Annotated in this window: 112 protein-coding genes and 2 pseudogenes (1 of these 114 cut by a window edge); 60 read left to right on the top strand and 54 right to left on the bottom strand. The window is 72.1% G+C overall.

What is annotated here, in order from left to right:
- The first annotated feature begins 71 nt into the window (after positions 1-71).
- The 3 genes from QSK37_RS06605 (at position 72) to QSK37_RS06595 (ending at position 2630) form a co-directional block, all read left to right on the top strand.
- Complete coding sequence (locus QSK37_RS06605; RefSeq protein ID WP_285618291.1) at positions 72-755, top strand: DedA family protein; 684 nt, start codon at positions 72-74, stop codon at positions 753-755.
- A 175-nt stretch (positions 756-930) separates the two neighbouring features.
- A complete protein-coding gene (locus QSK37_RS06600) occupies positions 931-1830 on the top strand; it encodes an SDR family oxidoreductase (protein ID WP_285618289.1) in 900 nt (299 codons plus the stop codon).
- Positions 1827-2630 (top strand): enoyl-CoA hydratase/isomerase family protein, encoded by an 804-nt coding sequence (locus QSK37_RS06595; protein ID WP_285618287.1) that lies wholly within the window; start codon positions 1827-1829, stop codon positions 2628-2630. The genes QSK37_RS06600 and QSK37_RS06595 overlap by 4 nt, the downstream gene beginning before the upstream one ends.
- 113 nt (positions 2631-2743) lie before the next feature.
- Here the strand turns inward: QSK37_RS06595 and QSK37_RS06590 are convergent, their stop codons facing one another.
- Positions 2744-3406, bottom strand: coding sequence for a cupin domain-containing protein (locus QSK37_RS06590; protein WP_285618286.1), 663 nt, complete (start codon positions 3404-3406; stop codon positions 2744-2746).
- Positions 3407-3562: 156 nt separating this feature from the next.
- Between QSK37_RS06590 and QSK37_RS06585 the strand changes: the two genes are divergently transcribed.
- From QSK37_RS06585 to QSK37_RS06570, 4 genes are all read left to right on the top strand, one after another.
- A complete protein-coding gene (locus QSK37_RS06585) occupies positions 3563-4159 on the top strand; it encodes a DUF1707 SHOCT-like domain-containing protein (protein ID WP_285618285.1) in 597 nt (198 codons plus the stop codon).
- A 99-nt stretch (positions 4160-4258) separates the two neighbouring features.
- Positions 4259-5050, top strand: a complete 792-nt coding sequence (locus tag QSK37_RS06580; protein ID WP_285618284.1) for a L,D-transpeptidase family protein — start codon at positions 4259-4261, stop codon at positions 5048-5050.
- Between the two features lie 7 nt (positions 5051-5057).
- Entirely contained in the window at positions 5058-6041 is a 984-nt protein-coding gene (locus QSK37_RS06575; protein WP_285618283.1) for an LLM class flavin-dependent oxidoreductase, read from the top strand.
- Between the two features lie 94 nt (positions 6042-6135).
- Positions 6136-8916, top strand: a complete 2781-nt coding sequence (locus QSK37_RS06570; protein WP_285618282.1) for a hypothetical protein — start codon at positions 6136-6138, stop codon at positions 8914-8916.
- Between the two features lie 70 nt (positions 8917-8986).
- On the opposite strand, the gene QSK37_RS06565 is transcribed toward QSK37_RS06570, so the two are convergent.
- Positions 8987-9163: a hypothetical protein gene (locus QSK37_RS06565; protein ID WP_285570203.1), complete on the bottom strand. Its 177-nt coding sequence runs from the start codon at positions 9161-9163 to the stop codon at positions 8987-8989.
- An 84-nt stretch (positions 9164-9247) separates the two neighbouring features.
- Positions 9248-9658 carry a MerR family transcriptional regulator gene (locus QSK37_RS06560; protein ID WP_285618281.1) on the bottom strand — a complete coding sequence of 137 codons (411 nt, stop codon included), beginning with the start codon at positions 9656-9658 and terminating at the stop codon, positions 9248-9250.
- Between the two features lie 62 nt (positions 9659-9720).
- Between QSK37_RS06560 and QSK37_RS06555 the strand changes: the two genes are divergently transcribed.
- Entirely contained in the window at positions 9721-10428 is a 708-nt protein-coding gene (locus QSK37_RS06555) for an SDR family oxidoreductase (protein ID WP_285618279.1), read from the top strand.
- 230 nt (positions 10429-10658) lie between these two features.
- Here the strand turns inward: QSK37_RS06555 and QSK37_RS06550 are convergent, their stop codons facing one another.
- The 6 genes from QSK37_RS06550 to QSK37_RS06525 form a co-directional block, all read right to left on the bottom strand.
- Complete coding sequence (locus tag QSK37_RS06550; RefSeq protein ID WP_285618278.1) at positions 10659-11744, bottom strand: Zn-dependent alcohol dehydrogenase; 1086 nt, start codon at positions 11742-11744, stop codon at positions 10659-10661.
- Between the two features lie 67 nt (positions 11745-11811).
- Positions 11812-12006, bottom strand: a complete 195-nt coding sequence (locus QSK37_RS06545) for a ferredoxin (RefSeq protein ID WP_285618277.1) — start codon at positions 12004-12006, stop codon at positions 11812-11814.
- 15 nt (positions 12007-12021) lie between these two features.
- Entirely contained in the window at positions 12022-12450 is a 429-nt protein-coding gene (locus tag QSK37_RS06540) for a pyridoxamine 5'-phosphate oxidase family protein (protein WP_285618276.1), read from the bottom strand.
- Positions 12451-12507: 57 nt separating this feature from the next.
- A complete protein-coding gene (locus QSK37_RS06535; protein WP_285618274.1) occupies positions 12508-13413 on the bottom strand; it encodes a ribokinase in 906 nt (301 codons plus the stop codon).
- Positions 13410-14417: a LacI family DNA-binding transcriptional regulator gene (locus QSK37_RS06530; protein WP_285618271.1), complete on the bottom strand. Its 1008-nt coding sequence runs from the start codon at positions 14415-14417 to the stop codon at positions 13410-13412. The genes QSK37_RS06535 and QSK37_RS06530 overlap by 4 nt, the downstream gene beginning before the upstream one ends.
- A gap of 92 nt (positions 14418-14509) precedes the next feature.
- Complete coding sequence (locus QSK37_RS06525) at positions 14510-15379, bottom strand: CE1 family esterase (protein WP_285618269.1); 870 nt, start codon at positions 15377-15379, stop codon at positions 14510-14512.
- A gap of 91 nt (positions 15380-15470) precedes the next feature.
- Between QSK37_RS06525 and QSK37_RS06520 the strand changes: the two genes are divergently transcribed.
- The 5 genes from QSK37_RS06520 (at position 15471) to QSK37_RS06500 (ending at position 20310) form a co-directional block, all read left to right on the top strand.
- Positions 15471-16088: a class I SAM-dependent methyltransferase gene (locus QSK37_RS06520; RefSeq protein ID WP_285618893.1), complete on the top strand. Its 618-nt coding sequence runs from the start codon at positions 15471-15473 to the stop codon at positions 16086-16088.
- A gap of 103 nt (positions 16089-16191) precedes the next feature.
- Positions 16192-16911, top strand: coding sequence for a GntR family transcriptional regulator (locus QSK37_RS06515; RefSeq protein ID WP_285618267.1), 720 nt, complete (start codon positions 16192-16194; stop codon positions 16909-16911).
- A complete protein-coding gene (locus QSK37_RS06510) occupies positions 16908-17900 on the top strand; it encodes an ADP-ribosylglycohydrolase family protein (RefSeq protein ID WP_285618266.1) in 993 nt (330 codons plus the stop codon). Before QSK37_RS06515 ends, QSK37_RS06510 begins: the two co-directional genes overlap by 4 nt.
- A 32-nt stretch (positions 17901-17932) precedes the next feature.
- Entirely contained in the window at positions 17933-19384 is a 1452-nt protein-coding gene (locus tag QSK37_RS06505; RefSeq protein ID WP_285618265.1) for a purine-cytosine permease family protein, read from the top strand.
- Positions 19381-20310 (top strand): PfkB family carbohydrate kinase, encoded by a 930-nt coding sequence (locus tag QSK37_RS06500; protein ID WP_285618263.1) that lies wholly within the window; start codon positions 19381-19383, stop codon positions 20308-20310. Before QSK37_RS06505 ends, QSK37_RS06500 begins: the two co-directional genes overlap by 4 nt.
- 4 nt (positions 20311-20314) lie before the next feature.
- On the opposite strand, the gene ybiA is transcribed toward QSK37_RS06500, so the two are convergent.
- Both ybiA and QSK37_RS06490 read right to left on the bottom strand, forming a co-directional pair.
- Positions 20315-20866: a riboflavin biosynthesis intermediates N-glycosidase gene (gene ybiA / locus QSK37_RS06495; RefSeq protein ID WP_285618261.1), complete on the bottom strand. Its 552-nt coding sequence runs from the start codon at positions 20864-20866 to the stop codon at positions 20315-20317.
- Positions 20867-20921: 55 nt separating this feature from the next.
- A complete protein-coding gene (locus tag QSK37_RS06490; RefSeq protein ID WP_285618259.1) occupies positions 20922-21803 on the bottom strand; it encodes a DUF8017 domain-containing protein in 882 nt (293 codons plus the stop codon).
- A 176-nt stretch (positions 21804-21979) separates the two neighbouring features.
- Here QSK37_RS06490 and QSK37_RS06485 point away from each other — a divergent pair, with 176 nt between their 5' ends.
- Positions 21980-22567: a Uma2 family endonuclease gene (locus QSK37_RS06485; RefSeq protein WP_349497813.1), complete on the top strand. Its 588-nt coding sequence runs from the start codon at positions 21980-21982 to the stop codon at positions 22565-22567.
- Positions 22568-22570: 3 nt separating this feature from the next.
- Here QSK37_RS06485 and QSK37_RS06480 read toward each other — a convergent pair whose 3' ends face one another.
- From QSK37_RS06480 to QSK37_RS06430, 11 genes are all read right to left on the bottom strand, one after another.
- The gene (locus QSK37_RS06480) at positions 22571-23833 is read right to left on the bottom strand and encodes an MFS transporter (RefSeq protein ID WP_285618257.1); all 1263 of its coding nucleotides are present in this window, start codon (positions 23831-23833) and stop codon (positions 22571-22573) included.
- A 212-nt stretch (positions 23834-24045) separates the two neighbouring features.
- Positions 24046-24207, bottom strand: coding sequence for a hypothetical protein (locus tag QSK37_RS06475; protein ID WP_285618256.1), 162 nt, complete (start codon positions 24205-24207; stop codon positions 24046-24048).
- Positions 24208-24356: 149 nt separating this feature from the next.
- Positions 24357-25475 carry a prenyltransferase gene (locus tag QSK37_RS06470; RefSeq protein ID WP_285618255.1) on the bottom strand — a complete coding sequence of 373 codons (1119 nt, stop codon included), beginning with the start codon at positions 25473-25475 and terminating at the stop codon, positions 24357-24359.
- Positions 25462-26211 carry a class I SAM-dependent methyltransferase gene (locus tag QSK37_RS06465; protein WP_285618892.1) on the bottom strand — a complete coding sequence of 250 codons (750 nt, stop codon included), beginning with the start codon at positions 26209-26211 and terminating at the stop codon, positions 25462-25464. The genes QSK37_RS06470 and QSK37_RS06465 overlap by 14 nt, the downstream gene beginning before the upstream one ends.
- Positions 26212-26224: 13 nt before the next feature.
- A complete protein-coding gene (locus tag QSK37_RS06460; RefSeq protein ID WP_285618254.1) occupies positions 26225-27481 on the bottom strand; it encodes a glycosyltransferase family 4 protein in 1257 nt (418 codons plus the stop codon).
- A gap of 107 nt (positions 27482-27588) precedes the next feature.
- Entirely contained in the window at positions 27589-28803 is a 1215-nt protein-coding gene (locus tag QSK37_RS06455) for a cytochrome P450 (protein WP_285618253.1), read from the bottom strand.
- 51 nt (positions 28804-28854) lie between these two features.
- Entirely contained in the window at positions 28855-30090 is a 1236-nt protein-coding gene (locus QSK37_RS06450; RefSeq protein ID WP_285618252.1) for a cytochrome P450, read from the bottom strand.
- Positions 30091-30219: 129 nt separating this feature from the next.
- The gene (locus tag QSK37_RS06445; protein WP_285618251.1) at positions 30220-30813 is read right to left on the bottom strand and encodes a helix-turn-helix domain-containing protein; all 594 of its coding nucleotides are present in this window, start codon (positions 30811-30813) and stop codon (positions 30220-30222) included.
- 51 nt (positions 30814-30864) lie between these two features.
- Positions 30865-32022: a steroid 3-ketoacyl-CoA thiolase gene (locus QSK37_RS06440; RefSeq protein WP_285618250.1), complete on the bottom strand. Its 1158-nt coding sequence runs from the start codon at positions 32020-32022 to the stop codon at positions 30865-30867.
- Between the two features lie 109 nt (positions 32023-32131).
- Positions 32132-32371, bottom strand: a complete 240-nt coding sequence (locus QSK37_RS06435; RefSeq protein WP_285570145.1) for a DUF397 domain-containing protein — start codon at positions 32369-32371, stop codon at positions 32132-32134.
- Positions 32372-33250 (bottom strand): Sco1979 family transcriptional regulator, encoded by an 879-nt coding sequence (locus tag QSK37_RS06430; protein WP_432705545.1) that lies wholly within the window; start codon positions 33248-33250, stop codon positions 32372-32374.
- 177 nt (positions 33251-33427) lie between these two features.
- Here QSK37_RS06430 and QSK37_RS06425 point away from each other — a divergent pair, with 177 nt between their 5' ends.
- Positions 33428-33946 carry an ATP-binding protein gene (locus tag QSK37_RS06425; protein ID WP_285618246.1) on the top strand — a complete coding sequence of 173 codons (519 nt, stop codon included), beginning with the start codon at positions 33428-33430 and terminating at the stop codon, positions 33944-33946.
- Between the two features lie 28 nt (positions 33947-33974).
- Here the strand turns inward: QSK37_RS06425 and QSK37_RS06420 are convergent, their stop codons facing one another.
- The 3 genes from QSK37_RS06420 to QSK37_RS06410 form a co-directional block, all read right to left on the bottom strand.
- Positions 33975-34244 carry a hypothetical protein gene (locus QSK37_RS06420; RefSeq protein ID WP_285618244.1) on the bottom strand — a complete coding sequence of 90 codons (270 nt, stop codon included), beginning with the start codon at positions 34242-34244 and terminating at the stop codon, positions 33975-33977.
- Positions 34241-34585: a YidH family protein gene (locus QSK37_RS06415; protein ID WP_285570136.1), complete on the bottom strand. Its 345-nt coding sequence runs from the start codon at positions 34583-34585 to the stop codon at positions 34241-34243. The genes QSK37_RS06420 and QSK37_RS06415 overlap by 4 nt, the downstream gene beginning before the upstream one ends.
- Positions 34586-34802: 217 nt before the next feature.
- Positions 34803-35249 carry a hypothetical protein gene (locus QSK37_RS06410; RefSeq protein ID WP_285618243.1) on the bottom strand — a complete coding sequence of 149 codons (447 nt, stop codon included), beginning with the start codon at positions 35247-35249 and terminating at the stop codon, positions 34803-34805.
- 7 nt (positions 35250-35256) lie between these two features.
- Between QSK37_RS06410 and QSK37_RS06405 the strand changes: the two genes are divergently transcribed.
- From QSK37_RS06405 to QSK37_RS06395, 3 genes are all read left to right on the top strand, one after another.
- Positions 35257-35505: a hypothetical protein gene (locus QSK37_RS06405; protein WP_285570130.1), complete on the top strand. Its 249-nt coding sequence runs from the start codon at positions 35257-35259 to the stop codon at positions 35503-35505.
- A 103-nt stretch (positions 35506-35608) separates the two neighbouring features.
- Complete coding sequence (locus tag QSK37_RS06400) at positions 35609-40102, top strand: cation-translocating P-type ATPase (RefSeq protein WP_285618242.1); 4494 nt, start codon at positions 35609-35611, stop codon at positions 40100-40102.
- A gap of 159 nt (positions 40103-40261) precedes the next feature.
- Complete coding sequence (locus QSK37_RS06395; protein ID WP_285570124.1) at positions 40262-40396, top strand: hypothetical protein; 135 nt, start codon at positions 40262-40264, stop codon at positions 40394-40396.
- Between the two features lie 10 nt (positions 40397-40406).
- Here the strand turns inward: QSK37_RS06395 and QSK37_RS06390 are convergent, their stop codons facing one another.
- Complete coding sequence (locus QSK37_RS06390; RefSeq protein WP_285618241.1) at positions 40407-40997, bottom strand: TetR family transcriptional regulator; 591 nt, start codon at positions 40995-40997, stop codon at positions 40407-40409.
- A 228-nt stretch (positions 40998-41225) separates the two neighbouring features.
- Here QSK37_RS06390 and QSK37_RS06385 point away from each other — a divergent pair, with 228 nt between their 5' ends.
- From QSK37_RS06385 to QSK37_RS06360, 6 genes are all read left to right on the top strand, one after another.
- On the top strand, positions 41226-42314 hold the full coding sequence (locus QSK37_RS06385) for an acyl-CoA dehydrogenase family protein (RefSeq protein WP_285618240.1): 1089 nt from the start codon (positions 41226-41228) through the stop codon (positions 42312-42314).
- Positions 42314-43486, top strand: coding sequence for an acyl-CoA dehydrogenase family protein (locus QSK37_RS06380; protein WP_285618238.1), 1173 nt, complete (start codon positions 42314-42316; stop codon positions 43484-43486). Before QSK37_RS06385 ends, QSK37_RS06380 begins: the two co-directional genes overlap by 1 nt.
- A 19-nt stretch (positions 43487-43505) precedes the next feature.
- Positions 43506-44822 (top strand): OB-fold domain-containing protein, encoded by a 1317-nt coding sequence (locus tag QSK37_RS06375; protein ID WP_285618237.1) that lies wholly within the window; start codon positions 43506-43508, stop codon positions 44820-44822.
- Positions 44819-45985, top strand: a complete 1167-nt coding sequence (locus tag QSK37_RS06370) for a lipid-transfer protein (protein WP_285618235.1) — start codon at positions 44819-44821, stop codon at positions 45983-45985. Before QSK37_RS06375 ends, QSK37_RS06370 begins: the two co-directional genes overlap by 4 nt.
- A gap of 80 nt (positions 45986-46065) precedes the next feature.
- Positions 46066-46419 carry a hypothetical protein gene (locus tag QSK37_RS06365; protein WP_285618234.1) on the top strand — a complete coding sequence of 118 codons (354 nt, stop codon included), beginning with the start codon at positions 46066-46068 and terminating at the stop codon, positions 46417-46419.
- A 70-nt stretch (positions 46420-46489) separates the two neighbouring features.
- The gene (locus QSK37_RS06360; RefSeq protein ID WP_285618233.1) at positions 46490-46687 is read left to right on the top strand and encodes a DUF5999 family protein; all 198 of its coding nucleotides are present in this window, start codon (positions 46490-46492) and stop codon (positions 46685-46687) included.
- A gap of 174 nt (positions 46688-46861) precedes the next feature.
- Here QSK37_RS06360 and QSK37_RS06355 read toward each other — a convergent pair whose 3' ends face one another.
- A complete protein-coding gene (locus QSK37_RS06355) occupies positions 46862-47533 on the bottom strand; it encodes a TetR family transcriptional regulator (RefSeq protein WP_285618232.1) in 672 nt (223 codons plus the stop codon).
- Between the two features lie 143 nt (positions 47534-47676).
- Between QSK37_RS06355 and QSK37_RS06350 the strand changes: the two genes are divergently transcribed.
- The 3 genes and pseudogenes from QSK37_RS06350 to QSK37_RS51410 form a co-directional block, all read left to right on the top strand.
- Positions 47677-49263, top strand: coding sequence for an MFS transporter (locus tag QSK37_RS06350; RefSeq protein ID WP_285618231.1), 1587 nt, complete (start codon positions 47677-47679; stop codon positions 49261-49263).
- Between the two features lie 61 nt (positions 49264-49324).
- Complete coding sequence (locus QSK37_RS06345; protein WP_285618230.1) at positions 49325-49711, top strand: hypothetical protein; 387 nt, start codon at positions 49325-49327, stop codon at positions 49709-49711.
- A gap of 84 nt (positions 49712-49795) precedes the next feature.
- A pseudogene (locus QSK37_RS51410) lies at positions 49796-50215 on the top strand (rhomboid-like protein); the annotation flags it as partial.
- Positions 50216-50455: 240 nt separating this feature from the next.
- On the opposite strand, the gene QSK37_RS06340 reads toward QSK37_RS51410, so the two are convergent.
- Complete coding sequence (locus QSK37_RS06340) at positions 50456-51910, bottom strand: MFS transporter (RefSeq protein WP_285618229.1); 1455 nt, start codon at positions 51908-51910, stop codon at positions 50456-50458.
- A 130-nt stretch (positions 51911-52040) separates the two neighbouring features.
- Between QSK37_RS06340 and QSK37_RS06335 the strand changes: the two genes are divergently transcribed.
- A complete protein-coding gene (locus tag QSK37_RS06335; RefSeq protein ID WP_285618227.1) occupies positions 52041-52385 on the top strand; it encodes an ArsR/SmtB family transcription factor in 345 nt (114 codons plus the stop codon).
- Positions 52386-52426: 41 nt separating this feature from the next.
- On the top strand, positions 52427-53122 hold the full coding sequence (locus QSK37_RS06330) for a rhomboid-like protein (RefSeq protein ID WP_285618226.1): 696 nt from the start codon (positions 52427-52429) through the stop codon (positions 53120-53122).
- On the opposite strand, the gene QSK37_RS06325 is transcribed toward QSK37_RS06330, so the two are convergent.
- Positions 53076-53588, bottom strand: a complete 513-nt coding sequence (locus QSK37_RS06325) for a MarR family winged helix-turn-helix transcriptional regulator (protein WP_285618225.1) — start codon at positions 53586-53588, stop codon at positions 53076-53078. The genes QSK37_RS06330 and QSK37_RS06325 overlap by 47 nt on opposite strands.
- A 143-nt stretch (positions 53589-53731) precedes the next feature.
- Here QSK37_RS06325 and QSK37_RS06320 point away from each other — a divergent pair, with 143 nt between their 5' ends.
- The 3 genes from QSK37_RS06320 to QSK37_RS06310 all read left to right on the top strand — a co-directional run bounded on the left by QSK37_RS06320 (position 53732) and on the right by QSK37_RS06310 (position 56632).
- On the top strand, positions 53732-54928 hold the full coding sequence (locus QSK37_RS06320) for an FAD-dependent monooxygenase (protein WP_285618223.1): 1197 nt from the start codon (positions 53732-53734) through the stop codon (positions 54926-54928).
- Between the two features lie 66 nt (positions 54929-54994).
- Entirely contained in the window at positions 54995-55918 is a 924-nt protein-coding gene (locus QSK37_RS06315) for an aminoglycoside phosphotransferase family protein (RefSeq protein WP_285618222.1), read from the top strand.
- Between the two features lie 9 nt (positions 55919-55927).
- Positions 55928-56632 carry an MBL fold metallo-hydrolase gene (locus QSK37_RS06310; RefSeq protein WP_285618221.1) on the top strand — a complete coding sequence of 235 codons (705 nt, stop codon included), beginning with the start codon at positions 55928-55930 and terminating at the stop codon, positions 56630-56632.
- Here the strand turns inward: QSK37_RS06310 and QSK37_RS06305 are convergent.
- The 4 genes from QSK37_RS06305 to QSK37_RS06290 all read right to left on the bottom strand — a co-directional run bounded on the left by QSK37_RS06305 (position 56527) and on the right by QSK37_RS06290 (position 59384).
- Positions 56527-57063, bottom strand: coding sequence for a TetR/AcrR family transcriptional regulator (locus QSK37_RS06305; RefSeq protein WP_285618219.1), 537 nt, complete (start codon positions 57061-57063; stop codon positions 56527-56529). The two genes, QSK37_RS06310 and QSK37_RS06305, sit on opposite strands and share 106 nt — an antisense overlap.
- A gap of 79 nt (positions 57064-57142) precedes the next feature.
- Complete coding sequence (locus QSK37_RS06300) at positions 57143-57547, bottom strand: YchJ family protein (RefSeq protein ID WP_432705526.1); 405 nt, start codon at positions 57545-57547, stop codon at positions 57143-57145.
- Positions 57544-58731 carry a sensor histidine kinase gene (locus tag QSK37_RS06295; protein WP_285618217.1) on the bottom strand — a complete coding sequence of 396 codons (1188 nt, stop codon included), beginning with the start codon at positions 58729-58731 and terminating at the stop codon, positions 57544-57546. The genes QSK37_RS06300 and QSK37_RS06295 overlap by 4 nt, the downstream gene beginning before the upstream one ends.
- 5 nt (positions 58732-58736) lie before the next feature.
- Positions 58737-59384, bottom strand: coding sequence for a response regulator transcription factor (locus tag QSK37_RS06290; protein WP_285570070.1), 648 nt, complete (start codon positions 59382-59384; stop codon positions 58737-58739).
- A gap of 153 nt (positions 59385-59537) precedes the next feature.
- Between QSK37_RS06290 and QSK37_RS06285 the strand changes: the two genes are divergently transcribed.
- Genes QSK37_RS06285 through QSK37_RS06270 form a run of 4 tightly spaced genes read left to right on the top strand, consistent with a single transcriptional unit; the run spans position 59538 to position 63221 of the window.
- Complete coding sequence (locus QSK37_RS06285; RefSeq protein ID WP_285618216.1) at positions 59538-60074, top strand: hypothetical protein; 537 nt, start codon at positions 59538-59540, stop codon at positions 60072-60074.
- Between the two features lie 2 nt (positions 60075-60076).
- Complete coding sequence (locus QSK37_RS06280; RefSeq protein WP_285618214.1) at positions 60077-61249, top strand: peptidoglycan-binding protein; 1173 nt, start codon at positions 60077-60079, stop codon at positions 61247-61249.
- Positions 61246-61989, top strand: coding sequence for an ABC transporter ATP-binding protein (locus QSK37_RS06275; protein WP_285618211.1), 744 nt, complete (start codon positions 61246-61248; stop codon positions 61987-61989). Before QSK37_RS06280 ends, QSK37_RS06275 begins: the two co-directional genes overlap by 4 nt.
- The gene (locus QSK37_RS06270) at positions 61986-63221 is read left to right on the top strand and encodes an ABC transporter permease (RefSeq protein WP_285618210.1); all 1236 of its coding nucleotides are present in this window, start codon (positions 61986-61988) and stop codon (positions 63219-63221) included. The genes QSK37_RS06275 and QSK37_RS06270 overlap by 4 nt, the downstream gene beginning before the upstream one ends.
- Positions 63222-63300: 79 nt before the next feature.
- On the opposite strand, the gene QSK37_RS06265 is transcribed toward QSK37_RS06270, so the two are convergent.
- From QSK37_RS06265 to QSK37_RS06250, 4 genes are all read right to left on the bottom strand, one after another.
- The gene (locus QSK37_RS06265) at positions 63301-64605 is read right to left on the bottom strand and encodes an MFS transporter (protein ID WP_285618208.1); all 1305 of its coding nucleotides are present in this window, start codon (positions 64603-64605) and stop codon (positions 63301-63303) included.
- Positions 64606-64681: 76 nt separating this feature from the next.
- Positions 64682-65932: an RNA polymerase sigma factor gene (locus QSK37_RS06260; protein ID WP_285618207.1), complete on the bottom strand. Its 1251-nt coding sequence runs from the start codon at positions 65930-65932 to the stop codon at positions 64682-64684.
- An 87-nt stretch (positions 65933-66019) separates the two neighbouring features.
- On the bottom strand, positions 66020-66517 hold the full coding sequence (locus QSK37_RS06255) for a cysteine dioxygenase (RefSeq protein ID WP_285618205.1): 498 nt from the start codon (positions 66515-66517) through the stop codon (positions 66020-66022).
- A gap of 4 nt (positions 66518-66521) precedes the next feature.
- A complete protein-coding gene (locus QSK37_RS06250) occupies positions 66522-67412 on the bottom strand; it encodes an amidohydrolase family protein (RefSeq protein ID WP_285618204.1) in 891 nt (296 codons plus the stop codon).
- 183 nt (positions 67413-67595) lie between these two features.
- On the opposite strand from QSK37_RS06250, the gene egtA reads away from it, so the two are divergent.
- The 9 genes from egtA to QSK37_RS06205 all read left to right on the top strand — a co-directional run bounded on the left by egtA (position 67596) and on the right by QSK37_RS06205 (position 76801).
- The gene (gene egtA, locus QSK37_RS06245; protein WP_285618202.1) at positions 67596-68798 is read left to right on the top strand and encodes an ergothioneine biosynthesis glutamate--cysteine ligase EgtA; all 1203 of its coding nucleotides are present in this window, start codon (positions 67596-67598) and stop codon (positions 68796-68798) included.
- Positions 68789-70078 (top strand): ergothioneine biosynthesis protein EgtB, encoded by a 1290-nt coding sequence (egtB, locus tag QSK37_RS06240; protein ID WP_285618201.1) that lies wholly within the window; start codon positions 68789-68791, stop codon positions 70076-70078. Before egtA ends, egtB begins: the two co-directional genes overlap by 10 nt.
- Complete coding sequence (gene egtC / locus QSK37_RS06235; protein ID WP_285618199.1) at positions 70078-70812, top strand: ergothioneine biosynthesis protein EgtC; 735 nt, start codon at positions 70078-70080, stop codon at positions 70810-70812. The genes egtB and egtC overlap by 1 nt, the downstream gene beginning before the upstream one ends.
- A gap of 45 nt (positions 70813-70857) precedes the next feature.
- Positions 70858-71811, top strand: a complete 954-nt coding sequence (gene egtD / locus QSK37_RS06230; RefSeq protein WP_285571352.1) for an L-histidine N(alpha)-methyltransferase — start codon at positions 70858-70860, stop codon at positions 71809-71811.
- A gap of 9 nt (positions 71812-71820) precedes the next feature.
- Complete coding sequence (locus QSK37_RS06225) at positions 71821-72834, top strand: LacI family DNA-binding transcriptional regulator (RefSeq protein WP_285618197.1); 1014 nt, start codon at positions 71821-71823, stop codon at positions 72832-72834.
- A gap of 64 nt (positions 72835-72898) precedes the next feature.
- On the top strand, positions 72899-73519 hold the full coding sequence (locus QSK37_RS06220) for a VC0807 family protein (protein WP_285618196.1): 621 nt from the start codon (positions 72899-72901) through the stop codon (positions 73517-73519).
- Positions 73516-75027: an FAD-dependent monooxygenase gene (locus QSK37_RS06215; RefSeq protein ID WP_285618194.1), complete on the top strand. Its 1512-nt coding sequence runs from the start codon at positions 73516-73518 to the stop codon at positions 75025-75027. Before QSK37_RS06220 ends, QSK37_RS06215 begins: the two co-directional genes overlap by 4 nt.
- A 53-nt stretch (positions 75028-75080) precedes the next feature.
- Entirely contained in the window at positions 75081-76199 is a 1119-nt protein-coding gene (locus QSK37_RS06210) for a sensor histidine kinase (protein WP_285618193.1), read from the top strand.
- Positions 76196-76801: a response regulator transcription factor gene (locus tag QSK37_RS06205; protein WP_285618190.1), complete on the top strand. Its 606-nt coding sequence runs from the start codon at positions 76196-76198 to the stop codon at positions 76799-76801. The genes QSK37_RS06210 and QSK37_RS06205 overlap by 4 nt, the downstream gene beginning before the upstream one ends.
- Positions 76802-76859: 58 nt before the next feature.
- Here QSK37_RS06205 and QSK37_RS06200 read toward each other — a convergent pair whose 3' ends face one another.
- Positions 76860-77039: a hypothetical protein gene (locus QSK37_RS06200; RefSeq protein WP_285618188.1), complete on the bottom strand. Its 180-nt coding sequence runs from the start codon at positions 77037-77039 to the stop codon at positions 76860-76862.
- A 419-nt stretch (positions 77040-77458) separates the two neighbouring features.
- A complete protein-coding gene (locus QSK37_RS06195) occupies positions 77459-78532 on the bottom strand; it encodes an alkene reductase (RefSeq protein ID WP_285618187.1) in 1074 nt (357 codons plus the stop codon).
- 105 nt (positions 78533-78637) lie between these two features.
- Here QSK37_RS06195 and QSK37_RS06190 point away from each other — a divergent pair, with 105 nt between their 5' ends.
- Entirely contained in the window at positions 78638-79015 is a 378-nt protein-coding gene (locus tag QSK37_RS06190; protein ID WP_285618185.1) for a MerR family transcriptional regulator, read from the top strand.
- A 13-nt stretch (positions 79016-79028) separates the two neighbouring features.
- Positions 79029-79571, top strand: a complete 543-nt coding sequence (locus QSK37_RS06185) for a hypothetical protein (protein WP_285618183.1) — start codon at positions 79029-79031, stop codon at positions 79569-79571.
- A gap of 4 nt (positions 79572-79575) precedes the next feature.
- On the opposite strand, the gene QSK37_RS06180 is transcribed toward QSK37_RS06185, so the two are convergent.
- Complete coding sequence (locus QSK37_RS06180; protein ID WP_285618180.1) at positions 79576-81021, bottom strand: aromatic amino acid ammonia-lyase; 1446 nt, start codon at positions 81019-81021, stop codon at positions 79576-79578.
- Positions 81022-81129: 108 nt separating this feature from the next.
- Here QSK37_RS06180 and QSK37_RS06175 point away from each other — a divergent pair.
- From QSK37_RS06175 to QSK37_RS06160, 4 genes and pseudogenes are all read left to right on the top strand, one after another.
- Positions 81130-81873: pseudogene (locus QSK37_RS06175) on the top strand (ABC transporter ATP-binding protein); the annotation flags it as partial.
- 71 nt (positions 81874-81944) lie between these two features.
- The gene (locus QSK37_RS06170; protein ID WP_285618174.1) at positions 81945-82637 is read left to right on the top strand and encodes an ABC transporter permease; all 693 of its coding nucleotides are present in this window, start codon (positions 81945-81947) and stop codon (positions 82635-82637) included.
- Positions 82634-83320 (top strand): ABC transporter permease, encoded by a 687-nt coding sequence (locus QSK37_RS06165; RefSeq protein WP_285618173.1) that lies wholly within the window; start codon positions 82634-82636, stop codon positions 83318-83320. Before QSK37_RS06170 ends, QSK37_RS06165 begins: the two co-directional genes overlap by 4 nt.
- Positions 83321-83349: 29 nt before the next feature.
- A complete protein-coding gene (locus tag QSK37_RS06160) occupies positions 83350-84279 on the top strand; it encodes an ABC transporter substrate-binding protein (protein WP_285618171.1) in 930 nt (309 codons plus the stop codon).
- Between the two features lie 78 nt (positions 84280-84357).
- Here QSK37_RS06160 and QSK37_RS06155 read toward each other — a convergent pair whose 3' ends face one another.
- On the bottom strand, positions 84358-84876 hold the full coding sequence (locus tag QSK37_RS06155; protein WP_285618169.1) for a hypothetical protein: 519 nt from the start codon (positions 84874-84876) through the stop codon (positions 84358-84360).
- 132 nt (positions 84877-85008) lie between these two features.
- Here QSK37_RS06155 and QSK37_RS06150 point away from each other — a divergent pair, with 132 nt between their 5' ends.
- A complete protein-coding gene (locus QSK37_RS06150; protein WP_285618167.1) occupies positions 85009-85863 on the top strand; it encodes a maleylpyruvate isomerase family mycothiol-dependent enzyme in 855 nt (284 codons plus the stop codon).
- Entirely contained in the window at positions 85860-86459 is a 600-nt protein-coding gene (locus QSK37_RS06145; RefSeq protein ID WP_285618165.1) for a GDSL-type esterase/lipase family protein, read from the top strand. The genes QSK37_RS06150 and QSK37_RS06145 overlap by 4 nt, the downstream gene beginning before the upstream one ends.
- Before the next feature lie 119 nt (positions 86460-86578).
- Here QSK37_RS06145 and QSK37_RS06140 read toward each other — a convergent pair whose 3' ends face one another.
- On the bottom strand, positions 86579-87322 hold the full coding sequence (locus tag QSK37_RS06140) for a glucose 1-dehydrogenase (RefSeq protein ID WP_285618164.1): 744 nt from the start codon (positions 87320-87322) through the stop codon (positions 86579-86581).
- 91 nt (positions 87323-87413) lie between these two features.
- Here QSK37_RS06140 and QSK37_RS06135 point away from each other — a divergent pair, with 91 nt between their 5' ends.
- Positions 87414-88373 (top strand): LysR family transcriptional regulator, encoded by a 960-nt coding sequence (locus tag QSK37_RS06135; RefSeq protein WP_285618162.1) that lies wholly within the window; start codon positions 87414-87416, stop codon positions 88371-88373.
- 98 nt (positions 88374-88471) lie between these two features.
- On the top strand, positions 88472-89935 hold the full coding sequence (locus tag QSK37_RS06130) for a WGR domain-containing protein (RefSeq protein WP_285618161.1): 1464 nt from the start codon (positions 88472-88474) through the stop codon (positions 89933-89935).
- Between the two features lie 34 nt (positions 89936-89969).
- Here QSK37_RS06130 and QSK37_RS06125 read toward each other — a convergent pair whose 3' ends face one another.
- Together QSK37_RS06125 and QSK37_RS06120 are read right to left on the bottom strand one after the other, a co-directional pair.
- Positions 89970-90845, bottom strand: coding sequence for a Vgb family protein (locus QSK37_RS06125; RefSeq protein WP_285618159.1), 876 nt, complete (start codon positions 90843-90845; stop codon positions 89970-89972).
- Positions 90846-90910: 65 nt separating this feature from the next.
- A complete protein-coding gene (locus QSK37_RS06120; protein WP_285618156.1) occupies positions 90911-91822 on the bottom strand; it encodes an NmrA family NAD(P)-binding protein in 912 nt (303 codons plus the stop codon).
- Positions 91823-91904: 82 nt separating this feature from the next.
- Here QSK37_RS06120 and QSK37_RS06115 point away from each other — a divergent pair, with 82 nt between their 5' ends.
- Together QSK37_RS06115 and QSK37_RS06110 are read left to right on the top strand one after the other, a co-directional pair.
- The gene (locus QSK37_RS06115; RefSeq protein ID WP_285618154.1) at positions 91905-92321 is read left to right on the top strand and encodes a TetR/AcrR family transcriptional regulator; all 417 of its coding nucleotides are present in this window, start codon (positions 91905-91907) and stop codon (positions 92319-92321) included.
- The gene (locus tag QSK37_RS06110; protein WP_349497950.1) at positions 92231-92662 is read left to right on the top strand and encodes an SbtR family transcriptional regulator; all 432 of its coding nucleotides are present in this window, start codon (positions 92231-92233) and stop codon (positions 92660-92662) included. The genes QSK37_RS06115 and QSK37_RS06110 overlap by 91 nt, the downstream gene beginning before the upstream one ends.
- 105 nt (positions 92663-92767) lie before the next feature.
- On the opposite strand, the gene QSK37_RS06105 is transcribed toward QSK37_RS06110, so the two are convergent.
- On the bottom strand, positions 92768-93214 hold the full coding sequence (locus tag QSK37_RS06105; protein ID WP_432705525.1) for a helix-turn-helix domain-containing protein: 447 nt from the start codon (positions 93212-93214) through the stop codon (positions 92768-92770).
- Entirely contained in the window at positions 93138-93536 is a 399-nt protein-coding gene (locus QSK37_RS06100; RefSeq protein ID WP_285618152.1) for an ATP-binding protein, read from the bottom strand. The genes QSK37_RS06105 and QSK37_RS06100 overlap by 77 nt, the downstream gene beginning before the upstream one ends.
- A 103-nt stretch (positions 93537-93639) precedes the next feature.
- Here QSK37_RS06100 and QSK37_RS06095 point away from each other — a divergent pair, with 103 nt between their 5' ends.
- The gene (locus tag QSK37_RS06095; protein ID WP_285618151.1) at positions 93640-94446 is read left to right on the top strand and encodes a helix-turn-helix domain-containing protein; all 807 of its coding nucleotides are present in this window, start codon (positions 93640-93642) and stop codon (positions 94444-94446) included.
- Between the two features lie 63 nt (positions 94447-94509).
- On the opposite strand, the gene QSK37_RS06090 is transcribed toward QSK37_RS06095, so the two are convergent.
- The 6 genes from QSK37_RS06090 to QSK37_RS06065 form a co-directional block, all read right to left on the bottom strand.
- The gene (locus tag QSK37_RS06090) at positions 94510-98250 is read right to left on the bottom strand and encodes a glycosylhydrolase-like jelly roll fold domain-containing protein (RefSeq protein ID WP_285618150.1); all 3741 of its coding nucleotides are present in this window, start codon (positions 98248-98250) and stop codon (positions 94510-94512) included.
- On the bottom strand, positions 98247-99077 hold the full coding sequence (locus QSK37_RS06085) for a carbohydrate ABC transporter permease (protein WP_285618149.1): 831 nt from the start codon (positions 99075-99077) through the stop codon (positions 98247-98249). Before QSK37_RS06085 ends, QSK37_RS06090 begins: the two co-directional genes overlap by 4 nt.
- A gap of 67 nt (positions 99078-99144) precedes the next feature.
- A complete protein-coding gene (locus QSK37_RS06080) occupies positions 99145-100083 on the bottom strand; it encodes a carbohydrate ABC transporter permease (RefSeq protein WP_285618147.1) in 939 nt (312 codons plus the stop codon).
- The gene (locus tag QSK37_RS06075; protein ID WP_285618146.1) at positions 100080-101360 is read right to left on the bottom strand and encodes an ABC transporter substrate-binding protein; all 1281 of its coding nucleotides are present in this window, start codon (positions 101358-101360) and stop codon (positions 100080-100082) included. The genes QSK37_RS06080 and QSK37_RS06075 overlap by 4 nt, the downstream gene beginning before the upstream one ends.
- A complete protein-coding gene (locus QSK37_RS06070; RefSeq protein ID WP_285618144.1) occupies positions 101357-104083 on the bottom strand; it encodes a family 78 glycoside hydrolase catalytic domain in 2727 nt (908 codons plus the stop codon). The genes QSK37_RS06075 and QSK37_RS06070 overlap by 4 nt, the downstream gene beginning before the upstream one ends.
- Before the next feature lie 65 nt (positions 104084-104148).
- Positions 104149-104943 (bottom strand): DeoR/GlpR family DNA-binding transcription regulator, encoded by a 795-nt coding sequence (locus tag QSK37_RS06065; protein WP_285618142.1) that lies wholly within the window; start codon positions 104941-104943, stop codon positions 104149-104151.
- Between the two features lie 365 nt (positions 104944-105308).
- Here QSK37_RS06065 and QSK37_RS06060 point away from each other — a divergent pair, with 365 nt between their 5' ends.
- On the top strand, positions 105309-107201 hold the full coding sequence (locus QSK37_RS06060; protein ID WP_285618139.1) for a glycine betaine ABC transporter substrate-binding protein: 1893 nt from the start codon (positions 105309-105311) through the stop codon (positions 107199-107201).
- A gap of 13 nt (positions 107202-107214) precedes the next feature.
- Here QSK37_RS06060 and QSK37_RS06055 read toward each other — a convergent pair whose 3' ends face one another.
- Both QSK37_RS06055 and QSK37_RS06050 read right to left on the bottom strand, forming a co-directional pair.
- Positions 107215-107946, bottom strand: coding sequence for a hypothetical protein (locus QSK37_RS06055; protein WP_285618138.1), 732 nt, complete (start codon positions 107944-107946; stop codon positions 107215-107217).
- Positions 107943-108656 carry an ABC transporter ATP-binding protein gene (locus tag QSK37_RS06050; protein ID WP_285618137.1) on the bottom strand — a complete coding sequence of 238 codons (714 nt, stop codon included), beginning with the start codon at positions 108654-108656 and terminating at the stop codon, positions 107943-107945. The genes QSK37_RS06055 and QSK37_RS06050 overlap by 4 nt, the downstream gene beginning before the upstream one ends.
- A gap of 162 nt (positions 108657-108818) precedes the next feature.
- Here QSK37_RS06050 and QSK37_RS06045 point away from each other — a divergent pair, with 162 nt between their 5' ends.
- Positions 108819-109418, top strand: partial view of a sensor histidine kinase gene (locus QSK37_RS06045; RefSeq protein ID WP_285618135.1) — the 5' portion only. It continues 555 nt past the right edge of the window; only the first 600 of its 1155 coding nucleotides appear in the window; its start codon is at positions 108819-108821; its stop codon lies off the right edge, out of view.

The following is a 109418-nucleotide window of genomic DNA, read 5'->3' as shown; positions in this document are numbered from 1 at the left end:
CGATCCGCCGGTGCCGACCTGCTCATACGATAATCCTCATGGAGACGCCGGAAACGGGACACTGATCGCCCGTGGGTCATATCACTGACGCTCTGCTGCACCTGCACGGCCCGGTCATCTACGGGGTGGTCGCCGCGCTCGTGTTCGCCGAGGCCGCCCTGTTCTTCGGGTTCGTCTTCCCGGGGGAGACCGCGATCGTCATCGCCGGGGTGCTTGCCAGCCAGCACCGGGTATCGCTGCCCATCCTGCTCGTCGTGATCGTGCTCGCCGCCGTCGTGGGCGACTCGGTGGGGTACGAGATCGGGCGCAAGTTCGGCGACCGGCTGCTCGACACGCGCCCGTTGCGAAAACACCGCGACCGGCTCGGCACCGCACAGGACCTCCTGCGCCGGCGCGGCGCCTTCGCCGTCTTCATCGGCCGCTTCACCGCCCTCCTGCGCGCGATCATGCCCGCGCTCGCGGGGAGCGCGCGGATGCCGTACGGCCGGTTCCTGGTCTTCAACGCCCTGGGCGGCATCACCTGGGGCATCGGCTTCACGATCGGCGGCTACCTGGCCGGAACGGCGTTCGAGCAGGTCGCCCAGTGGGCCGGCCGGGTCCTCGCGGTCGTGGTCGCGGTGATCGTCGTGATCGCGGTCGGCGTCTGGCTGTACCGCCGCCACAAGAAGGAGGCGGAGGAGACGGAGACCACCCCGGAGCCGGTGTCCGTCCCCGACCTGCGCGAGGACCTCCGCGAACACCACCACGACGACTGACCCGGAGCGGCGAGCCGACGAGCGAGCGGAGCGGCCGGTGAGGTACGAGCCGTCCGTGGAGTGAGTGAGGAGGCGAGCGCGACCGGCGAACCCGCGCGGTTGCCGCCTGGACCACCCGAGTGGGATTCGGTTTGATACACACGGAGTGGTAACGCGTCGCGAGGAGGATGTGGACATGGCGGAACTGCGGTTCGACGGACGGGTGGCGATCGTCACCGGAGCCGGGCAGGGGCTCGGTCGGCAGCACGCGCTCGAGCTGGCCGCGCGGGGCGCGAAGGTCGTCGTCAACGACCTCGGCGGCTCGCTCCACGGCAGCGGCTCCTCCGCCGGCCCGGCGGCCGCCGTGGTCGAGGAGATCAAGAAGAACGGCGGCGAGGCGGTCGCGAACACCGACAACGTCGCCACCCCCGAGGGCGCGGAGGCGATCGTGCGGACCGCGCTCGACGCGTTCGGCAAGATCGACATCGTCGTCAACAACGCCGGCATCCTGCGGGACAAGTCCTTCAAGAACATGGCGCCGGAGGAGTTCGACCAGGTCATCGCCGTGCACCTGCGCGGGTCGTTCCTCGTCACGCACGCCGCGTGGCCGCACCTGCGCGAGCAGGCGTACGGCCGCGTGGTCATGACCACCTCGCCCGCCGGGCTGTTCGGCAACTTCGGGCAGGCCAACTACTCCTCGGCCAAGATGGGCCTCGTCGGGCTGACCAAGACGCTGGCGGCCGAGGGCGCCAAGTACAACATCAAGGTCAACGCGATCGCCCCGATCGCCTGGACCCGCATGACCGAGGAGCTGTTCCCGCCGGACTACAAGGAGAAGCTGAGCGTCGAGCTCGTCACCCCGGTCGTGGCCTGGCTCGCGCACGAGACCAACGAGGCGACCGGCGAGACGTACAGCGTGGGCGGCGGCCGGGTGGCCCGCGTCTTCGTGGCCGAGGGGCCGGGCTTCACCAAGCAGGGCGGGCTCAGCGTCGAGGACGTGCGCGACAACTGGCAGCAGATCAACGAGGTGGAGCCGTACCTGCTCGCCAAGGACATCGGCGAGCAGACCATGGCCGTCTTCAACGCGATCAAATGAGCCCGATCACGTTCGAGCGGCGGGACGGGCTGGCGCTGATCACCCTGTCCCGCCCCGAGCGGCTCAACGCCGTCACGCCGGCGATGGTCGAGGAGCTCCTCGCGATCCTCGACCGGCTGGCCACCGACGCCGAGACGCGCGTGGTGGTGCTCACCGGCGCCGGACGGGCCTTCACCGCCGGCATGGACGTCCGGGGCGACGGTCTCGGCTCCGCCGAGGACGGCGGGGAGGGCCGGGTCGCGCGGGTCTACCGGGGCATGGCGCGCAGCGGTGAGCTCATCCTCCGGCTGCGCGACATCCCGCAGCCGGTGATCGCCGCGCTGCACGGCCCGGTCGCCGGCATGGGCATGTCCGTGGCCCTGGCCTGCGACCTGCGGGTCGCCGACCCGACGGCGACGTTCATCGCGCCGTTCCTCAAACTCGGCTTCTCCGCGGGCGACCTCGGGCTCACCTGGCTGCTGCCGCGGCTGATCGGAGCCTCACGGGCCGCGGAGATCTTCTATCGGGCCCGCGCGGTCACCGCCACGGAGGCTCACGACCTCGGCCTGCTGGCCACGCTGGCGGATGAGGGCGCGGACCTCGACGCCGCCCTGGAACTAGCCGCTGACCTGCTGAAGCGCTCGCCGTTCGGGCTCCGTCACACCAAGGAGCTGCTCAACCTGTCCCTCGACGCCTCGGGCCTACGCGGCCATCTCGCGGTGGAGAACCGCACCCAGACCATGGCCTTCCTCACCGAGGACCTCGCCGAGGGACTCACCGCCACGATGGAGAAGCGCGACCCCCGTTTCCGCAACCGCTGAACCACCCGCCGCAGTTCGGACGACCCGAAGTTCTCGGCGGTACGGAGGTCTCAACGAGGCGGTGTCGGCGGCGCGGCGGGGCGGTCTTCTGGTGACCGCCCCGACGGTGGTTTTCAGACGCTGAAGTCGGCCGGGTCGAAGCCGGGGGAGACGACGCAGCTCACCAGTACCTCCTGGCCGGCCGCCGGGCGGGCGGACTGCCACACGCCGGCCGGGACCAGGGCCTGTGGTACCTGGCCGTTCTCCAGGTCCGGGCCCAGCAGGACGGTGTTCTCCTCGGTCGGCGCGTCGCCGCGTGTCGTCAGTTCCAGTGGGCCGCCGCGGTGCCACAGCCACAGCTCGTCGGAGCGTACGACGTGCCACATCGACTCGTCGCCGGCGCCGAGCAGGAAGTAGATGCCGGTCGCGGTGTTGCGTTCACCGCCGTGCGCCTGGAGGCGGGTCGAGGTGCGCCACGTCTCACGGAACCAGCCGCCCTCCGGATGTGGCAGCAGGTCCAGCGCGTCGGCCACCGGGGGGCGGGCGTGGAAGCCGGTCACCCGGCCGCTCGGGTCGCGCCGGGCGTACCGTACCTCCTCGACCGTGGCCCGGTTGACCGCGCCGGGCAGCGGCACGCGAGAGAAGGGGACGGCCAGCGCGATCACCTGGCCGTCGGGGAAGGCGTCGTTGGCCAGGGCGACCGCGTCCTCCTCGGGGGAGTAGGCGGCGGACTCGTCGCGGAAGGGTTGATCCGGGTCGGCGCGCCAGGCGTCGAGCGTCGTGAGTAGCAGTAGCACACGGCCAAACCTAACCGCCCGCGTGGTCCTCGCCGGGCGCGCGCGCCCGGCGAGTCGCCCGTTCAAGAGAGTCACCCGCCCCGGCGAGGTCTCGCCTTTAGAGAGAAACGTGGTTTAAGATACATCTCGTTTTGCGGCCTGAAGGGGGATTCATCGATGGAGCCGTACCGCGAGGCCAGCTCGCCGAACATGCGCGCCTCCGACCAGGAGCGGGACGCGACCGTGCAGCGGCTGCAGGTCGCGTTCGCCGAGGGCCGGCTGGCCGACGTGGAGTTCGACGAGCGCATGCGTGCCGCGCTGGCCGCGCGCACCCACGGCGACCTCGACGTGCTGCTCACCGACCTGCCGGCCGCCACCGCGCCGTCCGTGCCGGCCGTGTCGTCTCCGGCCGCCACGGTGCCCGGCCGGATGCCCAAGCCGGGCCGCCACGCGGTCGCGTACAAGAACAGCGTGCGGTACACCGGCCGGTGGCGGGTGCCGGGCACCTTCCGGGCGCTCATCTACAAGGGCAGCGGGGTGATCGACCTGCGGGCCGCCGAGCTCACCGAGCCGGTCACCGTGATTCACGCGATCGCCTACAAGTCCGACATCGAGATCGTCGTGCCGCCGGGCATCCGCGTCGAGGTGAACGGCTTCGGCGTCACCCGCGACGAGGACTGGACCGGTGACCTGCCCGCCGACGCGCCGATCGTGCACGTGCGCGCGGTCGCCTACAAGGGGCTCGTCGAGACCCGCACGATGCCCCGCCGCTGACCCGCTCCCGTGTCAAGGGACGGGCGGGCATGAGTAAAGCGCGCATGAGCGGGGACCCCGGAAAGGACGATTCCTCTCGACTCCTGGGAGTGAAAGCCGATGCGCATCCGCTTGAGCGCGGTCGTCCTCACCGGGGCCGGCTCGGCGTTCCTGCTGGCCCCGGCGCTCACCGGTCAGGCCGCCCCCGGCTCGACCGCCCCCGAGAAAACACCGAAGGTCGCCGTCCCCGCGCAGAACACGTCCGTACAGAACACCTCCGTGCAGAACACGCCCGCGCGGAGCGCCCCGGCCGCCCCCAGGCTCCGCACGGGCGCCCACGGCGCCGAGGTGAAGGCGCTCCAGCAGCGTCTCGAGGACCTCGGGTACGACCCCGGCGCCGTCGACGGTGAGTGGGGGTCGGCGACGAGTTACGCCGTCTGGGCGTTCCAGAAGGTCAACCACATCAAGCCCACGTCGCGGACGAGCACGAGGTTCTGGAGCGCGCTCGCGGCGCCGCGGACGCCCAAGCCGCTCGTGCCGCGCGGCGCCGCCGACCGCGCCGAGGTCGACGTCAAGCACCAGCTCCTCTACGTCTACAAGGACGGCCGTCTCGTCCTGACGAGCCACATCTCGTCCGGGTCGGAGCAGTACTACTCCTCGCAGGGGCACACCGGGTACGCGCACACGCCGCGCGGGAACTTCCGGGTGTACCGCAAGGCCTCCGGCTGGGAGACCTCGCCGCTGGGCACGCTCTACAAGGCCGACTACTTCGACGGCGGGTACGCCATCCACGGTGAGCCGTCGGTGCCGCTGCGGCCGGCGTCCCACGGCTGCGTACGGGTGCCGATGAGCACGTCGACGATCGTGGCGAAGCTGCTGCCGATCGGCACGCGCGTCTACGTCCGCGGCTGACCCGCCGATGCGGATCGGGCTCTTCCTGGCGGCCGCGCAGTTCCCCGGCCAGTCACACGCCGAGGTGCTCGCCCGTACGGTCGAGGCGGCCGTCGAGGCCGAACGGGCCGGGTTCGACGGCGTCTGGTTCGCCGAGCACCACTTCATGTCCTACGGCGTCTGCCCCTCGGCGGTGACACTCGCCGCGTACGTCCTGGGCCGTACGAGCCGGATCGCGGTCGGCACCGCGGTCAGCGTGCTGTCCAACCAGCACCCGGTCGCGCTCGCCGAGCAGGCCGCGCTGCTCGACCAGGTGGGCCGGGGACGGTTCCGGCTCGGGGTCGGGCGCGGCGGTCCGTGGGTGGACCTGGAGGTGTTCGGCACCGGGCTGGCACGGTACGAGTCCGGCTTCGCCGAGAGCCTGGATCTGCTGCTCGCCGCGCTGACCGAGGAGCGGGTCACGGGCACCGCGACCTTCCCGTTCCGTGAGGTGCCCGTCGTGCCGCGTCCGCTCACCGGGCCGCCCGTCGTCGTGGCCTGCACCTCCGCCGCGACGGCGGAGGTGGCCGCGCGGCGCGGGTTGCCGATGCTGCTCGGCATGCACGCCGGCGACGAGGACAAGCGCGCCATGGTGGAGCACTACGCCCGGTACGGCCCGCCGAACCCCGGTCACGTGGCGGCCGGCGTCGCCCATGTCGCGGACACGCGGGCCGAGGCGCAGCGGGTGCTGCGGACGGCGATGCCGCGCTGGCTCGGGCCGGGCCTGGCCGGATACGTCCCGGTCGACGACCGGCCGCGCCGGCCCCGCGATCCGGAGGAGTACGCCGCGCTGCTGTGCCGGATCCATCCGGTCGGCACCGCCGACGACTGTGTCGCGACGCTGACGGCGACCGCGGAGCGTACGGGCGTCGACCACTTCGTCCTCATGGTCGACGGCACCGGTGATCCGGCCTTGACCAGGGAGAACATTCGCCGTCTGGGCGCGGAGGTGCTGCCCCGGCTCCGCGGGTGATCGCGCATCCGAACGGACCGGCCGGAAATGGGCGCCGGACATGATCCCTTACCGGCCTCATCGCGTGCCGAAGCAGGGTTTGATGGTCCTCTGCATGAGACGTTTCAACGAGAGGGTCAGCGTGAGCACGACCGGCAACGGCGCTTCCTCCCCTGGGGACTTCTTCGGCGGCGGTGCCGCCTCGGAGCGATCCGGGCCGGCCGCGGGACCGCCGCCGAGCGCCCGGAGCGAGCGCCGCCGGCTCACCGAACGGCTGGCCGAGGCCGCCGACGCCCTCGAGACCTCCCGCCTCCGCGGCATGCCGAACACCTCGCCCTGGCAGCGGTCGAACGCCGTGTGGCACCGCGCGGGCGTCGACTGGAGCCGCGTCGAGGCCAAGCCGCGGCCGTCCCGCCCGGCGGCGAGCGCCGCCGCGCCTCCCGCGCCGCCGCGCTACCCGGCGCCGGTGCCGCAACCCCAGCCGCAGCCGCAGCCCCAACCCCAGGCGCAACCGCAGCCGCGCCCGCCGGCCGAGCCGGCCGCTCCGGGTGCGGGCGACGCCGCGTCCGCCGACGCGGAGCCGTGGGCGTCCTCCAAGCGGCCCCGGCGCCTTCCGTCCGTCGAGGGCCTTCCGCTGCGGGCGATCGCCGTCGGCGTCGTGGCCGTTCTGGTCGTCGGCGGCGGGGCGTACCTGCTGTTCGGCCGGGGCGGCGACGAGAAGAAGAAGGACGCCGGCACTCCCGCGGTCGCGGCCGACCGGCTGTTCGCGCTCGACCCCGCGGCGGCCACGGGCGGCCGGGTGCACACGCTCGACGGCGTGGCGTCCGGCGGCACCACGACCGTCGCGTTCGGCTCCGAGCAGGGCGGTGTCTACTCGCGGGCGCAGTTCCTGACCTCGGGCGACGGCGGACGCACGTGGAAGCTGGCGAAGGTGCGCGCGGCGGACGGCGGCGACCCGCCCCAGGGGGAGTACCCCGGGCTGCTCGCCGGCGGCAACGGCAAGTGGGCGGCGCTGGGCGCCACCCATGATGGCGTCGTCGAGTGGACGAGCGCCGACGCGGGCACCTGGACCCGCCGGCCGCCGTCCGGCGCCTTCGGCCCCGGCGACCAGGTCAGGCGGCTGGCCCGTACGACGTCGGGGTTCGTCGCCGTGGGCACCGCCACGGTCAAGGACGGCACGCAGGGCGTCATCTGGACCTCCGCCGACGGCGTCAGGTGGACGCGGCTCGGCGGCGACCGGTTCCAGCCGCCGTCCGGCGGCACCGTCGTGAGCCTGTCGGACGTCGCGGCGCACGGCGACGTCGTCGTGGCGCGCGGCCGGGCGCGCACCACCAAGACCGTCACTCGCCGGGTCAGGGGCAAGCGGCGCAAGGTCCACAGCACCGCGCAGAGCGAGGCGTTCTGGCGGTCGCCCGACGGCGGGCGCACCTGGGCGCGGTTCGCCGTCCCGCGGGGGCAGGGCTCCTCCGGTGACGCGGTGGGCGTCGTGGCCACCCAGACCGGTTTCTTCGCCGTGCGTGAGGCCTCGCGCAAGACCGGCCGCAGAGGGAAGAGGAAGACCACCGCGTACGGCGCCTTCTTCAGCTCCGCGGACGGCACCAACTGGGCGGCGGCCGGCACTCTCGCGTTCACCGGGTACTCCCGGATCGGCCTGGTGCGCGGCACCGACAACGGCCTGACCGTCCTCACGCCGCTCAAGGGCGGGAAGACCGCCGTCATGACCAGCGGCGACGCCAAGACGTGGCGGCACGTGGGCGACCTGGCGGGCGGCCGTACGCTCACCGGCGCCGCGCTCACCCCCCAGGGGCCGGTCGTGTCCGGGCGGAGCGACGACGGCAGCGCGTACCTGACGATGGCGGGCGCGGGCGACGTCAACCTCCCCGCGATCCCCGACGCGGTGCACCCGGAGCGCACGGTCGACGGTGTCGTGGCCGACGCGGGCCGGGTCGTCGCGGTCGGCAGCACGAACGGCCGCGCCGCGCTGTGGACCTCTTCCGACGCCGCCACGTGGACGCGCGCCAAGCTCCCGGCGTCCAAGGACACCGGTCAGCAGCGGCTCGTCGACGCGGTGCACGGCGGGCCGGGCTGGCTCGCCGTCGGCGGCACCGGCTCCCATTCGCTGGTGCTGACGTCGGGCGACACCGTCACCTGGCAGCCGGTGGCGGGCGAGCGGTTCGGCGGCGACCTGGTGCCGTCCGCGGCGGCGGCGAGCGGTTCGGCGTACGTGGTCGTCGGCACCCAGGGCGGCACGAGCGCCGCCGTGTGGACCTCGTCGGACCTGAAGAGCTGGACCCACGCCGCGGGCGCGGGCAAGGCGGACCTGACCGGCGGCCGGGACGCGCCGAAGTGGATGAGCGACGTGGCCGCCGGGCCGAACGGCTTCGTGGCGGTCGGCGGCCAGACGAAGAACAAGGTGTCGCAGCCCGCGCTGTGGACCTCACCGGACGGCCGGCGGTGGACCCTGTCCTCGGCGGCGCCCGCGCTGCCCACCGGCACCACGCAGGGCTCGCTGACGAAGGTGGTGGCGCGGGGCGGAGTGCTCGTGGCCACCGGCGTGGCCGGGGCGTACGCCTTCGCGTCGGTCTCCGCCGACGGCGGGCGCACCTGGCAGCCGTCGGCGCTGCCCGGCGCCGCGCCGGGCACCCGCATCACCGCCGCCACCGCCACCTCGCGCGGTTTCGTGCTCGCCGGCACGGCCGGTTCGGACGTCGCGACGTGGTCCTCGGCGGACGGCCGGACCTGGCGCGCGACGCGGCCGCACGGCCTGGGTCTGGACGGACCGGGTGTCCAGGAGCTCGACGGCCTGACGGTCGTCGGGACGAACCTCCTGGCGGTCGGCTTCACCGGTGACCACCGCACCGACGGGCCCACCCTCTGGCGAACCCCGATGCCCTGAAATCGCCCCGGGAAATGGCTTCGCGGTCGCATTCCGTATCGGAGCGACCGCGAAGCAGGGGGACATCGGATCAGTGGACGTGGAGATTCACCCCGAGAAGGACGAGGAACCACAGGAAAACCGCGAGCAGCGCGCTGAACACCCGCTTCAGCAAGCCGAGCGTGATGTAGTCGTGGTCCCAGGCCACGAAGATGCCAATCAATATATAGATCAGGCCGACAAAGCTGATTCCGCCCCGTATCCGCATCGGGACCTCCTTGGCTTGGCTGGAACGCTCGCCAGATTCCCGATGAGTGGCATTCAAAACTTTTGCCCGATAAGACCGCTGCGGTCAGCGCCGCGGAGGTGACGTGTGCGAGGCGGCGATGTCCGCGCTCGCCGAGCACGTCGCCGGAGAGTTCTCGTACTCGGCGGCGAGACGGATCAGCTCTTCGAGTCGGTCGTGCGCCTTGGTCAGGGCGTCGATCCGGACCCGGATACGGGCACGCTCGTCCGTGAGCCGGCGTGTCATCTGCGGAGTCGCGACGAGGGTGTCCAGGAACGGCAGGATCTGCAGGATCGCCTTACTGGTCAGACCGGCCGCGTAGAGGAGCTGGATGAACTTCACCCGCTCAACGGCGGACTCGGGGTACTGCCGGTGGCCGCTGGGGCTGCGGTCGGCGATGACGAGCCCCTGCTCTTCGTAGTACCTCAGCGCGCGGACGCTGACTCCAGCGCGTTCGGCCACCTTTCCGATACGCATGGCACTCCTCGCGCAGTCCGGACTTGAACCTCACGTTGACGTGAGGTTCTAGCGTACGCCTCATGAACATTCACGGAGCGACTGCGCTCGTCACCGGAGCCAACCGCGGCATCGGCCGCCACCTCGCCGCCCAGCTCGTCGAGCGAGGCGCGAAGGTCTACGCGACCGCCCGTCGTCCCGAGTCCATCGATCTCGACGGCGTCGAGGTCCTCGGCCTGGACATCTCCGACCCGGACTCCGTCGCGGCCGCGGCTCGCCTGGCAGGCGACGTGAACCTGCTGGTCAACAATGCCGGTATCGGAGGCGGCGCCCTGCTCGGCGACCTGCAGGCGGTCCGCGCCGCGCTGGACGTGAACTTCTGGGGCACGCTGTCGATGGCCCGTGCCTTCGCGCCGGTTCTCGCAGCGAATGGCGGGGGCGCGATCGTGAACATCGCCTCTTCGGCGTCCTGGTTCGTCTTCCCCGGCAGCAGCGCCTACGCGGTATCGAAGGCGGCCGTCTGGAGCATGAGTAAAGCGCTGCGCCAGGAACTGGCCGGTCAGGGGACGCTCGTCACCTCGGTGCATCTCGGGGCGGCCGACACCGACATGATGAAGGGCTACGACGTACCCAAGATGGACCCGGCCGATGTCGCCCGTATCACCCTTGACGGTGTCGAGGCCGACGCGTTCGAGGTGGTCGTCGACGAGTTCACCGAAATGGTCAAGGCGTCGCTGAGCAAGGACCCGCGGGAGTTCGACAAGCAGTTCCACCAGTTCCTGAACGCCTGACCGCGGTCCACGGCCGGCTCTTTGTAGCGCCGGTCCCGTTCGGAACGATGTAACAGGCAGGTCATCGCATGCGGATGGCCGGGCGTTCCCGGTGCGGAGCGCCCGTCAGGACGAGACACCCGGTCGCGTGTTCGCGGGCGGACCGGGTGTCGCGAGAGGGCGGCCGACGGCTCGGCAGCGCACGCCGGCCGCCCTTCTCGTGTCCGTCGCCGGCCGCCCCCGCTCGGTCGTCAGTCGAACAGCACGACCTGGCGGATCGCGTCGCCGCGTTCGAGCGTCGCGATCGCGTCGTTGAGGTCCTCGAAACGGATCCGCCGCGTGATGAGGCTCTCCAGGTCGAGCCGCCCCGCCCGCCACAGGTCCACGAACCGCGGCACGTCGCGGCGCAGGTCGGAGCCGCCGTACAGCGACGACCGGAGGTTCTTGCCGTCGAAGAGCAGCTCGAACGCGTTGAACCGCACGTTGTCGTCGGCCGCGCCGGCGCCGACCACGATGACGTCGCCGCCGCGCCGGGCCAGCTGCCAGGCGGCGCGGATCGTGGTGCTCCGGCCCACCACCTCGAAGGCGTAGTCGAAGCCCTGCCCGCCGGTGAGGAGGTTCCGCACTTCGTCCGCCCCGTCCGGCGTGGCGGTGTGCGTCGCGCCGAACCTCTTGGCGATCTCGTGTTTGGACTCCAGCGGGTCGATCGCGAGGATGGACGCCGCACCCGCCGCTCTGGCGCCCTGGATGACCGAGAGGCCGACGCCGCCGCAGCCGACGACCGCGACCGCCGTGCCGGGCCGTACCCGGGCGGTGTTGATCACGGCGCCCACCCCGGTGGAGATGCCGCAGCCGAGCAGCGCGGCGTACTCGTACGGCACGTCGTCGGCGACCTTGATGCAGGCCTCCCACGGCACCACCATCTCCTCGGCCCAGGTGCCGCAGCCGGCCATGCCGTACGCCGGTGTGTCGTCGCCCAGGCGGAACCGCGGCTTGGTGTAGCCCTCGATGATGTACTTCACGCACAGGAAGGGCCGCCCGGCGACGCAGTCGGGGCACAGGCCGCAGGCCGGGGTCCAGCTGATGACGACGTGGTCGCCGGGCGCGACGTTCGTGACGTGCTCGCCGACCTCGACGACCTCGCCGGCCGCCTCGTGGCCGACCACCGCCGGATAGTTGTTCGGCAGGGTGCCGCTCAGGATCGACAGGTCGGAGTGGCAGACCCCGGTCGCCCTGATCCTGACCTTCACCTCGGCGGGGTCCGGGCCGACCGTCGTCGCGTCGTCGCGAAGCTCGACCTCTTTGACACCGGGGCCTTGGATCACCGCGGCTCGCACCTGACACACCTCCAGGACGGGGGCCGGCCCCGGAGGCCGGCCGGATATGGGGGTTGGGGAATGTCCGTCAGTCCTCGTCGAGGGTCAGCGCGGCCTTGGGGCAGGAGCGTACGGCGTGCCGGACACGGTCGGCGAGCTCGGCCGGGGGCGACGGCTGCGCGATGTGCAGCTCGTCGTCGTCATCGAGGTCGAAGACCTCGGGGACGAGCCCGACGCACACGCCGTTGGCCTCGCAGACCAGCGGGTCCACCCGTACTTGCATGAAGCTGTTCCCCCTTCATGTGAGCTTGCGATGGTCCCAGGAGGCGGCACCGGTCGGCTCGACGATGTAGGCGTGGCGTTTGGCCGCGGTCTGATCCACGACCGAGGCGATCGCGTCGTCGTCCGTGAGGCCCATCATTCTGCGAACCACTTGGGAGCCAACATACCGAACGTCGTTCGGCTCTGTCAGGGTCCGCACGGTGCCGGACAGCATCAGCCCGCGCAGCTCGAAGTAGTCCGTGCCCGCCTCGATCAGGCACGTGACGCGGGGATCCCGCGCGAGGTTGTGCGCCTTGCGCGACTTGCGGTACGTCCAGAACGCGATCTTGCCCTCCACCAGCCCGGAGAACATCGTCACCAGGTGCGGAGTGCCGTCACGGTTGATCGTGGCGAGCTGGAACTTGGGGTTCTCCTCGATGAACGCCGTGACCTCGTCGTCCGTCATGGCGATACGAGAGCGCTGACTCACGCCGAGAAGTAGAACACGTTTCAGTCAGCCGCATCAAGGCCGCGCCTCCAGCTCTTCCAGGGTCGGGAACGAACTCTGCGCGCCCTCCCCGCGCACGGCCGCGGCGCCGACGCGGGCCGCGAACCGGGCCGCGGTGGCCAGGTCGTCGCCCTGGGCGAGGCGCAGGCACAGCGCGCCCGTGAAGGCGTCGCCCGCGCCGGTGGTGTCCACCACGTCCACCTTCGGGCTGGGCACCTCGGTGACGCCGCGCGCGTCGGCGACGACGGCGCCGTCCGCGCCGCGCGTGATGACGACGGACCGCGCGCCCCGGGCGAGCAGGCCGGCCGGCCGCGCGTCGCCCAGGAACTCCGCCTCGTGCTCGTTGACGACGAGCGGGTCGCAGAGCGCGATCAGCTCGTCCGGCACGTCGGCGGCCGGCGACAGGTTGAACACCACCCGCGCGCCCTCCTCGGCCGCCGTACGGGCGGCGGCCACGACCGCGTCGAGGGGGATCTCCAGTTGCAGCGACACCACGGCGGCCTCCGCGAACAGCGATCGCGCTGCGGCGACGTCCTGCTCGGTCACCTTCGCGTTCGCGCCCGGCGAGACGATGATGCTGTTGTCGCCCGACGGGTCGACGGTGATCAGGGCCACGCCGTTCGCGCCCGGAGTGGTGATCAGGTGCCCGGTGTCCACGCCGTCGCCCCGGAGCGTCTCCCGTACGAAGTCACCGTGGCCGTCGGTGCCCGCGCGGCCGAGGAACGCGACCCGGCCGCCCAGCCGCGCGGCGGCGACCGCCTGGTTGGCGCCCTTGCCACCGGGATGGGTCACCAGGTCCGAGCCGAGCACGGTCTCGCCGGCGCCCGGGCGCCGCTCGACGCGGACCACGAGATCCGCGTTGACCGACCCGGCGACCACGACGTCGTACGCCCGCCCCCGTCCGCTGAGGCCCTCGGTCATCGCTGTGTCCTTCCCGTCTCTCCGCAGGAGCGGCGTTTCACGAGGCGCGCCGGGAGCACGACCGGTTCCACCGGCCGGCCCTCGGCGCGCTCCAGCAGTGCGCGTACCGCCCGCCGCCCGAGTTCTTCGGCGGGCTGGGCGATCGCGGTGATCGGCGGGTCCACGTGGACGAACCAGCCGACGTCGTCGAAGGAGGCGAGCGCCACGTCGTCCGGGATCCGCAGCCCGCGCGCCCGGATCTCGTCGAGGGCGCCCAGCGTCATGAGGTTGTCGCCCGCGAAGATCACCTCGGGCGGTTCGGGCAGGTCGAGGAACCGGCCCGCGATGGCCCGCCCGCTCTCCGCCTGGAAGTCGCCCGCCTCCAGGTACTCCTCGCGGATCCGCAGGCCGGTCGCGCGCATCGCGTCCGCGTACGCCCGGGTGCGCTCGCGGCCCGTGGACAGCGGTTCCGGGCCGGAGATGAAGGCGATCCGGCGGTGCCCGAGCCCGTGGAGGTGTCGGATGAGCTCGCCGATGGCGGCCGTCCCGTCGACCCGTACGGAGGGCACGTCCAGGCCGGGGAGCGTGCGGTCGAGGAAGACGAGCGGGCCGCCCGCCGCGGCACAGTCACGGATCAGCGGGGTGACCTCGGCCGTCGGGCAGATGAGCAGTCCGTCGACGCGCTGTTCGAGGAGCGTGCGGACGTAGTGGTCCTGCCGCTCGGGGCGCTCGTCGGCGTTGCCGATGACGACGGTGTAGCCGGCCCGGCGCGCCTCGTCCTCCACGGCTCTGGCGAGCACGGCGAAGAACGGGTTGACGATGTCGCCGACGATCAGCCCGAGCGTGTGGGTGGCCTCGGTGCGCAGCGAGCGCGCCACCGCGTTCGGCCGGTAGCGCAGCGCCTCGACGGCGGCGCTCACCTTGGCCCGCGCCTGCTCGCTGACCTGGGGACTGTCGTTCAGCACCCGGGAGACGGTGGCGACCGAGACTCCCGCGCGAGCGGCGACCTCCTTGATGCCCGCCATGCCACCTCCCTCGTGGAAACGATTACACGGCAGAATATGGAAACGATTACACGGGGGACAGAGGAGAAGCGGTGACGTCGGTCACAGGAAGGTCAGAGCCGCCGGGCGTCCGCGGAGGCGAGCAGGGGCTCGGCGAAGCGGCAGATCTCCTCGGCCGCGTCGAACTCCCGGCTGATCGGCTCTGTCCGGCCGGGCGCGCCGGGCATGCCCGGCCATGAGTGGCCGCCTCCGAACACCGTCCAGGCGACGACCTGGGTACCACCGATGCCCCCGCCGGCCATCGTGCGGCTCGAGAGCTCGGTGGTGTGTGTCTCGCCCGGTCCGGGCGGGCACCGGTCGACGGCGCGCCAGTGCTCGGCCGTCTCGCGCAGGGACAGCGTGCGGCCGCGCAGTTCCCCGCCCGGCCCGCGGCGCCGGGAGTATCCGCCGTCGATCGGTGTGATCTGGTCCGCTGTGCCGTGGATCAGCATCGCCGACACGGCGTGCGTCGGCCGGAGGTCGCTCAGGGCCGCGGGCAGCCCGCCGGCGACGGCCGCCACCACTGCCACCCGGTCGCAGGCCTCCAGCGCCAGCCGATGGGCCATGAACGCGCCATTGGAGATCCCGGCCACCACGGTCCGGTCCGGCGACGTGCCGTGGCGTTCGGCCACCCAGCTGACGACCGCGCGAAGAAAGGCGACGTCGTCCACGCCCGCCTCGTCCGCCGTCGTGACACCACGGCCGTCCGCCCAGCATCCCTGGTGACCGTCCGGGTAGGCGATCGCCCAGCCCCAGCGGTCCGCCTGCTCGTCGAAGGTGGTCCACTCGCGCATGAGTGATCCGCCCGCGTCCGGACTGTTGCCGTGCAGCACCAGCACGAGCGGCACCGGCCGGCCTGCCACCGGTGTCCGTGGCAGCCGGACCGTGAAGGTGCGCCTTCTCCCGCCGATCGTCAGCTCGCCGGCAACACCGTCATCCACCATGCGCCTACTCCCCGGACTCGGACATATGCGTCACCGACGGTATTAGAGTGCGCGCGTGGATGACGTGACAACGCGGGCGAGTCTCCCGCCGATGCCCGACGACCTGCGGCGCGCCGCCGAGGAGGCCAAGGGGTTCATGCCGCCGGCCGAGGGAATCGCGCTCTATGAGACGGCGGTGGAGTACGGCGCGCGCGGCCCGATCCTGGAGGTCGGCACCTACTGCGGCAAGTCCGCGATCTACCTCGGCGCCGCCGCCCGCGCGGCCGGCTCGGTCGTGGTCACCGTCGACCACCACCACGGCTCGGAGGAGAACCAGGCCGGCTGGGAGTACCACGACGAGACCCTGGTCGACCCGGCCACGGGCCGCATGGACACGCTGCCGGTCTTCCGCCGGACGATCGTCGCGGCGGGACTGGAGGATCGCGTCGTCGCGGTCGTCGGCACGTCGGCGACCGCCTCGGCGCTGTGGGCCAAGCCGCTCGGCATGCTGTTCGTCGACGGCGGGCACGCGGAGGACCTGGCGCAGGCCGACTACGACGGCTGGGCGCACCACGTGATGCCCGGCGGCGCGCTGGCGTTCCACGACATCTTCCCCGACCCGGCCGACGGCGGCCAGGCCCCGTACCGCGTCTACCGGCGTGCCCTGGCGACCGGCCGGTGGACCGAGCGCCGGATCGAGGGCTCCCTGCGGGTCCTCGAGCGCCGCTGACGCTCTCAGGGCGGAACCGGCGAGAAACGCACTCTTGAACGAACCGCCATGTCAGGCGTACCTTTCTGAACATGTTTGAACAGGTCTCGGTGCAGGGGTGGACATGACGGACAACGTGCATGCGCTCAAACACGAGAACATCGCCCAAGCCCTCGCCCGCGAGATCCGGACGGGCAAGCTCAAGCGCGGCAGCCGCCTCCCCGGCGAACACGCGCTCGCCGCGCGGTTCTCGGTCAGCCGTAACACGATCCGGTCCGCGCTGACCGAGCTGAGCCGGGAGGGTCTCATCTCCACCCGGTCGGGGAAGGGCTCGTTCGTCACCTTCGACGGGCGACCGCTCGACGACCGGCTGGGCTGGGCCCGCGCCCTGGCGGCTCAGGGCGTGGCCACCGAGACCCGGACGCTGCGCCTGGAGAAGGTAGAGGATCCCGAGCTCGCCGGCCGGCTGGGCCTGGCCTCGTCCTCGTTCTTCGCCGTCGACCGCGTCCGCACCGTGACGGACGGGCCGGCGGTCTCCCTGGAGCGCAGCCGCATCCCCGCCGCAGGCGACCTGCTCGACCTGCCCGCACGCGGACTGCTCGACGGGTCGCTGACGGCGACGCTCGCGTCCGCCGGGCTGCACGCGGACCACGGCGACGAATGGGTCACCGCCGCGCCCCTGGACGAGACCGACGCCGCCGAGCTGGGACGGAGCCCCGGTGAGTGGTTCCTGCGCGCGCGGCGCGTCAGCTGGACCGCGTCCGGTGAACTGGTCGAACACGTCGAGAGCCGGCTCGACCCGCTCCGGTTCGAGCTGCACCTGCGCTTCGGGAGCACCTCGTGACCGGCGCCGAGGCCCGCGCCGCCGGAGCGCTGTACGGACTCGCGATCGGCGACGCGCTGGGCATGCCGACCCAGTCGCTGCCCCGGGAGCGGATCCGGCGGGACTTCGGCTCGCTCACCGGGTTCGAGCCCGCCGCCGCGGACCACCCGATCGCCGCGGGGATGCGCGCGGGATCGGTCACCGACGACACCGAGCAGGCCGTCCTGCTCGCCCGGCTGCTCCTCGACGGCGCCGGGCACATCGATCCGGTCGCGCTGGCGCAGGCCCTCCTGGACTGGGAGGACGACATGCGCCGGCGCGGTTCGCTGGATCTGCTCGGCCCCTCGACCAAACGCGCCGTCGCGGCGGTCGCCGCCGGCACGCCCGTCGAGGAGGCGGGCCGCCGCGGGGACACCAACGGCGCCGCCATGCGGATCGCCCCGGTCGGCATCGCCTCCGGCGGTGAACCCGCCGCGCTCCTCGACAGCGTCGTCGAGGCCAGCCTGGTGACGCACAACACGAGCGTCGCCCTCGCCGGAGCCGCGGCGGTCGCGGCCGCCGTCAGCGCCGGGGTCGACGGAGCCGATGTGAAGGAGGCCGTCCAGCGCGCGGAGGAGGCCGCGTCCGCCGGCGTCCGCCGCGGTCACTGGATCGCCGCCGCCGACGTCGCCTCGCGCATCCGCTGGGCCGGCGAGCTGGTGGCGGGCCGCCCCGCCGAGGCCGCCGCCGCCGACATCTACCACCTGGTCGGCACCAGCGTCGCCACCCAGGAGTCCGTGCCGGCCGCGTTCGCCGTGCTGTCGGTGCACCCGGACGACCCGTGGCAGGCGTGCCTGCTCGCCGCGTCGCTCGGAGGCGACTGCGACACCATCGCGGCCATCGCGGGGGCGATCGCCGGCGCCTGCCACGGCGTCGGCTCCTTCCCCGAGGACGCCGTCACCACGATCCGTACGGTCAACCGGCTCCCCCTCGACGAGCTGGCGCGCGGCCTGCTGGCCCTGCGGGCCTGACCCCCCGACACCCCTCTGCGAAGAAGGCCCTTATGACCAGCGACAACAAGGTCGGCGCCGTCGAGACCCGCGGCATCGAGCCGGTGCCCGACGCCGAACGGCACGGCAACCCGCTCCAGCTCTTCTGGGTGTGGTTCGCCGCCAACATCTCCATCCTCGGGCTGCCCCTCGGCGCGACGCTTGTCGCGTTGCGCGGCATGAACATCTGGCAGGCCGTACTCGTCGGCGCCATCGGCTCGTTCGGGTCGTTCGCCGTCGTCGGGCTCATCAGCGTCGCGGGCAAGTGGGGCGGCGCGCCGAGCATGACCCTGTCCCGCGCGGTGTTCGGCCCGCGGGGCAACCACGGGCCGACGCTCGTGTCGTGGCTGTCGCGGGTCGGCTGGGAGGTGGTGAACACCACCACCGCCGCGTACGCCCTGCTGGCCATCCTGCACATCGCCTTCGGGGTGGGCGCGAGCTCGGTGCTCACCGTCGTCTGCCTGCTCGCCTTCGTGGCCCTCACCCTGCTCGTGTCCGGGCTGGGCCACGCCACCCTGGTGTGGATCCAGCAGCGGGCGACGTACGTCTTCGGCGTCCTCAACCTGGTCGTCGGCGGCTTCCTCGTCACGAAGGTGCACTGGCACACGGTCCTGCACGCCCCGGCCGCGCCGGCGAGCGTGATGATCGCGGGGATCGGGGTGATCGCCGGCGGGACGGGCATCGGCTGGGCGAACGCCGGCGCCGACATGGCGCGTTACCAGCCACGGAGGGTCCCCGGACACCGCATCGTGGCCGCCGCCGCAGCGGGTGCCGGCGTGCCGCTGTTGCTGCTCATCACCCTGGGCGGCCTGCTGTCGACCGGCGACCACACGCTCGCCGCCGCGTCCGACCCGGTGGCGGCGATCCAGGCCATGCTGCCGTCGTGGATGGCCATCCCGTACCTGCTCACCGCCTTCGGCGGCCTGCTGCTGTCCAACCACCTGTCGGTGTACTCCGCCGGGCTCACCATGATCACCCTGGGCATCCGGGTCCGCCGGGTGCTCGCCGTCGGCGCCGACGTGGTGCTCACGCTGGCCGGCGGGGTCTACCTGATGCTCATCGCGAAGAACTTCTACGGCCCGTTCATCACCTTCATCTCGCTGCTCGCCGTCGCGATCACCTCCTGGGTCGCGGTCTTCCTCGTGGACATGCTGACCCGCCGCGAGTACGACCCCGCCGGCCTGATGGACACCACGCGCGGCGGCGTCTACTGGCACCACGGCGGCGTGGCGTGGTCCGCCTTCGTCGCCTGGGCCGCCGGCATCGTCGCCGGGCTGCTGCTGACCGTGGCCCAGACGTCCGAGACGGACGTGTGGTTCGCCGGGCCGCTGTCGAAGACCTGGCCCGCGCGCAACGGTCTCGGCTGGCTCGTCGCCTTCGCCGTCGCCGCCGTCATCTACCTCGTCCTCCGGACCGTCACGGGGTCCCGTGAGACCCGTGCACGGGTGAGCGAGGTGGTGTCGTGAGCGGCATCGACCGGCTGGTCCACGCCGGCAACGTGGTCATCGACCTGGTCATGGAGATCCCGGCGCTGCCGCGGCCCGGCGGCGACGTGCTCGCCACCTCCAGCCAGGTGACGCCAGGCGGGGGATACAACGTCATGCTGGCGAGCGTCCGTCAGGGCCTGAAGGTCGCCTACGCGGGCGCGCACGGCAGCGGCCCGTTCGGCGACCTCGCCCGCGCCCGGCTGACCGAGGCCGGCATCGCCGTCCTCCAGGAGGCGACCCCGGACGCCGACACCGGCTTCGACGTGGCGTTCGTCGACGGCGGCGGCGAACGGACGTTCGCGACGAGCGTCGGCGCCGAGGCCGGCCTGACGTACGAGCAGCTCAGCGGCGTCCGCCTGCGCGGCGGCGACGCGATCTACCTCTCCGGGTACGGCCTGGCCTACCCGGCGAACCGGGTGGCGCTCACGCGCTGGCTCCCGACGCTGCCCGGCGACGCGACCGTGATCGTCGATCCCGGGCCGCTGGTCGCCGACATCCCCGCCGACGTGCTCCGGCCGGTGCTCGACCGCGCCGACTGGTGGAGCTGCAACCACGACGAGGCGACCGCGATGACCGGCCACGCCGACCCGGACCGCGCCGCCGCCGAGCTGGCCCGCCGGACCGGGCGCTCCGGCGTCGTGCTCCGCATGGGGCCGCGCGGCTGTGTCCTGGCCGTGCGCGACGCGCCGGCCGTGCACGTCCCCGCCTTCGACGTGACGGCGGTCGACAGCAACGGCGCCGGCGACGCGCACGTGGGCGTGTTCGTGGCGGCGCTCGGGGACGGGCTGCCGCCGGAGCGGGCGGCGCGGCGGGCCAACGCCGCGGCCGCCATCGCCGTCACCCGGCGCGGCCCTGCGACGGCCCCGGACCGCGAGGAGGTCGACCGGTTCCTCGCCGGCCGCTGACCGGTCAGGCGGCCGGCTCGCGGAGGGCGTCGCGGACGTCCATCAGGGCGAAGCCGAGCAGGTTGAGGCCGCGCCACCCGGACGGGCGCCGCGCCTCCGGCTGGTCCGCCGACAGGCCGATGCCCCACACCGTGTCGTACGGGCTGGCCTCGACCAGGACCCGGTCGCCGGTGGCGAGCAGGAAGTCCCGCAGCGCCGCGTGCCGGCCGAACTTCGCGGTGTTGGCCCGTACGACCAGGTCGTAGCGGTGCTCGGCCCAGATGTCCTCGTCGAAGCCGCGCACCCGCCGCCCGGCGCCCTTCGCCTTGCCCGGGTCGTCGGAGGCCAGCACGAGGCGCTCGGCCTCCGCGTCGTCGAACAGCCGCGCCTTGCCCGCCATCATGAAGTGCTCGGCGGTGGCGTAACGGACACCGTCGACCGTGAACGGCGCCGGGTACCACTGGCTGAGGCAGCCCTTGCCGACCCCACCGCCCGCGGGCGGCCGATGGCCCCAGAACAGCAGCGGCTCGGGCAGGGCCCCCGCCTCTTCCAGCCGCAGAAGGTCTTCGACGCGCATCTCCCGATCCTCCCGGTCCGTACGCCCGGGGCCAACCCGGTTTTCCGCGGCGGCGTCAGGAGGTCGGGCGGGCGCTGCGGGCGATCTTCTCCAGGTCGGTGTCGGACGTCGCGTCGGGCACGCCCTGGTCGGCGATCACGATCAGCACGGACACCTCGCCGCCCTTCAGCGGCACCGCGACCGCGTGCACGACTCCTCGCGGAGGGGAGCACGGCTCGTCGTCGTGCACGGTGACCGTCGCGGTGACCTCCATCGCCTGCGATCCGCCCGTGGTGAGCGGCTTCGGGGCGCGCAGCGTCACGGTCGGCGCGGAGCCGCCGGTGCCCGGGGCGTAGCCGTAGGTGGCCCATGTGCGGGCCGCGTCCTTCGCGGCGGCGGCCGGGTCGCTCTCGCCGTAGTCCGCGACGGCGGTCTGGGCCCGCCAGCTCCCGCTGTGTCCCGGGCAGTAGCCCTCCTTGTAGATCGCGACGCCGCTGCCGGCCACCTCGGGCCGTCCGTTCGGGTCCTCGAAGCCGACGATCGTGTCCGCCGACTTCACCGACCAGGTGGACGGCGGCACGTCGTAGGTCAGGCCGTGCTTGACCGCGACGACGGCGTGCCATCCCGGCACCTTCGCCCGCGCGGACGGCGGCGCGGACGGCACGTACGAGGGGAGGCGCGACGCGTCGGGGGAGGGCGACGACCCGGCGACGGCACGCCTTCCGTGGCCGTCGGCCCCGGCGACGGCGAGGGCCACCCCGCCACCGACCAGCAGGATCACCAGGACGACGACCACCGCCCGCACACCGGCCGGCGACCGTTCCGGCGGCAGCGGAGGCAGGAACGTCATCCCACCGGACCCGTCGAACTCCTCGTTCTCCCCGTACGGGGAGCCCCGGTCGGTCCGGCCGCGGTGACGCGACCGTCCGGAGCGCTGACCGCCGTCCCGCCAGACCATGCCGCGCACGCTACTGCAGCCGCCCCCGATTCGCGGGTTCGGCCCCGGAAGCGGTTGAACACCCGGCCTCTCAGCGCATCCAGATAATAACCGAGGGAAATTATTCGATTACATTTCGTAATCAACTTCCGTTAGGGTTGCCGCGGATCGAGACGGCAGCACGACGGGGGTTAATCATGGTGGTTATGACCTCGTTGCCCGAGTGGCTATATCCCGGCCCGGAGAACGGGTGGACGGCTGACGATCTCGACGCTCTGCCACCGGACGCGCCCAGGCGCGTCGAGTTGATCGACGGAGCCCTCGTCTTGATGTCGCCGCAGACCAAATTTCACATGCTGGTCGTCAATCTGCTCACCGACTCGCAGGCGGGCATCCGGCCGCCGGCCGGGCTGGCCGTCGTCCGGGAGATGGCGGTGAAGCTCGGCCTGCGGCAGCGTCCCGAGCCCGACGTCATGGTGGTGAAGGACGACGCGCTCGACGACCTCGACCGCACCTACTACCTGCCCGAGGACGTACGGCTGGTCGTCGAGGTGGTGTCACCGGACTCCGAGGACCGAGACCGGTTCACCAAGCCGATCAAGTACGCCGAAGCGGGCATCCGGTTCCTGTGGCGGGTGGAGCGCGACGGGCGCCGGCCGGTCGTCTACACGTACGAGTTGGACCCCTCGATCCGCGCGTACGTGCCCACCGGGGTGCACCATGGGCGGCTGCGCACCGACATCGGGTTCGACGTCGACCTGAGCCTGGACCTCGGCCGGCTCTGACCGTCACATGCGGGATCGATCCATCTCCCGGCTCTCCGGGCGAAGCCCGGCGACGTTCGTGGTCAGGAAGTACGCCGCGCCGCCGGTCACGAGCACGGGCACGAGGCCCACGGAGGCCACCGCCGCCCCGCCGATCAGGCCACCGAGCGGAATGCCGGCCCAGGCGAGCGAGTCGGTCAGCCCGCGTACCCGGCCGAGCAGTCGTCGTGGCACCCGCTCGAACGAGATCGCGCCCAGGATCGGGCTGAGGAAGCCGGCGCCGAGGCCGGCCACGGCGAAGACCGCGGCCACCGCCCCGGTCGGCACGCCGGCGGCGAGGATCAGGAAGCGCGGCGCCCCGGCGACCAGGAAGCCGATGAAGAACACCGGCCGGCGCGGGATGCGGTGAGCCACCGCGGCGGCGACCAGGCTGCCGCCCACCGCCCCGATGCCGAGCGCGCTGCCGACCAGTCCGATCCCGGCCGGCCCGGCACCGGACTGCCTCGCCCAGACCGGCAGGAGCACCGACGAGAACGCCGCGTCCAGCAGGTTGGTGACGGCCACCACGATGCACAGGTTCAGCAGCAGCCGCTCTTCACGGAGGAAGACGAGACCTTCGCCGAGCCGCCGCCAGTAGCCCGTCCCGGCCGCCGCGTTCCGCTCCGGCGTGTGCCCCATGCCGCGGGGCAGCCCCAGGGCGATGGCCACCGACCCGAGCGCGAAGCACCCGCTGACCACGACGAGCCCGGTCAGGGCGCCGGCCAGCCCGATCAGCGCGCCCCCGGCCGCCGGTCCGAAGGTGGAGGCCAGCCGATCGGTGGTACCGGCCAGGCCGGTCGCCCGTTCCAGCGGCACCCGGCCGCGCTCGGCTGCCTCCGGGACGATGACCTCCTTGGCCAGGTCCCCCGGGCCGCGCGCGGCGCCGATCACCGCCACCATGGCGGACAGCGTCCAGAAGGACAGCAGGTGCAGCGCGTGGAGCAGCGGGATCAGGGTGAGGACGGCGCCGCTGACCGCGTCGGCGACCCACGAGACGGTCCGCGGCCCGGCCGTCTCGACCAGAGGCCCGGCGAGCGCCTTGACCGTCACGTACGGGGCCATCTCGCAGAAGGCCGTCAGGCCGGTCCTGGTGGCGCTTCCGGTCGTGACGAGGACGAACCAGGGCAGCGCGATCGCCGAGATCCGGGTGCCGGTCTGCGACACCATGAGGGCGGCGAGGATCCCGGCTAAGGGACGGAGACTCCGGCGGCCGGCGTCATCCTCGGCCGGGCCGGCGCGGCGGCTCACGGCGTCTCTCTCGCCGGGCACGCGCCGCCGTCGTCTCCGGGGGCCTCCTGAGCGGAGCCGTCCGCCGCCGGTCCGGCGGGCAGGCCCGGCTCGGGCAGAAGGTGCAGGATGAGGTTGACGCGTTCGGCGCCCTCGGGCGTGGCGGCGCTCTCGTCCGCTCGCCGGTACCGGGCGAGGACCGCGCTCAGGTCGTCCAGGAGGTCCTGTGCCTCTCAGGGGGTGAGGCGCAGGGCCAAGTCGCTCAGGTCGAACACGTCCCGCCAGGCACGAGGGAGCGTCTGGAACTCGTTCAGCGACTGCTGGGTCTGCAACACGTGTACGGCCGCGACGGACTGCAGGTAGGCGAGACCCGCCTCGGGATCCTGGCTGAGCACCTCCAGGTCGGTGACCCAGGTCGACCGGTGCGCGGCACGCCACCAGCGCTCCCGCGCGTTCCTCTGCTCGGTGTCCTCCTCGACGAAGCCGGCGGTGCCGAGCTGGCGCAGGTGGTAGCTGGTCGCCCCGGAGGCGATCCCTGCTCGGATCAGCGCCGCGTACGGACCGAGTCGGCCAGGGACGGGGCCTCGCAGCCGCAGGCGACCGGGTCGGACGGGCCGGACGGGCCCAGGTCGCGGCCGGCGATCTCCTTGAACAGGCGGGCGGACGGGGAGCCGCCCACGAGGGCGTCGGCGGCCAGGATCACCGCGGCCGCCGTGTACGTCGACCGGTCGCTCGGGAAGTGCCGCTCGTTGGCGTACTGCCAGCCCGTCCAGTACGACCCGTCCTCGTGCCGCAGGTGCTGGATCGTGGCGAACAGCTCCAGGGCCCGCGTCGTGTCGCCCATCGCGTCGAGGGCGAGCACGAGCTCGCAGCTCTCCGCGCCGGTCACCCACGGCTGGTCCGAGACGCACCGGCAGCCGAGGCCCTCGACGACGAAGGTGTCCCACCGCTCGTCGATCCGGCGGTACGCCGGGGAGCCGCGCAGGGGCCCGCCGAGCACCGGGTAGTACCAGTCCATCGAGAACCGGTTCTTGTCCGCGAACGCCTCGGGGTGGCAGGCGACGACGTGGCCGAGCTGGTCGGCGGCCAGTTCCCAGTCCGGCTGCGGCTCGTCGAGGCGTTCGGCCAGCGCGACCGCGCAGCGCAGGGACTGGTAGATCGAGGAGCACCCGGTGAGCAGCGCGTGGTCGGCGACGGAGCCGTCCGGGTTCCGCATCCACATGATCTCGCCGCGGGCGCTCTGCAGGCCGAGGGCGAACTCCACCGCCCGCCGTACGGACGGCCACATCTCCGCCGCGAACGCGAGGTCATCGGTCAGCGTGAGCTCGTGCCAGACGCCGACCGCGAGGTACGCGGCGTGGTTGGACTCGCCGCCCGGCTCGGTCACCTCGCCCATGACCCACTTGGCGGGCCACGAGCCGTCCTCGCGCTGGGCGTCGCGCAGCCACGCGTACGCGCGGCGCGACGGCTCGGTGAAGCCCGCGACGGACAGTGCCATCGCGGCCTCGACGTGGTTCCAGGCGTCGACGTGGCCCGGCACGCCGTCCACCGGGGCGAACCACGGAATGGCGCCCGACGGCTCCTGCTGGGCGACGATCGACTCAGCGGTGGCGACGAGGTCTGTTGAGGTCAGGATCCCGGGTACGGCCTCAGGCCGCCGCATGGGCCTGCTCCCGCGACGCCGGGACGGCGGGCTTGGTGAAGTAGACGACGACGCTCTTGCCGATGACGGGGTTGAGCACCTGCTCGGCCAGGCGGGTGGCGAGCGGACGCTTCATGATGTCCCAGACGAGCAGCTTGTGGTACGCGCTGGCGAGCGGGTGCCCCTCGTTGTTCACGCCGACGGCGCACTTGATCCACCAGTACGGCGCGTGCAGGCCGTGCGCGTAGTGGTGGTCGCCGACCTCGAACCCGGTCGCCTTGAGCTTGGCCTCCAGCTCGGCGCGCGTGTAGATGCGCACGTGCCCGCCCGGCGCCGTGTGGTAGTCCTCCGACAGCGCCCAGCAGATCCGCTCGGGCAGCCATGAGGGCACGGTGACGGCGAGCCGCCCGCCCGGCTTCAGCACGCGCAGCAGCTCGCCCATGGCCGCCATGTCGTCGGGGATGTGCTCCAGCACCTCCGCGGCGACGATCTTGTCGAAGGAGTCGTCGGGGAACGGCAGGCTGAGCGCGTCCCCCGTCACGGTACGGGCCGAGGCGCCCGGCGGCACCTCGCCTTCGAGCTCCATCGCGCCGAACATCGTCGCGACTCCGGCGAGCTCCTTCTCGTCGCGGTCGAACGCCACCACGTTGGCGCCGCGCCGGTACAGCTCGAAGGCGTGCCGGCCGGCGCCGCAGCCCATGTCGAGCACCTGCTCGCCGGGTGCGACGCGGAACCGGTCAAAGTCCACGGTCAGCAGGGCCGTGCTCCTCTCAAACGGTGCCCGTACGGCGGCGGGCGATGGCGTCTCGGTAGTGGCCGACGGTGGCCCGCGCGACCGCGGACCAGGTGAACCGCTCCTGCACGCGGGCGTAGCCGGCGGCGCCGACGCGCTCGCGCTCCTCGGGCGAGTCGTGCAGGCGCCGGAACACGGCGGCCAGCTCCTCGACGTCACCCGGCTCGACGAGGATCGCGGCGTCGCCGACGACCTCGGGCAGCGCGCCGGTACGGCTGGCCACGAGCGGCGTGCCCGAGGCCATGTGTTCGACGGCCGGCAGCGAGAAGCCCTCGTACAGCGAGGGAACCGCGGCGATCTCGGCGCTGGCCAGCAGCTCGCCCAGCTCCTCGTCGGAGATGCCGGAGACGAAGCGCACCCGGTCGCCGAGCGAGAGTTCCGCGACGAGCTTGTCGGTCGGGCCGCCCGGCGTCGGCCGGCCGACCACGACGACGTGCACGTCGCGTTCGGTGGCCAGCTTGGCGACCGCGCGCAGCAGTGTCGCGACGCCCTTGAGCGGCGAGTCCGCGCTGGCGACGGCGACGATGCGGCCGGGCACGCGCTCGCCGCGCGGGTGGAAGAACCGGTCGTCGACGCCGAGCGGCAGGATGTGCACCTGCTCGGGCGCCACGCCGAAGTCGCGGACGATGTCGTGTTTGGAGGAGCCGGAGACGGTGAGGATCGGCCCGATCCGCGCGGCGACGCGCGCCTGCATCCGGACGAAGCCGTACCAGCGGCGCTTGCCGAACTGCTCCTTGAGTCCCTTGGCAGCCTTGATCTCGATGCGCCGGTCGACGCTGATCGGGTGGTGGATGCTCGTCACGAAGGGCAGGCCGAGGTGCGGGATGGCGAGGTTGCCGTAGCCGAGCACCTGGTTGTCGTGCACGACGTCGTACGAGTGCCGGCGTGCGCGCAGCTCACGCAGCACGCGGAGGCTGAACGTCAGCGGCTCGGGGAACCCGCCCGTACGCATGTGGGCGAACTCCAGCACGTCGATCCAGTCGCGGAACTCCGCCAGGCGCGGGGTGCGAAAGGGGTTCTCGTCGGCGTACAGGTCCAGGCTCGGCACGCGGCGCAGCGTGATCTCTTCCCGGTCGAGCTCGGGGTACGGCTGGCCGGAGAAGACGTCGACGTGATGTCCCAGGTCGACGAGCTCGCGAGACAGGTGACGGAGATAGACGCCCTGACCACCACAGTGGGGTTTGCTCCGGTAGGAGAGGAGCGCGACGCGCAACGGTTCGTCTGCCTCGTTCACGTCCGGCCCTCCCGTAAACGCACATTCAGTGAAGTATGACCATAGCCTGACCTGTCCGACCTGCGCGTTCGATATTAGGCACAGAGTCTAAAAGGTGGTGAACGCCACTAGCCGATGCGTACCGGCATCTCCTTGATGCCGTTGATGAAGTTGGAGCGCAGCCGGCGGACCTCGCCCGCCGGGGAGATGTCCGGCATCCGCTCCAGCAGCGTCTCGAACAGCACGCGCAGCTCCAGCCGCGCCAGGTGCGCGCCCAGGCAGAAGTGCGGGCCCCCGCCACCGAACCCGATGTGCGGGTTGGGGTCGCGGCCGATGTCGAAGGCGTACGGGTCCGCGAAGGCGCCGTCGTCGCGGTTGGCCGAGGCGTAGAACACGACGACCTTGTCGCCCTCGGCGATGCGCCGCCCGCCCAGCTCGGTGTCGCGGGTCGCGGTGCGGCGGAACAGGTTGACCGGGCTGACCCAGCGCACGATCTCGTCCGGGAAGGTCTCCGACAGCCGCTCGTCGCCGGCGGCGTGTCCCTCGCGCAGCCGCCGCCACTGCTCCGGATGCTCGAAGAAGGCGAGCATGCCGCCCGACGCGGCGTTGCGCGTGGTCTCGTTGCCGGCCACGGACAGCAGCATCACGAACAGGTCGAACTCCTCGACCGACAGCTCCTCGCCGTCGTGCGGCTGCAGGAGCCGGGTCACGATGTCGTCGCGCGGCTCCTCGCGGCGGCGTACGGCCAGCTCGTTGGCGTAGGCGTACAGCTCGCCGGCGGCCGCCATGCCGTCGTCGCCCGGCGTACGGAACTCCGGGTCGTCCTGGGCGATCAGGCGGTTCGACCAGTCGAAGATCTTCTCCCGGTCCTCGGGCGGCGCGCCGAGCAGCTCGCAGATCACGTACAGCGGCAGCGGCGCGGAGATGTCCCGGACGAAGTCGACCTCCTCGCGGCCGGCCAGGCCGTCGAGCAGATCGTCGCAGATGCCGCGGATGTGCTCTTCGAGGCCGCCGACGGTGCGGGGCGTGAAGCCGCGGTTGACGATCGCCCGCTTGCGCGTGTGCTCGGGCGGGTCCTGGTTGAGCATCATCATCCGCTGGAGCACGAGATGCTCCTCCGTCGGCTCGTTGAACAGCGCGAGCCGACGGTGCGAGGAGAAGATCTCCGGGTGCCGGGAGACGTGCACCACGTCGTCGTAGCGGGTGACGGCCCAGAAGTCCGGGTCGCCGGGGTGCCGGTGGACCGGCGCGTTCTCGCGCAGCCATCGGAACTGCTCGTGCGGGATGCCGCCGGTCGCGTACAGGTCGGGGTCGACGAGGTTGATCTCCTGGTCGATGTTCATCGCAACCGCCCTTGGAGGTCGGGGGTATCCCGAGCGTAAACGAGGAAGCGGCTAAATGAAACTTGTTCTATTAACGCGTTCCGACGGGGTGAACCGCACCGGCATCTCCTTGATGCCGTTGATGAAGTTGGACCGGAGCCGGCGCGCCTCGCCGGCCTGGCGGATGTCGGGCATGCGGTCCAGCAGCAGCTCGAACAGCACGGCCAGCTCCAGCCGCGCCAGGTGCGTGCCCAGGCAGAAGTGCGGGCCGCCTCCGCCGAAGCCCAGGTGGGGGTTGGGGTCGCGGCCGATGTCGAAGGTGTACGGGTCCTCGAAGACGTCCTCGTCGCGGTTGGCCGAGGCGTAGAACATCACCACCTTGTCGCCCTCCCGGATGCGCCGGCCGCGCAGTTCGGTCTCGCGCATCGCGGTGCGGCGGAAGAGGTTGACCGGGCTGACCCAGCGCACGACCTCGTCGGCGGTGGTCTTGATCAGGCCGCGGTTGCGGACCAGGCGCCGCCACTGCTCCGGGTGCTGGAAGAAGGCGAGCATGCCGCCCGACGCGCCGTTCCGCGTCGTCTCGTTGCCCGCGATGATCAGCAGCAGGATGAACATGGCGAACTCGTCGGCGCTGAGGCGGTTGCCGTCCGCGTCCGGCTCCAGCAGGCTCGTCGCGATGTCGTCGCGCGGTTGCCGCCTGCGGCGGGCGGCCAGCTCGTGGGCGTACTGCAGGACCTGGGCGGAGACCTCCCTCGCGTCCTCGGGCGAGGTGGCGAAGTCGGGATCGTTGGAGCCGACCAGCACGTTGGACCAGGCGAAGATCTGCTCGCGGTCCTCGACCGGAGCGCCGATCAGCTCGCAGATGACGTACAGCGGGAAGGGCGCCGCGATGTCGCGGACGAAACAGGCCTCGCCGCGCGTGACGACGTTGTCGATGAGCCGGTGCCCGACGTCGCGGATGTGCTCCTCGAGCTGCTTGATCATGCGCGGCGTGAAGCCGCGGTTGACGAACGCCCGCTGGCGGGTGTGCTGCGGGGGATCCATGAACAGCATCATGAGCCGGTAGAGCGCGACGTCCTCGTCGGCGAACTCCTCGAACATCGACGTGCGCGCGTGGGAGGAGAAGAGCTCCGGGTGCCGCGAGACGTGGACGATGTCGTCGTACCTGGTCACCGCCCAGAAACCGGGCACGTCACTGGACGGATCCTCGTGCCAGTGCACGGGCGACTCACGGCGGAGCCGGCGGAGGTCCTCGTCGGGAAAGCCCTGAGTCTCATACAGCGTGGGCGTGATGAGGTCGACGGCCATCGGGTCTCCTCCGGGATCGACGTTCTGAAACACGTTCTAAACCAAGCGATTGCTAGGGTCAACGTGTCGCGCGTCTCATCACGCTCGGTGGCCAGAGGAGACTGGCGGCGGGGCCAGCGGGGCGCGCCTCTAGTCCGTGCCTTTCGTACGGGGACGGGCGCGCAGGTGGGCCCGCTCGCCCTGCCGGCCGAAGAGGCTGAGCAGCTCGACCGGCTCGGAGTCGGCGGCGCCGAACCAGTGCGGGACGCGGGTGTCGAACTCCGCCGCCTCGCCGGGCGACAGCACCAGGTCGTGTTCGCCGAGGACGACCCGCAACCGCCCGTTGAGCACGTAGAGCCACTCGTAGCCCTCGTGCGTCTGGGGATCGGGCTCCCTCCGGCGCGCGGTGTCCTTGATGATCAGCTTGTAGGCCTGGATGCCGCCGGCCCGCCTGGTCAGGGGCAGCATGGTCATGCCGTTACGGGTCACCGGACGCAGGTGGACACGCGGGTCGCCGGTGGGCGGCGCGTCGACGAGTTCGTCGAGCGTGACGCCGTGGGCCCTGGCCAGGGGCAGCAGCTGTTCGAGAGTGGGCTTGCGGGCGCCGGACTCCAGGCGGGACAGGGTGCTCACCGAGATGCCGGTCGCCCGGGACAGCTCGGCGAGCGTGGTCTCCCGCTCCCGCCGCAGCGCGCGCAGCCGCGGCCCGACCGCGCCGAGCGCCTGGTCGACGTCGTCTGCCATACGAGCAGTTTGCCAGCCCGGCAACACCCTTGCCGCGGCCGCCGGCCGGGATCAGAGGCGTTCGAGAATGGTGGCGGTGGACAGGGCGCCGCCCGCGCACATCGTCACCAGTGCGGTGTTCGCGTCGCGGCGTTCGAGCTCGTGCAGGGCGGTCGTGAGGAGGCGGGCTCCGGTGGCGCCGACGGGGTGGCCGAGCGCGATGGCGCCGCCGTTGACGTTGACGCGGTCCATGTCCGGCTCGTGTACCGACGCCCATGACAGGACGATCGAGGCGAACGCCTCGTTCACCTCGAACAGGTCCACGTCCGCCATCGTCATCCCGGCCGTGTCCAGTACCCGCGCGGTGGACTCCACCGGGCCGTCCAGGTGGTAGTACGGGTCCGCGCCGATGAGGGCCTGTGCGCGGATGCGGGCGCGCGGCCGCAGTCCCCGCTCGTAGGCGGCCCGTTCCGACATCACCAGTACGGCGGCGGCGCCATCCGAGATCTGCGACGAGGTGCCGGCCGTGTGCAGGCCCTGCTCGAACACCGGGCGGAGCGCCGCCAACCCTTCGGAGGTGGTCTCGCGCAGACCTTCGTCGGTGGTGACGGTGCGGGTCTCGCCGGTCGGGGTCCCTTCGCCGTCGAGCACCGGCGCGTCGATCGGTGCGATCTCCCGGTCGAACCGGCCGTCGGCCCAGGCCTTGGCGGCGAGTCGCTGGGAGCGTACGCCGAACGCGTCGAGGTCGGCGCGGGTGAGGCCGCGGCGTGCGGCGATGCGCTCGGCCGCGGTGAACTGGTCCGGCAGGTCGATCGACCAGTCGTCGGGGCGCGGGTCGGCGGGCAGGACGTTGCTGCCGAGCGGCGCGCGGCTCATCACTTCGACGCCGCAGCCGATCGCGGCGTCCACCACGCCCGCGTGCACGAGCGCCGCGGCGAGATGTACGGCCTGCTGGCTGGAGCCGCACTGGGCGTCGACCGTCGTGACGCCGGTGCGATGGTCGAGACCGGCGTAGAGCCAGGCGTGCCGGCCGACGTGGCCGCCCTGTTCGCCGGCCTGGGTGACGCAGCCGGCGAATACCTGGCCGACATCGGCCGCGTCGATTCCGGTGCGGGTGATCAGCTCGCGTTGCGCGTGGGCGAGTACGGCCTGGGGTTTCAGCCCGGCCAGCCGGCCGCGGCGGCGGCCGATGGGGGTGCGGACGGCGGAGACGATGACGGGGTGACTCATACGGCCTCCCACTAGAACCGGGGGGAGAAACAATAACCTGTTCTAGTGGAAGGCCGTCAGGTACCGCAGGGTGGAGGTGTTACAGGTAACGCGTTCTAACATCGCCGGATCAGACGAGCAGACTGTCGAAGTCACCGGCCTTGGCGCCCTGGATGAGCGCCTCCATCTCCGCCCTGGTGTAGACGAGGGCGGGGCCGGTCGGATGGCGGGAGTTGCGTACCGCGACGCTGCCGTCCGGCAGCTTCGCCAGCTCCACGCAGTTGCCCTGTGAGTTGCTCCGATGGCTCTTCTGCCAGCTGACGTCGGGTATATCGGTGGCGGGGACGCCGTTGTAGGCGGGGTACTGCATTCATGTCTCCTGGAGAATCCTGCTGAGGATCTCGGCGGTCTCGTCCGGATGCGCGCTGACCACACAGAGGCGCTCCATGGCCTCCATGTAGCTGTCAACGTCGTCACGCCTGTCCAGGTAGAGAGCGCTGGTCAGTTGTTCGACGTAGACCACGTCCGGTAGGTCCGACTCGGGAAAACGCAGGATGGAGAAGGCTCCGGCCTCGGCGGTGTGCCCGCCGACCCGGAACGGCAGCACCTGGAGAATGACGCCCGGCAGCTTGGTGGCCTCGATCAGCCGCTCGAGCTGGCCGCGCATCACATCCCGTCCCCCGATCGGACGGCGCAAGGCCGCCTCGTCCACGACAGCCCACAGCCGGGGGGATTCCCCCCGCGTGAGTAGTTTCTGACGTGTCATACGCAGGCTGACCCTCTGCTCGATCTCTTCCTGAGCCGCCGTGGAATTACCCAGCGAGATCACCGCGCGGGCGTATTCCTCGGTCTGGAGCAGACCCGGGATGAACTGGACTTCGTAGGTGCGGACGAGCGCCGCCGCCTCTTCGAGGCCGACATACGTCTCGAACCAGCCCGGCAGGACGTCGCCGTACCTGTGCCACCAGCCAGGACTGTTGGCGTCCTGGGCGAGGGCGAGCAGGCTTTCCCGATCGGTTTCGTCGGTGACGCCGTACAGGGTGAGCAGGTCCGCGACGTCGCGCTCCTTGAAACCGACCCGGCCCAGCTCCAGGCGGCTCATCTTGGAACCAGAGGCGCGAATGGCGTATCCGGCCTCTTCGCGCGTGATGCCTTGGCGCTCACGCAACCGGCGCAGCTGGGCACCGAGGAGCCGGCGAAGAACGGTCGGTCCTCCGGCGGGCTGCGCTGTTTCCACCCCTACCTCCATGAGCATCGGTCAGCGCACAGTCTGCCACTCCCTTCGGCTCGTTGTCAGAATGCGCACGGGCATCTGCACGTGCATCGGGCCTTGCATCTGCAAGACATGTCGAGCAGGATAGCGCGCGGGACACGCCGATCACTGATCGCCAGGGGATCGCGGATGACAGCACACGGAGCGCGCTGGATGACAGGCGAAAGAGCAGGGGAGGCGGTCGACGAGGCGCCGGAGTGGTTGTCCACGATCACTCAGGGCGAGCGGTGGCACGAACACCGTCCTGCCTCGATCCGCCCTGCTCCGCAGACCATGTCCGTCGGGCTCGCCGCCGTGGCCGAGTCGGTCAAGGAGGCCCGCGACTTCGCCCGCGCCGTGCTCCTGTCCTGGGGCCTCACCGCCATGCACGACGACGTGCGCCTCGTCGTCTCCGAGCTCGTCACCAACGCGCTGCGTTACGCCGCCGGACACGCCACCGAGTGGCACGGCGAAACCCCGATACGGCTGAGCCTGCTGCGGACCGGCGGCCGGCTGACCTGTGCCGTCACCGATCCCTGCGACGAGATCCCGGTGCGCAGGGAGCCCGACTGGGTGGCCCAGAGCGGCCGTGGCCTGCATCTGGTCGAGGCGTTCAGCCACTCATGGAACTGGGCGCCGCTGTCGAGCCACGGCAAGGTCGTCTGGGCCTGTTTCCTCTGTCCCGACTGTTGATCACGGTTCGATCACAAGAGTAGTTCGATCACAACAGCAGTGCGGCCGCGAGCGCGATCAGGACGCACGCCGCCGCCAGCGGGACCGCCTCCGCCGGAGCCAGCGCGGGTGGGAGCCCCTCTTCTCTGAGCCGCCGCCGTCGCGCGTACGCGATGAGCGTCAACGCCACCGGACCCGCGGCCGCGAACATCCCCACCGGCAGGTCCACCCGCGCCGCGATGGCCGTCACCGTCCAGGCCGACAGCGTTATCCGCAGCCAGGCCAGCTCCGTGCGCTGTGCCTGAAGCCCGGAACTCATCCCATCGCCATGCTGACCAGCGTCGTCGCCAGCAGTACCGCCACTCCGGAGGCGAGCAGAGCCGGTAGCGGGTCGCGGGGAAGATGGATGCCGAGACGCATGGCGAGCTGGACGCGCCGCCAGTTGCGGTACGCCGCCGGCACGATCAGCACGCTCAGCACGATCGCGCCCAGGCCGATCTCGTGGTGCCAGGGCGGCAGCCGTACGCCGCGGATGCCGCCGGCGAGCGGCACGCCGAGCGCGAGCAGGCCGAAGGCGGTCTGGATCCACGACAGGAGGGTGCGCTCGTTGGCCAGGGAGAAACGGTAGTCGGGCTCGTAGCCGGGCTCCTGGCGCGCCATCGTGCTCTCCCTCCCCACCTGTGACGGTCCGCCCGTATGCCTACCCCTCGCCGGGGCGGGCCGTACTCGCGGAAACGCCGGATAGCGGAGCCGGGGAGTCTCGCGATCGTCACCACCGGTGACAGGTGCCGGTTCGGCTCCAGCGCTCTCCATCATGCCGCCCTGACCAGGGAAAAGGTCGGTCTGGAAACGCGGCCGGAGGCATGGCGACACCCGCTCACGGATACAACCTGGACTTAACCGGACATCGTGTCCGGACACCTGAGGGGGGATGTGCCGGTATGGCGGAAGCCGGGCGAGCGACCAAAGAGAAGACCACGTCGCGGAGCGCCTCCGCGAGGAGCAGGACCTCGGCCTCGAGGACCTCCGGCGGCGGGACCACGACCAGCAGGACGTCCAGCGGCAGGACCACGAGCGGCAGGACCACGGGCGGCAAGAGCGCGGGTGGTAGAACGACGGGCGGCAGGTCCACGACGAGGACGTCCGCCGCCAGGGCCGCCGGCCGCGGCGGCACGACCAGCCGGGCCAGGACCTCCGCCTCGAAGACCTCCGGGGCGGGTGCGCGCAGGACGCCGGCCGCCCGGAGCGCCGGCGGCGCGACCGCCACGGCGCGGCGTCCCTCCACCAACGGCGCCGGGGTGGACGTTCCGGTTCCGGTGTTCACCCCCCACATGAGAACGGTGCACGTCCCCACGCCCGGCATGTCCTATGTCGGCGACGCCGGAAGGCTCGTCGCCGGCTATCTCCCGCCGCCCGGGCGCCTCGCGTTCTACGGCGGGCTGGGCATCGCGGCGGTCATGGGCGCCATCGACTGGCCGGTCGCCGCGGCGATCGGCATCGGCACCATGGTCGCGCGCCGGACCGGCCGTGGCATGGAGGCCCTGCGCGGGCGCGCGCGGCGCTCCACCTCGCGTACCTGACACCCGCGGCCCCGCCGAACCCCCGACCGTCGCGAGCGGCGTCGGCGTGGGCCGCTGACGCACGCCTCCAGAACGCCACCAGTACGCCACCAGAAAGACGACCATGCGACTGCGACGACTTCTCGGCGACGCCACCGGCCTGCCCGGCGCCACACTGCGAGCGGTGTCGGGCGCGGTGACCGGAATCGCGGAACGACGCCAGGTGCACACCACGCCGGGCCGGACGCGCATCCGGGTGCGCGGCGTGCACAAGCCGGGCACCGAGCCGGTGGCCCGGTCCCTCGTCCAGCGGCTGATGAGCGTCGCCGGGGTGACGCGCGCCGAGGTGAACGCGCCGCTCGGCTTCGTCTTCGTCATGCACGACGAGGAGACGCCGCTCGACGCGCTCCTGGACGTCGTCGAGGCCGTCGAGGCGGCACACGGCGTCTCCGGCGAGTCGTTCTCCGCCCTCGCCCACCCGAGCCGGCAGACCGTCGTGCGGGAGGCCGCTCTCGCCGGCGCGTACCTCGCCGGGGGCGGCTTCGCCGTGCTCGGCCGCCTGATGCGGGCGACGCCCCTGCCGCCGGGATTCGCGACGCTGCTGGCGATGGCGGACGCGTCGCCGCAGGTGCGGAGCGGACTGGAGCGGCGGATCGGCCACCCCGCCTCCGACATGGTGCTCGGCACCGGTGTGATCATCAGTCACGTGCTGGCGTACCAGCCCTCGGGCCCCGTCATCAACTCGGTGCACCGGCTCATGCGCATCGCCGAGATGCGCGCGCACGCGGAGGCGTGGAACCGGCGCGCCCGGCACATCGCGCCGACCCCCGGCGTCTTCCAGGCCGCACCGCTCGACGTGCCGCCACGGCCCGTTCCACTGCCGTACGGCGCCGTGGAGCACGCCGCCTGGACCATTCCCGCCGCGATCGCCACGGCCACCGGCACGTACGCGCTCAGCCGCGACGCAGATCGGGCCCAGGGCGTGCTGGCGGCGGGCGTGCCGAAGGCGGCCCGGCTCGGCCGCGACGCCTTCGCCATCCAGGTCGGCCGGGCGGCGGCCCGCCGGGACGTGGTCGTGGTGACGCCCGAGGTCCTGCGCCGGCTCGACCGCGTGGACCAGCTGGTCATCGACGCGTCGGCGCTGCGGACCGGCGACCTGGTCATCGAGGACGTGGTCTTCGTCACCGAGGGCGTCCCCCCGGAGACGGCGTACGAGCGCGCCCACGCCCTCGTGGACGTGCGCCGGCTGAGCGACCGGCACGAGGACGGCCCGTGGGCGGTGGCGCCGCTGCGGCCCTCCGCGCGCGGGCTGCCGCGCGGGGCCAGGGAGCAGGCGGAGGTGCTCCGCAAGGGTGGGGCGACCGTGCTGCTGCTGACCTGCGAGGACGAGCCGGTCGCGCTGGTCTCCGTGGTGGTGGAGCTGGACCCGCTGGCCGAGCCGTTGATCGCGGCGGCGCGGCGTGCCTGTGCCGTCGCGGTCGCCGGCGTCGCCGCGGGGTTGCGGCGGCGGCTCCCGGTCGAGCAGGCGGTGCCCGGCGGCAGCCGTCTCCTGGCGTCCGTGCGGCGGCTCCAGGAGGACGGCCGTACGGTCATGCTGCTGTCCGCGCGCGGCGGGGCGGCGCTCGCCGCCGCCGACGTCGGCGTCGGGCTCGTGAGCGCGAACGGGCACCCGCCCTGGGGCGCGCACATCCTGTGCGGCCCCGGCCTGGGCAAGGCGTATCCGGTGATCGAGGCCCTGGTGCCCGCGCGTGAGGCCAGTTCCCGCTCCGCCCGGATCGCCGAGGTCGGCTCGGTGGCGGGCGCGCTGCTCGCCGCCACCGGCACTCCGCGGAACGCCGCCCGCCGGGCGCAGCTCGCCATCGACACCGCGGCGCTGTCCGCGCTCGCGACCGGCACCTGGGCGGGGCTCACGGTCGGCCGGCGGCCCGCCCTCGTGCCGGTCGACCGTACGCCCTGGCACGCCTGGCCCGCCCAGGCCGTGCTGAGCCGTCTCGACTCGTCCTCCGCCGGCATCACCGCGTCCGAGGCCGAACGCCGGCGGGTGTCGGCCGAGGACGGCGCTCCGCGGCCGGCCGGCCTCGCCCGGGTCACGGTCGAGGAGCTGGACAACCCGCTGACCCCCGCGCTCGCGGCCGGCGCGGGAGTCTCCGCCGTCGTCGGGTCGATCACCGACGCGGCCCTGATCGGTACGGTCCTGGGCGTCAACGCCCTGATGTCGGGCGTCCAGCGTGTCGGGGCCGACCGGGCCCTGCGCCGGCTGGTCGACCTGAGCGCGGTGCGCGTACGGCTGCGGCGCCCGGAGGAGGCCGAGACCGACGTCAGGGCGACCGCGGACCAGCTCGTCCCCGGCGACGTGGTGATGCTGAGCGCCGGTGACGCCGTACCGGCCGACGCACGGCTGCTGGTCGCGAAGGGGCTGGAGGTGGACGAGTCCAGCCTCACCGGAGAGTCGCAGCTCGTCACCAAGACCGCCCGCCCGAGCATGGCCGGGTCCGTCGCGGACCGTACCTCCATGCTGTACGAGGGCACGGTCATCGCGGCGGGTGAGGCCACGGCGGTGGTCGTCGCGACGGGGGAGCGGACCGAGATCGGCCGCGCGAGCCGGCTCGCCGGCGAGCGCCGCCCCGGTGGCGTCGAGGCGCGCCTGCAGTCCCTCACCGCGGTGACGCTGCCCGTGGCGCTGGGCGCGGGCGCCGGCCTGTTCCTGTCGGACCTGCTGCGGGGCCGCTCGCTCGCCCAGGCGCTCGGCCCGGCGGTCAGCCTCGCCGTCGCCGCCGTGCCCGAGGGCCTGCCCTTCGTCGCCACCGCCGCGGAGCTGGCGACCGCACGTCGCATGTCCCAGCGGGGCGCCCTCGTGCGCAACCCGGCGACGATCGAGGCCCTCGGCCGGATCGACGTCCTGTGCTTCGACAAGACCGGCACGCTGACCATGGGACGCCTGCGGCTGCGGCTCGTCTCCGACGGAGAGTCGACCTCTCCGACCAAGAACCTGTCGCCGCGGCGACGGGTCATCGTCGCCGCCGCGCTCCGCGCCAGCCCCGAGCAGGCCGGCCGCAAGATGCCCCACCCGACCGACCAGGCGATCATTCGCGCGGCCCGCGAGCTGGACATGAAGGACTTCGAGGGGCTCGGCTCCTGGAAGCGCGTCGCCGAACTGCCGTTCGAGCCCGGCCGCGGCTACCACGCGGTCCTCGGCCGTACGCCGGACGGGCAGCTGCTGAGCGTCAAGGGCGCGCCGGAGATCCTCCTGGCCAGGTGTGACCAGTGGTGTCGGGGCGACCAGGTCGTCCCGTTCGACGAGAAGGCGCGCGAGAAGGTCGAGCAGGAGGTGGACCGGCTGGCGCGCCTGGGCTACCGGGTGCTCGCGGTCGGCGAGCGGAAGGCGTCCGGGCGGCGGGACCTGACCGAGTCGCGCATCGACCGGCTGTGCCTGCTCGGCCTGGTCTGCATCGCCGACCCGGTGCGTCCGACCGCCGCCGAGGCCGTGGGCCGGCTCCGCAAGGCGGGCGTCGACATCATGATGATCACCGGGGACCATCCGACCACGGCGGAGGCGATCGCCGCCGAGCTGAACCTCCTCAACGGGAAGATCATGACCGGTGCGGACCTCGACGCCCTGCCGGACGAGAAGCTCGGGGAGGCGCTGGCCGGGGTCTCGGTGTTCGCCCGCGTGAGCCCCAACCAGAAGGCCCGCGTCGTCCGGGCGCTGCGCGCGGCGGGCCGGGTCGTGGCGGTCACCGGGGACGGCGCCAACGACGCGCCGGCGATCCGGCTGGCGGACGTCGGGATCGCCCTCGGCGAGCGTGCCACGCCCGCCGCCCGCGAGACCGCCGACGTCGTGGTGACCGACGACCGGATCGAGACGATCACCGACGCGATCGCCGACTGCCGTGCGATGTGGCGCTCGACCCGCGACGCGCTCGCGGTGCTGCTCGGCGGCAACATCGGCGAGATCGTCTTCACCGTGCTCACGGGCCTGCTCAGCGGCAGCAGCCCCCTGAACGTCCGCCAGCTCCTGCTCGTGAACCTGCTCACCGACATGCTCCCGGCCGTGGCGCTGGCGGCCCGTCCGCCCTCCGGCGTCACCCGGGAGGAACTGCTGCAGGAGGGCCCGGACCGCTCGCTCGGCACCGCGCTGACCCGCGACATCGCGGTACGCGCGTGCGCGACGGCGGGCGCCGCCGTGACCGCCTGGACGCTCGCGAGGATGAGCGGAACGCGCGAGCAGGCGGACACGACCGGCCTGGTGGCCCTGGTCGGCACCCAGCTGGCCCAGACGATCGCGGCCGGCGGGCGCGACCCCCTGGTCCTGGCGTCGGGCGTGGCCTCGCTGGCCGCCCTCGGGATCATCGTGCAGGTGCCGGTGCTGAGCCACTTCTTCGGCAGCCGGCCGCTGCTGCCGCACGGCTGGCTGATCGCCCTGGGCTGCGCGGGCGGCTTCGCGCTGGGCGCGGTGCTGGTGACACGGCTGCCCGGCGGCACGATCGTGACGTACGTTCCGGGCGCGACCCGGCTCGCCCGTCTCGTGGAGGAGCTGCAGGAGGATCTCACGAACCGCCTGCGGGAGGGACTGAAGGAGAACCTGCCCGCAGGTCTCGCCCGCGCCCTTCCCGCGTGACATCAGGGTCTTGCGGGCCCACAGGGGTCAACCGGGGCGAGCGAACCGGTTGACCTGGGGATATGTTCATCTTCTCGTAACCCCCAGGGTTTTCCTGAAACCGGACAAGAAGGCATACTCGGGTCGAAAGCACCCCCTGATACGCGTTAGGTGTTCCCCGTGCCAGACATCGTCTCGACCGTCCTCGCGAAGGCCCTGGTGATGCTGCTCCAGGCTCTTCTCACCCGCCTGTTCCTGCAGTTCATGCGGTCCGGTCTGTACCGCGACCTGCGTGCCGCGGGCGTTCCCGCCTGAGGAGCGTTCGCTACGCGCCGGCGAGCAGACGCTCGGCGGCGATCTCCAGGCGTGCCTGGATCTGCTCGTTGCCCGTGCGGCCACGGAGCAGCTCGATCATCTCCATGACCCAGACGCTGGACAACGAGCGCAGCAGGACGTGACGCTCCTCGCCGGGCGTCACGTCGCCGTCGGCGGCGCGCGCGAGCATGGCGGCCATCCGGTCGCCGAGGTCGGTCTTGACGTCCGACAGCAACAGTGACCGGATGAGCGCGTCCGCGAGCTCCGGCTCGCGCATCAGCCCGCGCGTCGCCCGCATCAGCGCCTCCACGGCCCTCCCGGCCGGCGTCCCCGAGCGGGGCGGCCGGCGGTCGAGGCTCGCCTCGAGAGTGTCGATCTCCTCGTTGACGACCGCCACGACGAGGTCCATCTTCGAGGGGAAGTAGCGGTAGAGCGTGCCCAGGGCCACTCCGGCGCGCTCGGCGACCGTGCGCATCTGCATCGCCTCCACGCCTCCGCGCGACGCCAGCGCGGCCGCGGCCTGAAGGATGCGCTTGCGGCGCTGGTGCTGGCTGCGGGAGCGACCTGTCAGGTGACCGGCCGCCGCGGGTTCTGCGGTCACGACGCCACCCCTCGGTCGGGAGCGCGGCCTGCGGTCCGCGCTTTCTTCGCACAAGGGTACATGCCGCGAGAACACGTTATTCCGCCGCAACGAACCGCCGTGTCACGTCGGCGGCCGCGGATCCCCTGTGCGGTGGTCGGACCGGTACCGCCTGCGGCAGTGGACACGGACTAGAATCCGTTCTAGTTTTCATCCCAGGCGCGCTGCCCCCGGCCGCGAGAGGGGATCATGGACTTCGATCTCGACGAGAACGCCCAGGAGCTGCGGAGTCTGGTGTCCGGCCTGCTCGACCGCGAGGCCACCCCGGCGCGGATCGAAGAGCACGAGCGTTCCGGCGCCCCGTACGACGCCCGCCTGTGGGCGGCGCTCGCCCAGGCCGGCGTGCTCGGCGCCTGCCTGCCCGAAGACCTCGGCGGCGCCGGGCTCGGCGCGGTCGAGCTGGCGGTGATCCTGCGCGAGATCGGGGCGCACGCCGCGCCGGTGCCCGCCTACGCCTCGCTGCCGGCCGCTCTCACGATCGCCCGCCACGGCGGCGGAGAGCTCCGCGCGCGACTCGGCGTGGTGGCCGACGGCGGGCTGGTGCTCACCGCGGCGGTACGCGAGCCGGGCTCCGGCCTCGCCCAGCCGCCCGGCGCGACCGCGACCCGCGACGGCGACGCGTACGTCCTGGAGGGCGTCAAGACCTTCGTGCCGTACGCCGGGCAGGCGGCGTACATCCTCGTCCCGGCGCGGACCGGCGACGGGACCGTCGGCGTCTTCGCCGTCGAGCCGGACCAGGTCGCGCTCACCCCGCAGCCCGCGGCGACCGGCGAGCCGATGGCGCGGCTGGACCTGGACGGCGTCCGGGTGGGCGCCGGCGCCCTGCTCGGCGCCGGGGCGCACGAGACGCTGCTGGGGTACGCCACCGCCGGAGCGGTCGCCACCGCCTCCGGCGCGCTCGCCGCCGCGCTCGACCTCACCACCGGGCACGTACGGACGCGCGAGCAGTTCGGCCGCCCGCTGGCGGAGTTCCAGGCCGTCACGATGCAGATCGGCGACGTCTACATCGCCAAGCGGGCGCTCGACGTGGCCATGTGGGCCGGAGTCTGGCGGCTCGCCGAGGGCCACGACGACGCCGCCGAGGTGCTCGCGGTCGCCGCGTGGGCGGCCTGCGAGGGCGCGCTCCAGGCCCTCTACACCTGCCAGCACCTGCACGGCGGCCTCGGCCTCGACGTCACCTATCCCCTGCACCGCCATTTCGCCTGGGGCAAGCACTACGCCCACCTGCTCGGCGGGGCGGAGGCCCAGCTCGACACGATCGGAGCTCTGGTGGCCTGATGTTCATCGACCTGACCGGCGAGCAGCGGGCCCTCCGCGACGACCTGCGCGGCTACTTCCGCGACTGCCTCACCGCCGGGGAACGCGAGCGGATCGCCGAGGACCCGTTCGGCACGGCGTACATGGAGCACTGCCGGCGGCTCGGCCGCGACGGCATGCTCGGCATCGCGCTGCCGGAGGAGTACGGCGGGCGCGGCTTCGGCCCGGTCGAGCAGCAGATCTTCGCCAACGAGATCGCCCGCGCGGAGGTGCCGTACCCGATCATCACGCTCAACACCGTCGCGCCGACGCTCGTGCAGTACGGCACCGAGCAGCAGAAGAAGCGGTTCCTGCCCCGCATCCTCGCGGGGGAGTGCCACTTCGCGATCGGCTACAGCGAGCCCGGCGCCGGCACCGACCTGGCCGCGCTGCGCACCACGGCGGTCCGCGACGGCGACCACTACGTCGTGAACGGCCAGAAGATCTTCACCTCCGGCGCGCACCACGCCGACTTCATCTGGCTGGCCGCGCGCACCGATCCGGACGCCGCCCGGCACAAGGGCATCTCGATGTTCATCGTCGACTGCGCCGACCCGGGCTTCTCCTGGACGCCGATCGTCACGATGGACGGCCGTCACCACACCAACGCCACCTACTACCAGGACGTCCGCGTGCCGGCCGACCTGCTCGTCGGCGAGGAGAACCGCGGCTGGGACCTCATCGTCAACCAGCTCAACCACGAACGCGTCACCCTCGGCCCGGCCGGCAACCTCGGTCACACCTACGACCGGTTCGTCCGCTGGGCCCGTACGAAGACGGGCCCGGACGGGCGGCCCCTGATCGAGGAGCCGGCGGTCCGGCGCGCGGTGGCGCGGGTGCACGCGTTCCTGCGCGTCAACGAACTGCTCAACTGGCAGGTCGCCGCGGGCATGGACCTCGGCTGGCTCGGCGCGGCGGACGCGTCCGCGACCAAGATCTACGGTTCGGAGCGCATGCAGGACGCCGGGCGGGTCGTGGGCGAGATCCTCGCGCGGTACGGCGACCCCGGCGACGAGGAGACGCGCGAGCTGATCGACCGGGTCGACCACGGGGTCAAGGGCGGCCTCGTGCTGACCTTCGGCGGCGGGGTCAACGAAGTGCAGCGGGAGATCATCGCCATGATCGGCCTCGGCCTGCCGCGGGCCCCGCGCTGACGCACCGCGAGGGAGAGACATGCATGACCGGCTGATGGCGCTCGCGGACGAACTCGCGGCCGAGGGCGAGAGCGCCGCCACGCCCTGCCCGGACCCGGTGAACGCCGCGATGATCCGCAACTGGACCCGGGCGCTCGGCGACCGGAGCGGGCGCTGGTCGGAGTACGCCCCGCCGGCCATGATCCAGGTCTGGTCGATGGCCGGCCCCGACGAGCGGCCACAGCCGGGAGGTCGGTCGGGGCAGGTTGGTCGGGAAGAAACCGCCTCGCCCGACCGGATCCTGAGCACGCTGGACGAGGCGGGCTACGTCGGTGTGGTCGCCACCAACTGCGAGCACACCTACGACCGCTACCTGCGGCTGGGCGAGGAACTGTCCACGACCGTCATCTTCGACGGCGTCACCGGGCCCAAGCGGACCGCGCTCGGCGAGGGCTACTTCGTCACCTGGTACGAGCGCTGGTACTCCGGCGGCGAGCGGGTCGCGGAGATGCTGTTCCGGGTGCTGAAGTTCAAACCGCGCGGCGACGCGCCGCCCGCCCCGTCCGGCGGGAGATATCCGCTGCGCCCCGCCGTCGGCCCCGACACCCGGTTCTTCTGGGACGGCGTGCGGGCCGGCGAGCTGCGGATCCAGCGCTGCGCCGAGTGCGGTGCGCTGCGTCACCCGCCCGGGCCGATGTGCCCCGCCTGCCACGCGACCAAGCGCGACCACGTCACCGCCGCCGGGCGCGGCGTCGTGCACAGCTACGTCGTGCACCACCACCCGCCGGTGCCTGGCCTCACCCCGCCGTACGTCGTGGCGCTGGTCGAGCTGGAGGAGGGCGTGCGGATCATCGGTGACCTCCTCGGCTGCGCGCCCGGGGACGCGTACGTCGGCATGCCGGTGGAGCTGGAGTTCCAGCGGATGGACGAGGAGCTGACGCTGCCGCAGTGGCGACCCGCCGGGACCGCGCCGGCGGCCGTCGAGGAGCCGGAGCACGCCGAGGGCGAGGCGGGTCTGCGGATCGAGCTGACGCCGACGTTCGTGATCTCAACGGCGCTGGCGACCCGCGACCTCACGCCCGTGCACCACGATCCGGCGGTGGCGCGGGCGCAGGGTTCGGCGGACATCTTCCTCAACATCCTCACCACGATCGGCCTGGTCCAGCGCTACGTCCTCGAAAGCCGGCCGGACGCCCGCCTGGCCGGCATCGCGCTGCGGCTCGGCGTGCCCGCGTACGCGGGGGACACGCTCACCCTCACCGGCCGTCCCGTGGGCGACGGGGCGCTGGAGGTGCGCGGCGCGGTCGGCGCGGGCGACCACGTGGTGGCGACCGTACGGCTGAAGGAGCCCGCATGACGATCTCGGGACGCGCGGCGATCGCCGGCATCGGGGCGACGGAGTTCTCCAAGGAGTCGGGCCGCTCGGAGCTGCGGCTCGCCGCCGAGGCGTGCGTCGCCGCCCTGAAGGACGCCGGGCTGACGCCGTCGGACGTCGACGGCCTGGTGACCTTCACCCAGGACACGAACGCCGAGATCGCCGTCGCCCGCGAGCTGGGCGTTCCGGAGCTGACCTTCTTCTCCCGCGTCGACTACGGCGGCGGCGCGGCCTGCGGCACGGTCGCCCACGCCGCGATGGCCGTGGCGACCGGGCAGGCGCGTACGGTCGTGTGCTACCGGGCGTTCAACGAGCGGTCCGGGCAGCGGTTCGGCCAGGCGACCACGGCCATGGCGCCCGGTACGACTGCCATGGAGTTCTCCTGGCACCTGCCGTTCGGCTTCGCCACGCCCGCCGCCTGGGTCGCCATGCAGGCGCGGCGCTACATGCACGACTACGGCGCGACCAGCGAGGACTTCGGCCGCGTCGCGGTCGCGATGCGGCGGCACGCCGCGACCAACCCGCGCGCATGGTTCCACGAGCGGCCGATCACGCTGGAGGAGCACCAGGCGAGCCGCTGGGTGGTCGAGCCGCTGCACCTGCTGGACTGCTGCCAGGAGTCCGACGGCGCCGTGGCGATCGTCGTGACCGGCGCCGACCGCGCCCGTGACCTCCCGAATCCGCCGGTGTCGATCACCGCCGCCGCGCAGGGCTCGGGCCCGAACCAGATGATGATGTTCGGCTACTACGAGACGGACCTGGCCGCGCTGCCCGCGATGGGCGTGGTGGGCCGCGCGCTGTGGGAGCGGTCCGGACTCACCCCGGCGGACGTGCGGACCGCGATCCTGTACGACCACTTCACGCCGTTCGTGCTGATGCAGCTGGAGGAGCTGGGCTTCTGCGGGCGGGGGGAGGGCCGCGACTTCGTCGCGGACGGCGGCATCGAACTCGACGGCCACCTGCCGGTCAATCCGAACGGCGGTCAGCTCGGCGAGGCGTACATCCACGGCATGAACGGCATCGCCGAGGCGGTCCGCCAGGTCCGCGGCACATCGGTCAACCAGGTGCCGGACGTGGCGCACGTCCTGGTCACGGCGGGCACGGGCGTACCCACGAGCGGCCTGGTCCTGAGCCGTCCGGCGTAGGGCGGGACGCCGTCCCGTGCGTGCCGTGGCCGGAGACGGCCGTCCGGTTTGATCTCCCGGCCGCCGGACACGATGCGGGCATGCATCGGCTGGATGAGACTCCCGGGTATCCGTGGACGCCCTTCACCGAGTGGCGGCTGCGGTCGCGTGTGTGCGCCGTGGGCGACCTGATCGTGGTCGCGGTGGGCGCGGCGTTATTCGCGGTCCTGGGCGTCGACGACGTCGTGTCGTGGCGGTCCGATCAGGTACTGGTGAGCCACGGTCGGCTGATCGGGCCGGTCGCTCCGCTGATCCACGCGCTCGCCATGATCTTCGGCCTCGGCGCGGCGCTGACCGGCACGGCTCTGCTCTCCTTGCACCGGGAGGCATACCAGCTAGCAGGAAGACCGGTATTGCCGCTGGCAGGCGGGCGATTTGGGGGGTGGCGGCGCTGACGTACGGCATCCGGCGAGGGATTGTGGTGTTGTAAGTACAGACGGCTACGAAGAAGGAAGGGGAAGTGACATGTGCCAGCACCGGCCTCCATGCCCCGCGGCTGACGCAGCCGATCACACGGCGGCCCGTGTCGTGGCGTCGCACCCCGAGCAGGGTTGGTACCTGCTCTGCAACGGTGTCGTCATCTTCGACGACACCGGCGAACTGGGCCCCGACGGTCTCGCGACCGAACCCCATCGTGCCCGGCCGCTCACCATGGCGGCCTGACCCGTACTTTCCAGTTGAAGACCCCACCGGGCCACGTGACCCCACACGTGAGTCCCGCTGTGCGGCCCGCCGGTCCCCGACGGCGGAGTCGCGAGCAGGGCCGGCGGTTCCCCGCCGCACGGCCGTATCCCCCGTGAGTGCGCCGGTCCACGGTCATCCGTGGGCCGGCGTGCGTCATCCGGTGGCGGTCTCTTTCTCGGACCGGTAGGCCAGCTCGTCTTCCATGACCGCGAAGACCTCGTCCACGACCTCGGAGAAGCGGTCGGTCTTGGCCACGCCCGCCGCCAGCACCTCGAAGGCGCTGTGGAACGCGCAGTTGGCCAGGCCGGCCATCACGTGCGGCCGCAGGTCGGCGGCGGGGTCGACGCCCATGCGCTCGGCGATGATCCGGGTGATCTCCGACTGCTTCTTCTGCCCGTGCTCCAGGCTGCGGCCGAACACCGCCGGGCTGCTCTCCATCATCTGCTGGATGCAGCCGAACCGCTCCGGGTCGAAGCCGTACTGGCCGTTCTCGCAGGCGCGGATCACCGAGACCGCGGCGTTGCGCAGCGCGGTCAGCACCGGCTCGGCGGCCGGGCGGGAGGACAGTGCCTCCAGCATCGTGGTGAACTGCTCTTCCTGGAACGTCAGGACGACGTCCTCTTTCGAGGCGAAGTAGCGGAAGAAGGTGCGGGAGGAGACGTCGACCTCGTCGGCGATCTCCTCGACGGTCGTCGCGTCGAAGCCCTTCTCCTGGAAGAGCCGGAACGCCGCGTCGACCAGTGCCTCACGGGTGCGCTGCTTCTTGCGCTCACGCCGACCGGCCATGGGCGCCGCGCAGATGTCGTGCACCGTCGTCGCCTCCATGCCCGAAGGGTAACGGACGCCGTTCACTTAGCCAAGACCACTTTTCATGTTGTGACACTAGTCATGTCACGACTTTAGTCGCTTGACGACATGTGTCACAGCATGACAGTTTTGGGGCACTCGGACTTCACGGAGGCAAGTTCATGTCCCAAGCGACACTCACGCCGCATGCGGGCGCGCGGGAGCGACCGCGCCGCGCCGGCCACGGCCATCCCTGGCTGACACTCTTCGCCGTCGCGCTCGGCGTGATGATGGTGGGCCTGGACGCGACGGTCGTGTCCATCGCCAACCCCGCGATCGCCAAGGACCTGCACGCCGACCTGGCCGGTCTGCAGTGGGTCACCAACGGTTACCTGCTCGCCCTCGCCGTCACGCTGATCCCCGCGGGGAAGATCGCCGACCGGTTCGGCCGCAAGAAGACGTTCCTGGCGGGTGTGATCGGGTTCGCCGCGGCGTCGGTGCTGGTGGGCGTGTCCGGCGGCATCGGCATGGTCATCTTCTGGCGCGTCGTCCAGGGCGTCGCCGGCGCGCTGCTCCAGCCCGCCAGCCTGGCCCTCATCCGCAACTCCTTCCCGCCGCAGCGGCTCAACGCCGCGATCGGCATCTGGGGCGCCACCGTCGGCGTCTCCATCGCCGGCGGCCCGATCGTCGGCGGACTGCTCGTCCAGCACGTCAACTGGGAGTCGGTCTTCTTCCTCAACGCGCCGCTCGGCCTGATCGCACTGCTCGTGGGCCTGTGGGTGGTCCGCGAGTCGCGGGACGAGGACGCGCACGGGTCCTTCGACGTCTCCGGCGTCGCGCTGCTGTCAGGGTCGCTGTTCGCCCTGGTCTGGGGCCTGATCAAGGCGGGCACGTACGGGTTCGGGGACCCGGTGCCGCTGTGGTCGTTCGCCGCGTTCGCGGTGCTGCTCGCCGGGTTCGTCGTCCGCGAGCTGATGGCCACGCATCCCGTGCTGCCGCTGAAGCTGTTCCGCTCGGTCTCGCTGTCGGCCGCGACGGGGCTGCTCCTGCTCGGCACCTTCGCCCTGTTCGGCACGATCTTCTTCATCACGCTGTACCTCCAGCAGGTGCACGGCATGAGCCCGGTCGCCGCCGGCGTCCGGATGCTGCCGATGACCGGCATCTTCATCGTGTCCTCGCCGCTCGGCGGTGCGCTGACCCAGCGCTTCGGCCCGCGCGTGCCGCTGATCCTCGGCATGGTCTTCACCGCCGTGGCGATGTTCGGCCTGTCGCGGATCGGGGTGGACGCCTCGTACAACGCGATCTGGCCGTGGTTCGTCCTCATCGGCTTGGCGTTCGGCTTCATCATGACCGCCGGCACCGAGGCGATCGTCGGCAACGCCCCCGTGCAACTCGCCGGCGTCGCGGGCGGGCTCCAGCAGACCGCGTTCCAGATCGGCGGCGTGCTGGGCACCTCGGTCCTCGGCACGATCCTGTCCACCCGCGTGGGCAACGTTCTGATGGACCGGCTGACCGGGGCGGGCCTGCCCGTACCGGCCGCGCAGCGGCTCGAGGGGGCCAAGGACTACATCGCCCAGGGCGTCGCGCCGGTACCGCCCGGCACGCCGGCGCCGGCCGCGAACGCCATCACCACCGGCAGCCACCTGGCGTTCATGGACGGTTTCCAGACCTCCATGGCGGTGGCCGCCGCGGTCGCCCTCGTGGCGGCCGTCGCCGCCCTGCTCGTACGGCGCGGTGAGAACGCGGTCGAGGGCACCGTCGCCATCTGAGGGCCCGGGGCGGGCGGAGGGGGGCTCCGCCCGTCCCTTTCACATCGAAGGAGCAGAAGCCATGACCATGGACGCCGACATCGCGCCGGGCGCGACCCCGCTGCCGGAGAGCGGCTGGGAGCTGCGCGTCGGACGGGGGAGCGGGGACCGCCCCGCGCTGGAGGTGCACACCGGCGACGGCCTGATCGACGTCGCCGTCGCGGGCGGCCGCGGAGCCGCGCTCGTGCGCGGCGCCGTACGCGGGCGTGGGTTCTCGGTGGCGTGGGGGCAGCTGCCGCCCGGTGGCGAGGTGCTCGTGGAGTTCCGCTCGGGCGACACGTCGCGTACGGTCACCGCCGTGACCGTCGCGGGCGCCTTCTGGGCGGCCGAGGCGCCGGGCCGGTTCCGCGAGGTCGTCGTGACGACCGCCGTCGACCGCGAGGCGTACCGCCTGCGCCGCTTCAGGTGACGCCGGGGTGGCCGGCGGGTGACAGGGGGCTCACTCGCCGGCCGTTGTCAGAAAACGCTCAGCCGGCCGCCCTAGGCTTCCGGCGTGCCCTCGCTCATCAGACGTTTCCCTCTGCCCATCCTTTTCATCATCGCGCTGTGCGCCGTCTCGTCGGTGTACGCCTACGGGCTCGAACCGTCTGACCAGCGATCCTTCATCGCCTCGACGGCGACGAACCTCGTGAACCTGCGCACCGACCCGCTCGGCACGCTCATCGCCTCGGCCTTCGTGTCCGAGGCCACGCCGTGGATCTGGATCGGCTTCGCGATCGTCGGCCTGTTCCCGCTGGTCCACCGCTTCGGCAACCTGCGGGCCCTGCTTCTCGTCGCGGCCGCGCAGGTCATCGGCACGGTGATCAGTGAGGGCCTGCTGGCCTGGCAGATCTCGACCGGGGCGGCGCCGGGGTCGCTGCGCTTCCTCGACGACGTCGGCCCCTCCTACGTCATCGCCTCCGCCCTGATCGCCACGATCCTGTACGGCCCCGAGCCGGCGGTGCGCACGGCACGGCACGGACACTGGCTGTTCGACCGCATCGCGAGCCGCTGGTGGCGGCTGGGAGCCTTCGCGGGCCTGGCGATGCTGGCCCCGCACCTGTTCGGCGGGCTGAACCACCTGGACGTCGCCGCCGTCGGCCACCTGGTCGCCCTGCTCACCGGCGCGGCGGTCGGGCTGCTCCTCACCCGCCGCGAACCGGCCGCGCACACCTCAGGCCACGCGCCCCTCGGCGGGTTCGAGCGCCTCCTCGGCGGCCGCCGGGACGGACGCGGCCCGGCGAGGCGACAGCAGGGCGACGAGAGTGCCCACGAGCATGCCGGCGGCGGTGAGGAGCACCGCGGTACGGCTCCCGTCGGCGATCGAGGAACCGAGCGGTGATCTCCCGGCGCCCGCGTTGGCGACGGCGACGAGGACCGCGAGGCCGATGGCGTTGCCGAGGTTGAGCGTCGTGGAGGCCATGCCGGACGCGACGCCCTGTTCGTGCGGGGCGACGCCGGCCGCCGCGGCGATCCACATGGCGGTCCAGGTGACGCCCTGGCCCACACCCGAGATCACCAGCCCCGGGACGATCGCCGCATAGCCGCTGTCGGCGTGGAAGCCGAGCGCGAGGACGGCGGTGCCGGCCGCCCCCGTGAGCAGGCCGCCCAGGAGAGTGGCACGGGTGCCGAGACGAGTCGCGAGGCGCTCGCCGAGCTGGGTCCCGGCCGCGATCGCCAGCGAGGGCACGAGGAAGGCGAGACCGGTCCGCAGCGCCCCGAAGTGATGCACCGTCTGCAGCAGCACGGTCAGGAAGTACGGCAGGGTGCCGAACGTCGCCATGAAGAGGAACGTGACCGTGACCCCCGCGACGAGGCTGCGGTTGGCCAGGAGCCGGGGCGGCATCAGCGGATCGGCGCTGCGCCGCTCGACGACGACGAAGGCGGCCAGCAGCACCACCGCCAGAGCCGCGGCGATGATGATCACGGGGGATCGCCAGCCGATCTCGGGCGCCTGGACGAGGGCGAACACCAGCAGCGTCGCGCCGCCGGTCGCCGTCAGCGCGCCGGGCAGGTCGAAGGCACGGCCCTCAGGGCGTCCTCCGTCACGAGGAATGACGAACGTCGCGGCGACGGCGGCGAGGCCGGCCAGCGGCACGTTGACGAAGAAGACGGCGGGCCAGCCGAAGGCCTGCGTGAGGACGCCGCCGAGCAGGGCGCCGACGGTGAGGCCGCTGGCTCCGGCCCCGCCCCAGACGGCGAGGGCCCGGTTTCGCCGGCGCCCTTCCTCGAAGAGGGTGTTGATCAGCGAGAGGGTCGAGGGCAGTAGGAGCGCCCCACCGATGCCCTGGACCGCGCGGGCGGCCACGAGGGCGCCCGGTGCGCCTGCCAGCCCGCCGGCCAGTGAGGACACGGCGTAGATCGTGAGGGCGAGAACGAACATCCGGCGGCGGCCGAGCAGATCGGCGGCGCGCCCGCCCAGGAGCAGGAAGCCCCCCGCGAACACGACGTAGGCGCTGACGACCCACTGCTGGGTCTGGCCGGAGAAGCCCAGGTCGGCGCCGATCTCCGGTAGCGCCACGAACACGATGTTGAGATCGAGCGAGAAGATCAGCTGCGCCAGCGCCAGCAGGGCCAGGCTCCAGCCCAGCCGTGCGTGGCCGTCCGGCGCGGTGGATCTCGTGGTCATTGGTTCACCCTTCAGTGCGACTGTACGCATATTTGCGTACAGTACGTATATGCGTCAACTGACGTACGGTGGCACCGACAGGAAGGGCGGTGGGGAAGTGTTCGCAAGTACGCGTACGTACACTGGGTACGTGATCCCGCAGCACCCCGAGCGTCATCAGATCCGGTTGGAGAACGTCCTCACGGCCTTGGGGAACCCGCTGAGACTGCAGATCGTCCGCGTGCTGGCGGCGGGAGGGGAGCAGTCCTGCGGGACGATCCTGGACGGTGTGTCGAAGTCGACGCTGACGCGCCACTGGAAGGTCCTGAGAGACAGCGGGATCATCTGGCAGCGTCCCTATGGCCGGGAGAATCTGTTGTCCCTGCGCCATGACGACCTCGACGCGCGCTTCCCAGGCCTGCTCGACGCCCTGCTGGCCGCCGCCGAGATCAACGCCGCGGACGCCGGGGAAGTGGCGCGCGGCGCTCCGCGCTGACCGTCGGGAGCCGTCCGCGCGCGAAGATCTAAGCTGCCGGGGTGGCCCTGTTCTTCCGGCGGTTCGCGGTGCCGGTCGTCTTCGTCGCCGTACTGTGCGCCGTCTCCCTGGTGTACACCTACGCGCTGAGGCCGGCCGGGCAGCGTTCGCTGGTGGCCGCCGCCGCGACCAACCTCGCGAACCTCCGGTCGGATCCCCTCGGCGTGCTCCTCGCGTCGGCGTTCGTCTCCGAGAGCGGGCCGTGGGTGTGGCCGGTCTTCGCGGTCGTCGGGCTGTTCCCGCTGGTCCACCGCTTCGGCAACCTGCGGGTGCTGCTGCTCATCGGGGCGGCGCACGTCATCGGCACGCTGGTCAGCGAGGGGCTGCTGGCGTGGCGCATCTCGACCGGCGCGGAACCCGCCTCGCTGCGCTTCCTCGACGACGTCGGCCCGTCGTACGTGATCACTTCCGCACTGCTCGGCACGCTCCTGTACGGTTCCGCGTCCGCCGTGGGGGCCTGGCGGGTGTTCGCGGCGAGCGGCTGGTGGCGGCTCGCCGCGGCGGCGGCCCTGGGCGTGCTCGCCCCGTACATCTTCGCGGGGCTGGGGCGGCTCGACGTCGCGGCGGTCGGCCATGTCGTCGCGATGGTCACCGGAGCGGCGGTGGGGTTCCTGCTCCCGCGCCCGGTCGCGCCCGCCGGCGGAGCGGTCGTTACGGAACGGGGTTCTCGTCGTCGATGGCGGCCAGGCGCGCGGTGAGGTCGTCGACGAAACGGCCGAGGAGACGGCCGAAGTCCTGGCGGTCCTGTGCCGGCCAGCCGGTGAGGACGTCGGTGTACCAGCCGAGGATGGTCCCCAGGTAGCGCTCGGCCGCCGCCGCTCCCTCGGGGGTGAGCTCGATCAGCCGTGCCCGCTGGTCGTCCGGGTCGGTGGCCCGGCGCGCCAGTCCCCGCCGCTCCAGTTCGTTCATCTGCCGGGTGACGTGGGGGCCGACGACCTGCATGCGTTCGGCGATCTCGCCGATCCGCAGGGGCCGGTCGGCCATCTTCAGCGTGACCAGGACCGACATCGCCGGCTTGTCCAGGCCGAGGCCGACCCGCTCCATGGCGCGTTCGATCAGGCCGCTGCGGTTGAGCACGTGGCTGAGCTGGGTCAGCCTCGGGAACACGGCCATGAGGTCGAGGTCGGGGCCGCCGTCATCGCCGGCGGATCGAGTGTCGTCCATCACATCCCATTTAAATACCTAAGTTAGGTATATAGTTGCGTCAGGTGTCGCGGTGGTCGACGGATCGCCGCGCCACCGAAAAGGATACCTAAGGTAGATAAATAGTCGTTCCTCCTCGCGGGACGGCTGGACAGGAGCACGCAATGAGCCGTTCACCGAGAGGCACGGTCCTCGTCTCCGGGGCAAGCATCGCAGGTCCCGCGCTCGCCTACTGGCTCAACCGGTACGGGTTCGACGTCACGGTCGTGGAGAAGGCGGGAGCGCTGCGCGGCGGCGGTTACCCCATCGACATCCGCGGTACGGCGCTGGAGGTCGTCCGGCGCATGGGACTCGTGCCGCGGCTCAAGGACGCCCACGTCGACTCTCAGAAGATCACTTTCCTGGACGCCGACGGCGACCTGGTCACCTCCGTCCGGCCCGAGGTCCTCGTCGGCGGCGTCGAGGGCCGCGATCTGGAGGTACGCCGCGGGGATCTCGCCGAGATCCTCTATGACGCCGTCCGCGGCGAGGTGGAATTCCTCTTCAATGACTCGATCGCCACGCTCGACGACCACGAGGGCGGCGTGGACGTGACCTTCCGCGGCGGGACCCGGCGCACCTTCGACCTCGTCGTCGGCGCCGACGGCCTGCACTCCCACACCCGAGGGCTCGTCTTCGGGCCGGAGGAGCGATTCCACCATTACCTGGGCTACTGCTTCGCCGGGTTCACCATGCACAACGACTTCGGACTCTCCCACGAGGCCGTTCTGTGGAACGTCCCGGGCAGGGCCGCGGCCCTCTACGCCGTCGGCGACGGCGACGAACTGTTCGGCTTCTTGAACTTCACCCGTCCCGATCCGCCCTTCCACGCCTTCCGCGACCCCGACGCGCAGCGCGAGCTCGTCGCCTCCGTCTTCGCGGGCGACGGCTGGAAGATCCCGCGCCTGACCGCGGCCATGCGCACCGCCGACGACCTGTTCTTCGACGTCGTCAGCCAGATCCGGATGCCCCGATGGTCCGCCGGCCGGGTCGCGCTCGTCGGCGACGCCGCGTACGCGCCCTCGTTCCTCACCGGGCAGGGATCGAGCATCGCGCTGGTCGGCGCGTACGTGCTCGCCGGCGAGCTCGCCACCAGGACCGGCCACACGGAGGCGTTCGCCGCGTACGAGGACGGCGTACGGGCGTTCGTGGAGATGAACCAGGCGCTCGTCGGCAGGGGGGACGCCACCATGTTCCCCGGCAGCACCGAGGCCCTCGAACAGCGCAACGAGGCCCTGCGCGGCCTCACCTCCCTGCCCGCGGAAACCGGCCGCCCCGAGTACTCGGCGCTCACCCTCCCCGACTTCACCGTGGCGACCTGACCGGGGCCGCTCCAGCACCCGGAAAACCGGTTGCCGGGGCGGGGCCGGGTCGCGAGTCTGGGGCGGATGAACCCGGACGGACACGACCGCGCCCCGGCGATCGACGCCGCGCTGGTCCGGCGGCTCGTGCGGGCGCAGTTCCCCCAGTGGGCCGGCCTGCCCGTACGCCCGGTCGCCGATGACGGCTGGGACAACCGGACGTTCCACCTCGGCGACACGATGACCGTGCGGCTGCCCAGCGCCGAGGGGTACGCCGCGCAGGTCGACAAGGAGCACACCTGGCTGCCGAGGCTGGCGCCGCACCTGCCGCTGCCGATCCCCGTTCCGCTCGCCCGGGGCGTGCCCGCCGAGGGATACCCGTTTCCCTGGTCGGTCCGTGAGTGGATCGACGGCGAGACCGCGAGCACCGGGCGCATCGGCGACCCGGTCGTCTTCGCCACCGACCTCGCCGCGTTCCTCACCGCCCTGCGGAGGGTCGACCCGACTGGCGGACCGCCCGCCGGCCGGCACAACTTCTTCCGCGGCGGGCCGCCGGCCACCTACGACGCCGAGACCCGCGAGGCGATCGACGCGTTGAAGGACCGGATCCCGGCCGGCACGGTGACGGAGATCTGGGAGGCGGCGCTCGACGCCGGCCGGCAGGGGAGCCCGGTCTGGTTCCACGGCGACGTGGCCACCGGCAACCTGCTGGTCCGACACGGCAGGCTGGCCGCGGTCATCGACTTCGGCACCTCGGGCGTCGGCGACCCGGCCTGCGACGTGGCGATCGCCTGGAAACTGCCGACCGCCGAGAGCCGGCGGGCGTTCCGCGAGGCGCTGGCGGTCGACCCGGCGATGTGGGCGCGCGGCCGCGGCTGGGCCTTGTGGAAGGCGTTGATCACAGTGCGCCGCGACCGTGAGGGGACGGGGGACGACGACCGCGCCCGGTTCTCCGCCGAGTGGCGGACGCTCCAGACGATCCTCACCGAGTACGAACGGCGGTGTCCCTAGACTTCGCGGATGACCAGCGAGGATCTCCGTCTCACCGTTCTGGGTTCCGCGTCGCCGTACCCGAGCGTGGACAACCCGTGCTCCGGCTACCTGGTGTCCGGCGGAGACACCCGGGTGTGGGTGGACGCGGGCACCGGGACGCTGGCGCAGCTGCAACGACACGTCCGGTTGGACGAACTGGACGCGATCTGGATCTCGCACCTGCACGCCGATCACACCGCGGACCTGCTCACCGCCTACTACGGCGCCCTGTTCGCCGACGTCCGGCTCGAAGCTCCGATCCCTCTGTACGGCCCGCCGGGCGTGGCCGACCGGCTGGCGCACTTCCTCACCAACACCTCCGCCCGCAGCCCCATCGAGTCCGCCTTCGCCGTCGATGAACTGCATGACGGTCATCGGGTGCGCGTCGGCGCGCTCACGCTGACCAGAGGCAGGGGCAGGACGGCTGATCGTCACGCATGTCGGACCCTTCCTCACCCCACGGCAGGCGGTCGCCCGTGCGGCGGCCCGGTTCACCGGCCCGATCGACTACGCCGCGCCCGGCACGACCTTCCCGGTCGGCTCGGCCGCGACGGATTGACGATCTTTGAAGCGGGCGGAGTGTCCGCTCAGGTGGGCGTGGCGCGCAGGCCGGCGAGCAGGATGTCCGCGGCGAGCCGCCAGTCGGTGCCGGCGGTGATGGCGGCGCCCAGGCCGACCATCATGCCGTTGTAGGTCTCGGCGGTGACCTCGGGCCGGAGCGCGCCGGCGTCGTGCGCGCGGCGGACGAGCACGGTGAGCCGGTCGCGGAACGCGGCCTCGTCCTCGGGCGTGGTCTCCTTGGCGGGAAGGTCGGGGAAGACCTCCCGCAGGCCCGCGTCGCGGCTCATGGCCTCGGCGCCGCGGTGGACGTACTCGGTGACGGCCGTCCAGGGGTCGGTCGTGGCGAGGGCGCGTTCGAGGTTGGCGGTCCGCTCGGCCGTCCACTCGGCGCGCATGGCGCCGATGAGGGCCCTCCTGGTGGGGAAGTTGCGGTAGAGCGTGCCCACGCCCACTCCCGCGCGCCGGGCGATCGGCTCCATCTGCGCGGCGGCGCCCTGTTCGGCGAACACCTCACGGGCGGCCTTGAGGATCCGCTCGCGGTTGCGCCGGGCGTCCGCGCGCATCGGTCGCTCCTCTTCGGCCTTCACACGGCCCGAGTGTAGTGCGCCCGGAACCGGAGGTCCGGGTCCGGATGACCTCGGCTCAGGGGAGGGCGGTGACGTACAGCCAGGCGCCGTCGTGGAGGACGAAGCGGCTGTTCTCCTCCAGCGCACCGGGGCGCTTCCGCCTGACGAAGTGGGCGCGGAAGCGCACGGTCCCCTCGGTGTCGAGGAGGCGTCCGCCCGTGGTCGCCAGGATCTCCAGCCGCTGCCACCGCAGGGCGGGGTCGAAGTCGATCCGCGGCGGGCGCGTCGACGGGTGCCAGGTGCGCAGGAGGTACGCCTCGTCCTGGACGCCGAAGGCGCTGAAGCGCGACCGCATGAGGCGTTCGGCGGTCGGCGCGTTCGCGTCGCCGCGGTGGAACCGCCCGCAGCAGTCGTCGTACGGCGCGGGCAGCCCGCACACGCAGTTCACGTTGGAGGAGTCCGATCCGGGCACGCCCCTCATTGTGCCGTGACGGCCGCGAGCTCCCCGGCGGGGAAGGCCACTTCCACGATGAGGCCGCCCTCCGGGCGGGCGCGGGCGGTGACGGTGGCGTCGTGGGCGGCCGCGATGGCGCGGACGATCGACAGGCCGAGGCCGTGGTGGCCGTCGTTGCGCGCGGTGCGGTCGCCGAGGCGCTGGAACGGCTCGAAGAGCCGGTCGACCTGCTCGGCCGGGATGACCGGCCCGGTGTTGGCCACGGAGAGGACGGCGCGTCCGGCGACGGTCGCGGTGGTGACCTCCACCCACCCGTCCGCGTGGTTGTAGTGCGTGGCGTTGTCGACCAGGTTGGTCACCAGGCGTTCGACGAGGGTCCGGTCGCCCGAGGCCGGGGCCGGCGCGGTGTCGGCCCCGACGCGCAGCAGGGCGGCCTCCGGACGGGGGGCGAGCAGCACGTGGTCGGCGATCGTCGCCAGGTCCAGGGGCCGGCGCCGGTCGAGGCCGCGTTCGCTGCGGGTGAGGGTGAGGAGCGACTCCAGCAGGCGTTCCTGCTGCTCGCTGTTGACCAGCAGCCGTTCGAAGGTCGCCTGGAAGGACGACAGCGTGGCCGCGCGGTCGGTGAGGGTCTCCTCGAGCAGCGCGTGCTGGAGCGTCAGTGGTGTGCGCAGCTCATGGGCGGCGTTGGCGACGAAGCGCTTGTGCGCGTCGAGGGCGGTCTCCAGCCGGCCGAGGAGGCCGTCGACGGTGTCGGCCAGGTCCTTCAGCTCGTCGCGGGGGCCGCCGGCGGCCAGCCGCTCGTGGACGTTGCGCGCCGAGATCTGCCGGATCGCGGTGGTCATGGTCTGCAGCGGGCGCAGCACCCGCCCGGCGACCAGCCAGCCGAGCGCGATGGAGATCACCAGAGTGATCGCCAGCGCGATCCCGGACTGGACCAGCAGCTCGTGCAGTTCGGCGGCGTGCTGGCGGGTCGCCCCCGTCCGGGCCCGCGCCAGGTCGTCGGGGAGCGGAAGCGGTTGAGCGCCGGGATCGGACGCCGGGTCCCTGTGAAAGCTGAGGAAGACGAGCCGGCCCGTCGAGTTGCTGACGAGCAGGTAGGTGACGGCGAGCAGGACCGCACCGGAGACCGCGAACAGGGCGCCGTACAGCAGGGTGAGGCGCAGCCGGACCGTACGGGGCGGCAGCCGGCGGATGAGGAGCAGGAGGCGCATGGGCGTCAGATCCGGTAGCCGGCTTGGGGAACGGTCTCGATCACGGGCGGCGCGCCGAGTTTGGCCCGCAGCCGGTTGATCGTCGCCTTGACGGTCGTGGTGAACGGGTCGGCCGCCTCGTCCCACACCCGTTCGAGCAGTTCTTCGGCGGAGACGGCACGGCCGTCGGCGGTGAGGAGGTACTCCAGCACCGCGAGCTCCTTCGGGCTGAGCGGCAGGCGCATGCCCGCGCGGGTGGCGACGCGCTGTGCCGGGTCCAGCCGCAGGTCGCCGTGGGTCAGGACGGGGGGCGAGGCGGTCCGCGAGCGCCGGGCGACCGCACGGATCCGCGCGATCAGCTCGGCGTAGGCGAACGGCTTGGGCAGGTAGTCGTCCGCCCCCATGCTGAGGCCGTCGACGCGGTCCTCAAGGGTGCCCGACGCCGTCAGCATCAGCACCCGGGTGGCCTGCGCCACCAGGGTGCGGCAGACGTCGTCGCCGTGGACGCCGGGCAGGTCCCGGTCGAGCACGACCACGTCGTAGCCGGTCACCGCCGTACGCTCCAGCGCGTCCTCGCCGTCGTGGGACAGGTCGACGGCCATCCCCTCGCGGCGCAGGACCCTCGCCACCGACTCGGCGAGCTCGACGTGGTCCTCGACCACCAGCACCCTCATCGCCCGCGTTCCGCGAGGTGGGCGAACGACCGATTCATGGTGTCGAGAATGCCCGATACCCGGTCACAGCCGGGTCACAGGTCCGCGCACCGCCCTGTGACCGCCTCGTCCGTACGGTCTCCGGCACATCCCACCGATGCGAAGGAGCAGGACATGAACGGACGAATGAGGAGCGCGGCCCTGCTGGCCGTGGCGGCGGCGGCCTTCGGGACCGCGGGCTGTGGCGGGTCCGGCGGCTCGTCGAGCGCGTCGAGCTCCGCCGCCGCCGGCGGCAAGGCGACGACCTCCACCAAGGCGGTGCGGTACGCCCAGTGCATGAGGACCCACGGCGTGCCGAGCTTCCCTGACCCGACGGCCGACGGGCGGTCCACGATCATCATGAAGAAGGGCACCGACATGGACCCCGACAGCCCGAAGTTCAAGGCGGCGCAGCAGGCGTGCAAGGCGTACGCGCCGAGCGGGCAGGCGAGAGGGGCCCAGGACCCGAAGCAGCAGGCGCAGATGCTGAAGTACGTCACCTGCATGCGCCAGAACGGGGTGCCGGACTTCCCCGACCCGCAGAACGGGGCCATCATCTTCAAGGGCGGCCCGGGGCAGGGCGTCGACCCCAACTCGCCGCAGTTCAAGGCCGCGACGCAGAAGTGCCAGAAACTGCTGCCCGCCGGCGCTCCCGGGGCCGGTGGCCAGTGACCATGAGTGTCTCCGAGTCGGACGCCGAGGCGCCCGAAGCGCCCGACACCACCGGCGCGCCCGGCCGCGCGAAGCGGCGCCGGTTCCGGCGCGGGAGGTCGGTGGCCGGCGTCATCGTGGTGCTGGCGGCGGGCGGTGCGATCGTCGCCGTGCATCCGTTCGGCGGCGGGGAGGGGACGCCCCCGCCGGCCGGCGCCGGCGGCTCGCTGGTCCCGGTACGGCAGGGCCCGTTGTCCGCCCAGATCAGCCAGAGCGGCACGCTCTCGTACGCCGCGCAGGACGACGGCACGCCCTACTCCGTGATCAACCAGGTCCCGGGGATCTACACCTGGGCGCCGAACGCCGGCGACCAGGTCAGGTGCGGCCGGATCCTGTACTGGGTGGGGGACACGCCGATCGTGCTCCTGTGCGGCACCAGACCGGCGTACCGGAACCTGTCCCTCGGCGACCGCGGCCGGGACGTACGGGAGCTCAACGCGAACCTGGTCAAGCTGGGGTACGCGAAGAAGTCGGAGCTCGATCCGGACTCCCGCTACTTCGGCTCGGCCACCGCGGCCGCGCTCCAGAAGCTGCAGGACGAGATCGGCGCCGACGAGACCGGGGAACTGGATCTCGGCGACGCGGTGTTCCTGCCCGGCCCGCTGCGGATCACCAAGGCGACGGCCAGGCTCGGCGGCCGGGCGGCCCCTGGCGCGCCGGTCGCGGAGGCGACGTCGGCCGACCGGCAGGTGACCGTGGACCTCGACGCCTCCCAGCAGGCCGGCGTCAAGGTGGGCGACAAGGCGCAGATCACCCTGCCGGACAACACCGTCACCACGGGGAGGGTGACCCGCATCGGCACGGTCGCCACGTCGTCCTCCTCCGACGACCAGGGCTCCTCCAACACCACCATCCCGGTCTACCTCACGCTCACGCGTCCGAAGGTCGCGGGCGACCTCGACCAGGCCCCGGTGCAGGTGCAGATCACCACCGACGGCGTGAAACAGGCGCTGATCGTCCCGGTCACCGCGCTGATCGGGCAGGTCGGTGGCGGGTACGCGGTGGAGCGGGTCGACGCCCGCGGCGTGCACCAGACGGTGCCGGTCACGCTCGGCCTGTTCGACAACGCCGACGGGCTGGTGCAGGTGTCGGGGAACCTGGCGGCGGGCGAGCGAGTGGTGGTGCCCTCGACATGAGCGCCGAATCCACCCCCGATGAGGCCGTCCCCGTCCTGGAGCTGGAGTCGGTCACCAAGACCTACGGCGAGCAGCCGCCGGTGGCCGCGCTGCGCGGCGTCGACCTCACCGTACGGGAGGGCGAGCTGGTGGCGATCGTCGGGCCCTCCGGCTCCGGCAAGACGACGCTCCTGCACGTCATGGGCACTCTCGACCGGCCCACCAGCGGCACCGTGCGGATCGACGGCGTCGACGTCGCGGACCTGGACGACCGCCGGCTGGCGGCGCTGCGGGCCCGCAGCATCGGGTTCGTCTTCCAGCAGTTCTTCCTCGACGAGCACAGCTCGGCGGTGGACAACGTGGCGAACGGGCTGCTGTACGCCGGGGTCCCCGTCGGCGAGCGGCGGGCACGGGCCGCCGAGGCGCTCGCCCGGGTCGGGCTCACCCACCGGGCGGGGTTCCGCCCGGCCAAGATGTCCGGCGGCCAGCGCCAGCGCGTGGCGATCGCCCGCGCGCTGGTCGGCCGGCCGGCGATCGTGCTCGCCGACGAGCCGACCGGCAACCTCGACAGCACGACCGGCGCGTCGATCCTCGAACTCCTGCACGAGCTCAACGCCGAGGGCGCGACGATCGTCATCATCACGCACGACGGCGGCCTGGCCGCCCGGCTGCCGCGCCAGGTGCACGTGCTCGACGGGCGGATCGTCTCCGACAGCGCCGTCGACGGCGTGCGCGTGCCGACGCCGGAGGAGGTGCCGTGAGGGCCGCGACCACGCTCGTCCCCACCCGGCTGGCCCTGGGCGACCAGGCGCGGGTGGCGAGCACCGGGCTGCGCGCCCGGCCCCTGCGGGCGGCGCTGTCCGCGCTCGGCATCGCCATCGGCGTGGCGGCGATCGTCGCGGTGCTCGGGCTGTCCTCCTCGTCCCAGGCGGGGCTGCTGTCAGAGATCGACCGGCTCGGCACCAACCTGCTGACCGCGAACAACGGGCAGTCCTTCACCGGGCGGACCGCGCGACTGCCGCTCGAGGCGACGTCGAGGATCTCGCACCTGCCGGCGGTCGAGCAGGTGGCCCACGTGGGCACCGTCGAGGACGCCAAGGTGTACCGCAGCCCGCTCATCCCGCCGATCACCACCAACGCGCTGAAGGTCAGGGCGGCCAGCCTGAACCTGCCGTCCGTCCTCGCCACCTCGGTCGCGCAGGGCCGCTGGCTGAACTCCGCGACCGCCACCCAGCCGGTCGCGGTGCTCGGCGCGGTCGCCGCGCAGCGGATGGGCGTCGACCGGGTCTACCCGGGAGAGCGCGTCTGGCTCGGCGGCCAGTGGTTCTACGTCGGCGGCATCCTCGACCCGGCGGTGCTCACACCCGACATCGACACGAGCGTCCTGATCGGGTACCCGGCCGCCCAGCGTTACCTCGGCTACGCGAGCATCTCCCAGGGCAAGCTCGCCGTCGGGCCGCCCAGCACGATCTACGTACGGGCTCGGACCGACCACGTCGCCGACGTGCAGGCCGTGCTCGGGCAGACCGCGAACCCCGAGGCGCCGAACGAGGTCGACGTCAGCCAGCCGTCCGACGCCCTCACCGCCCGCGCGGCGGCGAGCGGCGCGTTCAACAGCCTGTTCCTGGGCCTCGGCGCCGTCGCGCTGATCGTCGGCGCGGTCGGGGTGGCGAACATCATGATCATCTCGGTGCTGGAGCGCCGTTCGGAGATCGGGCTCCGCCGGGCCCTCGGGGCGACGCGGGGGCAGATCCGCGGCCAGTTCCTCTCGGAGGCGATCATGCTGGCGCTGCTCGGCGGCGCCGCGGGCGTCGCGTCCGGCGCGGCGGCCACCGCCGTCTACGCGGGCACCAAGCACTGGGCCGTGGTCATCCCGGCCGAGGCATGGGCGGGCGGAATCGGCTCGGCCATCGCGATCGGCGCCCTCGCCGGCCTGCTACCGGCCCTCCGCGCCGCCCGCCTGTCGCCGACCGAGGCACTGCGCACGGTCTGACCGGCGAGGCCGGCGCGTCGCCACCCCGTCGCGCCGGCCTCGCCGGTCCGTACGCCTGGCCGGGCGGAAGCACGCCCTCTCATCCCGTGGTCGATGAGCCCGACGCTCCTGAGGGGCGCCGCCCTCGGCCTGGCGGCGCCGCCGCGTCGGCGGCGATCGCCGGGCGGCGGAGCCGGACCGGGGTGAACAGGCCGACGCCGGCGACGCAGAGGAACGCCGCGCCCGCCGCCAGCAGCGTGTCCTTGACGCCGACGCCTTTCGCGAGTGCGGTGAGCACCACGGCTCCGATCGGGGCGAGCACGTTGTGCATGGTCCAGAACGCCGAGGTGACGCGGCCCAGCAGATGGTCGGGCGTCACCTCCTGCCGCAGGCTCATCGAGCACAGGCCCGCCAGGGCCACGCCGAGCGAGTACGCCAGCACCATTCCGCCGGCCACCACGACGTTGCCCGCCACTCCCGCGACGGCCACCACGACCCCGCACAGCCCGACCGACCCGAGCCAGCACGGCCCGAACCCCCACCACCTGCGCAGCGGCGACATCAGCGCCGCGCCCGCGATCGTGCCGACGCCCGCCGCTCCCATGACGTAACCGACCACCCGGTCGTTCTGCCCCAGGTCGTGCCGTACGTGGTAGATGAAGACGTCGGTCATCCCGAGACTCAGGAACAGGAACACCGTGAGCAGGAGGGTCAGGGCCCGCAGCACCGGCGTCCGCCACAGGAACCCCGCTCCGGCCAGGAAGCCCTCCCGCAGGTCGAACCACCGGGCCGCGACCGCCCGCTCCTCGCGCGGCCGGAACCTGATCAACGCCAGGCCCACCGCCGAGACGGCGAAGCTCGCCGCGTTGATCGAGAGCGCCGCCGTGACGCCGAACACCCCGGCGACCAGGCCCGCCAGCATCGGTCCGAGCACATAGGCGGCGGAGTTCGTCGTCTGCAGCAGGCCGTTCGCCGCGCTGATCCGCTCCTTGTCCACCAGGTTCGGGATGGCCGCGACGTAGGCCACCTGAAAGATCATCTCGAGGACGGCGGCCGCTCCCATCACCGCGTACAGGAGCCACATCTGCGGGTCGGCCGCCCAGCACACCGGAATCAGCCCGTACAGCACGGCCCGCGCCACCTCGCACAGCACCATCAGCCGCCGCCGGTCGAACCGGTCCACCAGCGTCCCGGCGAAGAGCCCCGTGACCACCGACGCCGCTCCCGCGGTCGCGGTCAGCAGGCCCATCCGGGCCACCGACCCGGTCGCCTCCAGCACCAGCAGCGGCACCGCGACCAGCGCGAACGCGTTGCCCACCTCGGACAACGCCTGCACGAACCAGAAGACCGCGAAGTTCCGGTCCGTTCGAAGGGAGCGCGCGGCCACCTCGCTCCCCGCCGTCACTCGGCCTCCTCGTCGCGAGATCGCCACCGCCCGATCATGATCGTACGGTGCGCCCCGAGTCGATCCGGAAGGCGTCTCAGGAGCCGCTCGGGTCGGGGGCGGGGGAGTCGGGGACGTGGTCGGTGGGCGAGTCGCTCGGCGTCGGCGTGGGGTCCGGCGTCGGCGTCGTCGTCGGCGAGCCGGGCGGCGACTTCGGAGGCGTCGGGTGGGTGCTGCCCGGCCCGCCGCCCTTCGGGGGCCGGCCGGGGTGGGAGGGGCCGGCCGGCGCGGACGTGCCCGGCGGCGCCGTGGTCGCGGGCGCGGTGGATGAGGACGTCGTCGGCGTGGGGGAGGCCGACGTGCCCGGCTTGGAGGTCGCCGCGTCCGGCGGGCCCGGCTGGACCGGGGTGACCGGCTGGGCGGAACGGCTCGCCGTCTGGCCCCGGTGGATCAGCTGGCTGGTCCCGTCCACGTTGGAGGTTCCACTCGGGTGCGGGCTCGGCCACAGGACGAGCACGCCGGTCGCCGCGGCCACGCACGCCGCCAGGCCCGCGACCTCGACGAGTCCGTCGCGACGGCGGCGCGGCTTCGCCCCGTCCCTGGCCTCGGCGCGCGAGACGCGGACGACCTGCGGCTCCGGGCCGGCGGGCTCCTCCGCCGGAACCCGGGCGAACGGGCGCGTCGGCTCCTCGGCGTCGTGGAACAGGCCGTCCAGCGGGACCGGCATCCCCTCCGCGTCGAACAGCAGGGCGCCGTCCGCCGCGCGCTCGGCCGCCGCGCAGGAGGACAGCACCCGTTCCCGCTGCCGCGGCGGAGGCTCGTACCCGCGGGTCACCAGCCGGTGCAGGGCCTCGCCGCTCAGCGACGCGAGCATGGCCGCGTCGTGCGCCTCCCGGCCGCCCACCGAGGCGGCGGCCTGCTCCAGCCGCCGCTGCGACGCCCGTACGAGCATCTCGGCCGTGTCGCGGGCCACGCCGACGACCCGGGCGACCTCCTCCGGCGCCAGGACGGTGGACAGGGCCAGGGCCTCGCGGTGTTCGGGGCGCAGGACGGTCAGCGCGCGCCGCAGCGGGTCCGTCGCCGGCGCCGACACCGGCCGGCGTACGAGCGCGCCGCGCCGTACGCACTCCGAGCGGGCCAGGGCGTGCAGCCACACGGGCAGCGCGCCGTCGTCGGAGGGCGCCTCACCCGGGTGGCGGGCGACCGCGATGAAGGTGTCGCGTACGGCGTCGGCGGCCTCGTCGCCCACCATGACGTGGCAGTAGGCGTAGAGCGGTCCGGCGTACTCGTCGTAGAGCGCGCCGAACGCGTCCGGAGCACCCGTCCGCAGGGCCTCGGTAAGGGACACCGGTCTCCTCCGTCCCGCCATATCACCGGAAGATCATCACAATCCAGGCATAACACTAGAAATCCGGATACTAGCGGGACGGGTCGGTCAGGCGACAGCGTCCAGGGGTCGCAACTCGTCGGCGTAGCTGACCGAGACGCGGCGCATCACTCCGCCATCGTCGATCGAGTACTGCCCCAGACGCCACAACGGGGGGGAGTAGGCGTGGATCGAGACGCTCTGGCCGGCCTCGCCGACGAGACGGTGGATGTGCTCGGGGCCGAACGCGAAGGACGCGCCCTTCTCGACCGTGACCTCGACGTGGGCGCCGCCGATGCGGGGGTTGCACTCCTTCAGGGCACCGTCCACGACGGCGACCGCGCCGGAGGAGATGTCGTGGTCGTGCCATCCGGTGTCGTTCTCCGGGGTCCAGCAGAGCAGCCAGACGTCGACGTACTCGTCGCGATAGAGCGAGACGTAGTGTCGCTGCCCGTCGGGGAAGGCCACGTGCTCGCGCCACGACTCCGTATCGTTCGCCAGGTCGTCCACGAGCTCGCGCAGCTCGCGCTTGTCGAGGCACCGTGCGGGCAGTGACTCGAAGGACATCGGATCACTCCTCTCCTGTCAGTAGTCGGCCCGGGTTGTTCACCCGGATGGCGTGCTCGGCGGCCTCCCCGAAGTCGGGCCCGAAGCCGAGCGGTGGTGCGTACGGCCGGTCGGAGCCGCACACGATCGTGTCGATGCCGAGCGCCCGGATCGTCGCGTCCACGGCGCGCGGACCGTACGAGGAGGTCTCCAGGAAGGCGTCGCGGTCCACCTCGCCGCGGCCGCCGCCCCGCGCGGCGAGGCGCTCGCCGTGCAGTGGGGCCAGCCCGGCGAGCAGCGCGAAGCAGATCCGCAGCCGCGGATGCCGCTCCCGGCCGAACGCGCGGAAGGCGAACCACGCGGTGTGCATCTGGTGCACGTACGGCACCAGCGCCGGCCACCAGGACGGCCCGTCGGACGCGGGCGCGGGCCCGGGGTGGACGAACAGGGGCAGGCCGCGCGCCTCCAGCAGCGACAGCAGCGGCGCGCAGCGTTCGTACCCGGCCGCGTCGAGCAGCGCGTCGGCGGGCAGCTGCAACCCGGCGAACCCGCGGTCGAGCCACCCGGCGAGCGGCGACGGGTCGATCTCCGACACGCAGGCGGCCGCCCACGCTCCGAACGGCGCCGGCAGCGCGAGCGCGTCCTCGTGGTAGGCGTCGAGGAGCGGCGCGGCCTCGGCGGGCGGCAGCCACTCCACGCCGAGCGGCGAGGACAGCGAGGTGAGGACCCGGTCGAAACCGTCCGCGGCCGCCTGGGCCGCGCGGGCCGCCGGGTCGTGGTCGGCCGGGTCGACGTCGTACGGCGGCTCGCCGTCGATATACAGGGTCCAGCCGTCGAGTCGCGGCGCCGTCGCACGCCCGCGCAGGACGTCGACGAACGCGGCCCCCCACAGGTGCTGGTGTACGTCGGTGGCCACGGGTCTCCCGTCTAGTGAACCGGTTTACTGAACCGTATCACTGTACCGCTTAAGTAAACCGATTCACCAGCTCAGGCGGCCCCGGGCGTTCACGAAGACGTCACCGGAGATATGGGGAGTTTCTGATTATTGATCCGGTTCAGTAGGGAATCACCCTCGTTCGACCTGTGAATGGAGGTGCCCATGACCCGTTTGACCTTGGACGACGTGTACGACCACGTCAGCGGTGTCTGTTTCAAGACGGGGCCACCGGGGCAGGTGGGTGCGGAGACCGAGTGGTTCGTGGAGGACCGGCGTTCGCCGGACTCGCGGGTCACGATCGGCCGGCTGCGTACGGTGATGGACGCCGCGGGCCCGCTGCCCGCGGACAGCCGCGTCACCTACGAGCCGGGCGGTCAGCTCGAGCTCAGCTCCCGTCCGCAACGGGGTGTGACGGCGGCCTGCGCCGCCCTGGCCGCGGACCTCGCCCACGTCGGGGACCACCTGGCCCGCGAAGGGCTGGCACTGGCGGGACGCGGCACCGATCCGCGCCGCCTCCGTGCGCCCTTCTTCCAGCTCGACGAGGGCCGTTACCGCTGCATGCGCGCCTACTTCGGCGAACCGGGGCTCGCCATGATGTGCGCGACGGCATCGCTCCAGGTCTGCCTGGACATCGGCGCGGACGAGAAGGACGCGGCGCGGCGCTGGCGGCTGGCGCACGCGCTGGGGCCCGTGCTGGTGGCCGCGTTCGCCAACTCACCGGGGAACGGCACGCGCTCGGCCCGGCAGGTCATCTGGGAGGGGCTCGACCGTGGCCGTACGGCCCCGGTCATCGGGCCGGACCCGGTGGAGGCGTGGGCGCGCTACGCCCTGGACGCGCGGGTCATGCTGCTGCGGGACGGCTGGGTGCCCGATCCCGGGATGACGTTCCGCGAGTGGCTCACCGGCGCGGCCGGGAGGGGCAGGCCGGACCTGACCGACTTCGCCTACCACCTGACCACGCTGTTCCCGCCGGTACGGCCGCAGGGCTGGCTGGAGCTGCGCATGATCGACGCACTGCCGGACCCGTACTGGCCCGTGCCGATCGCCGTGGTCGGGGCCCTGATCGACGACCCCCTGGCCGCGGAGATCGCCGCCGAGGCGACCGAACCGGCCGCGGACCGCTGGCGCGAGGCCGCGCGTGAGGGCCTCGGCGACCCCGTACTCGCGCGCGCCGCCCGCCGCTGCTTCGAGGCCGCGTGCGACGCGCTGCCCCGCATCGGCGCCCAGGCGCTCGTCCCGCTCGTCGACGGCTACGCGGAGCGCTACGTGCGGCGCGGCCGCTGCCCGGCCGACGACGAACCCCTCGACGGCACGCCCGGCGGTGCGACGGTGCCCGCCGGCAAGGAGGAACCACGATGGACGTGAAGGAACGGATCGTCGCGGAGCTGACCGCGGCGCGCGACCGCAGCTTCGGGCTGACCGTCGAGACGCTGGAGGCGCCGGAGCTGACCGCGCAGGTCTCGCCGCTGATGTCCCCGCTGGTCTGGGACCTGGCGCACATCGGCAACTATGAGGAACAGTGGCTGCTGCGCGCCGCCGCCGGAGCCGCCGCCGTACGGCCCGACATCGATGACATCTACGACGCGTTCGAGCATCCGCGCGCGGAGCGGCCCTCCCTGCCGCTGCTCAGCCCCGCCGAGAGCCGCGCGTACGTCACGACGGTCCGCGACCGCGTGCTCGACTCCCTGGAGAAGGTGCCGCTCGTCGGCGCCCTGGCCGGGGACGGCTTCGTCTACCACATGGTGATCCAGCACGAGCACCAGCACGACGAGACCATGCTGGCCACCCACCAGCTCCGCAAGGGCGCGCCCGCGCTGCTCGACCCGCCGGACCCCGGCTCGGGCGCGGGAGGGACGGCGCCGGCGGAGGTGCTGGTACCCGGCGGGCCGTTCCTCATGGGCACCTCCGACGACCCGTGGGCCTACGACAACGAACGGCCCGGTCACATGGTCGACGTGCCGTCCTTCCACATCGACACGACCCCGGTCGGCAACGCCGCGTACGCCGCGTTCATCGAGGCGGGCGGGTACCGCGACCCGCGCTGGTGGGACCCGAAGGGCTGGGAGTGGCGGTCCCGTACCGGCAAGGAGGCCCCGGCCTTCTGGTACCGCGAGGGCGGCCAGTGGATGCGGCGCCGGTTCGGCCACGTCGAGCCGGTGCCGATGGACGAGCCGGTGCAGCACGTCTGCTGGTACGAGGCGGACGCGTACGCCCGGTGGGCCGGCCGGCGGCTGCCGACCGAGGCGGAGTGGGAGAAGGCGGCGAGCTGGGACCCCGTGGCGGGCCGCAAGCGCCGGCTGCCCTGGGGCGACTCCGGCGAGGCCGGCGCGCATGCCAACGTCGGGCAGCGGCGGCACCGCCCGTCGCCGCTCGGCTCCCACGCCGAGGGCGCATCGGCCTACGGCGTGCGCCAGCTCATCGGGGACGTCTGGGAGTGGACCTCGACCGACTTCCACGGCTATCCGGGTTTCCGGTCCTTCCCGTACAAGGAGTACTCCGAGGTGTTCTTCGGCGCGGAGTACAAGGTGCTGAAGGGCGGCTCCTGGGCGACGCACCCCCTGTCGGCCCGGCCGACCTTCCGCAACTGGGACTTCCCGATCCGGCGGCAGATCTTCGCCGGCTTCCGCTGCGCGAGGGACGCCTGATGTGCCGCCACCTGGGCTACCTGGGGGACTCGCGGACCCTGCACGAGCTCCTGTTCGCGCCGGAGTACGGGTTGCTGACCCAGGCGTACGCGCCCCGCATGAACCGCAGCAACATCCTGAACGCCGACGGGTTCGGCGCGGGCTGGTACGACGCCGCACGTGACGCACCGGTCCGCTACCGGCGCGCCCAGCCGATGTGGACCGACCTGTCCTTCGCCGACGTCGCCGACGTCGTACGGACGCGCTGCGCGGTGGCCGCCGTGCGGTCGGCGACGGTCGGGTTCCCCGTGGACGAGTCGTGCGCCCAGCCGTTCACCGACGGGCAGCGGCTGTTCAGCCACAACGGCGCGGTCGAGGGGTTCGCCGGGGTGGAGGCCAAGCTGCGCGAGCTGGCCGGCGACCTGTCGCCGGTGCCGGACGCGCGGGCCCCGATCGACTCGGCGCTGCTGTTCGCGATGGCGGCGGCCGCCTGGCGGACCGGCGCCTCGCTGGGCGAGGGACTGGCGCACGTGGTGCGGAGCGTCACGCCGCTCACGGGCGGCCGGTTCAACCTGCTGGCCACCGACGGTACCCGGCTGGCGGCCACGACCTGGGGGGACACGCTGTTCGTCCGCAGCGGCCCCGGCGTCGTGATCGCCTCCGAACCGTACGACGACGAACCGGGATGGGAGGAGGTGCCCGACCGATCACTCGTGACCGCCGGTCCAGGAGGGGTCGGAATCAGCCCGATCTGACCGCCGCCGACCGATGACTCGATGAGGAGATCACCAGTGCCGACCCTGAAGAGCTATCTCACGCCCGACGACCTCGGAAAGTCGCTCCGGCGGGACGTCGCCGACGGCCTGACCGCGTTCCCCAAGACCCTGCCGCCCAAGTGGTTCTACGACGAGCGGGGGAGCGAGCTGTTCGAGGAGATCACCAGGCTGGAGGAGTACTACCCGACCCGGCGCGAACGCGCGATCCTCACCGAGCGCGCGGCCGAGATCGCCGCGCTCACCGGCGCCCGTACGCTGCTCGAACTGGGCGCCGGATCGGGGGAGAAGACCCGGCTGCTGCTCGACGCGCTGGGCGGCACGCTGACGACGTACGTGCCGGTCGACGTCAGCGGCGACTTCCTCGCCGACGCCTCCGACCGGATCGCGTCGGAGTACCCGTCGCTGTCGGTCCAGCCGATCGTCGCCGACTACGAGCGGCACCTCCACCAGATGCCCGGCGGGCCGCGACGGCTGGTCGCCTTCCTCGGCGGCACGATCGGCAACATGACGCCGGCCGAACGCGTCTCGTTCCTCGCCGGGCTGCGCGCCACGATGGGCGAGGACGACGCGCTGCTGATCGGCGCCGACCTCGTCAAGGCGCCGCATCGGCTCGTACGGGCCTACGACGACGCGCGCGGGGTGACGGCGGAGTTCAACCGCAACGTGCTGCGAGTGATCAACCGCGAGCTCGACGCCGACTTCGTCGTGTCGCGCTTCGAGCACGTCGCGATCTGGGACGGCGCCGAGGAGCGGATCGAGATGCGGCTGCGCTCGACCCGGGCCCAGACCGTACGGGTCGGCGCGCTGGACCTGGTCGTGGAGTTCGCGGCGGGGGAGGAGATGCGCACGGAGATCTCCGCCAAGTTCCGCCGGGAGCGCTTCGAGGAGGCGGCGACGACGGCGGGTCTGCGAATTGACCGATGGTGGACCGACCAGGACGGTGATTTCGTCCTCAGTCTTGTCCGGCCCGCTCTATAGGGTTGGAGCGTGACGCAGCAGCGGAAGCGCGCGACCATCCGTGAGGTGGCCAAGGCGACCGGGCTTTCGCCGGCCGCCGTGTCCTACGCGCTGCGTGGCATCCAGACGTCGGAGGAGACGCAGGAGCGGGTCCGCCGCGCCGCCGAGGAGCTCGGCTACGAGGCCCACCCGATCGCGCGGGCGCTCGCCAGCGGTCGCAGCGGCATGGTGGGCCTGCTCTGCGGTTCCCTGGAGGACCTGTGGCAGCAGGCGCTGGCGGTGGGCATCGGCCGGGCGCTGTTCGCCCGCGACCGTTACGCCATCATCCTCGACGCCGCGGGCGACCCCGAGCGCGAGCTGATGCTCGCCCGGCAGCTGCGCGACCAGCGGGTCGACGGGCTGATCGTCCAGCCGCTCGACCCGTCGGCGGCGCTGTGGGCCGAGCTGGGCGAGAGCCTGCCGATCGTGTCGATCGGCGACTCGCTGCCCGGCGCCCACGCCTACGGCGAGGTCGTCTTCGACAACCGCGCCGGGGTCACCGCGGCCCTGGAGCACCTGCACGCCCTCGGCCACCGGCACATCGCGGTGCTCACCCCGACGATGGCCCGCACCCCCGACCGCCCGGCCGACGTGCACGTCAACGCCGAGGCCGAGCGGCTGGGCGTCAAGGTCGACGTGGTCCCCTCGCCGCAGGCGCTGGGCGCGGCGACCGACGTCGCCCTCGACGTCCTGGGCCGCAGCCCCCGGCCGACCGCGGTGTTCTGCTTCTCCGACTCGATCGGCTACGGCGTCTACGCGGCAACCCGCGAGCTGGGCCTGGCCGTCCCGGGCGACGTCTCGGTGGCGGGCTTCGACAACCACCCGATGTCGGCGCTGCTCACTCCGCCGCTGACGAGCGTCGACTGGGACATCGAGGGCATCGTCCACTCGTCCGTCCGGGTGATGATCGGCGCCATCGACGGCAAGCCCCGCCGCCGACGCATCGTCTGCGAGCCGAGCCTGCTCGAACGCGAGTCCACCGGCCCCGTTCGCGTCGGCTCCTAGGCTCTTCGGCGAACCATGACATCTGTCGTGGGTGCCGCGGCCCGTGCGGCGCGACGCTCGGTCCATGACCGACAAGCGAGATCACCGCAACCTCGTCCGCACGCTGATCTGGGAGATCGGCGCTCCCCTCCTCGTCTACTACGCGCTGCACCTGCTCGGCGCCTCCTCTCTGCTCTCCTTCGCCGCGGCCACCGCCGTCTCACTCGGCCGGATCCTGTTCGTCGCCGCCCGCGACCGGCGGCTCGACGGGCTGGCCGCGCTGATGGGCGTCATGTTCGGCCTCGGGCTGGTGCTGACGCTGGTCACCGGCGACCCCCGCGTGGCGCTCGCCAAGGACTCCGTCACGACCGGCGTCGCCGGCCTGGCCTTCCTCGGCAGCTGTCTCTTCGGACGGCCGCTGATGTTCGCGATGGCCAGGCGGATACTGCCCGAAGCCCGGCAGGCCGAGGCCGACGAGCGGTGGCGCAACGACCCGCGCTACCGGAGCCGGCTCGTCGTGCTCTCCCTCATGTGGGGCGTCATCCTGCTCGGTGAGGCGCTCGTGCGCATCGTGCTCGTCTACAGCCTGCCGGTGGACGTCATGGTCGGCCTGTCCCACGCGCTGCAGTTCGCCGCGATCGGCCTGGGGGTGCTGGGCAGCATCGGGTACGCGCGCCTGGTGCGGCGTCAGGTGGCCCTCCGATGAGCGCGGAGGCCGACGTCCTGATCGTCGGAGCCGGGCCGACCGGGCTCACCCTGGCGTGCGACCTGCTGCGGCGCGGTGTGACCTGCCGGATCATCGACCGGTCGCCCGGCCCGCAGGAGGGATCACGCGGGTTCGGCGTCAAGCCCCGCACGCTGGCGGTGTTCGACGCGCTCGACATCGCCGGCCCCGTCCTCGAGGCGGCCCGGGCCGACGGTCACCTGCGGGTCTACCTCGGCACCGACCCGATCCACACCGGCCGCCGCGAGCCGGCGACGCCGACCGCGGACACGCCGTACCCCGACTCGGTCTCGCTGCCCCAGTGGCGCACCGAGGCCATCCTGCGCGCCCGGCTCGCCGAGCTGGGCGAGAAGGTGCGCTTCGGCGCGAGCCTCGCCGGCCTGGACCAGGACGCGGACGGCGTCACCGCCACGATCGCCGCGGACGGGGAGGAGCGGACACTGCGCACCGCGTACCTGGTCGGCTGCGACGGCGGGGGCAGCACGGTGCGGAAACTGCTCGGCATCGGCTTCCCCGGCCGTACGGAGGAGGACACGCGGGCGCTGCTGGCCGACGTCGAGGTGCGGGGCCTGGAACCCCGCGACGCCGTGCACCTGTGGCTGGGGGAGCGGCGGATGATGGCGGTACGGCCCTGGCCCGGTGCCGCGACGAGCCAGGTCGTCGTGTCGATCGCGCCCGGGCAGGCCGTGGAGCCGTCCGTCGAGGAGCTGACCCGGCTGGTCGCCGAACACAGCGGCCGCGACGACATCCGGCTCGGCACGCCGGCCTGGCTGTCGGTGTGGCGGTACAACCTGCGGCTCGCCGACCGGTACCGCTCCGGCCGGGCCTTCCTGGCCGGCGACGCCGCGCACGTGCACAGCCCGTTCGGGGCGTACGGCATGAACACCGGCGTCCAAGACGCCTACAACCTCGGCTGGAAGCTCGCCCTGGCCGTACAGGGCCGGGCCGCGCCCGGGCTGCTGGACACCTATGAGGCCGAACGCCGGCCCGCCGGGAAGGCGGCCCTGGACGCCAGCGACCGCGGCCTCTCCTCGGCCGTCACCCCGCCCCGCGTCCTGCGTCCGGTGCTGCGCCTCGTGATCGGCGCTCTCCTGTCCCGCATGCGCTCCGACGGCCGCGACGACCATCCGACGTACCACGATGGGCCCCTCAGCGTGCAGGCGATCCGCCGCGGCCGCGTCCGGGCCGGCGACCCGGCCCCCGACGGCGTCCTCACCACGCCCCGGGGCGACCGGATCCACCTGTACGACCTCTACCGGGCTCCCGGCTTCACCACGTTGTCCTTCGACCCGGAGCGACGGGTCCGGGTGGAGACCGCCGGCGGCGCGACGCCGGACACCTACGACGACCCCGACGGTACGGCCCGCGGCGCGTTCGGCGTCCGCCCGGGCACCACCGTCCTGATCCGCCCGGACGGCTACATCGGCCTGGTCGCGCGCACCTCCGGCCCCGAACGCGCCGCGTACCTCGACCGGGTCCTGGCCCGGTGACGCACGACGGCGTTAGCGTGGCCGGCGGGTGGGGGCTACGTACACTCATCGCCATGCAGGACGGGCCGGACGCGACCGCGTGGCCGACGTACGCGGGTTCGCCCCGGTGGCGGCGGCCGATCCGGCGGGCACTCGGGCCGGTGGTGGCGCTGATCGGGCTGGCGACGGCGGCGGCCGGAGCGCGGTACGGACACGCCCCGCACCGTGCCCTGATGACGGCCGACGGCGTGCTGGTCGGCGCCGGATTCCTGGCGGCCGTGTACGCCGGGCCGCGCCTGCGCCCGCCCGCGCGAATCGCCGCCCTCACCGGCCTGTACCTGGCCGGGTCCGCGTTCGCGGTGCTCGCCGGGGATCCACGCGCACTCGCGGTGCTGGCGTACCCGATCATCGCCTCGGTCATGCTGCTCCCGCCGCTGTGGACCCGCGTCATCGGCACCGTGGCCGCGGTCGTCGAGGTGGCGCTGAGCTGGTGGGTTCGCGGCGCGCCGCGCTGGGACGTCGCCCTGCTGCTCATGTTCGTCGCGTACGTGCTGACCGGCATCAACCAGCTCAGCCGTACGGTCGCCGAGCTGCGCGCCGCCCGCGACGAGATCGCCACGCTGAGCGTGGCCGCCGAACGCGCCCGCGTGGCCCGCGACCTGCACGACGTGCTCGGGCACAGCCTCACCACGATCACCGTCAAGACGAGCCTGGCGCGGCGCGTGCTGGAGAGCGGCGCGGACCGGGCGCGGGCCGTCGCCGAGATCCACGACGCCGAGCGGCTGTCCCGGGAGACGCTGGACGAGATCCGCGCGACCGTGTCCGGGTACCGCCGGGCCTCGCTGACCGCCGAACTGGCCGGCGCCCGGTCCGCCCTGCGCGGCGCGGGCATCGGCGCGCGCCTGCCGCGATCCGCCGACGACGTACGCGTGGACCTGCGTGAACCCTTCGCCCACGTACTCCGCGAAGGCGTCACCAACGTGATCCGCCACAGCGGCGCCACCACCTGCGAGGTCCGCATGACCCCGACGTCCATCGAGATCCGCGATGACGGCCCTCCGGCCGCCCCGGTCCAGCCGGGCACCGGCCTCACCGGCCTCGCCGAACGCCTGGCCGCCGCCGGTGCCCGCATCGAGGCCGGCCCGCTCCCGGACGGCGGCTTCCGCCTCGCGGCCCTGGCGGTCGAGCCGTGATCCGCGTACTGCTGGCGGACGACCAGGCGCTGGTCCGGGGCGCGATGGCCGCGATGCTCGGCCTGGAGCGGGACATCGAGGTGGTCGCCGACGTGGGAACCGGCGAGGAGGTGCTGCCCGCCGCCCGGCGGACCCGGCCGGACGTGGCACTGCTCGACGTGCAGATGCCCGGCACCGACGGCCTCACCGTGGCCGCCGCGCTGCGGGACGCCCTGCCGACCTGCCGCGTCGTGATGTGCACGACGTTCGGCCGTCCCGGCTACTACACCCGCGCCATGGCCGCCGGCGCCGCCGGTTTCGTGGTCAAGGACGCCCCGCCCGAGCACCTGGCCGACGCGATCCGCCGGGTCCACTCCGGTCTGCGCGTCGTCGACCCGGTCCTGGCCGCCCAGTCCCGCACCAGCGGCCCGAACCCCCTCACCGAACGCGAACGCGAGGTCCTCCAGGCAGCCTCCGAGGGCGCCACGGTCGCGGACATCGCCGCCGCCCTCCACCTGTCGGGCGGCACCGTCCGCAACCACCTCTCCGCCGCCATCAGCAAGACCAACGCCACCACCCGCGCCGAAGCCGTCCGCATCGCCGAACGCAACGGCTGGCTCTAACCCGCGTACTGCAGGTCGAGCTCCGGTGGCGGGGCGACTCGGTCCCTCCGTTTCGGGCTCATGCGTCCTCAACTGTCACGGGGCCGTAGTCGGCGCCGTCCAGTGGCCGCTTGAGCTGGTCGCGTAGCTCGGGATCCGCGTGGATCAAGGCGGTGTCCTTCCACGCGTCGATCACCGGTCGTAGCGGTGCCATCGAGTCCAGGTCGGCGCATGCGTTCGCGGTTTCGACCAGTTCCACCAGGAAACCTCGGTTTTAGAAGTAATTCAAAGGTCTGGAGGTCAGGGGAGTACGGGGGCAGCCCACCCTCGCCGACTTCATCGGCTCGGGCCACTACGACCGACACATCCGCCGCATGCGGTAGCGGTACCGCGACCGCCGTGACCGCCTCGTCGCCACCCTCGCCGCCCGAGCCCCGCACGTCGCCCCCACCGGCATCGCGGCCGGGCTGCACGCGGTCCTGCGCCTGCCTCCCGGAACCGAGCCCTCCGCCGTCGCGGCCGCCGCCCGGCGGTCCGTCGCCCTGGACGGACTCGCCGACTTCCGTCATCCGGCCGCCACCATGCCCGCCATGGATGGCCTGGTCGTCGGCTACGCCACCCCGCCCGACCACGGCTACGGACCCGCGCTGGAAGCCTGTGCCGGATCCTGCCCCCGGATCAGGCGGTGTACTGATACGCCGAGTAGGTCAGGTAGCCCGCGTCGCCGCCCTGGTAGTACGTGGCCTCGTCGACGGGGGCGAGCGGGAGGCCGGTACGGAGCCGTTCGACCAGGTCGGGGTTGGCGAGGAAGCCGCGGCCGAAGCTGATGAGCTCGGCGCCCAGCCCGAGCCAGTGGTCGGCGTCGGTCCGGCCGGTCTGCTTCGCGCCCATCGGCGGCACCGGGTTCATGATCAGCGTGCCCGGCCACGCGCGGCGCAGGTCCACCAGCACCTCCTCCTCCGCGGTGGCCTCGAGGTGGATGTAGGCCAGGTCGAGGCGGGCCAGTTCGGTCAGCAGCGCGCCGTACAGCTCGGGAACCCCGGTCTCCTCCACGCCCCAGAACGTCCCGCCCGGGGAGAGGCGGATCCCGGTCCGGGCCCCGCCGACGGCGTCGACGGTCGCGGACACCGCCTCGACGGCGAACCGGATCCGGCCGGCCACCGATCCTCCGTACCGGTCCGTGCGCAGGTTGGCGTTCGACGAGAGGAACTGCGAGATCAGGTAGCCGTTGGCGCCGTGCAGCTCCACGCCGTCGAAGCCGGCCTCGACGGCGCGGCGGGCGGCCCGGGCGTACGACGCGGCGTGCTCGGGCACCTCGGCGGTGTCCAGGGCGCGCGGCGTCGGCGCGGGCCGGGGGCCGGCGGGGGTGAACACGTCGCCGACCGCGGGGACGGCCGAGGGCCCGACCGGCCGCGTACCGATGGTGTCGGGGTGCGAGACCCGTCCACCGTGCATGATCTGGGCGAAGATCCGCCCGCCGTTGGCGTGCACGGCGGCGGTCACGGGCCGCCACGCGGCGACCTGCTCATCGGTGTGCAGTCCCGGCGTGCCCGGGTTGGACTGCCCGACCAGGCTCGGCTGCACGCCCTCGGAGATGATCAGCCCGGCCGTCGCCCGCTGCGCGTAGTAGGCCGCCATCGACGGCGTCGCCAGACCGCCAGCGGCGGCCCGGACCCGCGTCATCGGCGCCATCACCACCCGGTTGGGCAGCGCCAGGTCGCGGAGCCGGTAGCCGTCGAAAAGGGTCGTCATGTCATCCTCCAGGCGTCGTGGATGTCGCGTACGGCGGCTACGCTAAAAGCTCACATCAATGTCAGAGGCAAGTCTTGTGTCCCAGGTCACATCGGGGAGGGTGACGTGCGCATCGGCGAACTCGCGGCACGGACCGGAGCCAGCATCCGGTCCCTGCGCTACTACGAGGAGCAGGGGCTGCTCGCCAGCACCCGCAGCGCCAGCGGACAGCGGCACTACACCGACGACGACGTCGAGCGGGTCACGTTCATCCAGCGCCTGTACACCGCGGGCCTGTCCAGCCGCACCATCGTCGAGCTCCTGCCCTGCGTCGACGCGCCCAGCGAGGAGAACTCCGACGCCGCCCTGGAGCGGATGGCGCAGGAGCGCGACCGGCTCTCCGCGCACATCGCCGAGCTCAGCCGCACCCGCGACGCGCTCGACGGCCTGATGGCCACGGCCCGGGCGCACCGGGAGACGCTGCGCCTGCCGGTGGCCGGCTGACCGGTCGAACACGATGACCCTGCACGCCGACCTGACCGCACTGCTCGCCCACGCCGGCATCGCCGACGTGGACCTCGACGAGGCCGTCGCGGACGAGCACGTGCGGTGCTCCGCGTATCTCCGGGTCGTCTCGGTGGTCGCCGCAGCGCGGCGGCGTGACGATGACCGCGAGGTCGTGTCGACGATTCTGCGCGACCCGGCCGGGTCGGTGGCCAAGACGGCGGTGGTCGCCCTCGTGGACGACATCGCCATGAAGACGGGTGACGCGGCCGAATTCCGGCACTGGGCGGCCGGGCTGATGCCGGAAGTAGACCGGCTCGCGGACGGGCATCGGGAGTTCCTGCACCGTCGCGTCCACGACTGGACGGTCTACCTGGCCCTCATGGCCGGCCGTGCTCCGGCCGCCGCCGAGCTGGCCGGAGTCACGGACTGGATGCAACGCAAGCTCGCGACCGAATCGACGTCCCCGCCCGTACTCGCCCTGCTCGCCGGAACGGGCAGGACGCGAAAGATCCGGAACATCGCCGGAAACCGCACGGTCGCGAACGAACGCTGACGCGTCAGTACACCCCGTACGCGGCGAGGCGAGGGAGCAGGTCGGTGGCGGTGGAGATGTCGCCGTCCAGGGGGCGGTCCTCCACCTGCGGGTCCAGTACGGCCGCGGCCAAGGCGAAGACCTCGCCCAGGCGGCCCGGCGGCATGCGGTCCTGCATGCGCAGGGCCCGTACGGCCGCGACGAGTTCGCACGCGAGGACGGTCCGGTACGCCCCGATCGCCTCCGTCGTCGCCCGTGCCGACTGGGTGGAGAAGCCCGCGTGCTCCTCCACGCCGCGCGACAGCACCGCGTTGCCCAGCGCCGACGGGGTCGCCAGGCGCCGGATGTCGGCGATCGCCGAGTGGGCGACGTACTCCAGGATCATGATGCCGGAGCCCGGTTCGCCCGGAGCGGCCTGGAACGGCGCGAGGCCGGTGAAGGCCGGTTCGACCAGTGTTCCCAGGCGCGCCGCCGACAGCGCCGCCGTCTGGAACATCGCGGCCCGTACGGAGTCCAGGCTCAGGCCGACGTACGCGGTGTGGAAGCTGCCGTTGTGCCACACCGTACGGCCCGCCACGTCCACGAACGGGTTCTCCGACGACGCGTTGATCTCCCGCGTGACGATCGTCTCGGCGTTCTCCGCCGCGTCCACGGCCGGCCCGTGGACCTGCGGGAACGCCCGGTAGCCGTACGGGTCCTGGATGCGTGACGGGACGAGTTCGACGTCGTCGAGCAGCCCCCGTACGGTGTCGGCGACCCGGCGGCGGCCCGGATGCGGGCACTTCTCGTGCACCGCCGCCGCGTACGGCTCCGCCGACCCGCGTACGGCGAGCAGCGCCAGGCCGGTGACCGGGATCGACGCCCGCAGCAGTTCGAGCACGTCCCGGCACGCCAGCGCGGCCTCGCCCAGCGTCGCGGCGTTGGAGCTGATGAAGGCGAGCGCGTCGGCGGGACGCAACGGGAAGCGCGCGGTGGACGCGCCGCCCTGCCAGGGGCGTTCGCCGATCAGGCACAGGGCGGTGGACGCGAGGGCGGTCAGGTCGCCGGTGCCGATCGCCCCGTACGCCGGGATCGGGGGGATGAGCCAGCGGTTGATCACGTCCGCGAGGGCGCCGAGCACGTCCGGGTCGACCCCGGAGCCGCCCGCGGCGATCTGGTTGAGACGCACGACGAGCATCGCGCGGACGTTCTCGGCCGACATCAGGGGGCCTGCGCCGCCGGAGTGGCTCCGCAGCAGCCGCAGGCCATGGGTGTCGTCGTCCTCGATCGTGACGTCGCGGTTGGCGCCCACTCCGGTGGTCCGCCCGTACACTGGCCGCCGAGAGGCGACCTCGCGTACGACCTCCCACGCTTGCCGCGCATTCTCCACCGCTTGTGGAGTAACGGTAACGAAGGCGCCGTCTCGGGCTACAGCGCTAACAACGTCGCAGTTCAACCCGCTACCGTTGACCGCTATGGCCGTTTGACTCATGGCCGGACCGGCATAGAGGGAACGAATTCCACTATCTTGACCTCTTAACTTGGAAACGAGTCGCGGTCGTCCCGGACTATAGGGCCGCCTCTAGGGAGAGAGTCACTCTTGATCAGGTTTGACGGCGTCACCAAGCGATACCCGGACGGCACCGTGGCCGTTGACGATCTGACCCTGGAGATCCCCTCCGGACAGATCACCGTGTTCGTCGGCCCGTCCGGCTGCGGCAAGACCACGTCGCTACGGATGATCAACCGGATGATCGAGCCCACCGCGGGCACCATCAGCATCGATGGGGAGGATATCCGCAAAAAGGATGCTTCCGACTTGCGTCGCGGCATCGGTTACGTGATCCAGCACGCGGGGTTGTTCCCGCACCGGACGATCATCGACAACATCGCGACCGTGCCGTACCTCCTCGGCTGGGACAAGAAGAAGGCGCGTGCCACCGCCCTGGAGTTGATGGAGCGCGTGGGCCTGGACACCAAGATGGCCAAGCGCTATCCGTTCCAGCTCTCCGGCGGGCAGCAGCAGCGCGTCGGCGTCGCGCGGGCGCTCGCCGCCGACCCCCCGGTCATGCTGATGGACGAGCCGTTCAGCGCGGTCGACCCGATCGTGCGCAACAGCCTGCAGGATGAGTTCCTGCGCCTCCAGTCCGAGGTGCGCAAGACGATCGCCTTCGTCACGCACGACATCGACGAGGCGGTCAAGCTCGGGCACCGCATCGCGGTCTTCCAGGTCGGCGGCGTCCTGGCCCAGCACGCCACCCCCGACGAGCTGCTGACCAACCCGGCCGAGGGCTTCGTCACCGAGTTCCTCGGCGGCGAGAAGGGCCTCAAGCGGCTGCGCTTCAACCGCGAGCTGGACGCCACCGAGGAGCCCGCTCAGCCGGAGATCGAGGACGACGTCGAGGCGGCGGAGCGATGAGCGTACTCGCCGCCGACGGCGAGCCGCTGATCCGCTGGAACTGGATCGGCGACCACAGTGACGAGCTGACGACCCTGACGCTCCACCACCTGAAGCTCGCGCTGCTGCCCATCCTGTTCGGCCTCATCGTCGCGATCCCGCTCGGCATCATGTGCGTGCGCTGGCGCTGGCTCTACCCGCCGACGCTCGGTGTCGCCAACGTGTTCTACGGCATCCCGTCGCTCGCCCTGTTCATGCTGTTCATCCCGTACTTCGGCATCGGCAGCGGCGGCCAGGCGGACTTCACGATCATCCTCCCGCTGACGCTGTTCTCCCTGTCGGTCCTGGTGCCGAACGTCGTGGACGGGCTGCGGTCGGTCCCCGAGCCCGTACGGCAGGCGGCCACCGCGATGGGCTTCGGCACGCTCCGGCGGCTCGTTCAGGTCGAACTCCCGATCGCGGTGCCGGTGATCATCGCCGGCGCGCGGGTCGCGGCGGTCGCCTCGATCAGCCTCGTCAGCGTCGGCGTGCTGATCGGCAACGGCGGGCTCGGGCAGCTGTTCATCGACGGTTACTCCCGCGACTTCACCACCCCGATCATCGTCTCCTGCGTGCTGATCATCGTGCTGGCGCTGTTCAGCGACGGCGTTCTCGTGACGGCACAACGCCTGCTCACCCCCTGGGCGCGCACCCGGAGGAGCAACGGATGAACCTCACCGACCAGATCAACGCCGCCTGGAACTGGCTCACCGCCTCCGCGCACTGGAGCGGCTCCGACGGCATCCCCCACCGCCTGCTCGAACACCTCGGCTACAGCGCGCTCGCCCTGGTCATCGCCGCCGTGATCGCCCTGCCGCTCGGCGCGCTCGTCGGCCACACCGGCCGCGGCGGCTTCCTCGTCGTCAGCTTCGCCAACCTCGCGCGCGCCGTGCCCACGCTGGGTCTGCTCCTGCTGGTGGTGACCGTCACCTCGATCGGCCTCACCCCGGTGATCATTCCGCTGATCGCGCTCGCCATGCCGCCGATCCTCGTCAACACGTACGAGGGCATCCGCGGCGTCGACGCCGACATCAAGGACGCCGCCGAGGGGATGGGCATGAAGGGCCCCGGCGTCCTGCTCAAGGCCGAGATCCCGGTCGCCATGCCGCTCATCCTCCTGGGCCTGCGCACGGCGGCGATCCAGGTCGTCGCCACGGCGACCATCGCGGCGTACGCGGGCATCGGCGGCCTCGGCCGCTACATCGTCGACGGGCTCTCGCGTAAGGACTATCCGTCAGTGGTGGGTGGTTCAGTACTGGTTGTGCTCCTGGCCGTCATTGTGCAGGTCGCGTTCATCGGACTCCGGAGAGCGCTCGTGTCCCCGGGCCTGCGCGGTTCGTCCCGCACCTCGTAAGACCTCGGATGAGAAGAGGAAGACAGAAAATGATCCGGATAGTCCGTGGCGCCGTCCTCGGCGTCGTCGCCGCGCTGGCCCTCAGCGCCTGCGGCGGCAGCAGCGACAAGGGCGGCAGCGACAACCCCCTGAACCAGAAGCCCGCCGGCGGCGCCAACGTCGTCGTCGGCTCGGCGAACTTCCCCGAGAGCCAGCTCCTCGGTGAGCTGTACGCCCAGGCGCTGGAGGCCAAGGGCGTCAAGGTCACCAGGAAGTTCAACATCGGCAGCCGCGAGGTCTACTACGACCAGGTCAAGTCCGGCGCCATCACCGTGATGCCGGAGTACAACGGCGCCCTGCTGACGACCTCGGTCGACAAGACCAGCACCGCCGTGACGACCGCCGACGTCAACGCCGCCCTCAAGGCCAAGCTCCCCGCGACCCTGGCGATCCTCGACTCCTCCCAGGCCGAGGACAAGGACTCGGTGACGGTCAACCCGCAGACCGCACAGAAGTACAACCTCAAGTCGATCGCCGACCTCAAGTCGGCGGCCGGCCAGGTGACGATCGGCGGCCCGTCGGAGTTCAAGACCCGTGAGCAGGGCCTGGTCGGGCTGGAGAAGAAGTACGGCCTGAAGTTCAAGAAGTTCCAGCCGTTCGACGCCAACGCCCAGACCACGCTGGTCAAGCTGCTGAAGAACAACACGATCCAGGCGGCCGACCTGTTCACCACCGACCCGACGATCTCGGCGAACAAGTTCGTGGTGCTCCAGGACCCGCAGAACGTCTTCAGCGCGCAGAACGTCACGCCGCTCGTCTACAAGTCCGGTGTCGACGCGAACGCGCAGGCCGCGCTCAACGCCGTCTCGGCCAAGCTGACCACTCAGGACCTGCTCGCCATGATGACGCGCGTGGTCTCCGACAAGGACGACGCGGACACCGTCGCGAAGGACTGGCTGAGCAAGGCCGGCCTCGGCTGACGCGCTCGATCGCCTGAACCCGGGGCGGGCACGGTGGATCGACCACCGCGCCCGCCCCGCGTTTTCTCCGGGCGGAGTTCAGAACGGCCTGGGCGGCGGGGTCAGGCGGCGGCGGTGTGAGGAGCGCCGTACGGTGACGACGATGATGATCACGATGGCGGCCGCGAACGCGGCCATCGGGATCAGGATCACGGCGAAGATGTCTCCCACCATCCGGCCCGCGCCAGGTGGGGTGCCGATGCCGTACCGCACACCGGCACTGGCGGAGGTGGGGGCGCAGCCGACCTGGTAGGTGCCGTCGGCCGGCAGGCGCAAGTGCGACAGGACGTGCCAGCGGGTGCCGTTCTCGGTGATGGTGGCGGTGCCGGAGATCGGCTCGGCCGCGAACCCTCGTCCGGCCGAGTCGCGGGCGTAACACCGGTCGTCGGGGGAGCCCGCGTCGGTGACGTAGAAGCCGGGCCGCGGGTCCTTGTTCAGGTGAACGGTCACCGTCTCACCGGGGCCGAAGGTCCGCGTCGGCCCCGCCCCGGAGACCAGCCTGAAGAAGATCACGGCGGCGGTCGCCAGGCCGGCCACCAGGATCAGCGCCGCGACCACGTACCAAAGGCGTCGCGGGCGGAGGTCGGACGCGGCAGGATGCGGCGAAGGATGCGCGTATGCGGCCATGTTCAGACGGACGCGCCCTGGCCGCGACGCGTTCCCCGTCAGGCGAGACATCCAGGAGAAGCGATGACCGACACCTCGTGGCTGGGACCGCCCGTCGACCTCCGGCCCGTGTTCGCCGAGCAGCAGGCCGCGTTCATCGATCTGCTGCGACGGCTCGACGGCGACGAGTGGGACCGGCCGACGGTCTGTCCCGGCTGGAGCGTCAAAGACGTCGCCGCGCACGTGCTCGGCGACCACGTCGGCCGCCTGTCCATCCACCGTGACGGCTTCCACGCGCTGCATCCACGAGACGGCGAGGCGTTCCCCGTCTTCCTCGACCGCATCAACGACGCGTGGGTCGACGCCGCACGCCGCATCAGCCCTCCGTTGCTCGTCGAGCTGCTGGCGGCCGTCGCGGACCAGATCATCGCGTTCTGGCGGACCGTCGACCTGGACGCCTTGGGCGGCCCGGTGCGCTGGGCCGGGCCCGAGCCGCACCCGTACTGGCTGGACGTCGCCCGCGAGTACACCGAGTTCTGGACGCACCAGCAGCAGATCTGCGAGGCCACCGGCCGGCCCGGGCTCACCGACCCGCACTACGTCGGTCCGGTCATCGAGACCTTCCTGCGGGGCCTGCCGTATACGTTGCGCGACGTGGCCGCGCCGCAGGGCACCGGCTTCCAGCTGACCGTCACCGGACCCGGCGGCGGAGACTGGACCTGCACGCGCGGCCCGGACCGCTGGCGGCTGCGACGCGGACCGCATCCCCGGCCCGCCGCGCGGCTCGAACTGGACGTCGACACGACCTGGCGGCTGTGCACCCGCGGCATCACGCCCGAACAGGCGGCCGAACGCGCCCGCGTCGACGGCGACCGGCGCCTCGCGGCGGCGGCTCTCCGGATCGTTTCGATCATCTGGTCGGGGCCGGCCGGCCGATGAAGGACGTACGGATCTGTTTCATCGGTGACTCTTTCGTCCAGGGCATCGGGGATCCGGAATATCTGGGCTGGGTCGGGAGGGTGCTGCAGCGGACTCCCGGCGAGGTCACGGCGTTCAACCTGGGGATCCGGCGGGAGACGTCCGAGGACGTCCTGCGCCGTTGCCAGCGGGAGGTCCTTCCCCGGACGAAGCCCGACGCCGACAACCGCCTGGTCGTCTCCTTCGGGAGCAACGACATGGTCGAGGAGGACGGAGCTCTCCGCGTCGACCCGGCGCGCTGCCTGGAGAACCTCACGGCGGTGCTGGAGGAGAGCAGGCGCCAGGAGATCTCCGCGCTGGTCGTCGGCCCGCCGCCGGTCGTCGACGCGGGCGCCGGCCACCTGCGACGCACTCGGGAACTCGCCGACGAGATGGCGGGGCTGTGCCTGCGGAGAGAGGTGCCGTTCGTCGCGGTCACCGAAGAACTCGCCCACGACTCAACTTGGACCACCGAGGCCATGGCCAATGACGGCGCTCACCCCCGCGCCGGCGGTTATCGTCGGATGGCCGACCTGCTCCTGGGCGGTCCCTGGCTCGAATGGCTGGCCCTTCCCTGAACAGCCGGCGAGGAACCTGGCGGCGCGTAGGGCCGTGAGGCGTTGTGAGACGCCGCCCGCGGTGAGACCGGTGCGCCGCTTTTCCATGTTCGGGTACGGAATGAGCGCCCCAGCCGGGCTCAGAGCTGAGAGGCGCCTCCGTCCACGGCGAGCTCGGCGCCGGTGGTGTAAGTCGCGTCGAACGCCAGAAATTCGACCGCCTTGGCGATCTCTTCGGGGTCGCCGAAACGCAGCATGGGGTTGTCCGCGGTCATCTGCGCCTTGGTCTGCTCGGCGGCCTCTTTCGGCATGGACCTGTCCAGGATTCCCGTGTCGATGGGGCCGGGACTGATCGCGTTGACGCGGATCTTCCGGGGGAGCAGCTCGCGGGCGAGGCTACGGGTCATGGAACGCAGGGCGGCCTTGCCGGCGGAGTAGGCACTGATCATCGGAATGCCCTTGACGTTCGCGACCGAGGTGGTGAGGACGACGCCGCTGCCCTCACTCAGCAGCGGGACGAGCTTCTGCACGGTGAAGTAGGCGCCCTTGGTGTTGATCGCGAACAGCTCGTCGTACACCTCCTCGGTCATCGCCTCGAAAGGCATGAACCGGGTGATGCCGGCGTTCACGAAAAGGGCGTCGAGGGTGCCGAATTCCCTTTTCGCGCGATCGGCGAGAGCGTCGATGTCGGAAAGCGACGCCGTGTCGCTCCGGATGGAAACGGCGTTTTCGCCGAGCCGTTCGCGTGCGGAGTCGAGCGCGCTCTCGTCGCGTCCGGTGATCAGAACGCGCGCTCCGCCGTCCACCAGAAGCTTCGCCGTCGTGAAACCGAAGCCACTGCTGCCGCCCGTGACAACGATGTTCTTTCCTTCGTATTTGCCCATGCGAAACAGTCAATGACAATCCAAGATCACTGTCCAAGACCTGTTCCGCACCTCGTCATGCGGCCGGCGTATGACGACGTAGGCTGGATGCGTGCCCGACGATCCCTCGCCACCCGCGGGGCCCGACCTCCGCCTGGACCTCGAGCTGCGGCTGGTGCGGTACTTCACGGTCGTGGCGGAGCACCTGAACTTCGGCCGGGCGGCCGCCGCACTGCACGTGGCTCAGCCGTCCCTCAGCCGCCAGATCCAGCGCCTGGAGGACCAGCTGGGGGTGCGCCTGTTCGATCGCACCCCGCAGGGCAGCCGCCTCACCGAGGCGGGCCAGGCGTTCCTGCCGCAGGCGCGGGCACTGCTGCGGGCGGCGAACCAGGCGGCGCTCACCGCGCGTGCCGCCGCGCCACCGCGGGCGATCACCATCGGGTACGTCGCGGATCTGGTGGTCACCCCGGCGGTGGGGGAGCTGCGCCGTCGCCATCCCGACGCCCAGGTCCGTACCCGCCATCTGGACTGGAAGGACACTCACGCCCTCCCGCAGCGTCAGGTGGACGTGCTCGTCGCCCGGCTGCCGCTCCCGTTCGAAGCGGACCATCTTCGCGTGACCGTGCTCTACGAGGAGCCGCGGGTCGTCGTCATGCCGCTTTCGCATCGCCTGGCGGGCAAGGAGTCCATCGGCATCGACGACCTCACCGACGAGGAGCTCGTCGCCTGCACCAGCACACCGACGATCTGGAGTACGCCCCGGCCCCTCGGACCAGGCCCCGGCGGCACCACACCGGCCGGTCCCAGCGCCGACGACAGCTTCGAGGACAAGCTCGAACTCGTCGCGGGCGGCCATTCCATCGCCATTCTGCCCGCGGGCGACCGGCGCAGCACCCTACGCGACGACCTCGCCACCATTCCCATCACGGGGATCGACCCGTGCCAGGTCGTGGTCGTCACCCACGCCAATGACCACAACCCCCTGGTCACCGCCTTCCGCGAAATAGCGGAGCGAACGCTCGGCCAGGTGGGTGACGCGGGCGCGATCGTCGGTCCGCACTTCAGAAGGTAAATGTCGTACCCGGCTTGTACGGTTTGGGATGTCGATCTGAAAGGCGACGCTTGTTCGCCTTCTCGCGCCCTCGTCTCCCGCCCCCTTTGGAAGGTCCGATGTCCGTGGAAACGACCCAAGAGACCACCTATCTCGAACTTTCCGAAGAGGGCGGTAGAGCGCACAAGTTCTACGAGGTCACGGTCGACGGCACGACGATGACCATCCGGTACGGCCGAATCGGCGACGCCGGGCAGCGGAAGGCCAGCACGTTCCCCGATGAGGCGAAGGCGAAGGAGATGGCCTCGAAGAAGATCGGGGAAAAGGTACGTAAGGGCTACACCCCCGCCGTACGCGGAGCCCGGAAAAAGCGGAGCGTTTCCCGGCGACAGGTCATGAGCGCCCAGGCCGGTGGCGCGTCGGCTCCGGTCGGCCGCGCGGCGACGCGACGGGCTCCGGTCCTGTGGCGGTACGCCTCGGGCTCCGCGGCGTTCGGGATCTTCATCGATGACCGGCTGTGCATGGTGGGCAACGAGGCCGGTGTGATCACGTCGTTGACGCACGACGCCCAGGTGGTGCAGCAGGTCCGGCTGCCCGACGGGGTGAAGTGCATCGTCGCCGACGACGCCTGGCTCTACGCGGGCTGCGACGACGGCAACGTCTATGACCTGTCCGGAAAGGTGCCCAGGCTGGCCTACCAGATCTCCCCGGACATCGACATCTACTGGCTCGACATCCACGATGGCATCCTCGGCGTGTCCGACGCGGGCGGTGGCGTCGTCGCGATCGACCACGAGGACGAGTTCCTGTGGCGCCGGCAGGGCCGCGGGACGTCGGGCTGGATGGTGCGCTGTGACGCCGCCGCCGTTCACCACGGTCACAGCGGCGGTGTCACCAGCTATGACTGGCGTACCGGCAACGAGCTGTGGCACCAGTCCACCGGGCAGGTGCTCTTCGGCTGGCAGGAGCGATCGACGGTCTACGCGGGCACCGCCACCCGGACGGTCGTACGGCTGCGCAAGGACGGTGGCAGGGAGCAGACCTACGACTGCGACGCACCGGTCTTCTCCTGCGCGACCGCACAGGACGGCCGCTACGTCTTCGCCGGGGACAACCAAGCGTCGATCTACTGCTTCGACGAGGCGGGCACGCGCCTGTGGAAGCTCGGCACCGGCTGCGGCGCCGCCTACTCCATGCAGTACCACGACCAGCGCCTGTACATCGTGACCACGGACGGCTCACTGGCCTGCGTCGACGCGAGTGAGGAGGCCATCAGGTCGGCGGAGCGGGGCTCGGTCCCCGACGTCGTCGACGTCAAGGCACCGGCCATGGTCGAGACGCTCACCCCGTCGACCACCGTCGACGTCGTTGACGACAGCAGCGGGGGCATCGTCGTGGAGTGCTTCGAAGAGCACGGCCACCTTCGGGTCCGCGTGGTCTCCCCGGGATTCAACCGGAGCTGGCGGGTTCAGTTCCCGAAGGGGATCCGTGAGCGCGGTGCTCGCTACGTCGTCACCGAGGTGCGCGAGTCCGGCCGCGGCGGTTTCTACCGCGCCTACGGCGATATCCACCGTCTCGCCTGACGGCGCCTGGCCGACGAGTGCGCCGGCCCGGACGTCAGCCGGTCAGCCGGGCGAGGGCGCCGATCTCGAGTGCCGTCCACAGTGCGCCGTCCGGGCCGAGGGTGATGCCGTGCGGCTCTGAGCCGGGCGTGGGCAGGTCGTGGACCTCGATCGCGCCGTCCGGGGTGATCGAGCCGACGCGGTTGGTGCCCCATTCGGTGAACCACATGCCGTCGTCGTCGCCGGGGGTGATGGCGTGCGGGCGGGCGGACCGGTCGGGCAGCGGAAACTCCGTGATCACGCCGTCGGTGCGGATCCGGCCGATCTGGCCGGCGGCGATCTCCACGAACCACAGCGCGCCGTCCCGGCCCGCGGCGATGCCCACCGGCGCGGCGGCCTCGGTCGGCAGCGGGTGCAGGGTGATCTCCGCGTCCATGCCGATGCGGCCGATCGCGTTGCCCTGGTTCAGGGTGAACCACATGCCGCCGTCGGGCCCGGCGGTGATCGCCGAGGGGAAGGCGCCGGTGACCGGGAGCGGGAACTCGGTCACCTCGCCGTCGACGGTGATCCTGCCGATGCGGTCGGCGGTGGTCTCGGTGAACCACAGCGCGCCGTCCGCTCCCGCGGCGATGCCGAACGGCCCGCGGTCCGTGGCCGGGAGCGGGAACTCCGTGATCTCGCCGTCGGTCGTGATGCGTCCGATGCGGTGTGCCTGGTACTCGGTGAACCAGAGCGCGCCGTCCGGTCCGGTGACGATGATCGTCGGTCCGGACGCCGGGTCGAGCCGATGGCTCACGGGTTCGCCGCCGGGGACGAGCCGCCCGATCCGGCCGCTGTGCACCATGGTGAACCACAGCGCGTCGTCCGGACCGGTGGTGATCGCGTACGGGCCGTCCTCGGCACCCGCGACGGCGTACTCCTCGATGGACATTCCGGAGAGGTTACCGGCGGAGCCGAGGGACCTCGAACTCTTTTCGACCCCGGCCGACGCCGGGGTCAGGCGGTGGTGAGGTGGGCGCGCAGGGCCGCGGCGCCGGACTCGGTGAGCCAGTCGGCGAGGGTCCGCAGTCCCGGGTGGATCACGCGCAGTGCCTCGATGTCGGCGTGCCAGCGGTGACCGGCCTGCCAGCGCTTCCTGGTCTCGGCGACCTCCGGGCCGATCTCGGCGGCCTCGTCGTCGGTGAGCCGCTCGTACCGGACCGGGACGCCCGTGGCCTCGCTGATCGCGGCGGCGGCCGCGACCGGGGTCGGTTCGTCACCGGCGAGCTCCAGGGTCCGTCCGGCGAACCGGGGCGGATCGGCGAACGCGAGCGCGGCGAACTCGGCGACGTCCTCCAGCGCGATGACCTGCATGGGCTCGTGCGGTGGGAACAGGTGCCGGTGCACGCCGCCGGAGATGCCGTCGATCCTCGACCCGACGCCGAGATAGTTGGTCATGAACCGGACCGGGCGCAGCACGGTGGGCAGCGCGATGTGGTCGCGCAGGTACTCCTCGATCAGCGCCTTCCCCGCCGAGCCGAATGACGCCCTCGACGCCGAGGCGACGGTGCTGAACACCACCTGCTCGATCCCTGCCGCGGCCGCCGCGTCGATCAGCGCCCGGCCGCGGGCCACTTCGAGGTCGGTCTCGGGCCCGGCCGGCCCGAAGGCCACGGGTGGGATGCCGAACAGGGCGGCGGCGCCGTCGAGCGCGGGCGGCAGGCTCGCCGGATCGTCGAAGTCACCGCGTACGAGCTCGGCGCCGGCTTCGGCCAGGGCGGCAGCGGCGGGTGCGGTCGTGTCGCGTACCAGGGCGCGCACCGGCCGCCCCTCGGCGAGCAGCCGCCGTACGGTGGCGCCGCCCTGCTTGCCGGTGGCGCCGGTGACGACGATCGGGTGGTCGGATTCGGCCGGTTTCACAGCGGTCATGGCGTCCGTTCCGGGGTCGGTGGATACTGGCACGATCCGGAATGCTCCACCCGCTTCACCGCCACGAAAAGGGTTACGTGACATGGCAGCAGTACCCGTCGCCGCGCCGGCCGGGCGGGCCGATGCCCGCCGCAACCGGGAGGTCGTGCTGCGCACCGCGATGCGCGTGTTCGCCGAGGAGGGGCTGGAGGCGTCGCTCGGCCGGATCGCGCAGCGCGCCGGGGTCGGGGCCGGCACCGTCTACCGGCACTTCCCGAGCAAGGAGATCCTGCTCGAGGCGGTGCTCGCCGAACACCTCGAAGGCCTGGTGACGGCCGCGGGCCGATGGCCCGCCCGCGCCACGCCCGGTGACGCGCTGTTCGGGTTCCTCATCGACGTGATCGAGAAAACGGCCGGCCGCCAGCGTGTCTGCGACGCGCTCACGGCCGACCGCGGCTGGCCGCACGCCCTGCTGACCGCGGCGGTGCGCGGTTCCGCGAGGCGCTGGACGACCTGCTGACCAACGCGAAACAGGCCGGTGCCGTACGCGCCGACGTGCGGGTCGACGACCTGACCGCGCTGATCGCCGGCGGTGCCGCACTGCGTGCGGCCCACCGGGACCGGGCACGCGGCACGCGGCTGGTGCGGCTGCTGCTCGACGGACTGCGCACTCCGGCCGTCACGAAAGACGCGGCGTTCCGTGACGCGACGTCCCTTCAGCGTCACGAAACCGCCGCCCCCGACGTGAGGTACTGCGAGGAATGCGGCGCTCGGCTGCGGGTCCGGCCCACGGGGCGGCCGCCCCGCTACTGCGGGCCGACCTGTCGCCAGCGCGCCCGCCGCCGCCGCACCGCCGACTGACCTTCGCGGGGATCGCGCTTCCGTTCGCCTGCCTGCTCGGCCTGAAGACCGCGAGGCGGGGGTGGTTCGGTGGCGGTGTTCTTCTGTGAGTGGAATTTTCTCCTGTCAGGAGAACGTCCCCAACGAAGGTCCCTCCCTGTCGTCGGCAGCCTGCTTCCTCGATCTGAGGACCCCGTGGCGGGCCAGGATGCGGCGCATGGCGCCGTAGCCGCACTCGAAGCGTTCGGCGACCTGACGGATCGACCATCCCTGCTCGTACAGGCGTACCGCGTCCTCCTCCATTTCCGTACGCGCGGGTTCGGCGGTGTTCTTCTTCTCCAGCAGCGCGCGGACGTCCGCGCGGCGGTAGCGGCGGTGGCCGCCCGGGGTCGGCACGTACGGCAGCGCGCCATCCCGGGCCCAGGTCGCCAGTGTCGGGACCGAGATTCCGAACATCGCCGCCACCTCCTTCGGCGTGAGTAGCAGGTCGGGCCGGTCATCGGGGGATCGTGGCCCATACGGTCTTGCCGCCCCGTTCGGCGGGCCGGACTCCCCATTCTTTTGAGAGCGCATCTACCAGGAACATCCCTCGACCATTGACCGCGAGGGCGTCGGGCAGCGTGACGTCAGGTGTCGCATCGGTACAGTCCCACACTTCAATCACTATTTGGTTTTCGCGCAGATCAAGAGCGAGTGTGAACACGTCCATGGAATGCATGACCGCATTGGTCACCAACTCGCTCAGCACAATATGCGCGTCGTCGGCGCAAGGGCCGCGGACACACCACTCCGAAAGCGCCCATTCCAGCACCTTGTGGGCTTGTCGTGCGGCGACGGGATGGGGCGGTAGCGGTAGACGATACTTTTGCTTCTGTGCTATTCCTGATTCATCCATTCCACCTACCCCGATCCGTCGATTCGTTGATGACGGAAGTCTGTAGCTTGCGCATCGACGGGCGTAAGGATTTCCGCGCCCTTGGAAAGTCAGGGAGACTCCTATGGCACCGCACCCCGCGATCGACCCCGACTCGTCGCTGTGGGCATGGCTGGCGCACGACCTGCGCTTCTACCGGGAAAAGTACGGATTGTCGCAATCTGCGATGGGAAAGATCATTCGCCGGAGTGCGACAAATCTTTCCAACTGCGAGGCGAACAGGCGTCGCATCACGGACAAAGAGGCCAAACTCCTGGACGTCCGCTTCAACACCGGCGGCCACTTCCAACGCCTGCTCCGCTTCGCGCAGCGCGGTCACGATCCGGAGTGGTTCAAGCAGTTCACGGGTCTGGAGCAAGACGCGAACATGATCAAGACCTTTCAGGTGCTCGCGATTCCCGGGCTGCTTCAGACCCCGGAGTACGCCTACGCGATGATCAAGGCGGGAGGTTGGTCGGACCCGACGCCGTTGGTGGAGGAGAGGCTGGCGAGACAGGCCGTCCTCAATTCCTCCTCGCCCGCTCTGCTGCGGGCATTAATAACGGAAAGCGCACTCGAATGGCCGGTGGGCGGACCAGAGGTAATGCGCAGCCAGCTCGCCTACCTCCTTGAGGCGTCCGACCGTGCGCACGTCAGTGTGCGTGTGGTGCCGAAGGTCACCGGTGCGCATCCGGGATTCGACGGATGCTTCTCCATCATCTCTGGTGAAACAGGAGACGTCGCCTACACTGAATCGCCAGGAGGAGGCAGGTTGGTGCCTTCTACGACGGAGGTGCAGGCGTATGCACTCCGTTACGATCGCATCAGCGCAGTCGCTCTCCCCGCGCAACCCTCCCGCGCGATGATCCAACAGGCTATGGAGGCGATGTGAAAGTGGGCTGGACCAAAAGCTCCTGGAGCGGTACGCAACAAGGCGACTGCGTCGAGGTCAAGCTTATGGAGTCTGAGAGCGGCGCCTGACCAGAAGGTGGACCGGGCCGAAAAGGCCGGACACGCGTTGGCCTGGGAAGACGAAATGGGTGGGGCTCACCGCGTCCAGGTAGGGCGCCAGCGTGCCGTACACCAGGATCTCGATCTCGTTCTCGCCCGGCTGGACCGCGTCCGTCAGGTCGAAGCGGTACGGGGAGCAGACGCGGGTGCCGGCCGGGTGGCCGTTCACGGTGACCTCGGCCGTTCCGCGTACGCGGCCCAGGTCGAGGGTCACCGGCGCGACTTCCGGCAGGTCGATCCGGCGGCGGTAACGGACTCCTCCGCTGTACTCCGCGAGACCTGCGGCCTCCCAGTCGCCCAGTTCGATGCGGCCCGGACCGACGGTGAAACGTACCGGTGCGGCCAACGCGGCGCCGCCCTCGTGTCCCGGTCGGGTGCGGACCCGCAGCGCCCCGCACCGTACGCCGGGACCCGAGCCGGACAGGTCCACTGACGCGTCGTCGGCAAGCCGGTATTCGGCACCGTCCACGAAGACGTGTGTCTCCCCGCAGGTCGGGACCGTCATGCGCGTCGCGCCCGGGGGGATCGCGAAGCGGAACCATTCCACCCGTTCCGCCTCGGGGCGCGGCACGGCGAAGATCACCGGGATCACGCAGTCGTCCGCGTCGGTTCCCTCCAGCCAGGCGGTCTCCGGCAGCGGATGCGGACGCCGCCACAGGTGCAGCGCCGCCGGATCGCCATACTGCCGGCGCTGTGGCGCGACCGGTACCGGCTCTCCGTCTCGCGTCGCCCGCCACGGCTCCGCACGGGAACCGACGGCCCAGTCGGCGAGGACGGCCGCGGGCTTGTCGCGTTCGGTCAGCTCCACGGTGAGTTCGTTCGGCCCCGGCCGCAGCGCCGCCGCGACCTCATATCGCCGTACGCGCGGGGCGGCGTGCTCGGCGTACGGGTCGAAGCCGCCCTGCCGTCCCACCTCCACGCCGTTGACCAGCACGCGGCAGGGTTCCACGGCCGCGACCTGCAAAATGGCGTTCGACGGGACGTCTCCGACAGCGATCGTCGTGCTGAGTGCGACCTGGGCGCCGGGCCGGGCGGGCCCGGCCGGGGCGATCCACTCGGGCCGCCGGTAGCGCAGCGGGTCCCGGACCAGCGCGATGTGGGCGCGCAGCCGTACGGTCTCATCGGGTGTCAGGCGCAGATCGAGCACGTGCGATCCCGCGTCGAGGTGCACCGGAGCGGTCGCCAGGTGGCCGTGGTCGTCGAGGGGGACCTCCACACCGTCGAGCCAGGCGGTCGTGGCGGCCGGTGCTCCCACGGCCAGCGTCGCGGACACGGCCTCGGGGACACTCAGCTCGGTCCGCAGGCGAACCGCCTGGTCCGCGCGCACGTCGCCGAGGTCGATGAACTCCTCCGGCACGTGTCCCTTCGGGCCCAGGGTCTCGCGGTGGATCGGATCCTTGAAGATCCCGCGTGAGGTCGAGTAGACGATCGGCTTCCAGCCCGTACCCGCCCCGGGCAGGTCATCGGGCCCGGCGGCGAGGGCGTGGGGGCCGAAGGTCGCGTGCGCGGTCGCCCAGCTCGCGTCGTCGTACGCCGCCGCCGCCCAGCCGTCGCGTACGCCGTCGTCGCCCGCGGCCTCGACCCGGTGCCGGAACTCCCACCGCGCCAGGCCGGGCGGCTCGTCACGAGGGCCGAAGTCGCCCCACGTGTTGTCCATGGTGGGGACGAGTTCCATGTCCCACGTGGACCCGAGGTCGAGCCGGGTCTCCGCCGCCGACGGCCGCTCGACCACATCGTGATCCGACCCGTCGAAGATGAGGAGCGCGGCCGGACCGTCGGAGAAGGGCACCACGACCTCGGTGACGTCACCGTCGCGCCGGGCGGCGAGCGGCCGTACCGTCCCGCCGAACGGGCCGGCGAGCAGCGGCCGGCCCTGTACGCCGCGCACCCGCACCCGCATCTCGGTCGCGTACCGGCCGGGGTCGAAGTCGTACGAGGCGTCCAGCCAGCCCAGCTCGATCCCCCGTTCGTCGGGCCGGCCGACCGAGGCGTCGGTGGCGCGCGGGAACGCCGCGGTGAGGAGGACCAACGTCGCCCCGCCGACCTCACGGACCAGCGCGGGCACCGGCGCCTCCACCCGCAATGGCCCCGTGTGCTTCAAGGTCAGCGCGTCGGCCGTGCCGACGAACCGCACCGCGCGGCGCAGCCGGGACAGGTCGTACGTGCCGCCGACCACGCGGGCGGGGAGCGCGCCGACGGCGACGATCCGTCCGCCGTTCGCGGCGAACTCCTCCAGCAGCCGGGCGGTCTCCGCCTCCAGCACCGTGCAGCCGGGCAGGACGATCGTGGTGTACGCCTCGTTCGCGACCGTGAGCCGCCCGCCGGTCACGGTGGCGCGCTGCACGGAGTCGTCGTCGATCACGTCGGCGTCGACCCGCAGCCGGTCGAGGACGCCGGGGACCACCCGGAACCAGGCCATGTCGCCGACCAGTTCGCGATAAAGGAGCTGCGCCCGCTCGGCGTCGGCGTCGACGCCGTCGAGGCGGGCACCGGCCTGCGCGGTCGCGGTGGGCAGGAGCACCGCGACGTCGCACACGTGCCGGCCGAGGGAGAGCGCCGCGCACAGCCGGGCGACCGCGTCGGCGAAGACCCGGTGGTGCGGCCAGTACGGCTGGCGCCAGTCGGTGGCGGGCGGCGCCCACTCCCACCAACCGCCCTTGGTCGTGTAGTAGACCGCGTGCGGGTTGTAGAGCGTCGCACCGGAGCGCAGCCAGGGCAGCAGCCAGTCGAACGTCTCCTCCAGCGTGCCGCCCCAGCCGGTGGAGTGGAACGCCTCGATCCAGGTACGCGGCCGGTCGTACAGGTGGGCCAGCGACGAGTGGATCCTCGCGTCCCCGTGGTGGTCGGAGCCCGGTGCGCCGAACCAGCGGTGCGTACGCGCGTAGTCGGCGTACAGCCGCACGCCGTCCACCGGGAGACCGGCCCGCGCCGGGTCCTGCTGGTCGCACCCGTGGAGCAGCCCGTGGCGGGCGTGCCATTCGGCGAGCGGACGGAAGAAGGCCTCCTCGGCCAGTTCGGCGCGGGTGCGGTGGTAGTCGCGGCGAACGGCGGGGTCGCCGTCGCCGCCCGTCCAGAGCGCGGCCACGTGCGGGACGAGGTCGTAGCCGCGGCGCTTTTCGAACTCCGCGGCGAACTCCGGTGACCAGGTCGGCAGCGCCGGCAGCTCGTCCTGGAACGACCCGGCGATGACGGTGCCCAGCCAGTGCGGCAGCCGGCGTTCGAACTCCCCGTGCACGCGGTCGATGAGCGTGGCGCACGCGTCCCGCGACAGGTAGTCGAAGCCGCGGCGCACGACCTGACCGGAACGCTCCAGCCAGCGCCCGGCGTACGCGGGGTGTTCCCCCACGAGCCGTGCCTGCACGTCGGCGCCGGAGAAGCCGAGCTGGTCGTAGAACCACAGGAAGACGCCCAGCTCGTGCGCGTCGGCGCAGACGCCGTCGAACAGCTCCCACCACAGTTCGGAGAAGAACGGCGGATCGTCGGCGTCGGAGCCGAACATCGGCCCCGACGGCGCGAGGTTCAACACGACGAGGTTGTACACCCCGCCGTCGGCGAACCGTTCGAGCTGCCGGCGCAGCCGGGCACGGTCCAGCGGCTCACCGCTCCACCACCAGATCGCGGCGGGGGAGAACGCGGCGGGCGGCTCCGCCAGGACCTCCGCCAGCCGCGGCGGCAGCCCGGTCATCCCTTCAGCCCGCTGGCGAAGCCGCGGATGACGTACCGCTGGAGCACCAGGAACACCACGATGATCGGCAGCGCGGCCAGGACGAGGCCGGCGAAGACGAGACCGTAGTCGGAGACGTACTGGCCGACGAAGGAGAAGATGCGCACCGGGACCGTCTCCTTCGCGGACCCGCCGAGGTAGAGCAGCGGGGTGAAGAAGTCGTTCCAGATGAACACGGCGTTGAGGATCAGCACGGTGCCGGTGATCGGCCGCAGCAGCGGGAACACCACCCGCGTGAACGCCGTCAGGTGCGAGGCGCCGTCGATGAGCGCCGCGTTGGCGTAGTCGCGGGGGAGCGCCCGGATGAAGCCCGTGTAGAGGAACACCGTGAACGGCAGCTGGATGCCGGTGTAGAACACGATGATCCCCTGGTACGTGCCGAGCAGGCCCAGGTGGTCGACCAGCTTGAACAGCGGGATCATGCCGAGCTGGAACGGCAGCACGATGCCGAGCAGGAACAGGACGTACAGCCCGTAGCCGAGCCGGGAGGCGCAGCGGGCCAGGAAGTACGCCGCGAACGAGCCCAGCGCGATGAGGCAGACCAGGCTCGCGATGGTGATCAGCGTGCTGTTGAGCAGCGCCGAGCCCAGCGACGCCGACGACCACGCGCGGGAGAAGTTGCCCAGCGTGGGGGAGGTCGGTGGCGACAGCGGCGAGCTCGCGATCTGCTTGCTGTCCTTCAGGGACAGCACGACCAGCGCGTAGACCGGGAACAGGAACGCCAGCCCCACCACGATCATGACGATCTCGAGCGCGAACGTCCGCAGCCCATACCGGAGATGGTTCATGAGCCCTCCTTCGTCGGGGGAGAGACCACTGGGGTGCTGTGCTTGTCGATTCGCTCACTTCGTTCGCTCATACGCCGACCTCCCTGCCGCGCAGGTAGTAGATCTGGACGAGGGAGACCGCCGCGACGAACAGGGCGAGGACGAGCGCGATCGCGGTGCTGTAGCCGTACTTGCCGAAGACGAACGCCTGCTTGTAGAGCACCGTCGAGAGCGTCTCGCTGGAGTAGCCGGGGCCTCCGCCGGTCGCGGCGTACACCTGGTCGAAGAGCTTCAGCCCGCCGATCGTGGAGAGCATGACATTGATCGTCAGCGACGGCGCGAGCAGCGGCCAGGTGACGTAGCGGAACTGCTGGAACCGTCCCGCGCCGTCGATCATCGCGGCCTCGCGCAGTTCGGCCGGGATGCCCTCCAGCCCGGCCAGGAAGATCACCATGGAGTACCCGGCGTACTGCCAGACGACCATGCCGGCGATCGACCAGACCACGAGCGAGGGGTTGCCGAGCCAGTCCTGGCGCAGGTCGCTCAGGCCGAGCATGCCCAGGATGCCGTTGATACCCGCCTTGGGGTCGGGGTTGTAGACGTACTTCCACAGGAACGCGATCATCACCGGGCTGACCACGACCGGCGCGAAGAAGACGACGCGCAGCACCGTACGGGACTTGATGCGCGCGTTCACGCCCAGCGCGAGCAGCAGTCCGACGCCGTTCTGGACGATGACGATCGTGACGGTCAGCAGCAGCGTGTGGAGGAGTGCGCTCCTCGCCTGGTCGTCGCTGAGCAGGTGCTGGAAGTTGGCCAGGCCGTTGAAGGACTTGTCGCCGATGCCGCTCCAGTCCGTGAACGCGTACACGATGCCGGAGACGCTCGGGTAGAGCACGATGGCCGCGTACACGAGCAGCGCGGGGGCGACGAACCACCACGGCGGGGTGAGGAAGCCCGCCCGGCGGGCACGGGCCGCGGGTCGCGCGGTCGCCGTGCCGGCCGGGCGGCGGCTGGTCAATGTCATGACTTCTTCCGGTATGTCTCGTCCATCTTCGCCAGCGCCTTGTCCACCGTCGTCTTGCCGCCGAGGAGCTCCTGGACCACGGCGAAGTGGGTCGGCTGCACCTCGGCGTTCGGCCAGGCCTGGTCCATGAACGGCACGGCCTTGTTGTCGTCGATGAACGGCAGGAACGGGTTCAGCACCGGGTCGATCTTGGAGTTCGCGTCGCGCTTGAGCGGGACGCAGGCGACCGCCTCGGCCCACCGGTTGATGTTCTCCGGCCGGCCCAGGAACTCGATGAAGGCCTTGGCCGCGTCCGCGTTGCGGCTGCGCGCGCTCACGCCCAGGCCGACGACGACGCCCGCCGGGATCCACACGTTCGCCGCGGTGTCCGCGCCGGGGAACGGGAACATCGCCAGGTCGTCGGCGTTCGTGGCGGCCTTGCGGAAGTCGGGCAGCACCGCCGACACCTGCACGGCCATGGCCGCCTTGCCGGTCGCGACCATGGAGGTCTGCTGCTCGTACGTCGTGCCGTTGGGGTTGTCGTTGAAGAACCCGCGCTGCTGGAGCTGCAGGTACATATTGAAGGCGTCGCGCCAGCCCGACTGGGCGAAGCTCGTCGAGCCGGCCTGCATCTGGCTGTCGAACTGCGGGTTCTTCGCGTACACGGTCGAGGGCACGAGCGCGTACGAGATGAGCTGCGTCACCCACGGCGTCTGCGCGCCGAGCGCGATCGGGATCTTGCCGGCCTTCTTGAGCTTGTCGCACACCTGGAGCAGTTCGCTCCAGGTCTTCGGCGGTTCGACCTTCGCGTCGGCGAAGACCTTCTTGTTGTAGATCGCGCCGATGACGCTCGACCCGGCCGAGTAGATGAAGGTCTTGCCCTGGAGCTGGAACGCGGACTTGAAGTTGGCCGGGATGCTCTGCGTCCAGCTCTGGCCGCTGAGGTCGGCGAGCAGACCGGCCTGCGCGATCTGCGCCATCGACATCGCGCTGCCGTTGCCCGGGTAGACGACGTGGACGTCGGGCGCGTTGCCGGCGCCCAGCTGGGTGCGCAGCGACGTCTGCACCTGGTCGGTCGGCGCGTACGACGTCGAGAACTTCGCCTGCGTGTACAGCTTGGTCAGCTCGTCCAGCGCCTTCTGCTGGTCGGCGACGCCCACGAGGCGCAGCGTCTTGCCGCCGCCCCCGCCGGACGATCCGCCGCACGCGGCGAGAGAGACCGGGAGCGCCGCCACGGCGGCGAGCCCTCCCGCCGCACGCAGGAACTCTCTGCGGTTCCGCTCGAATCGGAGTGTCATCCTGTCCTCCTGGCAAAGAATCGGTAGTCCCCCGACTCCACGCGGTATACGAGCGTCTTTCCGCCTGTGGCGGCCGTCTCGATACCGACGAACTCGACCCCGGGGCTCTCGCCGGCCGGGTGTTCTCCTTCTCGTACGGCGGCGTGATCGTCGCCGGGTACGTGCACGGTCGCCGTCGCCCCCGGAGGGACGGTCACGTCCAGCCGGAACCCGTCGTCGTCCTGCCGCCAGCGCACCGCGATCCGGCCGCGCGCCGAGTCGTACGCCGCCTCCGCCCAGAACGGCTCGCCGTCGAACGGCCGCGGCCGGACGACCAGCTCGCGGTAGGCCACCGAGGCGGGCGCCTGGTCGAGCCCGGCCAGCCCCTGGTACAGCCACTCCCCGATCGACCCGAGCGCGTAGTGGTTGAAGGAGTTCATGGCGGGCGCCTGGAAGCCGTGCTCCTCGGTGTAGCCGTCCCACCGTTCCCAGATGGTGGTGGCCCCGTGCCGCAGCGGGTAGAGCCACGACGGCCGGCGGGTGCGCCGCAGCAGGGCGTGGACCAGGTCGGCGCGGCCCCAGCGGTCGAGGACCGGCGCGATCAGCCCGACTCCGAGGAAGCCGGTGGTCAGGCCGGGCCCGGCCTCCTCGACCAGAGCGGCCAGCCGCCGGGCGGCGTGGCTCGCGAGGTCGTCGGGGAGCAGGTCGAACGCGAGGGCGAGCAGGTACGCGGTCTGCGTGTCGCCCTCGATCCGGCCGTCCGGTCCGGCGAACCGCGCGGTGAAGACCGCGCGCACGTCGCGGGCGAGCGCGGAGTACCGCTCGGCCCGGTCGGCCTGGTCGCCGCCCAGCACGCGGGCGGCGCGCGCGGTCAGCTCCGCGCTGTGCGCGAAGTACGCGGTGGCGACCACCTCGCGCGGCGTCGGGCGGCCGATGGAGAGCCAGTCCGCGAAGTGCGGACCCACCTTGTGCCGCCAGACCAGGTCGGGGTTGTGCCGGTGGACGAAGTCGACCCACGCGCACATCGCGTCCAGGGAGTCGGCGAGGAACCGCTCGTCGCCGTACACCCGGTACAGGTGCCACGGGACCAGCACACCGGCGTCGCCCCAGCCGGGCGCGCCCTCGTCCGCGACGCCGGCCAGGCGCGGCGCGACGTTGGAGAAGCCGCCGTCCGGTCCCTGCGCGTCGCGCACGTCGTGCATCCACTTGGTGAAGAAGGCGGCGACGTCGGCGCCCAGGCAGGCGGTCGGCAGGAACACCTGGGCGTCGGCGAGCCAGCCGAGGCGTTCGTCGCGCTGCGGGCAGTCGGTCGGCACGCTCACGAAGTTCGACCGCTGCCCCCAGGTGATGTTCTCGTGCAGCCGGCGGATCGCCGGGTCCGCGCAGTCGAACGTCCCCGCCCGGGGCGTGTCGCTGTGCAGGACGACACCGGTGACGTCGCCGGGGTTCAGCTCGGCCAGGCCGGTCACCTCGGCGTACCGGAAGCCGTGGTAGGTGAAGCGCGGCTCGAAGACCACGGTGTCGGCACCGGTGATCAGGGTGTCGGTGGCGGCGGCGGTGCGCAGGTTGGCGGTGTAGAGACCGCCGTCGTCGTCGAGTGTCTCGGCGTGCCGGATCACGATCCGCTGCCCGCGCCGCGGAGCGCGGACGGTCAGCCGGACGCGGCCGGCGAAGTTCTGCCCGAAGTCGACGACGTGCGCCTCGGGGCCGATGCGTGTGACGGCGGCGGCGGGCAGCTCACCGAGCGCGCGCACCGGTTCGTCCACCGAGGGGACGAGCGTGTCGGTGCCGGTGTCGGCCACGCGGGCGGCCGGCCAGTCGCGGTCGTCGAAGCCCGGCTCGTCCCAGCCGCCGGCGGCACGCCGCGCGTCGTGGCACTCGCCCATGAGCAGGTCGGCGTACCGGATCGGCCCGTCGCTCGTCCGCCACCGCTCGTCGGTGCCGATGACCTGCGACGACCCGTCCGCGTAGTCGAGGTGCAGCTGGGCGATGAACTGCGGGAAGCCTCCGTAGTGCGCGCCCGGCCGGCGCGGCTCGAACCCGACGTAGCCGCTCCACCAGCCGTCCGCGAGCGTGGCGGCGAGGACGTTGCCGCCCTCGCGGACCAGCGCGGTGACGTCGTACGTCTGGTACTGGACGCGGTGCCGGTAGTCGGTCCAGCCCGGGGTCAGCTCGCCGTCTCCCACCCGCCGGCCGTTGATCCGCATCTCGTAGAGGCCGCGGGCGCTCACGTACAGGCGGGCCCGTACGGGGGCGGTGCTCGCGGAGAACTCGCGGCGCAGCAGCGGGCAGGGCAGCAGGCCGTGGGCGTCGAGGGCCCGCTCGCCCTCCTCCGGCGGGTCGACGACCTCGACGGCCGTCCAGTCGTTCGCGATCCAGGACGCGCGCCACTCACCGGCGTCGAGCCCGGTCTCGAACCACGACCGCTCCCGTCCCTCCGCCCCGTCCGCGGTCCACACCGTGACCTGCCAGTGGTAGCGCGTGCGGGGGCGGAGCGCCGGGCCGGCGTAGACGACACCGATCGCCTCGGGGTCCTCGACCCGGCCGGTGTCCCAGCCGGCGTGCGAGTCGTCGTCCGGCGTGACCTCGACGCGGTAGGCCGCCGGGGCCGTACCGCGAGGCGCGTCGTCGTCCGCGGCCAGCCGCCAGGACAGGAACGGCGTCCGCCCGCCGATGCCGAGCGGCGTCGTCCGGTGGTCGCACCGCAGCGCGTACGGCCGCAGCCCAGTCGCGGTGCCGTTCATGGGCCCTCCTTCGTCGGAGGAGCGATTCCGGGGCGCGTGTCGTTTGATTCGCTCGCTTCGCTCGCTCATGGGGCGGCCACCTCGTAGGCGACCTTGTGCTCGTCGAGTTCGCGCAGCGCCTCCTCGGAGGCGCCGGCGTCGATGATCACGCCGTCGAAACCGCTGAGCGGCGCGACCCGGTGCAGGGCGGTCCGGCTCAGCTTGGTGTGGTCGAGCAGAAGGATCTTGCGTGCCGCGCTGGCGAGCATCGCGCGCTTGACCGAGACGATGTGCTGCTCCTGGTGGTAGGCGAACCCGGCGGTGACCGCCGAGGTGGACACGAAGCACAGGTCCACCTGCAACAGCTCGATGGCCTCGATGCAGGAGACGCCGAGGAAGGAGTCGTGCAGGGGGTCGTAGTCGCCGCCGAGGGCCAGCAGCCGGACGTCGCGCATCTGGGCGAGCAGGTTGATGCCCTCCAGGAAGTTGGTGACGACCGTGAGCGGCGTGATGTTCTCCAGCCGCCGGGCGAGTGCCAGGCTCGTGGTCGAGTCGTCGAGCATCACCGCCATGCCGGGCTCGATCATCTCGACCGCCCGGCCGGCGATCGCGTCCTTCTCGGCCGGCATGGTCCTCATGCGGAACGCGACGTTGCTCTCGAACACGCCGGAGGGCTGGGCGGTGACCCCGCCCCGGTACTTGCGCACGACGCCCTGGCGCTCCAGCTCGTCAAGGTCCCGGTGAATCGTCATGAGGCTGACCTGGAAACGTTCGGCCAGCTCAGCGGCGCTAGCGGAGCCTTGCGTCAGGACGTGCTCGGCGAGCATCCCCCGCCGTAGCGCAGGGCCGTTCCTGCCGTCGCGCGCTCTGGCAGCAGCCATCACTACCTCCGACGGCTTGAATTCGAACACCCGAAACTGTGAAATTCACACGAGAGATATCGTGTCCCCGGATCTTGGGACATGCACACGGTCGGCGTCAAGCCCTCTCGGCGAATCGGCGGAGCATGCAGGTAGTGGAGTGCACGCCCGGTGCACGGCCGGGACCGGCGGGGTGTCCAGGGTGTGAGATTGGTACCAAGTTCACACCTCGTAGCGTTGTTTTAACGTCGAACCTCCCATGATCGGCTCGGGTTCTTCCCGGCCTCCACCGGTCGGCTGGGGGCTTTCGCTTTGTCCGAAAACTGCCTGGTTGTGATGCGTTTCAGTGCGAGACGATGCTCGTCAGGGAGAAGGCGACACGATTCATGCAGCCATTACGACCGGAGGATCCCGATCACATCGGCCCGTACCGGCTCGCCGGGCGGCTGGGTGAAGGCGGCCAGGGTGTCGTCTACCGCGCCGAACAGGACGACGGCACACCCGTCGCGCTGAAGGTGCTGCATCCGCGGCTGCTGCGCGGCGCGCGGGCGTACGACCGGCTGCGGGACGAGATCACGGCCGTACGCCGGGTGGCCGACTTCTGCACGGCGCGGATCATCGAGTTGGGCAGCGACGGTGACCGGTCCTACCTGGTGAGCGAGTACGTCGACGGGCCCTCGCTCCAGGAGTTCACCGAGGCCGGCGGGCCGCTGACCGGCGGCGCGCTGGCGCGGCTGATGGTCGGCACGGCGTCGGCGCTGGCCGCGATCCACCGCGCCGGGGTGCTGCACCGCGACTTCACGCCGTACAACGTGCTGATGGGCCCGGACGGTCCACGCGTGATCGACTTCGGCATCGCGCGGGTGCTCGACGCCGGCGCCACGGTGACCAGCGGCCTGGTCGGCACGCCCGCGTACACCGCGCCGGAACTGCTGCGCGGCGAGCACCACACGCCCGCGGCCGACATCTGGGGCTGGGCCGTGACGATGACGTTCGCGGCGACCGGCCGGCCGGCGTTCGGCATCGACTCGGTCGCCGCGGTGTTCAACCGCATCCTCCGCGACGATCCCGACATCGCCGCCGTGCCCCCGCCGTACCGCGACACGATCCGGCGCTGCCTGGCCAAGGATCCGCGCGACCGTCCCGAGGCGCCCGACATCCTGCTCCGGCTCCTCGGCTACCAGGACGTCGAGGAGGCGGCGGCCGCGATCAGGCTGCCCGAGGGCGTACGGCCCGCCGACCACCTCACCGTCGACCGGCCCGAACGGGGCGGCGACCGCGACCGTACGCGCCCGGACCGGTTCACCCGCCCGGACCGCACGCCGGTGTTACGGCGCCGGCGGCGGGTCCGGACGCTGCTGGCGGCCGGGGCCGCGGCGGTTGCGGTCGGGGCGGCGACGCTGGCGTTCACGCTGTGGCCGGACGGCGGGGCACGGCACGCCGGCGGGCCGCCCTCCGTCCCGCCGCCCGCCGTCACCGTCGGCTCGGCCAACTTCGCCGAGAGCTCCCTGCTCGGCGAGGTGTACGCGCAGGCGCTGGAGGCCAAGGGGTACCGGGTGACGCGGAGGTTCAACCTGGGCGACCGCGAGACGTACTTCCCGCTGGTGCGGTCCGGGCAGATCGACGTGATCCCGGAGTACACCGGCGCGCTCGCGGTGTCGCTCGACCGGACCAGCACCGCGGCCACGGCGGCGCAGGTCGACGCGGTCCTCGCCCGTACGCTCCCACCGCAGCTCGAACTCCTGCGTTCCGCGCCGGCCGAGGACAAGGACACGGTGACGGTGACGAGGAAGACCGCCGAGCGGTACGGCCTGCGCACGATCGCCGACCTCAGGCCGGTGGCCGGCGACCTGGTCATGGGCGGCCCGCCGGAGTTCCAGACCCGGCATCAGGGGCTCGTCGGGCTGCGCGGCACGTACGGGCTGAACTTCCGGAGCTACCAGCCGTTCCAGACCGACGACCGGACCACGCTCGTCGCGCAGCTCGAGGACGGCCGCATCGACGCGGCGGACCTGTTCGCGACCGAACCGGCGATCGCCGAGGGCGGGCTGGTGGTGCTCCAGGATCCCAAGCACGTGTTCAGCGCGCAGAACGTCACACCGCTGGCCTACCGTTCGTCGCTGAGCGCCACCGGCCGCAGCGCGCTCGACGCCGTCTCGGCCAAGCTGACGACGGACGCCCTGCTGCGCATGAACGTCCGCGTGCTGGCCGACCGGACCCCGGCTCGCACGGTGGCCGCCGACTGGCTGCGCCAGGTGGGCCTGGTCACGACGCCTTGACCCGTCGTGCGGGTCAGGTCACCTCCCTGCGGATCCCTCGTGCGAAGCCGGCCGTCATCGGCGCGACGATCCAGAAGGTGATCGACGCGGCCAGCCGGGCGGCGTCGGCTCCGGACAGGTCGCCCTTCGCCAGGGGCCCGACCGTGGTGTTCAGGTCGAACCAGCGGACCAGGAGCTCGCCGGTGCCGCCGAGCCGGCCGACGAAGGTCCCCAGGGCGGGGGTCGACAGGTAGAGGACGATCGAGAGCGGGGCGTTCAGCAGGAGCATGCCGATGGCCAGCCCCATCGCGACCAGCAGAACGTTCGTCGCGGTCCAGCCCAGCACGGCGAGCGGCCCGAAACCCCCGTCGACCGGAACATCCTCGACCCGGGCGACGATCATCGTCACCGGCACCGTCACCAGCAGTGCGAACAGCGAGGCGGCCACGGCCGTGAGCAACGGCGGCAGGCACTTGGCCGCCAGCACCCGGTGGCGCCGAGGTTCGAGCGCGAAGGTGGTCAAGGCGGTGCGGTGGCCCCATTCGCCGGTCACCGCGAGGATGCCCAGCGCGGGGAGCAGCGTCCCGAAGCCGACCCCCGCGGTGCCGGCCAGCATTCGCGGACGCGGACCGGCCACGACGCCGCGGGCGACGATGGCCGCGACGGTGAGGCCGGCCAGGACCAGGATCATGATCTTGGCGCTGCGGGTGTCGAAGAGCTTGCGCGTCTCGACCCGCAGGAGCCGGTGGAAGGGGATGCTGGTCATGAGACGCTCCGATCGGCGTTCGCGGTGAGGTCGAGGAAGGTCTCTTCGAGGCTCCGGCCCCGGGACAGCTCGGCGACGGTGCCCTGCGCCAGGATCCGGCCGCGTCCGATCATCACGAGACGGTCGGCCACCTGCTCGATCTCGTGCAGGAGGTGCGAGCTGAGCAGCACCGAGCAGCCCGAGTCCGCGAGCCCGCGGAGCAGCACGCGCATCCAGTGGATGCCCTGGGGGTCGAGGCCGTTGACGGGTTCGTCGAGGACGAGGACCTCGGGCCGGCCGAGGAGCGCATGACCGACGCAGAGGCGTTGCCGCATGCCCAGCGAGTAGCCGCCGACCACGCGGTCGGCCTCCCGGCCGGTCAGCCCGACCAGATCGAGGACCTCGCCGACCCGTGTCCTCGGCAGGCCGATCATCATCGCGCCGAGCGTGAGGGTCTCGCGCCCGGTACGTCCGGGATGCAGGGCGCCGGCGTCCAGCAGCGTGCCGACGCGCGCTCCGGGGTTGGCCAGCTCCGCGTACGCACGGCCGAACACGGTGGCCGAGCCGGAGGTGGCGCGGGCGAGCCCGGTCAGGATGCGCAGAGCCGTCGACTTCCCGGCGCCGTTGGGCCCGAGGAAACCCGTGACGCATCCCGGGCCGACGGCGAAGGACACGTCGTCGAGCGCCCGCACGCCTCGGTAGGTCTTACTGACGTGGCTGAATTCGATCACGTGTTCAGTCCACCGGAGGCGATCCGGCAGATCATCGGCCTCGGGTCGAGCGCGGCCGGACGCGGGTCCCGGCTCACCGCTCGCCCGGATGGACCTGCGTCGGCCATGGATCGACCTGGGTCGCTAACGCGGCCGGCGGGGGCGTCCCTAGGCTTGCGGGCTGTGGAGGACCGCTCGCAGAACCAGCCGCCCCTCGATCGCGAGGGCGTCGCGCTGCGCTACCTGTGCGCCGCCCTTCCGATGGCGTTCTACGCGAGCACCTGGGCCGCGACCGTGTCCCGCCGGCACGACCGGCTCGGTCCGGCACTGGTCGACCTGACGCTGGGCCTGATCGGGCTGGTCCTGATGCGCCGGCGACGACGCCGACCCTGGCAGATCGCGCTGGCCACCGCACTGCTCACCGGCTATTCCGACATCGCGACCGGCCCGGCACAGGTGGCCTACGTGTCCTTGTGCACCCATCGGCGCCGGCGTGAGATCGTGCCCGTCGCGATCGTGTCCTGGCTGTGCCTGGTGGCGCGTTCGGTCCGGTTCGGCGTCGGCCAGGCGACCGTCGTCTCCCTGACGACCGGCACCGCCATCCTCGGCGGACTCACCGTCTTCGGCCTCTATCTGCGCGGACGCCGCGACCTGGCGGCCTCACGCCGCGAGGCGGAGGCGACCGCCGAACGCGAGCAGCTGGCCCGGATCGAGCAGGCGAGACTGGCGGAACGCGCCAAGATCGCGCAGGAGATGCACGACATCCTCGCGCACCGGCTCTCG

It is taken from the genome of Actinoallomurus iriomotensis, from assembly GCF_030269445.1.
Classification (GTDB): Bacteria; Actinomycetota; Actinomycetes; order Streptosporangiales; family Streptosporangiaceae; genus Actinoallomurus; species Actinoallomurus iriomotensis.
This window is presented reverse-complemented; position numbering and strand designations above follow the sequence as displayed.

What these genes read in the sequence shown, in the direction of transcription:
- QSK37_RS06585 (WP_285618285.1), top strand. Translation starts at nt 3,563, where the DNA reads ATGGAGCCGTACCGCGAGGCCAGCTCGCCGAACATGCGCGCCTCCGAC.
- QSK37_RS06405 (WP_285570130.1), top strand. Translation starts at nt 35,257, where the DNA reads ATGAGAACGGTGCACGTCCCCACGCCCGGCATGTCCTATGTCGGCGAC.
- QSK37_RS06595 (WP_285618287.1), top strand. Translation starts at nt 1,827, where the DNA reads ATGAGCCCGATCACGTTCGAGCGGCGGGACGGGCTGGCGCTGATCACC.
- QSK37_RS06470 (WP_285618255.1), bottom strand. Translation starts at nt 25,475, where the DNA reads ATGCGGCGGCCTGAGGCCGTACCCGGGATCCTGACCTCAACAGACCTC.
- QSK37_RS06485 (WP_349497813.1), top strand. Translation starts at nt 21,980, where the DNA reads ATGGTGGTTATGACCTCGTTGCCCGAGTGGCTATATCCCGGCCCGGAG.
- QSK37_RS06565 (WP_285570203.1), bottom strand. Translation starts at nt 9,163, where the DNA reads ATGCGGATACGGGGCGGAATCAGCTTTGTCGGCCTGATCTATATATTG.
- egtC (WP_285618199.1), top strand. Translation starts at nt 70,078, where the DNA reads ATGTGCCGCCACCTGGGCTACCTGGGGGACTCGCGGACCCTGCACGAG.
- QSK37_RS06085 (WP_285618149.1), bottom strand. Translation starts at nt 99,077, where the DNA reads ATGAACCATCTCCGGTATGGGCTGCGGACGTTCGCGCTCGAGATCGTC.
- QSK37_RS06375 (WP_285618237.1), top strand. Translation starts at nt 43,506, where the DNA reads ATGCATGACCGGCTGATGGCGCTCGCGGACGAACTCGCGGCCGAGGGC.
- QSK37_RS06600 (WP_285618289.1), top strand. Translation starts at nt 931, where the DNA reads ATGGCGGAACTGCGGTTCGACGGACGGGTGGCGATCGTCACCGGAGCC.
- QSK37_RS06290 (WP_285570070.1), bottom strand. Translation starts at nt 59,384, where the DNA reads ATGAGGGTGCTGGTGGTCGAGGACCACGTCGAGCTCGCCGAGTCGGTG.
- QSK37_RS06305 (WP_285618219.1), bottom strand. Translation starts at nt 57,063, where the DNA reads ATGCGCGCGGACGCCCGGCGCAACCGCGAGCGGATCCTCAAGGCCGCC.
- QSK37_RS06575 (WP_285618283.1), top strand. Translation starts at nt 5,058, where the DNA reads ATGCGGATCGGGCTCTTCCTGGCGGCCGCGCAGTTCCCCGGCCAGTCA.
- egtB (WP_285618201.1), top strand. Translation starts at nt 68,789, where the DNA reads ATGGACGTGAAGGAACGGATCGTCGCGGAGCTGACCGCGGCGCGCGAC.
- QSK37_RS06215 (WP_285618194.1), top strand. Translation starts at nt 73,516, where the DNA reads ATGAGCGCGGAGGCCGACGTCCTGATCGTCGGAGCCGGGCCGACCGGG.
- QSK37_RS06540 (WP_285618276.1), bottom strand. Translation starts at nt 12,450, where the DNA reads ATGACGGACGACGAGGTCACGGCGTTCATCGAGGAGAACCCCAAGTTC.
- QSK37_RS06430 (WP_432705545.1), bottom strand. Translation starts at nt 33,250, where the DNA reads ATGGAGGTAGGGGTGGAAACAGCGCAGCCCGCCGGAGGACCGACCGTT.
- QSK37_RS06520 (WP_285618893.1), top strand. Translation starts at nt 15,471, where the DNA reads ATGCCCGACGACCTGCGGCGCGCCGCCGAGGAGGCCAAGGGGTTCATG.
- QSK37_RS06555 (WP_285618279.1), top strand. Translation starts at nt 9,721, where the DNA reads ATGAACATTCACGGAGCGACTGCGCTCGTCACCGGAGCCAACCGCGGC.
- QSK37_RS06425 (WP_285618246.1), top strand. Translation starts at nt 33,428, where the DNA reads ATGACAGGCGAAAGAGCAGGGGAGGCGGTCGACGAGGCGCCGGAGTGG.
- QSK37_RS06300 (WP_432705526.1), bottom strand. Translation starts at nt 57,547, where the DNA reads ATGAGGGGCGTGCCCGGATCGGACTCCTCCAACGTGAACTGCGTGTGC.
- QSK37_RS06295 (WP_285618217.1), bottom strand. Translation starts at nt 58,731, where the DNA reads ATGCGCCTCCTGCTCCTCATCCGCCGGCTGCCGCCCCGTACGGTCCGG.
- QSK37_RS06420 (WP_285618244.1), bottom strand. Translation starts at nt 34,244, where the DNA reads ATGAGTTCCGGGCTTCAGGCACAGCGCACGGAGCTGGCCTGGCTGCGG.
- QSK37_RS06515 (WP_285618267.1), top strand. Translation starts at nt 16,192, where the DNA reads ATGACGGACAACGTGCATGCGCTCAAACACGAGAACATCGCCCAAGCC.
- QSK37_RS06100 (WP_285618152.1), bottom strand. Translation starts at nt 93,536, where the DNA reads ATGGATGAATCAGGAATAGCACAGAAGCAAAAGTATCGTCTACCGCTA.
- QSK37_RS06455 (WP_285618253.1), bottom strand. Translation starts at nt 28,803, where the DNA reads ATGAACATCGACCAGGAGATCAACCTCGTCGACCCCGACCTGTACGCG.
- QSK37_RS06275 (WP_285618211.1), top strand. Translation starts at nt 61,246, where the DNA reads ATGAGCGCCGAATCCACCCCCGATGAGGCCGTCCCCGTCCTGGAGCTG.
- QSK37_RS06560 (WP_285618281.1), bottom strand. Translation starts at nt 9,658, where the DNA reads ATGCGTATCGGAAAGGTGGCCGAACGCGCTGGAGTCAGCGTCCGCGCG.
- QSK37_RS06185 (WP_285618183.1), top strand. Translation starts at nt 79,029, where the DNA reads ATGACCCTGCACGCCGACCTGACCGCACTGCTCGCCCACGCCGGCATC.
- QSK37_RS06095 (WP_285618151.1), top strand. Translation starts at nt 93,640, where the DNA reads ATGGCACCGCACCCCGCGATCGACCCCGACTCGTCGCTGTGGGCATGG.
- QSK37_RS06580 (WP_285618284.1), top strand. Translation starts at nt 4,259, where the DNA reads ATGCGCATCCGCTTGAGCGCGGTCGTCCTCACCGGGGCCGGCTCGGCG.
- QSK37_RS06065 (WP_285618142.1), bottom strand. Translation starts at nt 104,943, where the DNA reads ATGGCTGCTGCCAGAGCGCGCGACGGCAGGAACGGCCCTGCGCTACGG.
- QSK37_RS06070 (WP_285618144.1), bottom strand. Translation starts at nt 104,083, where the DNA reads ATGAACGGCACCGCGACTGGGCTGCGGCCGTACGCGCTGCGGTGCGAC.
- QSK37_RS06380 (WP_285618238.1), top strand. Translation starts at nt 42,314, where the DNA reads ATGTTCATCGACCTGACCGGCGAGCAGCGGGCCCTCCGCGACGACCTG.
- QSK37_RS06105 (WP_432705525.1), bottom strand. Translation starts at nt 93,214, where the DNA reads ATGCGCTCTCAAAAGAATGGGGAGTCCGGCCCGCCGAACGGGGCGGCA.
- QSK37_RS06535 (WP_285618274.1), bottom strand. Translation starts at nt 13,413, where the DNA reads ATGACCGAGGGCCTCAGCGGACGGGGGCGGGCGTACGACGTCGTGGTC.
- QSK37_RS06570 (WP_285618282.1), top strand. Translation starts at nt 6,136, where the DNA reads ATGAGACGTTTCAACGAGAGGGTCAGCGTGAGCACGACCGGCAACGGC.
- QSK37_RS06220 (WP_285618196.1), top strand. Translation starts at nt 72,899, where the DNA reads ATGACCGACAAGCGAGATCACCGCAACCTCGTCCGCACGCTGATCTGG.
- QSK37_RS06195 (WP_285618187.1), bottom strand. Translation starts at nt 78,532, where the DNA reads ATGACGACCCTTTTCGACGGCTACCGGCTCCGCGACCTGGCGCTGCCC.
- QSK37_RS06355 (WP_285618232.1), bottom strand. Translation starts at nt 47,533, where the DNA reads ATGGAGGCGACGACGGTGCACGACATCTGCGCGGCGCCCATGGCCGGT.
- QSK37_RS06075 (WP_285618146.1), bottom strand. Translation starts at nt 101,360, where the DNA reads ATGACACTCCGATTCGAGCGGAACCGCAGAGAGTTCCTGCGTGCGGCG.
- QSK37_RS06165 (WP_285618173.1), top strand. Translation starts at nt 82,634, where the DNA reads ATGAACCTCACCGACCAGATCAACGCCGCCTGGAACTGGCTCACCGCC.
- QSK37_RS06440 (WP_285618250.1), bottom strand. Translation starts at nt 32,022, where the DNA reads ATGAGTCACCCCGTCATCGTCTCCGCCGTCCGCACCCCCATCGGCCGC.
- QSK37_RS06415 (WP_285570136.1), bottom strand. Translation starts at nt 34,585, where the DNA reads ATGGCGCGCCAGGAGCCCGGCTACGAGCCCGACTACCGTTTCTCCCTG.
- QSK37_RS06150 (WP_285618167.1), top strand. Translation starts at nt 85,009, where the DNA reads ATGACCGACACCTCGTGGCTGGGACCGCCCGTCGACCTCCGGCCCGTG.
- QSK37_RS06280 (WP_285618214.1), top strand. Translation starts at nt 60,077, where the DNA reads ATGAGTGTCTCCGAGTCGGACGCCGAGGCGCCCGAAGCGCCCGACACC.
- QSK37_RS06435 (WP_285570145.1), bottom strand. Translation starts at nt 32,371, where the DNA reads ATGCAGTACCCCGCCTACAACGGCGTCCCCGCCACCGATATACCCGAC.
- QSK37_RS06120 (WP_285618156.1), bottom strand. Translation starts at nt 91,822, where the DNA reads ATGACCGCTGTGAAACCGGCCGAATCCGACCACCCGATCGTCGTCACC.
- QSK37_RS06345 (WP_285618230.1), top strand. Translation starts at nt 49,325, where the DNA reads ATGACCATGGACGCCGACATCGCGCCGGGCGCGACCCCGCTGCCGGAG.
- QSK37_RS06315 (WP_285618222.1), top strand. Translation starts at nt 54,995, where the DNA reads ATGAACCCGGACGGACACGACCGCGCCCCGGCGATCGACGCCGCGCTG.
- QSK37_RS06505 (WP_285618265.1), top strand. Translation starts at nt 17,933, where the DNA reads ATGACCAGCGACAACAAGGTCGGCGCCGTCGAGACCCGCGGCATCGAG.
- QSK37_RS06255 (WP_285618205.1), bottom strand. Translation starts at nt 66,517, where the DNA reads ATGTCCTTCGAGTCACTGCCCGCACGGTGCCTCGACAAGCGCGAGCTG.
- QSK37_RS06450 (WP_285618252.1), bottom strand. Translation starts at nt 30,090, where the DNA reads ATGGCCGTCGACCTCATCACGCCCACGCTGTATGAGACTCAGGGCTTT.
- QSK37_RS06055 (WP_285618138.1), bottom strand. Translation starts at nt 107,946, where the DNA reads ATGACCAGCATCCCCTTCCACCGGCTCCTGCGGGTCGAGACGCGCAAG.
- QSK37_RS06525 (WP_285618269.1), bottom strand. Translation starts at nt 15,379, where the DNA reads ATGGTGGATGACGGTGTTGCCGGCGAGCTGACGATCGGCGGGAGAAGG.
- QSK37_RS06170 (WP_285618174.1), top strand. Translation starts at nt 81,945, where the DNA reads ATGAGCGTACTCGCCGCCGACGGCGAGCCGCTGATCCGCTGGAACTGG.
- QSK37_RS06145 (WP_285618165.1), top strand. Translation starts at nt 85,860, where the DNA reads ATGAAGGACGTACGGATCTGTTTCATCGGTGACTCTTTCGTCCAGGGC.
- egtA (WP_285618202.1), top strand. Translation starts at nt 67,596, where the DNA reads ATGACCCGTTTGACCTTGGACGACGTGTACGACCACGTCAGCGGTGTC.
- QSK37_RS06160 (WP_285618171.1), top strand. Translation starts at nt 83,350, where the DNA reads ATGATCCGGATAGTCCGTGGCGCCGTCCTCGGCGTCGTCGCCGCGCTG.
- QSK37_RS06090 (WP_285618150.1), bottom strand. Translation starts at nt 98,250, where the DNA reads ATGACCGGGCTGCCGCCGCGGCTGGCGGAGGTCCTGGCGGAGCCGCCC.
- QSK37_RS06445 (WP_285618251.1), bottom strand. Translation starts at nt 30,813, where the DNA reads ATGGCAGACGACGTCGACCAGGCGCTCGGCGCGGTCGGGCCGCGGCTG.
- QSK37_RS06365 (WP_285618234.1), top strand. Translation starts at nt 46,066, where the DNA reads ATGCATCGGCTGGATGAGACTCCCGGGTATCCGTGGACGCCCTTCACC.
- QSK37_RS06340 (WP_285618229.1), bottom strand. Translation starts at nt 51,910, where the DNA reads ATGACCACGAGATCCACCGCGCCGGACGGCCACGCACGGCTGGGCTGG.
- QSK37_RS06140 (WP_285618164.1), bottom strand. Translation starts at nt 87,322, where the DNA reads ATGGGCAAATACGAAGGAAAGAACATCGTTGTCACGGGCGGCAGCAGT.
- QSK37_RS06285 (WP_285618216.1), top strand. Translation starts at nt 59,538, where the DNA reads ATGAACGGACGAATGAGGAGCGCGGCCCTGCTGGCCGTGGCGGCGGCG.
- QSK37_RS06490 (WP_285618259.1), bottom strand. Translation starts at nt 21,803, where the DNA reads ATGGTCTGGCGGGACGGCGGTCAGCGCTCCGGACGGTCGCGTCACCGC.
- QSK37_RS06180 (WP_285618180.1), bottom strand. Translation starts at nt 81,021, where the DNA reads ATGAGTCAAACGGCCATAGCGGTCAACGGTAGCGGGTTGAACTGCGAC.
- QSK37_RS06115 (WP_285618154.1), top strand. Translation starts at nt 91,905, where the DNA reads ATGGCAGCAGTACCCGTCGCCGCGCCGGCCGGGCGGGCCGATGCCCGC.
- QSK37_RS06130 (WP_285618161.1), top strand. Translation starts at nt 88,472, where the DNA reads ATGTCCGTGGAAACGACCCAAGAGACCACCTATCTCGAACTTTCCGAA.
- QSK37_RS06210 (WP_285618193.1), top strand. Translation starts at nt 75,081, where the DNA reads ATGCAGGACGGGCCGGACGCGACCGCGTGGCCGACGTACGCGGGTTCG.
- QSK37_RS06370 (WP_285618235.1), top strand. Translation starts at nt 44,819, where the DNA reads ATGACGATCTCGGGACGCGCGGCGATCGCCGGCATCGGGGCGACGGAG.
- QSK37_RS06400 (WP_285618242.1), top strand. Translation starts at nt 35,609, where the DNA reads ATGCGACTGCGACGACTTCTCGGCGACGCCACCGGCCTGCCCGGCGCC.
- QSK37_RS06310 (WP_285618221.1), top strand. Translation starts at nt 55,928, where the DNA reads ATGACCAGCGAGGATCTCCGTCTCACCGTTCTGGGTTCCGCGTCGCCG.
- QSK37_RS06545 (WP_285618277.1), bottom strand. Translation starts at nt 12,006, where the DNA reads ATGCAAGTACGGGTGGACCCGCTGGTCTGCGAGGCCAACGGCGTGTGC.
- QSK37_RS06320 (WP_285618223.1), top strand. Translation starts at nt 53,732, where the DNA reads ATGAGCCGTTCACCGAGAGGCACGGTCCTCGTCTCCGGGGCAAGCATC.
- QSK37_RS06350 (WP_285618231.1), top strand. Translation starts at nt 47,677, where the DNA reads ATGTCCCAAGCGACACTCACGCCGCATGCGGGCGCGCGGGAGCGACCG.
- QSK37_RS06385 (WP_285618240.1), top strand. Translation starts at nt 41,226, where the DNA reads ATGGACTTCGATCTCGACGAGAACGCCCAGGAGCTGCGGAGTCTGGTG.
- QSK37_RS06325 (WP_285618225.1), bottom strand. Translation starts at nt 53,588, where the DNA reads ATGGACGACACTCGATCCGCCGGCGATGACGGCGGCCCCGACCTCGAC.
- QSK37_RS06080 (WP_285618147.1), bottom strand. Translation starts at nt 100,083, where the DNA reads ATGACATTGACCAGCCGCCGCCCGGCCGGCACGGCGACCGCGCGACCC.
- QSK37_RS06125 (WP_285618159.1), bottom strand. Translation starts at nt 90,845, where the DNA reads ATGTCCATCGAGGAGTACGCCGTCGCGGGTGCCGAGGACGGCCCGTAC.
- QSK37_RS06060 (WP_285618139.1), top strand. Translation starts at nt 105,309, where the DNA reads ATGCAGCCATTACGACCGGAGGATCCCGATCACATCGGCCCGTACCGG.
- ybiA (WP_285618261.1), bottom strand. Translation starts at nt 20,866, where the DNA reads ATGCGCGTCGAAGACCTTCTGCGGCTGGAAGAGGCGGGGGCCCTGCCC.
- QSK37_RS06530 (WP_285618271.1), bottom strand. Translation starts at nt 14,417, where the DNA reads ATGGCGGGCATCAAGGAGGTCGCCGCTCGCGCGGGAGTCTCGGTCGCC.
- QSK37_RS06360 (WP_285618233.1), top strand. Translation starts at nt 46,490, where the DNA reads ATGTGCCAGCACCGGCCTCCATGCCCCGCGGCTGACGCAGCCGATCAC.